The sequence below is a fragment of the Streptomyces sp. NPDC046308 genome, from assembly GCF_055588065.1.
This window is the reverse complement of sequence record NZ_JBVJFB010000003.1, coordinates 695,335-804,830: the sequence shown is the minus strand read 5'-3', so window position 1 is coordinate 804,830 and position 109,496 is coordinate 695,335. Positions and strand designations below refer to the sequence as shown.

99 protein-coding genes, 2 tRNA genes, 1 other RNA gene and 1 riboswitch are annotated in these 109,496 nt (G+C 71.5%); of the genes, 67 read left to right on the top strand and 35 right to left on the bottom strand.

From position 1 onward, the window contains the following. Positions 1-162: 162 nt before the first annotated feature. The gene (locus tag ACZ6JT_RS17490) at positions 163-939 is read right to left on the bottom strand and encodes an ABC transporter ATP-binding protein (RefSeq protein ID WP_469210687.1); all 777 of its coding nucleotides are present in this window, start codon (positions 937-939) and stop codon (positions 163-165) included. Beyond that, positions 932-1,843 carry an ABC transporter permease gene (locus ACZ6JT_RS17485; protein WP_469210685.1) on the bottom strand — a complete coding sequence of 304 codons (912 nt, stop codon included), beginning with the start codon at positions 1,841-1,843 and terminating at the stop codon, positions 932-934. Before ACZ6JT_RS17485 ends, ACZ6JT_RS17490 begins: the two co-directional genes overlap by 8 nt. A gap of 135 nt (positions 1,844-1,978) precedes the next feature. Between ACZ6JT_RS17485 and ACZ6JT_RS17480 the strand changes: the two genes are divergently transcribed. After that, positions 1,979-2,608 (top strand): TetR/AcrR family transcriptional regulator, encoded by a 630-nt coding sequence (locus ACZ6JT_RS17480; RefSeq protein WP_469210684.1) that lies wholly within the window; start codon positions 1,979-1,981, stop codon positions 2,606-2,608. Between the two features lie 243 nt (positions 2,609-2,851). Here the strand turns inward: ACZ6JT_RS17480 and ACZ6JT_RS17475 are convergent, their stop codons facing one another. The 5 genes from ACZ6JT_RS17475 to ACZ6JT_RS17455 form a co-directional block, all read right to left on the bottom strand. Continuing rightward, entirely contained in the window at positions 2,852-5,113 is a 2,262-nt protein-coding gene (locus ACZ6JT_RS17475; RefSeq protein ID WP_469210682.1) for a bifunctional glycosyltransferase/CDP-glycerol:glycerophosphate glycerophosphotransferase, read from the bottom strand. A gap of 135 nt (positions 5,114-5,248) precedes the next feature. Then, a complete protein-coding gene (locus ACZ6JT_RS17470; RefSeq protein WP_469210680.1) occupies positions 5,249-6,142 on the bottom strand; it encodes a carbohydrate ABC transporter permease in 894 nt (297 codons plus the stop codon). Continuing rightward, a complete protein-coding gene (locus ACZ6JT_RS17465; RefSeq protein WP_469210743.1) occupies positions 6,139-7,431 on the bottom strand; it encodes a carbohydrate ABC transporter permease in 1,293 nt (430 codons plus the stop codon). Before ACZ6JT_RS17465 ends, ACZ6JT_RS17470 begins: the two co-directional genes overlap by 4 nt. A 34-nt stretch (positions 7,432-7,465) precedes the next feature. Next, entirely contained in the window at positions 7,466-8,830 is a 1,365-nt protein-coding gene (locus tag ACZ6JT_RS17460) for an ABC transporter substrate-binding protein (RefSeq protein WP_469210678.1), read from the bottom strand. A gap of 106 nt (positions 8,831-8,936) precedes the next feature. Then, positions 8,937-12,029 carry an FHA domain-containing protein gene (locus ACZ6JT_RS17455; protein ID WP_469210676.1) on the bottom strand — a complete coding sequence of 1,031 codons (3,093 nt, stop codon included), beginning with the start codon at positions 12,027-12,029 and terminating at the stop codon, positions 8,937-8,939. Between the two features lie 457 nt (positions 12,030-12,486). Here ACZ6JT_RS17455 and ACZ6JT_RS17450 point away from each other — a divergent pair, with 457 nt between their 5' ends. Next, the gene (locus ACZ6JT_RS17450) at positions 12,487-14,250 is read left to right on the top strand and encodes a serine/threonine-protein kinase (protein WP_469210674.1); all 1,764 of its coding nucleotides are present in this window, start codon (positions 12,487-12,489) and stop codon (positions 14,248-14,250) included. A gap of 160 nt (positions 14,251-14,410) precedes the next feature. Beyond that, entirely contained in the window at positions 14,411-15,661 is a 1,251-nt protein-coding gene (locus tag ACZ6JT_RS17445) for a serine/threonine-protein kinase (protein ID WP_469210673.1), read from the top strand. A gap of 166 nt (positions 15,662-15,827) precedes the next feature. Here ACZ6JT_RS17445 and ACZ6JT_RS17440 read toward each other — a convergent pair whose 3' ends face one another. After that, a complete protein-coding gene (locus ACZ6JT_RS17440) occupies positions 15,828-16,829 on the bottom strand; it encodes an isopenicillin N synthase family dioxygenase (protein ID WP_469210671.1) in 1,002 nt (333 codons plus the stop codon). A gap of 315 nt (positions 16,830-17,144) precedes the next feature. Here ACZ6JT_RS17440 and prfB point away from each other — a divergent pair, with 315 nt between their 5' ends. Next, on the top strand, positions 17,145-18,254 hold the full coding sequence (gene prfB, locus ACZ6JT_RS17435; RefSeq protein ID WP_469210670.1) for a peptide chain release factor 2: 1,110 nt from the start codon (positions 17,145-17,147) through the stop codon (positions 18,252-18,254). A 102-nt stretch (positions 18,255-18,356) separates the two neighbouring features. Here the strand turns inward: prfB and ACZ6JT_RS17430 are convergent, their stop codons facing one another. Continuing rightward, entirely contained in the window at positions 18,357-18,548 is a 192-nt protein-coding gene (locus ACZ6JT_RS17430) for a hypothetical protein (RefSeq protein WP_365198949.1), read from the bottom strand. Positions 18,549-18,795: 247 nt separating this feature from the next. Between ACZ6JT_RS17430 and ftsE the strand changes: the two genes are divergently transcribed. The 5 genes from ftsE (at position 18,796) to ssrA (ending at position 22,714) form a co-directional block, all read left to right on the top strand. Then, positions 18,796-19,485, top strand: a complete 690-nt coding sequence (gene ftsE / locus ACZ6JT_RS17425; protein ID WP_030011324.1) for a cell division ATP-binding protein FtsE — start codon at positions 18,796-18,798, stop codon at positions 19,483-19,485. A gap of 16 nt (positions 19,486-19,501) precedes the next feature. Beyond that, complete coding sequence (gene ftsX / locus ACZ6JT_RS17420; protein ID WP_030719960.1) at positions 19,502-20,470, top strand: permease-like cell division protein FtsX; 969 nt, start codon at positions 19,502-19,504, stop codon at positions 20,468-20,470. 67 nt (positions 20,471-20,537) lie between these two features. Continuing rightward, positions 20,538-21,719, top strand: coding sequence for a S41 family peptidase (locus ACZ6JT_RS17415; protein WP_469210667.1), 1,182 nt, complete (start codon positions 20,538-20,540; stop codon positions 21,717-21,719). A gap of 18 nt (positions 21,720-21,737) precedes the next feature. Beyond that, positions 21,738-22,223 carry an SsrA-binding protein SmpB gene (smpB, locus tag ACZ6JT_RS17410; RefSeq protein ID WP_030719966.1) on the top strand — a complete coding sequence of 162 codons (486 nt, stop codon included), beginning with the start codon at positions 21,738-21,740 and terminating at the stop codon, positions 22,221-22,223. 102 nt (positions 22,224-22,325) lie between these two features. Continuing rightward, positions 22,326-22,714: a transfer-messenger RNA gene (gene ssrA, locus ACZ6JT_RS17405) on the top strand. Positions 22,715-23,060: 346 nt separating this feature from the next. On the opposite strand, the gene ACZ6JT_RS17400 is transcribed toward ssrA, so the two are convergent. Further along, the gene (locus ACZ6JT_RS17400) at positions 23,061-24,344 is read right to left on the bottom strand and encodes an MFS transporter (protein WP_469210742.1); all 1,284 of its coding nucleotides are present in this window, start codon (positions 24,342-24,344) and stop codon (positions 23,061-23,063) included. Between the two features lie 219 nt (positions 24,345-24,563). Here ACZ6JT_RS17400 and ACZ6JT_RS17395 point away from each other — a divergent pair, with 219 nt between their 5' ends. The 8 genes from ACZ6JT_RS17395 (at position 24,564) to ACZ6JT_RS17360 (ending at position 34,693) form a co-directional block, all read left to right on the top strand. Continuing rightward, positions 24,564-25,529 (top strand): LysR family transcriptional regulator, encoded by a 966-nt coding sequence (locus tag ACZ6JT_RS17395; protein ID WP_469210665.1) that lies wholly within the window; start codon positions 24,564-24,566, stop codon positions 25,527-25,529. A gap of 97 nt (positions 25,530-25,626) precedes the next feature. Continuing rightward, a complete protein-coding gene (locus tag ACZ6JT_RS17390; RefSeq protein ID WP_469210663.1) occupies positions 25,627-26,997 on the top strand; it encodes a nitrate/nitrite transporter in 1,371 nt (456 codons plus the stop codon). Between the two features lie 98 nt (positions 26,998-27,095). After that, complete coding sequence (locus tag ACZ6JT_RS17385) at positions 27,096-28,283, top strand: uroporphyrinogen-III synthase (protein ID WP_469210661.1); 1,188 nt, start codon at positions 27,096-27,098, stop codon at positions 28,281-28,283. A 9-nt stretch (positions 28,284-28,292) separates the two neighbouring features. Beyond that, positions 28,293-28,841, top strand: coding sequence for a GNAT family N-acetyltransferase (locus ACZ6JT_RS17380; RefSeq protein ID WP_469210659.1), 549 nt, complete (start codon positions 28,293-28,295; stop codon positions 28,839-28,841). Positions 28,842-29,215: 374 nt separating this feature from the next. Next, complete coding sequence (locus ACZ6JT_RS17375) at positions 29,216-29,776, top strand: CGNR zinc finger domain-containing protein (protein WP_469210657.1); 561 nt, start codon at positions 29,216-29,218, stop codon at positions 29,774-29,776. A gap of 103 nt (positions 29,777-29,879) precedes the next feature. Next, complete coding sequence (locus ACZ6JT_RS17370; protein ID WP_469210655.1) at positions 29,880-32,186, top strand: HelD family protein; 2,307 nt, start codon at positions 29,880-29,882, stop codon at positions 32,184-32,186. 481 nt (positions 32,187-32,667) lie between these two features. After that, positions 32,668-34,071 (top strand): NAD-dependent malic enzyme, encoded by a 1,404-nt coding sequence (locus ACZ6JT_RS17365; RefSeq protein ID WP_383567925.1) that lies wholly within the window; start codon positions 32,668-32,670, stop codon positions 34,069-34,071. A gap of 340 nt (positions 34,072-34,411) precedes the next feature. Continuing rightward, positions 34,412-34,693 (top strand): HU family DNA-binding protein, encoded by a 282-nt coding sequence (locus tag ACZ6JT_RS17360; protein ID WP_007264399.1) that lies wholly within the window; start codon positions 34,412-34,414, stop codon positions 34,691-34,693. A gap of 392 nt (positions 34,694-35,085) precedes the next feature. Here the strand turns inward: ACZ6JT_RS17360 and murA are convergent, their stop codons facing one another. Beyond that, a complete protein-coding gene (gene murA / locus ACZ6JT_RS17355) occupies positions 35,086-36,426 on the bottom strand; it encodes a UDP-N-acetylglucosamine 1-carboxyvinyltransferase (protein ID WP_319721912.1) in 1,341 nt (446 codons plus the stop codon). A 264-nt stretch (positions 36,427-36,690) separates the two neighbouring features. Here murA and ACZ6JT_RS17350 point away from each other — a divergent pair, with 264 nt between their 5' ends. From ACZ6JT_RS17350 to ACZ6JT_RS17285, 14 genes are all read left to right on the top strand, one after another. Beyond that, positions 36,691-37,251, top strand: a complete 561-nt coding sequence (locus ACZ6JT_RS17350; protein ID WP_388829800.1) for a YqgE/AlgH family protein — start codon at positions 36,691-36,693, stop codon at positions 37,249-37,251. 28 nt (positions 37,252-37,279) lie between these two features. Then, entirely contained in the window at positions 37,280-37,564 is a 285-nt protein-coding gene (locus ACZ6JT_RS17345; protein ID WP_030010729.1) for a DUF3039 domain-containing protein, read from the top strand. 164 nt (positions 37,565-37,728) lie between these two features. Continuing rightward, positions 37,729-39,459, top strand: coding sequence for a beta-N-acetylhexosaminidase (locus ACZ6JT_RS17340; RefSeq protein WP_469210652.1), 1,731 nt, complete (start codon positions 37,729-37,731; stop codon positions 39,457-39,459). A 362-nt stretch (positions 39,460-39,821) separates the two neighbouring features. Continuing rightward, positions 39,822-40,739 carry an FAD binding domain-containing protein gene (locus ACZ6JT_RS17335; protein WP_376618733.1) on the top strand — a complete coding sequence of 306 codons (918 nt, stop codon included), beginning with the start codon at positions 39,822-39,824 and terminating at the stop codon, positions 40,737-40,739. Further along, positions 40,736-42,985, top strand: coding sequence for a (2Fe-2S)-binding protein (locus ACZ6JT_RS17330; protein WP_469210650.1), 2,250 nt, complete (start codon positions 40,736-40,738; stop codon positions 42,983-42,985). Before ACZ6JT_RS17335 ends, ACZ6JT_RS17330 begins: the two co-directional genes overlap by 4 nt. A 44-nt stretch (positions 42,986-43,029) precedes the next feature. Further along, on the top strand, positions 43,030-45,327 hold the full coding sequence (locus ACZ6JT_RS17325) for a xanthine dehydrogenase family protein molybdopterin-binding subunit (RefSeq protein ID WP_469210740.1): 2,298 nt from the start codon (positions 43,030-43,032) through the stop codon (positions 45,325-45,327). Between the two features lie 159 nt (positions 45,328-45,486). Further along, complete coding sequence (locus tag ACZ6JT_RS17320) at positions 45,487-46,011, top strand: hypothetical protein (protein WP_469210648.1); 525 nt, start codon at positions 45,487-45,489, stop codon at positions 46,009-46,011. Beyond that, a complete protein-coding gene (locus tag ACZ6JT_RS17315; RefSeq protein WP_469210646.1) occupies positions 46,008-47,459 on the top strand; it encodes a WXG100 family type VII secretion target in 1,452 nt (483 codons plus the stop codon). The genes ACZ6JT_RS17320 and ACZ6JT_RS17315 overlap by 4 nt, the downstream gene beginning before the upstream one ends. Positions 47,460-47,480: 21 nt before the next feature. Continuing rightward, on the top strand, positions 47,481-48,659 hold the full coding sequence (mycP, locus tag ACZ6JT_RS17310) for a type VII secretion-associated serine protease mycosin (RefSeq protein WP_469210644.1): 1,179 nt from the start codon (positions 47,481-47,483) through the stop codon (positions 48,657-48,659). 53 nt (positions 48,660-48,712) lie between these two features. Further along, on the top strand, positions 48,713-49,141 hold the full coding sequence (locus tag ACZ6JT_RS17305; RefSeq protein WP_469210642.1) for a hypothetical protein: 429 nt from the start codon (positions 48,713-48,715) through the stop codon (positions 49,139-49,141). A gap of 28 nt (positions 49,142-49,169) precedes the next feature. Beyond that, positions 49,170-51,452, top strand: coding sequence for a hypothetical protein (locus tag ACZ6JT_RS17300; RefSeq protein ID WP_469210640.1), 2,283 nt, complete (start codon positions 49,170-49,172; stop codon positions 51,450-51,452). Further along, positions 51,452-51,997: a hypothetical protein gene (locus ACZ6JT_RS17295; protein WP_469210638.1), complete on the top strand. Its 546-nt coding sequence runs from the start codon at positions 51,452-51,454 to the stop codon at positions 51,995-51,997. Before ACZ6JT_RS17300 ends, ACZ6JT_RS17295 begins: the two co-directional genes overlap by 1 nt. Before the next feature lie 187 nt (positions 51,998-52,184). Further along, positions 52,185-52,805: a hypothetical protein gene (locus tag ACZ6JT_RS17290; protein ID WP_469210636.1), complete on the top strand. Its 621-nt coding sequence runs from the start codon at positions 52,185-52,187 to the stop codon at positions 52,803-52,805. Beyond that, entirely contained in the window at positions 52,802-53,365 is a 564-nt protein-coding gene (locus ACZ6JT_RS17285) for a hypothetical protein (RefSeq protein WP_469210635.1), read from the top strand. The genes ACZ6JT_RS17290 and ACZ6JT_RS17285 overlap by 4 nt, the downstream gene beginning before the upstream one ends. Before the next feature lie 244 nt (positions 53,366-53,609). Here ACZ6JT_RS17285 and ACZ6JT_RS17280 read toward each other — a convergent pair whose 3' ends face one another. Then, positions 53,610-54,107 (bottom strand): hypothetical protein, encoded by a 498-nt coding sequence (locus tag ACZ6JT_RS17280; RefSeq protein WP_469210633.1) that lies wholly within the window; start codon positions 54,105-54,107, stop codon positions 53,610-53,612. A gap of 475 nt (positions 54,108-54,582) precedes the next feature. Between ACZ6JT_RS17280 and ACZ6JT_RS17275 the strand changes: the two genes are divergently transcribed. Further along, positions 54,583-55,494, top strand: coding sequence for a hypothetical protein (locus ACZ6JT_RS17275; RefSeq protein ID WP_469210631.1), 912 nt, complete (start codon positions 54,583-54,585; stop codon positions 55,492-55,494). Between the two features lie 89 nt (positions 55,495-55,583). Here the strand turns inward: ACZ6JT_RS17275 and ACZ6JT_RS17270 are convergent, their stop codons facing one another. From ACZ6JT_RS17270 to ACZ6JT_RS17260, 3 genes are all read right to left on the bottom strand, one after another. After that, positions 55,584-56,930, bottom strand: coding sequence for an ApeA N-terminal domain 1-containing protein (locus ACZ6JT_RS17270; protein ID WP_469210630.1), 1,347 nt, complete (start codon positions 56,928-56,930; stop codon positions 55,584-55,586). 94 nt (positions 56,931-57,024) lie between these two features. Continuing rightward, entirely contained in the window at positions 57,025-57,831 is an 807-nt protein-coding gene (locus ACZ6JT_RS17265) for a creatininase family protein (protein ID WP_469210629.1), read from the bottom strand. Positions 57,832-58,024: 193 nt separating this feature from the next. Further along, entirely contained in the window at positions 58,025-58,501 is a 477-nt protein-coding gene (locus tag ACZ6JT_RS17260; protein WP_469210628.1) for a hypothetical protein, read from the bottom strand. On the opposite strand from ACZ6JT_RS17260, the gene ACZ6JT_RS17255 reads away from it, so the two are divergent. The 3 genes from ACZ6JT_RS17255 (at position 58,500) to ACZ6JT_RS17245 (ending at position 60,766) form a co-directional block, all read left to right on the top strand. Beyond that, positions 58,500-59,444, top strand: coding sequence for a tyrosine-type recombinase/integrase (locus tag ACZ6JT_RS17255; RefSeq protein WP_469210627.1), 945 nt, complete (start codon positions 58,500-58,502; stop codon positions 59,442-59,444). The genes ACZ6JT_RS17260 and ACZ6JT_RS17255 overlap by 2 nt on opposite strands. 240 nt (positions 59,445-59,684) lie before the next feature. Then, positions 59,685-60,293: a hypothetical protein gene (locus tag ACZ6JT_RS17250; RefSeq protein ID WP_469210625.1), complete on the top strand. Its 609-nt coding sequence runs from the start codon at positions 59,685-59,687 to the stop codon at positions 60,291-60,293. Then, positions 60,290-60,766, top strand: coding sequence for a hypothetical protein (locus ACZ6JT_RS17245; protein WP_469210623.1), 477 nt, complete (start codon positions 60,290-60,292; stop codon positions 60,764-60,766). The genes ACZ6JT_RS17250 and ACZ6JT_RS17245 overlap by 4 nt, the downstream gene beginning before the upstream one ends. Before the next feature lie 161 nt (positions 60,767-60,927). On the opposite strand, the gene ACZ6JT_RS17240 is transcribed toward ACZ6JT_RS17245, so the two are convergent. Continuing rightward, positions 60,928-61,002: transfer RNA gene (locus ACZ6JT_RS17240), tRNA-Cys, on the bottom strand. Between the two features lie 181 nt (positions 61,003-61,183). Between ACZ6JT_RS17240 and ACZ6JT_RS17235 the strand changes: the two genes are divergently transcribed. The 6 genes from ACZ6JT_RS17235 to ACZ6JT_RS17210 all read left to right on the top strand — a co-directional run bounded on the left by ACZ6JT_RS17235 (position 61,184) and on the right by ACZ6JT_RS17210 (position 67,280). Continuing rightward, positions 61,184-62,638 (top strand): MFS transporter, encoded by a 1,455-nt coding sequence (locus ACZ6JT_RS17235; protein ID WP_469210621.1) that lies wholly within the window; start codon positions 61,184-61,186, stop codon positions 62,636-62,638. A 43-nt stretch (positions 62,639-62,681) separates the two neighbouring features. Then, positions 62,682-62,879: an Arc family DNA-binding protein gene (locus ACZ6JT_RS17230; protein WP_469210738.1), complete on the top strand. Its 198-nt coding sequence runs from the start codon at positions 62,682-62,684 to the stop codon at positions 62,877-62,879. Continuing rightward, complete coding sequence (locus tag ACZ6JT_RS17225; RefSeq protein WP_469210619.1) at positions 62,880-63,263, top strand: type II toxin-antitoxin system death-on-curing family toxin; 384 nt, start codon at positions 62,880-62,882, stop codon at positions 63,261-63,263. A gap of 115 nt (positions 63,264-63,378) precedes the next feature. Then, positions 63,379-65,163, top strand: a complete 1,785-nt coding sequence (locus tag ACZ6JT_RS17220; protein ID WP_469210617.1) for a DEAD/DEAH box helicase — start codon at positions 63,379-63,381, stop codon at positions 65,161-65,163. Positions 65,164-65,586: 423 nt separating this feature from the next. Further along, complete coding sequence (locus tag ACZ6JT_RS17215; protein WP_007264382.1) at positions 65,587-66,228, top strand: IclR family transcriptional regulator; 642 nt, start codon at positions 65,587-65,589, stop codon at positions 66,226-66,228. Positions 66,229-66,482: 254 nt separating this feature from the next. Further along, positions 66,483-67,280: a YlbL family protein gene (locus ACZ6JT_RS17210; RefSeq protein ID WP_469210615.1), complete on the top strand. Its 798-nt coding sequence runs from the start codon at positions 66,483-66,485 to the stop codon at positions 67,278-67,280. On the opposite strand, the gene ACZ6JT_RS17205 is transcribed toward ACZ6JT_RS17210, so the two are convergent. From ACZ6JT_RS17205 to ACZ6JT_RS17195, 3 genes are all read right to left on the bottom strand, one after another. After that, positions 67,219-68,550 (bottom strand): MFS transporter, encoded by a 1,332-nt coding sequence (locus ACZ6JT_RS17205; protein WP_469210614.1) that lies wholly within the window; start codon positions 68,548-68,550, stop codon positions 67,219-67,221. The genes ACZ6JT_RS17210 and ACZ6JT_RS17205 overlap by 62 nt on opposite strands. Before the next feature lie 42 nt (positions 68,551-68,592). Next, complete coding sequence (locus ACZ6JT_RS17200; protein WP_469210612.1) at positions 68,593-69,222, bottom strand: ArsR/SmtB family transcription factor; 630 nt, start codon at positions 69,220-69,222, stop codon at positions 68,593-68,595. A 64-nt stretch (positions 69,223-69,286) separates the two neighbouring features. Continuing rightward, positions 69,287-69,766, bottom strand: a complete 480-nt coding sequence (locus tag ACZ6JT_RS17195) for an Lrp/AsnC family transcriptional regulator (RefSeq protein ID WP_469210610.1) — start codon at positions 69,764-69,766, stop codon at positions 69,287-69,289. Positions 69,767-69,907: 141 nt separating this feature from the next. Here ACZ6JT_RS17195 and hppD point away from each other — a divergent pair, with 141 nt between their 5' ends. After that, positions 69,908-71,053, top strand: coding sequence for a 4-hydroxyphenylpyruvate dioxygenase (gene hppD / locus ACZ6JT_RS17190; RefSeq protein ID WP_383567870.1), 1,146 nt, complete (start codon positions 69,908-69,910; stop codon positions 71,051-71,053). Between the two features lie 167 nt (positions 71,054-71,220). Here hppD and ACZ6JT_RS17185 read toward each other — a convergent pair whose 3' ends face one another. Then, entirely contained in the window at positions 71,221-72,729 is a 1,509-nt protein-coding gene (locus ACZ6JT_RS17185; protein ID WP_469210607.1) for a tetratricopeptide repeat protein, read from the bottom strand. A gap of 124 nt (positions 72,730-72,853) precedes the next feature. Between ACZ6JT_RS17185 and ACZ6JT_RS17180 the strand changes: the two genes are divergently transcribed. After that, the gene (locus ACZ6JT_RS17180) at positions 72,854-74,236 is read left to right on the top strand and encodes an FAD-binding oxidoreductase (protein WP_469210605.1); all 1,383 of its coding nucleotides are present in this window, start codon (positions 72,854-72,856) and stop codon (positions 74,234-74,236) included. A gap of 44 nt (positions 74,237-74,280) precedes the next feature. Here the strand turns inward: ACZ6JT_RS17180 and ACZ6JT_RS17175 are convergent, their stop codons facing one another. Further along, complete coding sequence (locus ACZ6JT_RS17175; protein ID WP_469210603.1) at positions 74,281-74,760, bottom strand: SsgA family sporulation/cell division regulator; 480 nt, start codon at positions 74,758-74,760, stop codon at positions 74,281-74,283. A gap of 255 nt (positions 74,761-75,015) precedes the next feature. On the opposite strand from ACZ6JT_RS17175, the gene ACZ6JT_RS17170 reads away from it, so the two are divergent. After that, a complete protein-coding gene (locus ACZ6JT_RS17170; protein ID WP_469210601.1) occupies positions 75,016-76,413 on the top strand; it encodes an RDD family protein in 1,398 nt (465 codons plus the stop codon). A 745-nt stretch (positions 76,414-77,158) separates the two neighbouring features. Continuing rightward, the gene (locus ACZ6JT_RS17165; RefSeq protein ID WP_469210599.1) at positions 77,159-77,896 is read left to right on the top strand and encodes an RDD family protein; all 738 of its coding nucleotides are present in this window, start codon (positions 77,159-77,161) and stop codon (positions 77,894-77,896) included. Between the two features lie 109 nt (positions 77,897-78,005). Here ACZ6JT_RS17165 and ACZ6JT_RS17160 read toward each other — a convergent pair whose 3' ends face one another. Further along, complete coding sequence (locus ACZ6JT_RS17160; protein ID WP_469210597.1) at positions 78,006-78,302, bottom strand: hypothetical protein; 297 nt, start codon at positions 78,300-78,302, stop codon at positions 78,006-78,008. 473 nt (positions 78,303-78,775) lie between these two features. Here ACZ6JT_RS17160 and ACZ6JT_RS17155 point away from each other — a divergent pair, with 473 nt between their 5' ends. Next, on the top strand, positions 78,776-81,130 hold the full coding sequence (locus ACZ6JT_RS17155; protein WP_469210737.1) for an immune inhibitor A domain-containing protein: 2,355 nt from the start codon (positions 78,776-78,778) through the stop codon (positions 81,128-81,130). A 112-nt stretch (positions 81,131-81,242) separates the two neighbouring features. Beyond that, positions 81,243-81,545 carry a hypothetical protein gene (locus tag ACZ6JT_RS17150; RefSeq protein WP_037807208.1) on the top strand — a complete coding sequence of 101 codons (303 nt, stop codon included), beginning with the start codon at positions 81,243-81,245 and terminating at the stop codon, positions 81,543-81,545. Here ACZ6JT_RS17150 and ACZ6JT_RS17145 read toward each other — a convergent pair. Beyond that, entirely contained in the window at positions 81,542-82,177 is a 636-nt protein-coding gene (locus ACZ6JT_RS17145; RefSeq protein WP_469210594.1) for an isochorismatase family protein, read from the bottom strand. The two genes, ACZ6JT_RS17150 and ACZ6JT_RS17145, sit on opposite strands and share 4 nt — an antisense overlap. A 163-nt stretch (positions 82,178-82,340) precedes the next feature. Further along, a complete protein-coding gene (locus ACZ6JT_RS17140; protein WP_469210592.1) occupies positions 82,341-83,669 on the bottom strand; it encodes a nicotinate phosphoribosyltransferase in 1,329 nt (442 codons plus the stop codon). Between the two features lie 80 nt (positions 83,670-83,749). On the opposite strand from ACZ6JT_RS17140, the gene clpS reads away from it, so the two are divergent. The 7 genes from clpS (at position 83,750) to ACZ6JT_RS17105 (ending at position 88,491) form a co-directional block, all read left to right on the top strand. Then, entirely contained in the window at positions 83,750-84,064 is a 315-nt protein-coding gene (gene clpS / locus ACZ6JT_RS17135; protein WP_319728254.1) for an ATP-dependent Clp protease adapter ClpS, read from the top strand. After that, positions 84,064-84,666: a DUF2017 domain-containing protein gene (locus tag ACZ6JT_RS17130; protein ID WP_469210590.1), complete on the top strand. Its 603-nt coding sequence runs from the start codon at positions 84,064-84,066 to the stop codon at positions 84,664-84,666. The genes clpS and ACZ6JT_RS17130 overlap by 1 nt, the downstream gene beginning before the upstream one ends. A 318-nt stretch (positions 84,667-84,984) precedes the next feature. Then, complete coding sequence (locus tag ACZ6JT_RS17125) at positions 84,985-86,424, top strand: amino acid permease (protein WP_469210588.1); 1,440 nt, start codon at positions 84,985-84,987, stop codon at positions 86,422-86,424. Positions 86,425-86,556: 132 nt separating this feature from the next. Then, on the top strand, positions 86,557-86,979 hold the full coding sequence (locus ACZ6JT_RS17120; RefSeq protein WP_469210586.1) for a M67 family metallopeptidase: 423 nt from the start codon (positions 86,557-86,559) through the stop codon (positions 86,977-86,979). A gap of 77 nt (positions 86,980-87,056) precedes the next feature. After that, entirely contained in the window at positions 87,057-87,164 is a 108-nt protein-coding gene (locus ACZ6JT_RS17115) for a putative leader peptide (protein WP_312847437.1), read from the top strand. A gap of 89 nt (positions 87,165-87,253) precedes the next feature. Next, a complete protein-coding gene (locus ACZ6JT_RS17110; protein ID WP_030717953.1) occupies positions 87,254-87,541 on the top strand; it encodes a MoaD/ThiS family protein in 288 nt (95 codons plus the stop codon). After that, positions 87,541-88,491 (top strand): PLP-dependent cysteine synthase family protein, encoded by a 951-nt coding sequence (locus ACZ6JT_RS17105; RefSeq protein WP_469210584.1) that lies wholly within the window; start codon positions 87,541-87,543, stop codon positions 88,489-88,491. The genes ACZ6JT_RS17110 and ACZ6JT_RS17105 overlap by 1 nt, the downstream gene beginning before the upstream one ends. A gap of 162 nt (positions 88,492-88,653) precedes the next feature. Here the strand turns inward: ACZ6JT_RS17105 and ACZ6JT_RS17100 are convergent, their stop codons facing one another. Further along, on the bottom strand, positions 88,654-89,010 hold the full coding sequence (locus ACZ6JT_RS17100; protein ID WP_469210583.1) for a DUF488 domain-containing protein: 357 nt from the start codon (positions 89,008-89,010) through the stop codon (positions 88,654-88,656). Continuing rightward, on the bottom strand, positions 89,007-89,426 hold the full coding sequence (locus ACZ6JT_RS17095) for a hypothetical protein (RefSeq protein WP_469210581.1): 420 nt from the start codon (positions 89,424-89,426) through the stop codon (positions 89,007-89,009). The genes ACZ6JT_RS17100 and ACZ6JT_RS17095 overlap by 4 nt, the downstream gene beginning before the upstream one ends. A 240-nt stretch (positions 89,427-89,666) precedes the next feature. On the opposite strand from ACZ6JT_RS17095, the gene ACZ6JT_RS17090 reads away from it, so the two are divergent. Then, positions 89,667-90,419, top strand: a complete 753-nt coding sequence (locus ACZ6JT_RS17090; RefSeq protein ID WP_469210579.1) for an MBL fold metallo-hydrolase — start codon at positions 89,667-89,669, stop codon at positions 90,417-90,419. Between the two features lie 91 nt (positions 90,420-90,510). On the opposite strand, the gene ACZ6JT_RS17085 is transcribed toward ACZ6JT_RS17090, so the two are convergent. Together ACZ6JT_RS17085 and ACZ6JT_RS17080 are read right to left on the bottom strand one after the other, a co-directional pair. Beyond that, positions 90,511-91,722, bottom strand: a complete 1,212-nt coding sequence (locus ACZ6JT_RS17085; RefSeq protein WP_469210736.1) for a PTS transporter subunit EIIC — start codon at positions 91,720-91,722, stop codon at positions 90,511-90,513. A 307-nt stretch (positions 91,723-92,029) separates the two neighbouring features. Further along, positions 92,030-93,331 carry a PTS transporter subunit EIIC gene (locus ACZ6JT_RS17080; protein WP_469210578.1) on the bottom strand — a complete coding sequence of 434 codons (1,302 nt, stop codon included), beginning with the start codon at positions 93,329-93,331 and terminating at the stop codon, positions 92,030-92,032. A 200-nt stretch (positions 93,332-93,531) separates the two neighbouring features. Between ACZ6JT_RS17080 and ACZ6JT_RS17075 the strand changes: the two genes are divergently transcribed. The 4 genes from ACZ6JT_RS17075 to rdgB all read left to right on the top strand — a co-directional run bounded on the left by ACZ6JT_RS17075 (position 93,532) and on the right by rdgB (position 95,715). Next, positions 93,532-93,765, top strand: coding sequence for a PTS sugar transporter subunit IIB (locus tag ACZ6JT_RS17075; protein ID WP_030717974.1), 234 nt, complete (start codon positions 93,532-93,534; stop codon positions 93,763-93,765). Between the two features lie 95 nt (positions 93,766-93,860). Further along, a complete protein-coding gene (gene rph / locus ACZ6JT_RS17070; protein ID WP_030390452.1) occupies positions 93,861-94,586 on the top strand; it encodes a ribonuclease PH in 726 nt (241 codons plus the stop codon). A gap of 126 nt (positions 94,587-94,712) precedes the next feature. Continuing rightward, a complete protein-coding gene (locus ACZ6JT_RS17065; RefSeq protein ID WP_030717980.1) occupies positions 94,713-95,093 on the top strand; it encodes a hypothetical protein in 381 nt (126 codons plus the stop codon). A 7-nt stretch (positions 95,094-95,100) separates the two neighbouring features. After that, the gene (gene rdgB, locus ACZ6JT_RS17060; RefSeq protein ID WP_469210575.1) at positions 95,101-95,715 is read left to right on the top strand and encodes an RdgB/HAM1 family non-canonical purine NTP pyrophosphatase; all 615 of its coding nucleotides are present in this window, start codon (positions 95,101-95,103) and stop codon (positions 95,713-95,715) included. 55 nt (positions 95,716-95,770) lie between these two features. Here the strand turns inward: rdgB and ACZ6JT_RS17055 are convergent. The 4 genes from ACZ6JT_RS17055 to bcp all read right to left on the bottom strand — a co-directional run bounded on the left by ACZ6JT_RS17055 (position 95,771) and on the right by bcp (position 97,645). After that, a tRNA-Leu gene (locus tag ACZ6JT_RS17055) sits at positions 95,771-95,854 on the bottom strand. A gap of 52 nt (positions 95,855-95,906) precedes the next feature. Further along, entirely contained in the window at positions 95,907-96,038 is a 132-nt protein-coding gene (locus ACZ6JT_RS17050; RefSeq protein WP_469210574.1) for an HNH endonuclease, read from the bottom strand. A 353-nt stretch (positions 96,039-96,391) separates the two neighbouring features. Beyond that, complete coding sequence (locus tag ACZ6JT_RS17045) at positions 96,392-97,039, bottom strand: HNH endonuclease signature motif containing protein (RefSeq protein ID WP_469210573.1); 648 nt, start codon at positions 97,037-97,039, stop codon at positions 96,392-96,394. Positions 97,040-97,177: 138 nt separating this feature from the next. Beyond that, the gene (bcp, locus tag ACZ6JT_RS17040; protein ID WP_362814261.1) at positions 97,178-97,645 is read right to left on the bottom strand and encodes a thioredoxin-dependent thiol peroxidase; all 468 of its coding nucleotides are present in this window, start codon (positions 97,643-97,645) and stop codon (positions 97,178-97,180) included. A 104-nt stretch (positions 97,646-97,749) separates the two neighbouring features. Here bcp and ACZ6JT_RS17035 point away from each other — a divergent pair, with 104 nt between their 5' ends. The 3 genes from ACZ6JT_RS17035 to ACZ6JT_RS17025 all read left to right on the top strand — a co-directional run bounded on the left by ACZ6JT_RS17035 (position 97,750) and on the right by ACZ6JT_RS17025 (position 98,939). Further along, the gene (locus ACZ6JT_RS17035; RefSeq protein ID WP_469210572.1) at positions 97,750-98,070 is read left to right on the top strand and encodes a DUF3618 domain-containing protein; all 321 of its coding nucleotides are present in this window, start codon (positions 97,750-97,752) and stop codon (positions 98,068-98,070) included. 43 nt (positions 98,071-98,113) lie between these two features. Then, a complete protein-coding gene (locus tag ACZ6JT_RS17030) occupies positions 98,114-98,455 on the top strand; it encodes a GroES family chaperonin (RefSeq protein WP_031152325.1) in 342 nt (113 codons plus the stop codon). Positions 98,456-98,518: 63 nt separating this feature from the next. After that, positions 98,519-98,587, top strand: a riboswitch (guanidine-III (ykkC-III) riboswitch). Positions 98,588-98,618: 31 nt separating this feature from the next. Then, positions 98,619-98,939: a DMT family transporter gene (locus ACZ6JT_RS17025; RefSeq protein ID WP_469210571.1), complete on the top strand. Its 321-nt coding sequence runs from the start codon at positions 98,619-98,621 to the stop codon at positions 98,937-98,939. 49 nt (positions 98,940-98,988) lie between these two features. Here the strand turns inward: ACZ6JT_RS17025 and ACZ6JT_RS17020 are convergent, their stop codons facing one another. Continuing rightward, entirely contained in the window at positions 98,989-101,517 is a 2,529-nt protein-coding gene (locus ACZ6JT_RS17020; RefSeq protein WP_469210570.1) for a transglycosylase domain-containing protein, read from the bottom strand. A 186-nt stretch (positions 101,518-101,703) separates the two neighbouring features. Here ACZ6JT_RS17020 and ACZ6JT_RS17015 point away from each other — a divergent pair, with 186 nt between their 5' ends. The 5 genes from ACZ6JT_RS17015 (at position 101,704) to ACZ6JT_RS16995 (ending at position 107,493) form a co-directional block, all read left to right on the top strand. Beyond that, complete coding sequence (locus tag ACZ6JT_RS17015; RefSeq protein ID WP_362814255.1) at positions 101,704-102,507, top strand: ABC transporter permease; 804 nt, start codon at positions 101,704-101,706, stop codon at positions 102,505-102,507. Between the two features lie 145 nt (positions 102,508-102,652). Next, positions 102,653-103,492, top strand: coding sequence for an ABC transporter permease (locus ACZ6JT_RS17010; protein WP_469210734.1), 840 nt, complete (start codon positions 102,653-102,655; stop codon positions 103,490-103,492). A 2-nt stretch (positions 103,493-103,494) separates the two neighbouring features. Then, positions 103,495-104,478, top strand: coding sequence for an ABC transporter ATP-binding protein (locus tag ACZ6JT_RS17005; protein ID WP_469210568.1), 984 nt, complete (start codon positions 103,495-103,497; stop codon positions 104,476-104,478). A gap of 133 nt (positions 104,479-104,611) precedes the next feature. Further along, entirely contained in the window at positions 104,612-105,271 is a 660-nt protein-coding gene (locus tag ACZ6JT_RS17000) for a DUF1707 SHOCT-like domain-containing protein (protein WP_469210566.1), read from the top strand. 935 nt (positions 105,272-106,206) lie between these two features. Further along, positions 106,207-107,493 carry a DUF445 domain-containing protein gene (locus ACZ6JT_RS16995; protein WP_469210732.1) on the top strand — a complete coding sequence of 429 codons (1,287 nt, stop codon included), beginning with the start codon at positions 106,207-106,209 and terminating at the stop codon, positions 107,491-107,493. 30 nt (positions 107,494-107,523) lie between these two features. Here ACZ6JT_RS16995 and ACZ6JT_RS16990 read toward each other — a convergent pair whose 3' ends face one another. Continuing rightward, entirely contained in the window at positions 107,524-108,510 is a 987-nt protein-coding gene (locus ACZ6JT_RS16990) for a hypothetical protein (RefSeq protein ID WP_469210564.1), read from the bottom strand. A gap of 34 nt (positions 108,511-108,544) precedes the next feature. Next, positions 108,545-109,081 carry a GNAT family N-acetyltransferase gene (locus tag ACZ6JT_RS16985; protein ID WP_469210562.1) on the bottom strand — a complete coding sequence of 179 codons (537 nt, stop codon included), beginning with the start codon at positions 109,079-109,081 and terminating at the stop codon, positions 108,545-108,547. Between the last annotated feature and the right edge of the window lie 415 nt (positions 109,082-109,496).

Sequence of the window (109,496 nt, the reverse complement as noted above, 5' to 3'; positions counted from 1 at the left end):
GTCATTTCTCTTTTGTTGGTTGGGTGGTAGTTTTTTTCTTGTTTTTTTCCCCCCGCCCGTCGTATGTGGTCCCCCTCTGGTCGTTCCGTGTCCTCCCCCCCCCCCCCCCCCCCCCCCGGCCCGTTGGCGGCTCGCGTGTGAGGCGCGGGCCCGGCGCTGTGTTCAGCGGCCCGCGGTGAAGGCCTCGTACGCGTCGCAGACTTCGGCGGACGGGCCGTCCATGCGCAGGACGCCCGCCTCCAGCCAGATCGCGCGGTCGCAGGTCTCGCGGACCGTGTTGATGCCGTGGCTGACGAGGAAGACCGTGCCGGCCCGTTCGCGCAGCTGCTCGATGCGAGCCTGGCTGCGCCGCTGGAAGGCCGCGTCGCCGGTGGCCAGGGCCTCGTCGATCATGAGTACGTCGTGGTCCTTGGCGGCGGCGATGGAGAACCGCAGGCGGGCGCCCATGCCGGAGGAGTACGTCCGCATGGGCAGCGAGATGAAGTCGCCCTTCTCGTTGATGCCGGAGAAGTCGACGATGTCCTGGTAGCGCTCGTGGACCTGCTGCTTGGACATCCCCATCGCGAGGCCGCCGAGCACGACGTTGCGCTCGCCCGTCAGGTCGTTCATCAGGGCGGCGTTCACGCCCAGCAGGGACGGCTGGCCGTGCGAGAAGATCCGGCCGCGGGCCACCGGCTGGAGACCGGCGATGGCGGCCAGCAGGGTGGACTTGCCCGAGCCGTTGGAGCCGATGAGGCCGATGGCCTCGCCCTTGTACGCGGTGAAGGTGACGCCCTTGACGGCGTGCACCTCGCGGACGCCGGGGGCCGGCCCGCGGGAGAAGATCCGGCTGAGGGCCGCGGTGGCGCCGCCCTTGCGGCTGCCGCTGCCGTGGACCTTGTAGATGACGTGGACCCCGTCGGCGATCACGGTGGGGATCCGTTCTCGGGTATCAGCCACGGCCGTATTCCTCCTCTGCCTTCCAGAAGTAGACGAAGCCGCCGACGCCGGCGAGCAGGGCCCAGCCGATGGCGATCGGCCACACGTGGTGCGGGAGCGAGTGCGCCTGGAAGCTGTCGATGAGCGCGAAGCGCATCAGGTCGATGTAGACGGCCGCGGGGTTGAGCTTGAGCATCGTCAGCACCCAGTGCGGAAGGTCGCCCGTCCTGTGGATCTGGTCGATGGACCACATGACGCCCGAGGAGTACATCCACGTGCGCAGGACGAACGGCATCAGCTGGCTGACGTCCGGGTGCTTGCTGCCGATGCGGGCCATGACCATGGCGCAGCCGGCGGCGAAGACGGCCATCAGCAGGAGCGTCGGGACGGCCAGGAGCCACGCCGGCCCGGGCGTCTGGCCGAAGGCGAGCAGCAGGACGACCAGGGCGCCCATGGTGACGAGCAGTTGCTGGAAGAGCTGGACGACGGTGGAGATCGGCAGGCTCGCGCGGGGGAAGTGCAGGGCGCGGACCAGGCCGAGGTTGCTGTGGACGGCGCGGGTGCCGGCGTTGACGGAGCTGCCGATGAAGTCCCAGACGAAGACGCCGGTGATCAGGAAGGGGAGGTAGTCCGGCACTCCGCTGCTGGCCTTCATCGCGAGGCCGAAGACGAAGTAGTAGACGGCTGCGTTGAGCAGCGGGGTCACCAGGTGCCAGACCTGGCCGAGCTTGGCCGTGCTGTAGGTGGCCTGCATGCGGGCGGTGGCGTACGCCGCCACGAAGTGGCGCCGGTCCCAGAGCTCCGCGACGTAGCGCGGGAGGGAGGGGCGGGCGCCGCTGAGGGTGAGGCCGTGGGCGGCGGCGAGTCGCGCGAGTTCCGCGGAGGGGGCGGCGGGCGCGGGCTTGGGTGCGGTCGCGGTGGTCACAGGGTTCGCTTTCGACGGGGTCAGGGCGTCGGCTGGCGATGGGACGGGTCCGTATCGTCGCTACGGTGAGGTTATGGCGTGCTACGTCGGAACGCAACCGTATCGTCGTGACGTGGGCGCGGCTATGCTCTGTGCATGACCACGGACCCCTCCGCCGCCCCCGCCCCCGCAGCCCCCTCCCGTAGAGCCCCCGCGGGCGCCGCCGTGCTGCGTGAGGACGTGACCGAGGCGATCCGCGAAGCGGTGCTGGAGGAACTGGCCGCGGTCGGGTTCGCGCGGATGTCCATCGAGGGCATCGCGCGGCGGGCGGGCGTCGGCAAGACCGCGGTGTACCGGCGCTGGAAGTCCAAGCTGCACCTGGTGCTCGACCTGATCGGGGCCTTCGCTGCGGACGGCCTGCCGGTCCCGGCGACGGGCTCGCTCTACGGGGACGTACGGGCGCTGCTGGAGGTCATGTCCCACGTGCTGAGGCACCCGGTGGCGTCGGCGGTGATCCCCGACCTGCTGGTGGAGGCGGCGCGGAACCCGGAGATCGCGGACGCGGTGCGGGGGGCGCTGCTGGAGGGGCAGCGACGGGTTGCCGCGGGCATCGTCGGCGAGGCGGTTTCGCGCGGCGAGCTGGCGGAAGGGGTGGACCCGGATCGGGCGCTCGATCTGGCGATCGGGCCGCTGTACTGGCGGCAGGTGGTCGTGGGGGACGCCGTCCCCGGGGGCTATCTCGACGAGCTCGCGCGGTCGGTGGTGGCCGGGCTGCGGTCCGCCTGACCCCGCGACCCGCCTCCCGGGGCTCCGCCCCCGCCCCCGCGCCTCAAACGCCGGCGGGGCTGGGGTGGTACCGGTGGGGCTGGGGTGGTGTCGGCGGGGCCGGGCAGATTCAGCCCCTCCGGCGTTTGAGGAGCGGGGGTTCGGGGGCGGAGCCCCCGCAGCGGCGCCGCGCGCGTGATGTGGCCCCGCTACGAGCGGGGTTCGCGGCGGAGCCGCGCGGGCTATCCGGCCGCCACAAGCCGGTTACGGCCAGAGGTGGGCCAGGGTGGGTTCCTGGGCCGGGGTGGCGGCCGGGGCCGCAGGGGTGGGGCGGCGGTCCGCGAGGGGGGTGATCGCGGGGATCGGGGCCGTCTGGCCCAGGAAGATCCGCCGGACCACGCGCTCCGCCGCGTGGCCGTCGTCGTACGAGCAGAACCGCCCGCGGAACGCCGCCCGCAGCTGCGCGGAGCGCGAGCCCTGCCAGTGGCCGGTGGTGAAGATGTCCACCAGCTCGTCCTGGGTCCGGGCGATCGCACCCGGCGGGCACGACCGCAGGTCGAAGTAGGTGCCGCGGGCCGCCTCGTACGCCTCCCAGTCGTCCGCGTGGATCACGATCGGCCGGTCCAGCACCGCGTAGTCGAACATCAGGGACGAGTAGTCCGTGACGAGCGCGTCCGAGGCGAGGCAGAGCTCCTCCACCGACGGGTGGGAGGAGACGTCCAGCAGCCGCGGGTGCGGCTCCCACGCGCGGTCGGAGTCCGCGTACGTGAGGTGGGTGCGGGCGAGGATCGTGAAGCGCGGGCCGAGATCGCGCAGGACCCGCTCGAAGTCCAGGTGTTCCGGCCGGCTGCGCCGGTAGTCGCGGTGCGTGGGCGCGTACAGGACGGCCGTCGAGCCCGCCGGGATGCCGAGCCGTTCGCGCAGCTCCAGTACGTCCGCGCGGGTCGCCCGGTGGAAGACGTCGTTGCGCGGGTAGCCGTATTCGAGGGTCGTGTAGGAGGACGGGACCGCCTTCTCCCAGACCAGGGTGGAGTGCCGGTTCGCGGAGAGCAGGTAGTCCCACTGGTCGGCGCCGCGCAGCAGACCCGCGAAGTCCGTCGTCGGGGTGGCGGCCGGGCGGTCCTGGAGGTCGAGGCCGACGCGCTTGAGCGGGGTGCCGTGCTGGGTCTGGACCAGGATCTGGCCGGGGCGCTTGACCAGGGCGCGGTCGAAGTTGACGTTCGTGACCAGGTAGGTGGCCCGTGCCAGGGCGGTCCAGTACGCCGCCGATCCCGGGCGCAGCGCCGTCGTCTCCCGGGGCAGGGTCGCCGCGTGCGCCGGGTCGCAGATCCACGCCGTCCGCATCCGGGGCGCCAGCTCCCGCAGCTTGGCCTCGATCGCCGCCGGGTTGCAGGCGTAGCCCCCGTGCCAGTACGCGGAGAAGACCGCGAGCTCCGGGCGCAGCGGGAGCAGGCGCTGGATCCGGTAGTGCAGGCGCCGGGCCGTTTCGCGCAGGCCCTGCCACAGGGTCGAGGCCGCGCGGCCCAGCGCCAGCCCGGCCGAGCGCAGCGCGGACAGCAGCCGGTAGGTGCGCCGGGTGCCCAGCCGCATCAGGGTGTGCCGGACCCGGTCGGTCCGCGACAGGGACAGCGGCAGCGCGGACCTGCCGCCCGGGGCCCGGTAGCGGCGCAGCATCTCGGAGGCCCGGCTGAAGAACTCGGCCCGGCCGGCGCGCGGGAGGCGGCGCGGGTCGGCGTACAGGGCACAGAAGTGCTCGGCCATGCGGCGGTGCACGGTGGGGCGCCAGCGCTCCAGTTCGGGACGGCCGGCGAGGTAGCCGAACACCCGGTCGTACTGGTCGAAGATGTCGAGGTGGCGGCGGCTGGTGGTGGTCAGGATCGAGCCGGTGCGCCGCTGGCGGTAGTGCACGCAGACCCGGTCCAGGACGGCGACGGACTCCGCGGCCAGCAGCGCCGGGTAGGTCCAGGGGGTGTCCTCGTAGAGGCCGGGCGGGAATTCGAGGCCCTCGCGCTCCACGTACTCGCGGCGGTAGGCCTTGTTCCACACCACCATCAGCATGGCCAGCAGCGCCGGGCGGTCGGCGAGCCGGAAGCTGGCCGGGCCCTCCTCGGACAGCCGGTGCGCGAGGCGGTTGCGCACGAGCTCGCCCGACCAGAAGGTGCGCGCGTAGTCGTAGACGAGGACGTCGGGGGAGCCGGTGGCCTTCAGCCGGTCGGTGATGGCCTGCAGGGCGCCGGGGGCGAGGGTGTCGTCGCCGTCGAGGAAGACCAGGTAGTCGCCGGTGGCCCGGGCCAGGCCCGCGTTGCGGGCCGGGCCCAGGCCCAGGTTGTGCGCCAGGTGCACGGCGGTGACCCGGGCGTCACGGGCCGCGTACTCGTCGATGATCGAACCGCAGGCGTCGGGTGAGGCGTCGTCGACCGCGATCAGTTCCAGATCCGGGTACGACTGCGTCAGGACCGAGTCCAGACTCTCCTGGAGGTACGCCTGGACCTTGTACGCGGGCACGATGACGCTGAACCGGGGCACGGCACATCCAGGGGTCGGCGCGGGCATGTTTCCCCCGGCTACCGCTGGGGGAGTGCCCCCAGGAACCCCCGGCGTGGCGTTCGGGTTACGCAGCGTGTGGCAATCGGGTTACGCAGTGTCAACGTCGCACGTCGATCACTTGATCGCGCCGGCCATCACCCCCGTGACGAACTGCCGCTGGAACGCGAAGAAGACGACGAGCGGGACCACCATCGACAGGAACGCCCCCGGCGCCAGCACGTCGATGTTGTTGCCGAACTGCCGTACCTGCTGCTGGAGCGCGACCGTCACCGGCGGGTTCGCCGAGTCCGCGAAGACCAGCGCCACGAGCATGTCGTTCCACACCCACAGGAACTGGAAGATGCCGAGCGAGGCGATCGCGGGCCCGCCGAGCGGCAGCACCACCCGGGCGAACAGCCGCAGTTCACCCGCCCCGTCGAGGCGGGCCGCCTCCAGCAGCTCGCGCGGGATCTCCGCGAAGAAGTTGCGCAGCAGGAACACGGCGAAGGGCAGTCCGAAGGCGGTGTGGAAGAGGACCACTCCCGCCGTGGTCTCGAACAGCCCGATGGCGCCGAAGAGTTCGGACACCGGGATCAGCGCCACCTGTACGGGGACCACGAGCAGCCCGACGACGACGAGGAAGAGCCAGTCCCGGCCGGGGAACTCCAGCCAGGCGAAGGCGTATCCGGCGAACGCGCCCAGGACCAGCACGAGCAGGGTGGCCGGCACGGCGATCGCGACCGTGCTCAGGAGCGATCCGGTGATCGTGTCGTTGGCCAGCAGCCGCTCGTAGTTGCCGGCGGTCAGCCGCGAGGGCGCCGTCAGCACCTGCCACCAGCCGCCCTTGTTGAGGTCGGTGGGGGAGACGAACGAGGAGATGAGCAGCCCGAGGGTGGGCAGCAGCCAGAACAGTGCGGCCAGGACCAGGAACACCCGCAGCGCCCCGCCCGCGGCCCTCCCCGCCAGTCGGCCCACGGTGCTCCCGGCCCCTGCGGTGCTCCCGGTCCGTTCGGGCCCGGACGAACTCATCGGGATCCCTCCTTCCGGAGCCTGCGTATGTTCACGAGCATCACCGGGATCACCAGCACCAGCAGCAGCACGGCGATGGCGCTGCCCAGGCCCGGATCGGCGTCGGTGCCGAAGGAGGTCCGGTACAGCTGCAGCGCGAGCACGTTCGCGTCGTCCTGCACCGCGCCCGGCGCGATCACGAAGACCAGGTCGAAGATCTTCATCACGTTGATGACGAGGGTGACGAGCACGACCGCCAGGACCGGCCCCAGCAGCGGCACGGTGATCCGGCGGAACACCTGCCACTCGTTGGCCCCGTCCACCCGCGCCGCCTCCAGCAGCTCGCGCGGTACGGCCGCCAGCCCGGCTCCGATCAGAACCATCGCGAACCCGGCCCACATCCAGACGTACGCCCCGATGACCGCCGGGGTGATCAGCGTCGGGCCGAGCCACTGCACCCCGCTGTACGCCTCCCGGAAGTTGGCGGCGGGCAGCCGCAGCAGCGCCCCGTCGGCCTTCGCGGACAGGGTGAAGGTGCCGTCGGCGCGGGCCGTGGCCGTGTCGACGACCCGGCCGTCCTTGACCGCCTCGATCCGCATCCCCGCGAAGGCCGACTCGGTCGGGTCGACCGCGTTCGTACGGCCGCCCCCGCCGCGGGTGAAGTCCTGCCAGGCCGTTCCGGTGACCTTCCCCGGCTCGGGATCCGCCGCCTTCGCCGTCCGCGTCCCCTCGGGCAGGGACTCCGGGGCCACGCCGACCAGCGGCAGCAGCACCGGGGTGCCCGCGCGGACCGGGTCGCGCGTCACGAAGGCGCCCCCGCCGGCGTCGGCGAGCGGCGAGTCCCGGCCCGGGCGCGCCTTGGGGAAGGCCGAGGACTCCGCGAAGGTGTCGTGGACCCCCACCCAGACCGCGTTGGCGACGCCCCGGTCGGGATCGTGGTCGTAGACGAGCCGGAAGATGATGCCCGCCGCCAGCATCGAGATCGCCATCGGCATGAACACCAGCAGCTTGAACGCCGTACCCCAGCGGACCCGTTCGGTGAGCACGGCGAAGATCAGACCGAGGGCGGTGGCCGTGGTCGGGGCGAGCACCACCCACACCGCCGTGTTCTTCAGGGCGGTGCGGATGGTGTCGTCGCTCAGGATCTCCCGGTAGTTGTCGCCGCCGACGAACGTGCCTCCCGAGCGGTCGAAGAAGCTGCGGTAGAGCGAGTAGCCGATCGGGTGCACGACGAGCGCGCCGAGCAGGACGAGGGCCGGCAGGAGGAACGCCGCCGCGACCAGACGGCGGCGCCGGGCCTCCGCGGACAGCCCGCGGCCGGCCTTGACCGAGGCCGTCACGGGCCTAGTTCCCGTAGGCCTTGGCCGCGTCCGCCTCCAGTTTCGCCTGCGTGCCCGCCACGTCCGACGGGTTCGCCAGGAAGTCCTGGAGCGCCTTCCACTCGCCCGCGCCCGGGGTCCCGCCGAAGGCCGCCGGGGCCTGGTCCGACATGTCGAAGCGGAAGTCGTCGCCCGCCGCGATCAGCGCCTTCGCGATGTTCCGCTGGATGTCGTTCGGATAGGCGGCCGGGTCCACCGCCTTGTTCGGGGAGACGAAACCGCCCTCACGGGCCTGGATCTGCGCCGCGTCCGCCGAGGCCAGGAAGGTCAACAGGGCCTGCGCGCCCTTCGAGGGCTTCAGCGCGACCGCCACGTCACCGCCCGAGACCACCGGGGCCTTCCCGCCGACCGCCGGGAAGGGGAAGACCAGGGCGTCCTCGCCCACCTTCGCCTCGGTCTGCGCGATGTTCACCGCCACGAAGTCACCCTCGAAGACCATCGCGGCCGCCGGCCGGTCGCCGCCGGTGAAGGTCTGCGTCACCGACTTCGGGAACTCCGTGGACAGCGCCCCGCTCGACCCGCCCGCCAGGAAGTCCTTGCGCCCGAACAGCTCGCCGAGCGTGGTCAGCGCCTGCTTGACGCTGTTGTCGGTCCACTTGATCTGGTGCTTGGCCAGCTGGTCGTACTTCTCCGGGCCCGCCTGCGAGAGGTAGACGTTCTCGAACCAGTCGGTGAGGGTCCAGCCGTCCGCGCCCGCCACCGAGACGGCGGGCGTACCGGAGGCGGACAGCGTGTCGGCCGCCGTGATCAGCTCCTTCCAGGTCGTCGGGGGCTTGACCCCGGCCGCCTCGAAGGCCTTTGCGTTGTACCAGATCAGCGACTTGTTGGCGGCCTTGTAGTACACGCCGTACTGGGTGCCGCCGACCGCGCCGAGCGACTTCCAGCCCGCCGAGTAGTTCTTGTCCAGCTGCGCCTGGGCCTCCGGGCCCACCGGCTGCGCCCACTTGTTCTGCACGGCCGAGACCAGCGCGCCGACCTGCGGCAGCAGCGCCACGTCCGGCGGGGCACCGCCCGCGATCTTCGTGCCGAGGAAGGTGACGATGGGGTCCTGGGCCGGGACGAAGGTCACGGTGGCCCCCGTCCGCTTCTCGAACTCCTTCAGTACCTTGGTGAAGTTCGCCTGCTCGGGACCCGTCCAAACCGCGGCGACCTCCAGCTTCTCCCCGTCCAGCTTCGGTAACTCCACCTGCGGCCCGGTCGGACCCGCGGCCTTCGGCGGGTCCGTCTTCTCCTCCGTGCCGCTGTCGCCGCACGCGCTGAGCGCGAGCGCGCCCGCCGCGGCGAGAGCCGTCCAGATGAGTGTCGTACGGCTCGTTCCGTGCCTGCGCATGGTTCTGCCCCCGATGCCCGTGGTGTGTCCCGGACCACAAGGTCTACGCCGACCCGCGCGCCCCCGCAATACCGCGTCGCGGGGGCGGTCTTGAGCGCCGGAGGCGTCAGGGAGCGGGCGGGAACGGCACGGGTATCGCCGAGACCAGGTGCGCGGCCCGCTCCAGGGCGCTGGCCAGCAGCGCGAGGTCGGTCGGCCCGTTGCCCAGTTCGCGCACCGGCCGGCGGGCCGGCGGATCACCCATCCGCTCCCACTCCACCGGGACCACGGTCGGCCTCGAGGTCGCCGTCCGGGGGATCCGTCCGGTGACCCGGCCGGCCTGGAACGGGACCGTGCGGCCGTCCGCGTGCCGGAGCAGGCCGCGGCCGGGCCCCGGCTGGTCGGGGGCGTCGAGCTCCACGCGCAGGGCGGTCAGCCGGGCCGGCCCGGTCCCGGCCGTGCGGTCCGGGCGCGCGGTCGTGGCCACCAGGTGCACGCCGAGCGGGGCACCCTCGCGGGCGACGGCCTCCAGAGCGCGCACCACCGAGCCGGCGGCGGGCCGGCCCGTACTGCCGAGTCCCGGCGCGACCAGGGCGTCGAGGTCGTCCACCAGCACCACCAGGCGGGGCAGCGGGCTCGGCCCGGCCGGGTCCGTACGGGTGGTCGAGGCGCGGAGCCGGAGCGTGCCGGTGCGCTGCGGCTCCAGGTCGCCGCGCAGCTCGCCGGGGGTGGGCCGGCGGGGCGAGACCATCCGGTCGGAGACCTCGCGCCGGGCGTGCCACTCGGCGAACGGCAACCCCTCCAGCAGCTCGGCGCGGCGCTTCAGCTCCGCGCCCAGCGCCTGCGCGAACTCCCGCATGCGCACGGGGTCGGAGGCGACCAGGTGGGCGCAGACGTGCGGGAGGTCGGTGCAGGGCAGCAGCCCGTCGCCGCGCTCACCGCCGGCCCCGTCGAGGAGGAGCAGCCCGAGCCGGTCGGGCCGAGCGGCCGCGGACAGCGACGCGGCCACCGACCGCAGCAGCTCCGTCCGCCCGCTCCCGGCGGGCCCCTCGATCAGCAGGTGCGGGCCGTCGTGGACCAGCTCGGTGCCGACGGGGCCGCGCCGCCCGCTGCCCAGCACGATCTCGGCGAGGCCGCCCGTGCCCTGCCCCTGGTCGGTGGCGGCGGCCCAGCGGGCCATCAGGGAGGCCGGGGTGGCCCGGGCCAGCCCCAGCTCGTCCAGCAGCCGGGCGGTCGCGGGCAGGGTGGCGGCGGACGGCCGGTACGGAGCCGCGGAGCAGCCGTCGGTGGTGCGCAGGGGCGCCAGCGCCCGCGCGAAGCGCTCGGCCCAGGCGGCGGAGACGGCGTCGGCGGTGGCGGTGCCCCCGGCCGGCACCGGCCGGCCGCCGCTGACCGCGAAGGTCCGTACGGCCGTGGCCACCTCCCCGCTGAGCAGGGCGACCGCGCCGCAGTCCCGGAAGGCGGGGTTGCCCGCGCAGGCGGCCTCGTACGTCTCGGCGACCGGCGAGGCGGCGGTGGCGGCCGGGGCCTCGGCGAGCGCGAGCACGTGGATCCCGGCGGCCGGGCCGTGCGAGGCGAGCCGCCCGGTGATGTCGCGCAGCGGGCCCGCGCCGGGATCGCCGTCGAGGACGACGAGCGTGTGCGGGCCGTCGTAGACGGCGGCGGCCCGGCGGACCTGCCCGGCGTCGGCGGCGGCCCAGTGCACGCCGAGGGGACCGTCGTCCAGGCGCCGGGTCAGCTCACCGGTGCGGGCGACGGCCTGGTCGCGGTCGTAGGCGAGGAGGAGCCGGCAGTCCTGGCCGTGCGCGGGCCGTACGTGGGGCAGCCAGCCGAGCCAGCCCCAGTCGCGCCGCCGCTCGGCGAGGCCGCGCGCCCGGTCGGTGGCCACGAGCACGATCTCGAGCTGCCCCGGCGCGTGCAGCCCCGCCAGTTGGGCGACCACCCAGCGGGCGACCCCGGTCAGCCGGGCCCGGGGGCCCGCGACGCCGAGGGCGCCGACCTCCGGCAGCGACACCCGGCTCCCGGCGCCGAGCCCCACCTCCAGCGCCCGGGCGTGGCCGGGCTGTCCGGGCGTACGGGACCACAGGCGCTCGGTGGGTCCCATCGCGGCCAGCAGCAGCGCGGCCGGGTCGTCGGGGTCGGGGGCGGCGGCCGTGGGCGCCGACTCCGGCGCGGCCTCGGCGAGGTCGTCCCCGCGCACCCACTTGCGGGCCCAGGCCCCGAGTCCCTTGCGGCGGCCCGCGGGGGCGACGGCGCCTGCGGACGCGCGGCCGTCACCGGCCGGACCGAAGGCGTCCGGCGGTCCGGCGGGAGTTCCGGGGCGCGGCCCCGGGAGCGCGTCGGCCCCGCCCGGGCCGGCGCCCGTCCACCCGGCTCCGGCCGGGGCGTGGGGCCCGCCGGAACCGGCCCGCCCGGCTGCTTCGGCCGGTCCGTGCGGCCCCGTGACGCGTCCGGCTCCGCCGGAGCCGTCCGGCGCCGGGCCGGCGGTGCCCGTCGGGCCCGGGCCGGCGGGTGCGGGGAGCGGGCCCGAGGGCGTACCGGCGGCGCCCGACCAGCCGGGGGCGCCCGCAGGGGGCGGGACCGAGAGGTGGCCCTCCTGGTCCGGGGTCACGGTCAGCGGGGGCGTCGCGCCCGCGGGCGCGAGCCGCAGGGTGGACTCGCCGACCCGCAGCAGCGCACCCGGCGGCAGGGCGACGGGCTGGGGTCCCACGGGGACGCCGTCCAGCGTGGTGCCGTTCGTCGAGTCCAGGTCGGCCACCGCGACCCGCCCGTCGCGGATCACCGTGACCGCGCAGTGCAGCCGGGACACGTCGGGGTCGTCCAGCGGGACGTCCGCGTCGGCGGATCTGCCCACCCGGATCTGTCCGCTGTGCAGCAGGTGAACCCCGCCCGCGTCGGGTCCGGCGACGACGTGCAGCTGGGGGGCGCCGAGGCCGTCCTCGGGCAGCACGTCCGGCACGGGCCCGTGCAGGGCCAGGACCGCGCCGTCCACGAGCGGCGGCTCGCCCAGCACCCGCCGCTGGAGGTCGAGGCGTTCGGAACCGGCGTAGAGCACGACCGTGCCCCCGGTGTCGGGTCCGCCGACGGTCGCCGCGAGGCCGGAGGCGACCGCGGCCAGGGCGGTGCCGGCCGGGGCCGTGACGAGCACGTCACAGCTCGCGGGGGCGGTCGCGGTCTGGTGGCCGCTGCGCGACCCAAGGACGGTCAGCCGGATCTGCATCGCCGTCAGCGGTCCCTTCTGCGCGGTGCGCGGTGTGTGCGCCCGGCAGGGGATTTCGGGACATGGCTGCCCGATCGCCCCCCACCCGGCACGGACGCGTCGTCCGGTCAGGTCTGCCGGAAGGCGGGGCTCCCGTCCCGTGCCGTTCCGTACGGGTGCATCCTCGCACCTGTCGCGGACAACACGCCCGGCACCCACCAAGAAATGATCTTGATCGGTCGCGACGGGCGCGGACCTCGACGGGATACGGACGGCCGGCGGGGGAAAGAGGCGGAAAAACGCCACGGGCATACCCCGCGAACATCACCCTCCGTACATATGTGCGGCAACCAACCTCCGGCGACCGGCGTCTTCCCGGGGGACACCCCCTAGAGTGGGCCGGAAAAACAACCAGCGGATCGACCACCACTCGACCACCGGTCGACCACCAACAGACGACAGCAGGGGAGCGCGAGACGTGCGGCCAGTCGGCAGTAAATACCTGCTCGAGGAGCCGCTCGGGCGCGGCGCCACGGGCACCGTCTGGCGCGCCCGCCAGAGGGAGGCCGCCGGCGCGGAGGCGGCCGTCGCCGGACAGCCCGGCGAGACCGTGGCCATCAAGGTCCTCAAGGAGGAGCTGGCCCAGGACCCCGACATCGTCATGCGCTTCCTGCGCGAGCGCTCGGTCCTGCTGCGCCTGACCCACCCCAACATCGTGCGCACGCGCGACCTCGTCGTGGAGGGTGATCTGCTCGCCCTGGCCATGGACCTGATCGACGGTCCGGACCTGCACAAGTACCTCCGCGAGAACGGCCCCTTCACGCCCGTCGCCGCGAGCCTGCTGACCGCCCAGATCGCGGACGCGCTCGCCGCCAGCCACGCCGACGGGGTGGTCCACCGCGACCTGAAGCCCGCCAACGTCCTGCTCGACGAGCGCGGCGGCCAGATGAAGCCGATGCTCACCGACTTCGGCATCGCCCGCCTCGCGGACTCCCCGGGCCTGACCCGCACCCACGAGTTCGTCGGCACCCCCGCCTACGTCGCGCCCGAGTCCGCCGAAGGCCGCCCGCAGACCTCCGCCGTCGACATCTACGGCGCCGGCATCCTCCTCTACGAGCTGCTCACCGGACGCCCGCCGTTCGGCGGCGGCTCCGCCCTCGAAGTGCTCCACCGGCACCTCAGCGAGGAGCCGCAGCGCCCCTCGACCGTGCCCGAGCCGCTGTGGACGGTCGTCGAGCGGTGCCTGCGCAAGGAGCCGGGCGAGCGCCCCAGCGCGGTGAGCCTGGCCCGCGGCCTGCGCGTGGTCGCCGCCGGCATCGGCGTGCACTCCTCGGCCGTCGAGGTGGAGGCCGCGCTCGGCGTGGGCGCGCTGCTCGCGCCCGACCCCTCTCCGGCGCCGGTCCCCGACACGCCAGGTGCGGCCGACCCGACCCAGGTGCTGCCCGCCGGCGCCGGCTCGCCCCTCGGGGCGTACGACCCGAACGCCATGACCAGCGTCATGCCGCCGGTCGGCGCGGCCGACGCCACCTCGGTGCTGCCGAGCGCGGGGGCCCCCGGGGCCGATCCGACCTCGGTCATGCCCCCCGTGCAGCAGCCGGACCAGCCGCACCCGTGGCAGTCGCAGATGCGGGCCGCCCGCGACCGCAACGAGCAGACGCAGGTCCAGTACCTCGACCCGAACGACGACCCCCTGCGGCGCCGCCCGCAGCGGCAGGCGCCCCCGCCGCCGCAGCACCGGCCCCAGCCGCAGCAGCAGCCGTACCGGCAGGGTCCGCCGCCCGGGCAGCAGTACCAGCAGCAGCCTCAGCAGCAGTACCGCCAGCCGCAGCAGCCCCAGCAGCAGTACGCGCCTCAGCCGCCGCCGCAGCACTACCAGCCGCAGCAGCACCAGCCGTACCCGCAGCAGGCCCAGCCCCAGTACCGTCAGCCGCAGCCCCAGCAGCAGCCCCCGCAGGCTCCGCCGCCGCAGCGGCCGGCCCGGGAGCCGCGCGAGCCGCGCCGCCGCAGCGCCAACCCCGTGCGCATCCCCGGCCTCGGCTGCCTCAAGGGCTGCCTGGTCGTCATCCTGCTGTTCTTCGTGGCCGGCTGGCTGGTCTGGGAGCTCACCCCGCTCCAGGAGTGGGTCGGCACCGGCCGGGGCTGGTGGGACCAGCTGTGGACCTGGGGCTCCGACGCCGTCGACTGGGTGAGCACCGTCGGCGACTCCGCGGGCTCCGCGTCCTCGGGCTCGACAAAGCCCTGAGACGGGGCCCGAAGAGCCGACTTCGTGGATTTGTCGACTTCTGAGGGGTGATTTCGCCCGCAGAAGTGAAGGTCGCCGCGAATCCGGGCCCCTGCTGGCCTCCATCGCCCACTCGGCCGCGTAGCTTTGGTGCCGTACGCCAGCCGCTGAGGGAGCAGTCGTGGCACGGAAGATCGGCAGCCGGTACACCGCGCACCAGATCCTGGGGCGCGGCAGCGCGGGCACGGTGTGGCTGGGCGAGGGGCCTGACGGGCCCGTCGCCGTCAAACTGCTGCGCGAGGACCTCGCGTCCGACCAGGAACTGGTCGGACGCTTCGTCCAGGAGCGCAGCGCGCTGCTCGGCCTGGACCATCCGCACGTGGTCTCCGTGCGTGACCTCGTCGTGGACGGCAACGACCTCGCCCTCGTCATGGACCTCGTCCGCGGTACGGACCTGCGCACGCGGCTCGACCGGGAACGGCGGCTCGCCCCCGAGGCGGCCGTGGCGATCGTCGCGGACGTCGCCGACGCGCTGGCCGCCGCGCACGCGGCGGGGGTCGTCCACCGCGACGTCAAGCCCGAGAACGTGCTGCTGGACATGCAGGGTCCGCTCGGCCCCGGCGGTGCCCACCCGGCGCTGCTGACCGACTTCGGCGTGGCCAAGCTGATCGACACCCCGCGGCGGGCCTCCGCGGGCCGGGCCTCGGCCCCCACCACCCGGATCATCGGCACGCCGGACTACCTGGCGCCGGAGATCGTGGAGGGGCTGCCCCCGCGGGCGGCCGTGGACATATACGCCCTGGCCACCGTCCTGTACGAGCTCCTCGCCGGCTTCACCCCCTTCGGCGGGGGCCACCCGGGCGCGGTGCTGCGGCGGCACGTGACCGAGACGGTCGTCCCGCTGCCGGGCATCCCCGACGAGCTGTGGCAGCTCATCGTGCAGTGCCTCGCCAAGGCCCCGGCCTCCCGGCTGCGGGCGTCGGAGCTGTCGGTCCGGCTGCGGGACCTGCTCCCGATGCTGGCCGGGATGCCGCCGCTGGACGTGGACGAGCCGGACGACGCGGATCCGGACCCCGAGCCCTCCGCGGACGAGCCGGCCGCGGACCCGGTCCGCCGCCGGGGCGTGGTCCCGCTCGTCCCGGGCTCCGCGACGGACTCCAACCGGGACACCCACACCTCGATGCGGGTGCCGGGGCCGGACGAGCTGGCGGGCGGGGCGCTGGGCACGGCGCGGGTCCCGCGTCCGGCCGGCGGCCACCGGCCGGGCTCCGCCCGGCACCGGGCGGAGGCGGCCCGCAAGCGGCGGCTGGTGCTGTCCGTGTCGGCCGTGGCCCTGGCCGCGGCGGTCGGTCTGGGCGGCTGGCTGGCCTTCTCGGGCGACGACGCCCCGCCTCCCCAGGACAGCAAGCAGTCGGTCCCCCGCAAGCCGTAGCCCTGCGGGCCCGGGCTGTTCCAGCCCCTCCGGCGTTTGAGGAGCGGGGGTCCGGGGGGCTGGCCCCCGGCAGCGGCGCCGCAGCCGACAGCGCCGGACGTCGGAGCTCGGGGGCGGAGCCCCAGGTCCGGGCGGAGCCCGGTGGGGCGGCGGGGCGGAGCCTTGGCTACGCCGTGGCCAGTTCCGGGTGCCAGCGCCGCGCGACGGCGGGGTGGGCCCGGACCCAGCCCTTCAGCTCGTTGCGCCCGTACTCGGCGTGCAGCGGGTTCGACTCGTCGTGCGCGACCCCGGGCGCGGAGCGCAGGTACTCGCCCGGGACGGTCTCGATCACCGCGTCCAGCCGCGGGTTGTAGAAGAACGGCACCGAGTACCGCTCCACCGACCCCGGCGGGCTCACCACCCGGTGGTCCGTCGCCGTCAGGTAGCCCTCCGTCGCGATCTCCAGCAGCTCGCCCAGGTTGACCACGAACGCCCCCGGGAGCGGCGGGACGTCGAGGTAGCCGCCGTCGCGCACGACCTGGAGGCCTCCCACGGAGTCCTGCAGGAGCAGGGTCAGGAAGCCGTAGTCCTTGTGCGCGCCGACGCCCTGGTCCGCGCCGGACGGGGAGGATCCGGGATAGCGGATCAGCTTCGTGTGCAGGTGCGGCCGGTCCGCGAAGGCGTCGTCGAAGAAGTCGGCCGGGGCGCCGATCGAGGTGAGGAGCTCCCGCAGCAGCCGGTGGGCGACTGCCGCGAGGCGGGACTGCCAGTCGAGGACCACCGTACGGAGCTCCGGGAGCGCGGCGGGCCACTGGTTCGGGCCCTCCAGCCACAGGTACGCCGGGTCGTCCGGCCCCACCACCGGCGCCGGGCGCTCCGCGCCCACGTCCAGCTGGTCGCGCCAGTCGGAGGCCCCGCCGGTCAGCTCGTGGCCGATCCGGGTGTACCCGCGGAAGTGCGGGGAGTTCAGATTGCTCACGGCGAGCCGGTCGGCCTCCGGGAGGGCGAAGAACGCCCTGGTCAGCTCCAGGATGCGGGCGCTCTCGGCGGCGGTGACGCCGTGCCCGGTCAGGTGCAGGAAACCGGTGTCCCTGGCCGCTGCGTGCAGCTGCTTCAGGAAGTCGGCCCGCTGGGCCGGGTCGTCGGCCTGGGAGAGGTCCAGGACGGGGAGGGTGTGCGCGGACGGCATGACGGCTCCGTTTCGGATGTCACGGGGTCCTGTTCCCCAGAGGTGGCGGGGTCCGCGGGTGGAGGTGGGTCGCCGACAGGGGTGGTGCCGGGACCGCGTGAGCCGCGTACAGGACCAAGTCGGATCGGGGTGGATCAGGCTTGGGTACGGTCCGGCGGCTGACAGCTCGTCGTCGTGACACGCATGTGGTCGACATGGCGGCGCTTGACGAGGAGAACGGTCATACCGTGAGCGTACGCCCGTGCGAGCCATCATCAGAACGGGCGATCCGGCCTGCCCGGACGGCGTTGTCCGGGGACCGGCTACGCTGGACCCGTGGCAGTCGTCGATGTTTCCGAAGAGCTGAAGTCCCTCTCCTCGACCATGGGGTCGATCGAGGCCGTCCTGGACCTCGACAAGCTGAGGGCAGATATCGCCGTGCTCGAGGAGCAGGCCGCCGCGCCGTCCCTGTGGGACGACCCGGAGGCCGCTCAGAAGATCACGAGCAAGCTTTCGCACCTCCAGGCGGAGGTCCGGAAGACCGAGACGCTGCGGGGGCGCATCGACGACCTCGGGGTGCTCTTCGACCTCGCCCAGGAGATGGACGACGCGGACACCCTCGCGGAGGCCGAGGCGGAGCTGGTCTCCGTGCGCAAGGCGCTGGACGAGATGGAGGTCCGGACCCTGCTCTCCGGCGAGTACGCCGAGCGCGAGGCCCTGGTCAACATCCGTGCCGAGGCCGGCGGCGTCGACGCCTCCGACTTCGCCGAGCGCCTCCAGCGCATGTACCTGCGCTGGGCCGAGCGGCACGGCTACTCCACCGAGATCTACGAGACCTCGTACGCGGAGGAGGCCGGCATCAAGTCGACCACCTTCGTCGTCAAGGCCCCGTACGCCTACGGCACCCTCTCCGTCGAGCAGGGCACCCACCGCCTCGTCCGCATCTCGCCCTTCGACAACCAGGGCCGCCGCCAGACCTCCTTCGCGGGCGTCGAGGTGCTGCCGGTCGTCGAGACCAGCGACCACGTGGAGATCGACGAGGCCGAGCTGCGCGTCGACGTGTACCGCGCCTCCGGCCCCGGCGGCCAGGGCGTCAACACCACCGACTCGGCCGTGCGCATCACGCACATCCCGACCGGCATCGTGGTGTCCTGCCAGAACGAGCGCTCGCAGATCCAGAACAGGGCCAGCGCCATGAACGTCCTCCAGGCCAAGCTGCTCGAGCGGCGCCGCCAGGAGGAGAAGGACAAGATGGACGCCCTCAAGGACGGCGGAAGCTCCTGGGGCAACCAGATGCGCTCCTACGTCCTGCACCCGTACCAGATGGTCAAGGACCTGCGGACGGAGTTCGAGGTCGGCAACCCGCAGGCGGTGCTCGACGGCGAGATCGACGGCTTCCTGGAGGCCGGGATCCGCTGGCGCAAGCAGCAGGAGCAGACCGCGTAGCGCGTGAGCGGACGCACACGAACGAGGGCCCGGACATCGGCGATGTCCGGGCCCTCGTTCGTGTTGATCGGTCACGCGGCGCGCAGGGCGCGGGCACCGCGCTCAGGCGGTCTGCTGGGCCACCAGCACCAAAGCTGCCACGAGGACCACCATGAGCACGATGAGGGTCACGGGATTGAGGCCGGAGAAGGGGCCCTCCTGCTGGAGGCGCTCCCGGTTCGCCCGGCACACCGGGCAGCGGCCCTGGCTGACGGGTGCGGCGCAGTTCGCGCACACGAGCCGGTCATATGTCATGCGCTCCTCCTCTCGTCCCCTCGGTCTTGTCTGTGCCTATAACGGCGTGGGGAACCAGACCGTTCCCCCTACCACTGTGCCAGCTTCGCGGACATTCGGCGCGGCCCGTCCGGGCAATCACGCTCCGGAGCGGCCCGCAGCCGCACACACCCCGGGATAAAAGGGGCAAGTCCGGATGCCGGGTCCACACCTCGCGCCCGTTCGCGTATGGTCACGCACACCTACTCCCGGCGACCGTGGTGCACCCGTGATCCGATTCGACAGTGTCTCCAAGTCCTACCCGAAGCAGAGCCGACCCGCACTCAGAGAAGTCTCCCTCGACATCGCCAAGGGCGAGTTCGTCTTCCTGGTCGGCTCCTCCGGCTCCGGCAAGTCCACCTTCCTGCGGCTGATCCTGCGCGAGGAGCGGGCGAGCCACGGCCAGGTGCACGTCCTGGGCAAGGACCTCGCCAAGCTCTCCAACTGGAAGGTCCCGCAGATGCGGCGCCAGTTGGGGACCGTCTTCCAGGACTTCCGCCTGCTGCCCAACAAGACGGTGGCCGAGAACGTGGCCTTCGCTCAGGAGGTCATCGGCAAGCCCAGGGGCGAGATCCGCAAGGCCGTCCCGCAGGTCCTCGAACTGGTGGGCCTGGGCGGCAAGGAGGAGCGGATGCCCGGCGAGCTCTCCGGTGGTGAGCAGCAGCGCGTGGCCATCGCCCGCGCCTTCGTCAACCGCCCCGCCCTGCTGATCGCGGACGAGCCCACCGGCAACCTCGACCCGCAGACCTCCGTGGGGATCATGAAGCTGCTGGACCGGATCAACCGGACCGGCACCACCGTGATCATGGCCACGCACGACCAGCAGATCGTGGACCAGATGCGCAAGCGCGTCATCGAACTCGAACAGGGCCGACTCGTACGCGACCAGTCGCGCGGCGTCTACGGCTACCAGCACTGAAAGGCCCTTGAGAGTCATGCGCGCCCAGTTCGTCATGTCGGAGATCGGCGTCGGTCTCCGCCGCAATCTCACCATGACCTTCGCGGTCATCATCTCCGTGGCCCTGTCACTGGCCCTGTTCGGCGGCTCCCTGCTCATGAGCGAGCAGGTCAGCAGGATGAAGGGCTTCTGGTACGACAAGGCCAACGTCTCGATCTACCTCTGCAACAAGCAGGACGCCCAGGAGGCCAGTGAGGCCGCCGCCAAGCCGGACGGCTCGGGAGGCGGCGCCGGCGGCGTCGCCACCTGCCGCAAGGGCGCCGTGACCGACGAGCAGAAGAAGCAGATCGAGTCCGAGCTCAAGCAGATGTCCCTGGTCAAGTCCGTGGCCTACGAGTCCGCGGACGAGGCGTACAAGCACTACCAGGAGCAGTACGGCCACACCGCGCTGGCCTCCTCCATCACGCCCGACCAGATGCAGGAGTCCTTCCGGGTCAAGCTCAAGAACCCGGAGAAGTACAAGGTGGTCACCTCCGCCTTCGCCGGGCGTGACGGCATCCACACCGTCGACGACCAGCGGCAGGCGATCGACGACCTCTTCCGGATCCTCAACTACCTCAACTACGCCGCCCTCGGCATCATGCTGATCATGCTGATCGTGGCGCTGCTGCTGATCGTCAACACCGTGCGCGTCTCGGCGTTCAGCCGCAGGCGGGAGACGGGGATCATGCGGCTGGTGGGCGCCTCCAGCTTCTACATCCAGGTGCCCTTCATCATGGAGGCCGCCTTCGCCGGGCTCATCGGCGCGCTCTTCGCCTGCGCCATGCTGGTCTCCGGCCAGTACTTCGTGATCGACCACGGCGTCGGCCTGCGCGACAAGATCCAGCTGATCGACTTCATGGGCTGGGGATCGGTGCTGGCCAAGCTCCCGTACGTCCTCTTCATCGGCCTTCTGATGCCGTCCATGGCGGCCTTCATCGCCCTGCGCAAGTACCTGAAGGTGTGACAAGTGCCCCGCGAGCGGTCCGGCCAACCCTCCGTACCGGAGCGGGGCTTGTCCTAGACTCGGCGCCATGCCGGCTCTGCCCGCCTTCTGTCTCCGGCCCCGCGACCTGCGTCGCGGGGCCGTTCTGACGTTGGCCTTCCTCGCCGCCGTCGCCACCGGTGCCTTAACCGGATGCTGGGACCAGCGGGACGGCGCCGCGGCCGCCGAGTTCCGTGCGGACCTCCCCGCCCCCGGCGCACCCCGCACGGCGGGCACCGCCGACCGCGACGCGGTGGCGCGCGCCGCCGCCGAGGCCGTGGCCGAGGGGAAGTCCGGCAAGAAGGCCGCCCAGGACGTGGTCAGCCGCAGCGGTGACCGCTGGGGCACCGTCTACGACCAGGGCGAGTACGCCGCCTTCGCCGAGGGCCTCGACGGCCACTGGACCGGCGTCGGGGTCTGGGCCGAACGCGCCCACGACGGCGTGATCAAGATCGACAAGGTCCAGCCCGGCAGCCCCGCCGCCCGGGCCGGACTGCGCGCCGGGGACCGGCTGCTGAGCGTCGACGGCCACGCCGTAACCGGCCTGGCCGTGGCCGAAGTGGTCTCCCTGCTGCGCGGCACCGCCGGCACCCCCGTCGTGCTGAACCTCAGCCGGGACGGCGCCGACCTCACCGAGACCGTCCGCCGCGAGCAACTGCGCACCGAGCCCGTGACCGTACGGCAGCGCCCGGACGGCGTCACCGTCATCAAGGTCGCCTCCTTCACCCGCGGCTCCGGCGAGCGCGTCAAGGCCGCCGTCCGCGCGGCCCCGGCCGGCGCCGGGGTCATGCTCGACCTGCGCGGCAACCCCGGCGGGCTGGTCACCGAGGCGGTCACGGCCGCCTCCGCCTTCCTGGACGGCGGGCTCGTGGCGACGTACGACGTGCGCGGCGACCAGCGGGCCCTGTACGCGGCCCCGGGCGGCGACACCACCCGCCCGCTGGTGGCCCTCGTGGACGGCGGCACGATGAGCGCGGCCGAGCTGGTGACGGGCGCCCTCCAGGACCGGGGCCGCGCGGTGGCGGTGGGCAGCCGGACCTTCGGCAAGGGCTCGGTGCAGATGCCGACCGAGCTCCCGGACGGCTCGGTCGCCGAGCTGACCGTGGGCACGTACCGCACTCCGGCCGGCCGCGCCCTGGACGGCGACGGCATCACCCCGGACGTACCGGCGGGCGAACGGGCCGAGGAACGGGCCGTCACGGTATTGGGTGGCCTCGGGGTGGGTCCGTAGTGCGAAAATGACCGCACTATGGCTAAGGAAAAAGGGCGCAAGCTGATCGCCCAGAACAAGAAGGCGCGGCACGACTACACGATCCTCGACACCTACGAGTGCGGACTCGTGCTCACGGGGACCGAGGTCAAGTCCATGCGCCAGGGCCGGGCCTCGCTGGTCGACGGCTTCGTGTCGGTGGAGAGCCGCGAGGCGTGGCTCTACAACGTGCACGTGCCGGAGTACAGCCAGGGCACCTGGACCAACCACAGCGCCCGGCGCAAGCGCAAGCTCCTCATGCACCGGGAGGAGATCGACAAGCTGGCGCGCAAGTCGGAGGAGACGGGTCACACGATCGTGCCCCTCTCGCTGTACTTCAAGGACGGCCGCGCGAAGGTCGAGATCGCGCTGGCGAAGGGCAAGAAGGAGTACGACAAGCGGCAGACCATGCGGGAGAAGCAGGACACGCGCGAGACCCAGCGCACCATCTCGGCGATCCGCCGCAAGCAGCGGGGCACCGTTTAACCTGCTGGCACGCGATGGTCCACTTCGCGTACGATGGCGTCAGCACCCACCGCCAGCGGTGGACGCTGCTTGTGCGGTACACAACTGAACAGCGTGAAACATGGGGATGATCGGTTTCGACAGCGGATGTCGATGCAGGGGAAGCGAGCCGAGGAAGCGGCAATGATCTCGCTAACCACATGTCGCAAACAATAATCGCCAACTCCAAGAGCGATAACTCCCGCTTCACCCTCGCTGCCTAATAACAGTGAGCTGAAGCCTCTGTGAGGAGCGTCAGCCCGGAAGTGGTCCCGGTCCGGATCCTGGCGTCAATTAGGGATCTAAACCTCTAGCCCCGGTCACGGGGGTTGGAGGGAAACCAAACAGTGACTGAGCCCGTCGGAGACTTGTCCGTGTGATCTCCGGGGCCGAGAAAAGCGCAGCGGACTGCGCTCGGAGAAGCCCTGCTTCTGCACCGTTGGACGCGGGTTCGATTCCCGCCATCTCCACTCATCCCATGTGGGCGAAGGCCCCCTGACCTGCGAGAACTTCGCCAGGGCAGGGGGTTTTCGCTTTTCGCGGCCGACGGCACCCGCGACGGTGAACGTGCAGCGTCCCTGACGTCGAAGGAGCCGAGCCCTTCCGCAGGGTTCCCTCCCGGCCGCACCCGCCGGCCGGTAGGAGCCGCCCACGGCCGCGATGACCACGCGGCCCGTGCGGCCGGGGGAGATCGAGGGGACGTACGGCTGCGAGAAGCGGATGCCCGACGAGTCGGCGAGGGCCGGTACGGCCGGAACCAGACAGCAAGGGGTGTTCCTCCGCAAAGGAAGGGCCCTGGGGGGGGGAAGGCACCCCCAGTTATCGCGGCTCATGAGCGGAGGTCGTGCTTACCACGCGGGAACGATCGCTCGGCCGCCGCGTGAATCGCCCCGGTGTGAGGGTCGCCAGCGCGATCAGTGCGGCCGCGGCGGGCACCGCGTAGGCGGCGGTCGGGCCCATGTGCTCCACCACGAGGCCGGCGCAGGCCGAGCCGGCCGCGATGCCCGCGAAGATCGCGGTGACCGCGAGCGTCATGCCCTCGTTGAGGCGTCCCTCGGGCGTCAGGGCGTGGACCCGGGACATCGCCGTGACCATCGTCGGGGCCGTGGCCATGCCCGCCAAGAGGAGGGCGCAGCCGAGCGCGGGCAGGGAGCCGGTGGCCGCCGCGGCCCAGGGGAGGGTCATGACGACGGCCAGGGCGCCCACACAGGCCTTCAGCGAGCGGGGGCGCAGGGCGCCGTAGAGCAGGCCGGCCGCGCAGGATCCCGCGGCCTGCAGGGCCAGGACCAGACCCGCGGAGGCGCCGAGGCCCCGGGCGTCGAGGTGGGCGATCGAGGTGATCTCCATGGAGCCGAAGACGACGCCGGTGACGAGGAAGAGCGGCAGCAGCGGGGCGAGGGCGCGCAGCGGGGAGCCCTGCCTGGGCGCGGCCGACACCGGGGGCTGGGTGGCGCGACAGGAGGTGAAGACGAGCATGCCGGTGAGCAGCAGGGCCGCGCCGACGAGGGTGCCCGCCTCGGGGAAGACCGCACCGCAGAGGAAGGCCGCCAGGACCGGTCCGAGCATGAAGCACAGCTCGTCCGCGGCCTGTTCGAAGGACATCGCCGTGTGGTGCGCGGCCGGTGAGTCGCGCAGCAGGTGCGTCCAGCGGGCGCGGGACATGCCGCCGATGTTGGGGGTGGTGGCGGTCGCGGCGTACGAGGCGAAGAGGGTCCAGGCGGGGGCCCCGGTACGGACGCACGCGATCAGGGAGAGCGAGCCGAGGACCGCGATCAAGGTGGCCGGTACGGCGATCCGGGCCTGCCCGTGGCGGTCGACCAGCCGGGCGGTCCAGGGCGCGACCAGCGCGGTGGCCGCCAGGCCGGTCGCCGTGACCGCGCCGGCGAGGGCGTACGAGCCGCGCTGTCCGGCGATCATCATGACCGCGCTGACCCCGAACATGCCCATGGGGAGCCGGGCGAGGAGGTTCCCGGCGGTGAACCCGCGGGTGCCGGGCCGGGCGAACAGGCGGCGGTAGGGGCCCCGGGGGGTGCGGGCCGGCCGGGAGGCGGAGGCGCCGGCGGGCGGTCCGGCGATGACGAGGGTGCTGCCGGTGACGGTCATGAGCGGGGTGCGCGCGGCCGTCGCGGTTGGGCCGGAGGAGGCCGTACGGGAAGGGGCCGTACGGGAAGAGGCCGTACGCGAAGACGTGGTGCGGGCGGTGGCCGCGCGGGCGGCGGCCGTGGTCGTGGCGGGCATGCGAGAAGCCTCGGGCCGGGCCCCCCTCCCGGTCCAACACCTGTTCGGAGCCCATTCACCGCCCTGTGTTGTTAGTCTCCGGGGGTGATTCCCCGCGATGTCGACCCCCGGCTGCTGCGCGGGTTCGTCGCGGCCGCCGAGGACCTGCACTTCACCCGCGCCGCCGCCCGCCTCTACGTCGCCCAGCAGGCACTCAGCCGCGATGTCCGCCGGCTCGAACAGAGCCTGGGCGCCACGCTGTTCCTGCGGACCACACGGCAGGTGGAGCTGACCGCCGACGGGCAGCGCCTGCTGCCGCTGGCCCGGCGCGTGCTCGCCGCGCACGAGGAACTCGCCGCCGCCTTCACCGCACCCCGCCCGCTCCTCGTCGACCTCAACACCGACGGGCCGAGCACCCCGCGGACCGTCCTGGAACGCGCCCGCGAACTCGCCCCCGACTGCGAGCTGATGGCCCGCTTCGAGAGCGGTCTCACCCACGCCGCCGCCGAGATCGCCGCCGGCCGGCTCGACGTCTCCTTCGGCTACGCCGACGGCCTGGACCCGGCGCTGCGGGCCCCGCTCGCCCAGACGCCCGTACGGTACGAGCCGCTCGCCGTGCTGCTGCCCGAGGGGCATCCGCTGGCCGCGCGGGAGACCGTACCGCTGGACGCGCTCGCCGGCGAGACCGTGTACGCGGGCGCCGGGAACCCGCGGACGCTGGAGTGGACCGGGCTGGCGCGCGAGCTGTTCGCCGGGCGGGGGATCCTGATGGCGCCGCCGGCGCCGGTGGCGATGGGCAAGGAGGAGTTCCGCCGGGTGATGGTCAAGACCGGCAACCCGGTCCTGGCCACCGTGGACTTCCTCGACATGCCCGGCTGCGTGAAACGGCCGCTGACCGACCCGGTGCCGCTGTCCCCGCTGTCCATGGTGTGGCGCGAGGGCTTCGCGCACCCCGGCCTGGACGCCCTGCGCGCCGCGGCCGCCGGGCTGGCCGCGGAGCGGGGGTGGCTGGAAGCGCCCGCCGGGAGCCGCCTCCCGGCCCGGCTCACACACGGACCCGGCGCCGGGTGAGAGCAAGGTTTCCCGGCGGTCATCCGGCGGGGACCGGGGCCGAAACGCGCCCTTCCTACGGTCGTCACCACGGACGCGACAGCTGTGGAGGCGTGTGATGACCGGTACGACCGCACCGCACAGGGGAGGCCGCTGGATCGAGCAGTGGGATCCCGAGGACGAGACCTTCTGGAAGGAGACCGGGGAGCGGACCGCCCGCCGCAACCTCCTCTACTCCGTGTTCTCCGAGCACATCGGGTTCTCCATCTGGTCGCTCTGGTCCGTGATGGTCCTCTTCATGGGCCCCGCCTACGGGATCGACCCGGCGGGGAAGTTCTTCCTCATCGCGACGGCGACATTCGTCGGCGCCCTGGTGCGGGTGCCGTACACCTTCGCCGTCGCCCGCTTCGGCGGCCGGAACTGGACCGTCTTCAGCGCGCTGATGCTGCTCGCGCCGACGGTGGCCGCACTGGTGGTGATGGAGCCCGGGACCTCGTACGGGACCTTCCTGCTCGTCGCGGCCCTCACCGGGGTGGGCGGCGGCAACTTCGCCTCCTCCATGACCAACATCAACGCCTTCTTCCCGCTGCGCAAGAAGGGCTGGGCGCTCGGCCTGAACGCCGGCGGCGGCAACATCGGCGTACCCGTGGTCCAGCTGGCCGGACTGCTGGTCATCGCCACCGCCGGGGCCACCCACCCGCGGCTGCTGCTCGGCGCCTACATCCCGCTGATCGTCCTCGCGGCGGTCCTGGCGGCCGTACGGATGGACAACCTGGCGCCCGTGCGCAACGACACCGGCGCCGTCCGCGAGGCCCTGAAGGACGCGCACACCTGGATCATGTCCTTCCTGTACATCGGGACGTTCGGCTCCTTCATCGGATACAGCTTCGCCTTCGGCCTCGTGCTCCAGACACAGTTCGGCCGCACCCCGCTGCAGGCCGCCTCGCTCACCTTCGTCGGACCGCTGCTCGGCTCGCTGATCCGGCCGGTGGGCGGGGCACTGGCGGACCGGTTCGGCGGGGCGCGGATCACCCTGGGGACGTTCGTGGCGATGGCGGCGGCGACCGGCGTGGTCGTCTTCGCCTCCGGCCGGTCCTCCCTGCCGGTCTTCCTCGTCGGGTTCGTGGGGCTCTTCGTCCTGAGCGGGCTCGGCAACGGGTCGACGTACAAGATGATCCCGGGCATCTTCCAGGCGAAGGCACTGGCCCGCGGGATGAGCGGCGAGGCCGCCGCGGCCTACGGGCGGCGTCTCTCCGGGGCCTCCATGGGCCTCATCGGGGCCGTCGGCGCACTCGGCGGACTCGGCATCAACCTCGTCTTCCGGGAGGCCTTCCTCAGCTCGGGCTCCGGCACGGCGGCCTTCGTCACCTTCCTCGGCTTCTACGCCCTGTGCTGCGCGGTCACCTGGGCGGTATACCTTCGCCGGCCGGCGACCGCGACCGTCCCGGCCGTCGGCGTCGAAGCGAAACCGCAGCTCACGTCGGTGTAACCGGGGCGAAATACGGGTGAACCGAGACCGACACGCCGCCTTGGCAGGCTCGGTCCACCCGCTCCGCCCCGCCCCCATGCGTCAGTAGGCAGGTCACGATGGACCACACGAACACCGACACGAACACCGGCCCGCTCGCGGGCTTCACGGTCGGGGTCACCGCTGCCCGGCGGGCGGACGAACTCATCGCGCTGCTGCGGCGGCGCGGAGCGGCGGTGCTGCACGCGCCGGCCCTGCGGATCGTGCCCCTCGCCGACGACAGCGAACTGCTCGCCGCCACCAAGGAACTCATCGGCTGCGCACCGGACGTCGTCGTGGCCACCACCGCCATCGGTTTCCGCGGATGGATCGAGGCGGCCGACGGGTGGGGCATCGGCGAGGAGCTCCTGAAGCGGCTGCGGGCCACCGAACTGCTCGCGCGCGGGCCGAAGGTGAAGGGCGCGATCCGGGCCGCCGGGCTCGTCGAGACCTGGTCCCCGGAGTCGGAATCGCTCGCCGAGGTACTGGAACGGCTGCTCACGGCCGGGGTGGCGGGCCGCCGGATCGCGCTCCAGCTGCACGGGGAGCCGCTGCCCGGCTTCGTCGAGGCACTGCGGGCCGGCGGCGCAGACGTCGTCGTGGTGCCGGTGTACCGGTGGATGGCGCCGGAGGACCTCGGGCCGCTGGACCGGCTGCTCGACGCGATCGTCGGCGGCGGGGTGGACGCCGTCAGCTTCACCTCGGCGCCGGCGGCGGCCTCCCTGCTGTCCCGGGCCGGGGAGAGGGGCGTACGGGAGGCCGTGCTGGACGCGCTGCGCGGCCCGCTGGTCTCCGCGTGCGTCGGGCCGGTGACGGCGCTGCCGCTGCAGGCCCACGGGGTGGCCACGGTGCAGCCGGAACGCTTCCGGCTGGGCCCGCTGGTGCAGCTGCTCTGCCAGGAACTGCCCGGCCGGGCCCGGGTACTGCCGGTGGCCGGGCACCGCATGGAGATCCGCGGCCACGCCGTCCTGCTGGACGCGGAGCTGCGGCCGGTGCCGCCGGCCGGGATGGCCCTGCTGCGGGCCCTGGCCCGGCGGCCGGGCTGGGTGGTGGCCCGCGCGGAACTGCTGCGGGTGCTGCCGGGCGCGGGCCGCGACGAGCACGCCGTGGAGACGGCGATGGCCCGGCTGCGGGCGGCCCTCGGGGCGCCGCACCTGATCCAGACCGTGGTCAAACGGGGGTACCGGCTGTCGCTGGACGCGGGCGGCGAGGCCAAGTACGGGGAGCTCCCGCTCGACGCGGTGACGGCCAGGGGGGTCCTCGGCTAGCGTGCCGGGATGATCACTGACGGCGTGGAGATGAGGGGCGTCGAGCTCGGCGACGCGGCGGGGCTGGCGGAGGCGTTCGCCCGGAACCGGGCGTTCATGGCGCACGTGGAGCCGGTCCGGACGGACGCGTACTACACGGAGCGGGGCCAGCTGGAGCGCATCGAGGGGATGCTCGCCGAGCGGGACGCGGGGCGGCTCGTCCCGTACGTGTTCGTGGAGACGGCCACGGGCGCCCCCATCGGCGCGATCAACCTCGGCTCCATCGCGTACGGGCCGCTGTGCAGCGGCGGCGTCGGCTACTGGATCGACCCCGCCTGGCACGGCAAGGGGCTGGCGACCGCGGGCGTGCAGGAGGTCTGCCGGGTCGCCCGCGACGAGCTCGGCCTGCACCGGGTCGAGGCCGGCACCCTGGTCGACAACCTTGCGTCGCAGCGCGTGCTGGCGAAGGCGGGCTTCGAGTTCTACGGCCTCGCCCCGCGCTACCTCCACATCAACGGCGCCTGGCGCGACCACCGCCTCTTCCAGCGCCTGCTGCACGACGACCCGCCGGCCCCTTAGGCGGGGAGCACCGCCGCCTGCCCCTGCCCCTTGCGGCGCGCCCTTTCAGCGCCCTGGCCAATTCAGCCCCTCCGGAGCCTGGCCAATTCAGCCCCTCCGGCGTTTGAGGAGCGGGTCCGGGCGGAGCCCGGTGCCCGGCGGAGCCGGGTTCCTGGGGCTCCGCCCCAGACCCTCCCCCAGACTTCGTTTGGGGGGACCCCCACGCCTCAAACGCCGGCGAGGCTGGATCTGCCCGGCGCCGGCCCGCAGGAGCGCGCAGCGCGGGCGAGCCGCGCAGCGCGGCCCTGCGCGCCGGAGGTACCGGTTCGGGGGGTTCCCCCGCAGGCGGCGGACGGGCAATCTGGTACGGCACCCCACGACGGGAGGCTGACGGCATGCGGTTCGATTCCGGGCGCGTCTGTCTGGACCTGGTGGCCACCATCACCCCGCACGAGGGGATCCCGGACGGTGACGAGCTGCGGGTGTGGCTCGCCGGGGCCGGGCTGGTGCCCGACCGGACACCGCTGGCCCGGGTCGGGCCCGACTGGGCGGCGGCCTTCCGGGCCCTGCGCGGCGACGTGGAAACCCTCGTACGGGCGGAGCTCGCCGGCGCCGACCCCGACGAGAACGCCCTCGCCCGGGTCAACGCGCTGGCCGCCGGACCACCCCCGGGCCTGTGTGCCGTTCGCGACCAAGAGGGGCACCTGGTCCGTGAGTTGTGCGGCGGCGTGGAATGCGGCGCGCTGCTCGCGGCCGTCGCCCGGGACGCCGTCGAGCTGCTCACCGACCCCGGTGACCTGGCGCTGCTGCGGGCCTGCGAGGGCGACGGCTGCACCCGCGTCTACCTGGACACCTCCCGCGGCCACCGGCGCCGCTGGTGTTCCAGCGAGCTGTGCGGCAACCGCGAGCGCGTCGCCCGGCACCGCCGCCGGGCCCTGGCGTCCGGATCCCGGTAGCGGCCGTATCACCCAGCGAGACCGGTTCCGGAACGGGCGTGCGGACAGGCCGCCGGTTCGCGTACGGTTGACGGTCGCCCATGCACGTCAGAAGGGGGCCTTGGTGGCCGCGCAGAATGCCGCTGTCGACAGCACGGCGGATTCCGTCCGCGATCGGGAGATCGCGGTCGAGCAGACGCATCTCGACCAGGTGTACCGACGCCTCGAGGAGAAGATCCACGAGGCGGAGTTCCTCATGAACGACGCCGCCAAGCGCGGCCAAGTGGGGACGCCCGGCGCACTCGCCGAGCGCGACGCGCAGGTCTTCCGGGCGGGCATCCACCTGAACCGGCTCAACAACGAGTTCGAGGACTTCCTCTTCGGCCGCATCGACCTGGTGCTCGGCAAGGACGGGGAGCGCGGCCCGGACGGCGCGTACACCTCCGTCGAGCCCGCCGACGACGCGATCCGCGAGGACCTCACGGCCGACGTCGCCGAGACCCTGCACATCGGCCGCATCGGAGTCCTGGACTCCGACTACTCGCCGCTGGTCATCGACTGGCGCGCACCGGCCGCCGCGCCGTTCTACCGCTCCACGCCGAAGGACCCCGGCCGCGTCGTGCGCCGCCGCGTCATCCGCTCCAAGGGCCGCAAGGTGCTGGGCGTCGAGGACGACCTGATGCGCCCCGAGGTCACCGCCTTCCTGGACGGCCGGGAGCTCCCCGCCATCGGCGACGGCGCCCTGATGGCCGCCCTCGGGCGGGCCCGTACGCACTCGATGCGCGACATCGTCTCCTCCATCCAGGCCGAGCAGGACCTGGTCATCCGGGCCCCCGCCGCCTCCGTCGCCGAGGTCGCGGGCGGACCGGGCACCGGCAAGACCGCCGTCGCCCTGCACCGCGCCGCCTACCTGCTCTACCAGGACCGGCGCCGCTACTCCGGCGGCATCCTGATCGTCTCGCCGACCCCGCTGCTCGTCGTGTACACCGAGGGCGTGCTGCCCTCCCTCGGCGAAGAGGGCCAGGTCGCCATCCGCGCGCTCGGCTCCCTCGTCGACGGCGCGGAGGCCACCACCTACGACTCCCCGGCCGTGGCCCGCATCAAGGGCTCCTCCCGGATGCTGAAGGTGCTCCGCAAGGCCGTACGGGGCGCACTCGAACTCGGCGGCGCCCCCGACCGGCTGCGCGTGGTGGCCTTCGGCCGCCGCCAGGAGCTGGAGGCCGACGAGCTGAACCGGATCCGGCAGAACGTCCTCAGCGGCACCGCCCCGGTCAACCTGCTGCGCCCGCGCGCCCGCAAGCTGCTGCTCGACGCCCTGTACGCGAAGTCCGGCGGCGCCGGCCGGCACAGCGACCCGGAGCTGGCCGCCGAGCTGCGCTCCGCCTTCGACGAGGACATCTCCACCGAGGACGCCTTCATCGACTTCCTGAACGCCTGGTGGCCCGAGCTGACCCCGCGCGCCGTGCTCGCCGCGCTCGCCGACGAGCGCCACCTGGGCCGCTGGTCCCGGCGGGACCTGAACCCGCGCGAGACCCGGCAGCTGGCCCGTTCGCTGCGCCGGGTGGGCCCGGACGGCAAGGGTCCCCTGTCGGTGCACGACGTGGCGCTCCTCGACGAGCTCCAGCAGCTGCTCGGCGCCCCGGCGCGGCCGAAGCGGAGGCGGGAGATGGACCCGCTCGACCAGCTCAGCGGGCTGGAGGAGCTGATGCCGGTCCGCGAGGAGACCCAGTGGGAGCGGGCCGAGCGGCTCGCGGCGGAGCGCACCGAGTACGCGCACGTCATCGTGGACGAGGCGCAGGACCTGACGCCGATGCAGTGGCGGATGGTCGGCCGCCGGGGCCGGATGGGCACCTGGACGGTCGTCGGCGACCCGGCCCAGTCCTCCTGGACCGATCCGGAGGAGGCGGCCGCGGCCCGCGACGAGGCGCTGGGCAGCCGGCCGCGCCGCCGGTTCACGCTGACGGTCAACTACCGCAACCCGGCGGAGGTCGCCGAGGTGGCCTCCCGTGTGCTGCGGCTGGCGATGCCCGGCATGGAGCCGCCGTCGGCGGTGCGCTCCACGGGCCTCCAGCCCCGGTTCACGGCGGCCCAGGACGATCTGGGGGCCGCCGTCCGCGAGGAGACCCGAAGGCTGCTGGAGCAGGTGGACGGCACCGTCGGCGTGGTCGTGGCCATGGACCGGCGCGCGGAGGCCGCGGACTGGCTGGCCGACCTGGGCGCGCGGGCGGTGGCGCTCGGCAGCCTGGAGGCCAAGGGCCTGGAGTACGACGCCACGGTGGTCGTCTCCCCGGCGGAGATCGCGGACGAGTCCCCGGCGGGCCTGCGCGTGCTGTACGTGGCGCTGACGCGTGCGACGCAGCAGCTGACGGTGGTCTCGGCCGACCGGGACAAGCCGGACGCGGACGGCGTGCCGGAGCTGCTGCAGCCGTAGCGGGCCGCCCCGCGGGGGCGGTTCACGGCGTGGCTCCGGCCCTGCTCAAGGCCTCGTACATCCGTATGGTCCGCGGCCAGGAGCGTGGCGGCGCGAACCGACCGCGAGCAGGGGGATCGCATTCGGCGATCCTTTGTTAGCCTGGGTACGGCACCGACTCGATCCAAGCCCCCGGGCCCAACCTTCGTCGCTTAGAGCGACCACTTGCCGCGAGGCGAGCATGGCGGGTCGGTGTCATAGACGTAAGCATCACCAGGTCCGCGCCCTCCACCCAGTGGAGGGCGCGGACCTGTTTTGTATGGACCCACCATTCCGAACCCCCCTGCTATCTCGTATGGTGGAAGAGTCTTTCCGAAATTTGTAGCTGGTTACCTTGTACTGGCTGGTAGGTGGGACGATCGGACAACAGGTCCCCTGCCGCACCTGTCGTGTAGCGGGGCCCTGTGTTAAGCGAACCAGGGACAGAAGAGGAAACACGGCCATGGCAACGGCGCCCAGCGTCTCGTATTCGATGACGGTCCGCCTGGAAGTGCCCGCGAGCGGAACCGCGGTCTCCCAGCTCACCACCGCCGTGGAGTCCTCCGGCGGTTCTGTCACCGGCCTCGACGTGACCGCATCCGGCCACGAGAAGCTCCGGATCGACGTCACCATCGCCGCGACCTCCACCGCCCACGCGGACGAGATCGTCGAGAAACTGCGCGGGATCGAGGGCGTCAGCCTCGGCAAGGTTTCCGACCGAACCTTCCTCATGCACCTCGGCGGCAAGATCGAGATGGCGTCCAAGCACCCCATCCGCAACCGCGACGACCTCTCCATGATCTACACCCCGGGCGTGGCCCGCGTGTGCATGGCGATCGCCGAGAACCCCGAGGACGCGCGCCGCCTCACCATCAAGCGCAACACCGTCGCAGTCGTGACGGACGGCTCCGCCGTGCTGGGCCTGGGCAACATCGGCCCGATGGCCGCCATGCCGGTCATGGAGGGCAAGGCGGCCCTCTTCAAGCGCTTCGCCGACATCGACGCCTGGCCGATCTGCCTGGACACCCAGGACCCCGACGAGATCGTGGCCGCCGTCAAGGCCATCGCCCCCGGCTTCGCGGGCATCAACCTCGAGGACATCTCCGCGCCGCGCTGCTTCGAGATCGAGGCCCGGCTGCGCGAGGCCCTCGACATCCCCGTCTTCCACGACGACCAGCACGGCACCGCCATCGTGGTGCTCGCCGCCCTCACCAACGCACTGCGCGTGGTGGGCAAGGCAGTTGGCGACGTCAAGGTCGTCATGTCGGGCGCCGGGGCGGCCGGTACCGCCATCCTCAAGCTGCTCCTCGCGGCGGGCGTCAAGAACGCGGTGAGCGCCGACATCCACGGCGTCGTGCACGCGGGCCGCCCCGACCTCGTCGACGCGGCCCCCGACTCGCCGCTGCGCTGGATCGCCGACAACACCAACCCCGAGGGCTACACGGGCACTCTGAAGGAGGCCGTGGTCGGCGCCGACGTCTTCATCGGCGTCTCGGCCCCGAACGTGCTGTCCGGCGAGGACGTCGCCGCCATGGCGGAGGGCGCCATCGTGTTCGCGCTCGCGAACCCGGACCCCGAGGTGGACCCGGCCGTCGCCCGCCAGACGGCCGCCGTCGTCGCCACCGGCCGCTCCGACTTCCCGAACCAGATCAACAACGTGCTGGTCTTCCCGGGTGTCTTCCGCGGTCTGCTGGACGCCCAGTCCCGCACCGTGAACACGGAGATGATGCTGGCCGCCGCGAGCGCGCTCGCGGACGTCGTCGGCGAGGACGAGCTGAACGCGAACTACATCATCCCGTCCGTCTTCAACGACAAGGTCGCCGGCGCGGTCGCGGGCGCCGTCCGCAAGGCGGCGTCGGGCTCCTGAAGCCGGCTGTGAGAGCCCTCACGGCGGGCCGCCACCGGCGCGTCGCGAGATGCGGGCCCGGTCGGGCGCCTCTAGGGTTGCGGGGATGCCCGCGGGGTCCGCGGTCCGCAGCGGCGTGCGAGCGAAGGCATGGACGGAGCGTCACCGCGGCGTGACTGTGGCGCTTTTCGTGTGACCCCGACGGGTGCCGGATTGGCTTTCCCGCCGCTGGTGGGGGCAGGATGCGTAACCGGGCGAGAGGGTCTGACGTTCAGACCCGGGTCCGGGGACTGTCCTAGGGCCCTGGCAGCATCGGCTTCGATCTCACGCCTCTAAGGCAAGTTGAACACGGGAGTACAACATGAACCGCAGTGAGCTGGTGGCCGCTCTGTCCGAGCGCGCCGAGGTGACCCGCAAGGACGCCGACGCCGTTCTGGCCGCGCTCGCCGAGACCGTCGGCGAGATTGTCGCCAAGGGCGACGAGAAGGTCACCATCCCCGGCTTCCTGACCTTCGAGCGCACCCACCGTGCCGCTCGCACCGCGCGCAACCCGCAGACCGGCGACCCCATCCAGATCCCGGCCGGCTACAGCGTGAAGGTCTCCGCGGGCTCCAAGCTCAAGGAAGCCGCCAAGGGCAAGTAAGTCCTGTCCCGGCGCCGAGGGCCCCACAGGCTTTTGGAACGGCAGTAGTACGCAGAACGACGAAGGGCGGTCACCCCCGGGCGGGGTGACCGCCCTTCGGCATGTCCGGGCCGGGCGCGGACGGACCGGGCGGAACGAGCGGACGCGGGCGGACGGACCGGGCGGACGCGGGCGGACGGGACGCCGGGCCCGGGGGAGCCGCGCCGGACCCGGCCCGGCCCCGGGTGGTCCGGGGCGGCCCGGCAGGCCCTGTGAGGGCCCGTCAGGGCCCTTGGCGGGGCCCCGGTATGCCGGCGGCATGCCCCGCCCGGCCGCGGGGGACACGGGAAAGCCCCCCGGGCCCTGTGCGGGGCCCGGGGGGCTTGCTGCGTGCGCGAGGCGCGCGGTGCGGCTCAGACGAGGTCGCCGCCGGGCAGCTCGACCTTCGCGCCGAGCTCCACGAGCTTCTCCATGAAGTTCTCGTAGCCGCGGTTGATCAGGTCGATGCCGTGCACGCGCGAGGTGCCCTCGGCGGCCAGCGCCGCGATGAGGTACGAGAACCCGCCGCGCAGGTCGGGGATGACCAGGTCGGCGCCCTGCAGCTTGGTCGGGCCGGAGACGACCGCCGAGTGCAGGAAGTTGCGCTGGCCGAAGCGGCAGGCCGAGCCGCCCAGGCACTCGCGGTACAGCTGGATGTGAGCACCCATCTGGTTGAGCGCCGAGGTGAAGCCGAGCCGGGACTCGTAGACCGTCTCGTGGACGATCGACAGGCCGGACGCCTGGGTGAGGGCCACGACGAGCGGCTGCTGCCAGTCGGTCTGGAAACCGGGGTGGACGTCCGTCTCCAGCGCGATGGCGTTGAGCGGGCCGCCCGGGTGCCAGAAGCGGATGCCGTCGTCGTCGATCTCGAACGCCCCGCCGACCCGGCGGAAGGTGTTCAGGAACGTCATCATCGAACGCTGCTGGGCGCCGCGCACGTAGATGTTGCCGCCGGTGGCCAGGGCCGCGGAAGCCCAGGACGCGGCCTCCAGACGGTCCGGCAGGGCCTTGTGGTTGTAGCCGCCGAGCCGGTCGACACCCGTGATGCGGATGGTCCGGTCGGTGTCGAGGGAGATGATCGCGCCCATCTTCTGCAGGACGCAGATGAGGTCCTCGATCTCCGGCTCGACCGCGGCGTTGCTGAGCTCGGTGACGCCCTCGGCCAGGACGGCCGTCAGCAGCACCTGCTCGGTCGAGCCGACGGACGGGTAGGGGAGGCGGATCTTGCAGCCGCGCAGGCGCTGCGGGGCTTCCAGGTACTGGCCGCCTTCGCGCTTCTCGATGGTCGCGCCGAACTGGCGGAGCACGTCGAAGTGGAAGTCGATCGGCCGGCCGCCGATGTCGCAGCCGCCGAGGCCCGGGATGAAGGCGTGGCCGAGACGGTGCAGCAGGGGGCCGCAGAACAGGATCGGGATGCGCGACGAACCCGCGTGGGCGTCGATGTCGGCGACGTTGGCGCTCTCGACGTGGGTGGGGTCGAGCACCAGCTCGCCCGGCTCCTCGCCGGGGCGGACCGTCACCCCGTGCAGCTGGAGCAGCCCGCGCACGACACGGACGTCACGGATGTCGGGAACGTTGCGCAGCCGGCTGGGTTCGCTGCCGAGCAGCGCGGCGACCATGGCCTTGGGCACGAGGTTCTTCGCGCCGCGGACACGGATCTCGCCCTCAAGCGGGGTGCCGCCGTGGACAAGCAGGACATCGTCGGTGACGGTCATGAATCTCGCGTTCCGAAGAGGGGTGGGCAAGGGGGCCAGGGAAAAGGGTAAGGGCCACCACCCCCATGTTCGTAAGGCCGACGTGGCCGTAGGACTGTCAGGAATTCGGTACAACACCCTGCGTATCCACCACATGGCGGAGCGTTGCGTTTCGGCTGCTCCGTCCGTGCGCGCTCCTCATTGCCGCGGTGCGCCCTGAGCTGCGTACGATCCGATCTCTCCGCCGGGGCTCCGCAAAGCGCGAATGTGCGGGATCATGGCGGCATGACCGAGGTGTCCTCCCTCACAGGGCGGCTGCTCGTGGCCACCCCCGCCCTCGCGGACCCGAACTTCGACCGCGCGGTGGTGCTGCTGCTCGACCACGACGAGCAGGGCTCCCTCGGCGTTGTCCTCAACCGGCCCACGCCCGTCGGCGTCGGCGACGTCCTGCTCGCGTGGGCGCCCCTGGCCGGCGCCCCCGGCGTGGTCTTCCAGGGCGGGCCCGTGGCGCTGGACTCGGCCCTCGGGCTGGCGGTCATCCCGGGCGAGGAGGGGCCGCTCGGCTGGCGCAGGGTGCACGGGGCCATCGGGCTCGTCGACCTGGAGGCGCCGCCGGAGCTGCTGGCCGCGGCCCTCGGCGGCCTGCGGATCTTCGCCGGGTACTCCGGCTGGGGCCCGGGCCAGCTGGAGGAGGAGCTCGGCGAGGGCGCCTGGTACGTCGTGGAGTCGGAGCCCGGTGACGTGTCCTTCCCCGACCCCGAACAGCTGTGGCGGGCGGTGCTGCGCCGCCAGCGCAGCGAACTCGCGATGGTCGCCACCTATCCGGACGACCCGTCGCTCAACTGACGGGCGCGGGGTTAAGTACCCTGGTTGCATGAGCACTCTTGAGCCCGAGCGCGGGACTGGCACGGGGACCCTCGTAGAGCCGACGCCGCAGGTGTCGCACGGTGACGGCGACCACGAGCGCTTCGCCCACTACGTCCAGAAGGACAAGATCATGGCGAGCGCGCTCGACGGCACCCCCGTCGTCGCGCTCTGCGGCAAGGTCTGGGTACCGGGCCGGGACCCGAAGAAGTACCCGGTCTGCCCCATGTGCAAGGAGATCTACGAGTCCATGGGCCCCGGCGGGGACAAGGACAAGGGCGGGAAGGACAAGTAGTCCGGCCCTCTTCCTCTCCCCCTGGCGGGACCAAGGCCCTCGGTGCGCCCAGTGCGCTCGGGGGCCTTTGCCGTGCCCGCGAGGCCCGTTAGGGTCGGCGCCACGAGCACTCTGCGGAACGTGCGTTGCGCAGGGCGCAACACGCTGACGCGAAGGGCCGGCGCATGGACCTGACCCGCACGGATCCGAGCCGCACGGAGCCGCGCCGCACGGAGCCGAGCCGCACGAAGCCGAGCCGCACGAAGCCGAGCCGCACGGATCTGATCCCCGCACCCCGGGTCGTCCTCTTCCGGGAGGACGGGAGCCGCTTCGCCTTCGGGCCCGCGCCGTGTCTCGACGCCGGGCCGGGGGCCGGGACGGTCGCGCGGTGGCTGCGCCGGGAGCTCGGCGCGGCCACCGGCTGGGAGCTGCCCGCCGCCGGGGCCGGGCGGAGCGCCGAGCTGCGGCTGCGCGTGGACCCCGAGGGCGTCGGGGACGCCGGGCCGGAGGCGTACCGCATCGAGATCGGCCCCGATGGCGCCGAGCTGACGGGCGCGACGACGGCCGGGCTGTTCTGGGCCGCCCAGACACTGCGTCAGCTCCTCGGGCCCGACGCCTACCGGAAGGCGCCGCTGCCCGGCCGCACGTGGAGCCTGCCGTACGGGGACGTCGCGGACGCCCCGCGGTTCGGCTGGCGCGGGATGATGCTCGACGTGGCCCGGCACTTCACGCCCAAGGACGGGGTGCTGCGGTACGTCGACCTGCTCGCCGCCCACAAGCTCAACGTGCTGCACCTGCACCTGACGGACGACCAGGGGTGGCGGATCGAGATCAAGCGGTACCCGCGCCTCACCGAGGTCGGCGGATGGCGGGCGCGCAGCCGGTGGGGCCACCGGGCCTCGCCGCTGTGGAACGAGACCCCGCACGGCGGCTTCTACACGCAGGACGACATCCGCGAGATCGTCGCGTACGCCGCCGAGCGGCACGTACGGGTGGTCCCGGAGATCGACGTGCCGGGGCATTCGCAGGCCGCCATCGCCGCGTACCCGGAGCTGGGCAACACCGACGTGGTCGACACGGCGGCCCTGCGCGTGTGGGACGACTGGGGGATCAGCGAGAACGTCCTCGCGCCGACCGAGGCCGTGCTGCGGTTCTACGAGGGCGTCTTCGAGGAGGTGCTCGAGCTGTTCCCGGCGGAGGTCTCGCCCTTCGTGCACGTGGGCGGCGACGAGTGCCCGAAGGCGCAGTGGAAGGCCTCCGGCACTGCCCAGGAGCGGATCCGCGAGCTGGGGGTGGACGGGGAGGACGGCCTGCAGTCCTGGTTCGTCCGGCACTTCGACGGCTGGCTCGCGCAGCGCGGGCGGCGGCTGATCGGGTGGGACGAGATCCTGGAGGGCGGCCTCGCGCCGGGGGCGGCCGTCTCCTCGTGGCGCGGCTACGCGGGCGGCATCGCCGCCGCCGAGGCCGGGCACGACGTGGTCATGTGCCCCGAGCAGCAGGTGTACCTGGACCACCGTCAGGCGGGCGGCCCGGACGAGCCGATGCCCATCGGGTACGTGCGCTCGCTGGAGGACGTGTACCGCTTCGAACCGGTGCCGCCGAAGCTGTCGCCGGAGGCGGCCGCGCACGTGCTGGGCGCGCAGGCCAACGTGTGGACCGAGGTGATGGAGAACCAGGACCGGGTCGACTACCAGGCGTTCCCGCGGCTGGCGGCCTTCGCGGAGGTGGTGTGGTCGCGGCTCCCGGGGCCGCAGGAGCGGGATTTCGCCTGGTTCGAGGGCCGGATGACCGCGGCGCACTACGCGCGGCTGGACGCGCTCGGGGTCGGTTACCGGCCACCGGGCGGGCCGTTGCCGTGGCAGCGGCGGCCGGGGGTACGGGGACGCCCGATCGAGGGCGCGCCCCCGAACGTGTGACACGGGCGCGGAGCGACGGACCTGAACGGAAAGGGAACGGGTCGGGAACTCTCGCTGGATTTCCCGCTATACAGGGAAAACCGGACGTTCGGGGAGGGTCTCCTGCGAAGGCGGCACGGCGGGCGTACGGGGCGTCGGGCACCGGCCGGGCCCGGCGGCCGGGCGGACGCCGGGGCAGGGGCGTGCCGGAGCCGGGCGCGGGGGCGCACAGGGGGTCGCACGGGGGCGGGGGCACCGGGTGGACCCTCGCGCCGGGCGGGCCGGAAGATGTGCCAGAGTTGCCACGTCCCGGCGGTGAGCACGTACCGTACGGCGGACAGGCGTGAGCGCCGGGACCGGGACATCGGGAAGGGGCAGCCGGGTTGACCACGCACGCACCGCACGCACTGCAAGCACCGGATTCACCTCAAGGCCCCCAGGGGCCCCAGGTGGCGCAGTCCGTGACACTGCCGGCCTCGCTCGACGAGGCCGTGGCGGCGCTCACCGCCATGCCCGCGGCCGTGCCCGTCGCGGGCGGCACCGACCTCATGGCCGCCGTCAACGCCGGGCTGCTGCGGCCCGCCGCCCTGGTGGGTCTGGGCCGGATCAACGAGATCCGCGGCTGGCAGTACCAGGACGGCCACGCGCTGCTCGGCGCGGGCCTCACCCACGCGCGGATGGGACGGCCGGATTTCGCCGCTCTGATCCCGGCGCTGGCCGCCGCCGCGCGCGCCGCCGGGCCCCCGCAGATCCGCAACGCGGGCACCCTCGGCGGCAACATCGCCACCGCCGCGCCCACGGGTGACGCGCTGCCCGTGCTGGCCGCGCTGGAGGCCGTCCTCGTCATCGTCGGCCCGGGCGGGCAGCGGGAGATCCCGGTGTCGTACCTGCTGGCCGGCCGCGAGATGCTGCGGCCGGGCGAGCTGATCGGTTTCGTCCGGGTGCCGCTGCTGCACGCGCCGCAGGTGTTCCTGAAGGCCACGGGGCGCACCGGCCCGGGTCGTGCGGTGGCGTCCGTGGGTCTCGTACTGGATCCCGCGCGCCGGGGTGTGCGCTGCGCGATCGGTGCGGTGGCCCCGATGCCGCTGCGGCCGCTGGAGGCCGAGCAGTGGGTGGCCTCGCTGATCGACTGGGACGGCGAGCGGAGCCTGGCCCCCGAGGCCCTGGAGGCCTTCGGCGAGTACGTCGCGGCCGCCTGTGTGCCCGACCAGGGGGAGCCGGTGGCTCCCGGTGTACTGCATCTGCGGCGGACGGTGGCCGTGCTGGCACGCAGGGCCCTGGGGAGGGCGCTGACCTCATGAGCGAGAACGAGAACGAGAACGTGACCCAGGGGAACGGCACGGCGGGCTGGGGCTGGGAACCGGTCCCGCAGGGCGGCGAGTACGACTCGGACGCCACGGCCTTCGTGAAACTGCCGCAGGACATGCTGGACGCGCTCGGCACCGGGGAGCCCCTCGCGGCGCCCGGGCACGGCTACGTGCCGCCGCCGATGATCGTGCCGCTCGGCACGGCCACCACCGATCCGGCGGCCACGGGTACGTGGACGATCCCGGTGCAGTGGCCGGAGGCGGGAGGTTCGGCTCCGGCCGGGCCGGCGCCCGCGGCCGGGTCGGGTGCGGGGTCCGGGTCGGGTCCGGGGTCCGGGTCGGTGGGCGGGCCGATTCCCGCGTCGATCCCGATCCCGGCGTCGGTCGCCGCGGCCTTCGCCGAGGCGGAGCCGGAGCAGCAGCCGGATCCGGGCGCGACCGCCGAGTGGCGGTTCCCGGAGGCGGCGCAGGAGCCCGACGCGGCGGCTTCGGCGACCGGCCAGTGGGCCGTCCCCGAGTTCTCCGAATTCCCCGGACAGCAGGGTGACTTCCGCCAGGGCGGGCTGGACGCCGACTGGAGCCAGGCCCCGGCGACGCTGCCGGGCGGCGCCCCGGCGCCGTGGGCGTACCTGACGCAGCAGCCGGCCGGAGACCCGGCCGGGGGCCCGGACGCGGGCGTGCTGCCGGGCACGGACGAGGCCGCCGCGGCTTCGGCCGCCGCCGCCACCGCGACGGCGCACGCCGCCGGACGGCTCCTCGGTGGACCCGGAGTGGGGGCCGCCGGGCGGGGGCCGCGCGTGCTGGGCGGCCCGGGCGTGGGCACCCCGCTCCCGGAGGGCGAGCCGGCGCACTCGGCCCCGCACGACATCGACGCCGCGCACGGCCCGGCGGCGGAGCAGGCCGAGGGCGCCCGGACCGCCGATCACACGGACCACACGGACCACACCGACCACGCGGAGCCGGCCGGGTACGCGGGCGGGGCCGGGCACGGCGAGCACGCCGAATACGTCGGGTACGCCGGGCACGGCGAGCACGCCGAATACGTCGGGCACACCGGGCACGACGCCTACGCCGGACACGTCGCGCCGACGCCGCACACGGGCACCGACGGGCGCGGTTTCACCGCCTTCGGTGAGGCGCCGGAGCCGGGCGGGACCACCGGGCCCGCGGCCGCGCAGCCGGTGGCCGCCGGCGGCCTGGACCTCTTCGGCGGAGTGCGGGCCGAGGCGCCGACGGGAGCCGAGCCCGGGCAGCCGTCCGAGCCCGGGCGGCCTGCCGAGGCGACGCAGCCCGGGGCCACCGACGGGCACGGCTTCGCGGCCTTCGGCCATGCGGCGCCGGAGCCCGAGCCGGCGCCGGAGTCCGAGCCGGCGCCGGAACCCGAGGCCGAGGCCGTCGCGCACGACGCCGTGCACGGGGCGGAGAGCGGCCTGCCGGAGCCCGGCGCCGCGGCTGCCGACGCCGCTTCGCCGCAGGAGCCGGCCGCGGCGCAGCCACCGGCCGACCACACGCCGGGTGCGGACACCGCCGACAGCGGTGTGGCACTCCCGGACGCGGGGACCGGCCGGGGGATCCCGGCGGAGGGGCCGACGTACGAAGAGGGAACGGCCGACGAGGCCGTCGCCCATCACGAACACCCGCAGGCCTCGTACGTGCTGCGCGTCAACGGCGCCGACCGGCCCGTCACCGGCGCCTGGATCGGCGAGTCCCTGCTCTACGTGCTGCGCGAGCGCCTCGGCCTCGCCGGCGCCAAGGACGGCTGCTCGCAGGGCGAGTGCGGCGCCTGCGCCGTGCAGGTCGACGGCCGGCTGGTCGCCTCCTGCCTGGTCCCGGCCGCGACGGCCGCCGGCAGCGAGGTGCGCACCGTCGAGGGGCTCGCGACCAACGGGGAACTCTCGGACGTGCAGCAGGCGTTGTGCAGGTCGGGCGCGGTGCAGTGCGGGTTCTGCGTGCCCGGCATGGCCATGACCATCCACGACCTGCTGGAGGGCAACCACGCCCCCAGCGAGCTGGAGACCCGCCAGGCGCTGTGCGGCAACCTCTGCCGCTGCTCCGGCTACGCCGGGGTCGTCGACGCCGTGCGCGAGGTCGTGGCCGAGCGCGAGGCGGCCGCCGCGGATCCCACGGCGGCGGGCCAGGCCATGGGCCAGGCGCCGGCAGCGGGCCAGGCTCCGGAAGCGCGCATCCCGCACCAGGCAGCGCCCGGCGAGGGCGGCATCCACCACGGAGGCACGGCGTGAGCGGGCAGGACGCGGCGACCGCGACGACAACGGTGAACACCACGGTGACGGCCCTGGCCGCCCCGTCGGCGGAGGCCTCGGAGCAGCAGGTGCCGCGCGGCATCGGCGCCTCCGTGCCCGCCACCGACGCCCGCGCCAAGACCGAGGGCACCTTCCCCTACGCCGCCGACCTGTGGGCCGAGGGCCTCCTGTGGGCCGCCGTGCTGCGCTCCCCGCACGCCCACGCCCGGATCCTGTCCATCGACACCACGGCCGCCGCCGAGATGCCCGGCGTGCGCGCCGTCGTCACCCACGCCGACGTCCCCGGCGCCACCACGCACGGCCGCCGCATCGCGGACCGGCCCGTGTTCGCGCACGACGTCGTACGCCACCACGGCGAGCCCATCGCCGCCGTCGCCGCCGACCACCCCGACACCGCGCGGCTCGCCGCGGCCGCCATCGCCGTCGAGTACGAGCTCCTCGACCCGGTGACCGACCCCGAGCAGTCGTTCGGCGCGCCCGCCCTGCACCCCGACGGCAACCTGATCCGGCACATCCCGCTGCGCTACGGCGACCCGGAGGTCACCGGCGACGTGGTCGTCGAGGGCCTGTACCGGATCGGCCGCCAGGACCCCGCCCCCATCGGCGCCGAGGCCGGACTGGCCGTGCCGCGGCCCGACGGCGGCGTGGAGCTCTACACCGCCTCCACCGACCCGCACAGCGACCGCGCGCTGGCCGCCGCCTGCTTCGGGCTGGAACCGGACCGCGTACGGGTCGTCGTCACCGGCGTGCCGGGCGCCACGGCGGACCGCGAGGACGCCGCGTTCCAGCTCCCGCTCGGCCTGCTCGCCCTGCGCACCGGCTGCCCCGTGAAACTGGCCGCCACCCGCGAGGAGTCCTTCCTCGGCCACACCCACCGCCACCCGACCCTGCTGCGCTACCGCCACCACGCGGACGCGGAGGGGCGCCTGGTCAAGGTGGAGGCGCAGATCCTGATGGACGCGGGCGCGTACGCGGACGCCTCAGCGGAATCCCTGGCGGCGGCGGTGGCCTTCGCCTGCGGCCCGTACGTCGTCCCGCACGCCTTCGTGGAGGGCTGGGCGGTCCGCACCAACAACCCCCCCTCCGGCCACGTCCGCGGCGAGGGCGCCATGCAGGTGTGCGCCGCGTACGAGGGCCAGATGGACAAGCTCGCGGCCGCGCTCGGCATGGACGGCGCGGAACTGCGCATGCGCAACGTCCTGGCGACGGGAGACCTCCTCCCCACCGGCCAGACGGTGACCTGCCCGGCCCCGGTGGCGGAACTGCTGCGCGCGGTCCGCGACTTCGAGCTGCCCGGCCTCCCGAAGGACACCCCGGAGGACGAGTGGCTGCTGCCGGGCGGCCCGGAGGGCGCGGGCGAGCCGGGCGCGGTGCGCCGCGGCGTCGGCTACGGCGTCGGCATGGTGCACATGCTCGGCGCGGAGGGCACCGACGAGGTCTCCACGGCCACCGTGAAGGTCGTGGGCGGCGTGGCCACGGTCATCTGCGCGGCGGTCGACACCGGCCAGGGCTTCGGCACGCTGGCCCGCCAGATCGTCCAGGAGGTGCTGGGCGTCGACGAGGTGACGGTCGCACCCGTGGACACCGACCAGCCGCCGGCCGGCCCGGCGGCGCACGGCCGCCACACGTGGGTGTCGGGCGGCGCGGTGGAGCGGGCGGCCAAGATGGTCCGCACCCAACTCCTGCAGCCCATGGCCCACAAGCTGGGCATGTCCACGGAGCTCCTGCAGATCGCGGACGGCCGGATCACGTCGTACGACGGCGCCTTCTCGATGAGCGTCACCGAGGCGATGGAGGGCAAGGAACTCTGGGCGACGGCCCAGTGCCGCCCCCACCCGACGGAACCCCTCGACGCGGACGGCCAGGGCGACGCCTTCGTGGGCCTCGCCTTCTGCGCGATCCGCGCGGTGGTGGACGTGGACATCGAACTCGGCTCGGTACGGGTCGTGGAACTGGCCGTCGCCCAGGACGTCGGCCGCATCCTCAACCCCCGCCAGCTGGAAGCCCGTATCGAAGCGGGCGTCACGCAGGGCGTCGGCGCGGCCCTGACGGAGAACCTCCGCACGGTCTCCGGACTGGTCCGCCACCCCGACCTGACGGGCTACGCACTGCCGACGTCGCTGGACGCCCCGGCCGTGCGCATCGTCAAACTGGTCGAGGAACGCGACGTGGTGGCCCCGTTCGGCGCCAAGGCGGCCAGCGCGGTCCCGGTGGTCACGACCCCGGCGGCGATCGCCTCGGCGGTACGGGCGGCCACGGGCCGTCCGGTCAACAGGCTCCCGATCAGGCCATCGGCGGCGGTGGCCGCGCCCAACTCGTGACTGTGTGACCCACATTGCACGTGCAACCCCGGACTTGGGGCTGTCGTTGCCTGTCGCTAGAGTGATCGGTACGCGTGTGCACGTGCGCGTGCACACGGGTGCGAACGGGGACGGGGAGCGGCGCCGGCGCCACTCCCACGGGGAGACGGGGAGGCCAACGTGGCAGACGACAACGGGGCAGGCGCGGTCCAAGCGGCCCTCGCGCTCGGGCTGGGTGGTCCGATGGGCGCGCTCGCGGGCGCGGCCTACGCGGCGACGACTGCGGCGCTGCAGGTCCAGTACGACGAGTTGAAGGACTACCAGAAGCTGGTGGACGACCTTCTGAAGACGCTCAAGGAGTCTCCGGCCCATCACGGGAAGCTGGAGGACGGCACCCTGCCGGCGGGAGCCCTGGGCAAGAACTTCACTCAGGCCGAAAAGCTCTACAAGGCGTACAACACCGTCCACACTGAGCTGAAGGACCTGTCGAAGGGGCTGGCGGTCCAGATCGAGGCTCTCGGCATCGCCATCCAGACCGCCGGCAAGGGCTACGCCGACGTCGACGAGGACACGAAGCGGCGCATGGCCCTCCTCGCCAAGCAGGCCCATGACCTGTACGTGGAGAAGCGCGACCCGTACGCGGACAAGACGGCCGACGGCGGACAGGCTGCCACGCCGAAGAAGAAGGGCGGTGCTCTCGGATGAGCGAGTTTGAGGGCTACACGCACGCACAGCTGTACGCCATGGTCGCGGCGATGAACCCGGACAAGGCCTTTGACTGCGCGAATCAGCTCACCACTGCCGCCGCGACGATCAGGGAAATCGGGGAGCTGCTCAAGAAGCACCAGGTCAAGGGCTGGGAGGGCGAAGCGGCCGTCAAGTTCCAGAACTGGGTGAACCAGACGGGCAGCGCCACGCTGGTGCTGGCCGACTACAGCGAAGCCGGCGGCAAGTACATGGCGGAGTCCGTCCAGATCATGCGCGAGGTCATGCCGACCACGTACGGTGCGGGCGACATGCCCATGTACAACGCGTCCGCGGAGGCGACCCTCAAGGAGAACCTCGCGACGTCCCGGGAGTACCACAACGACCCGGACGCGGTGAAGATGGGCCAGGAGGCCTGGTCGAAGCTGAGCGGGGACCACGCGCGGGCCGTGGACGCGATGACGAAGCTGGCCGGGTCGTACGAGAAGACGGCCCAGAACATGGACAACGAGAAAGTCCCGACGTTCCCCCCGCCGCCTGATGTCTTTGTACCGCAGGGCTACGACGGCTCGCAGGAAATCGCGAGGCCAAGCGGAGAGTCCAGCGGAGGCGTCGGCTCGACGGGCTCCTCGCACACGACGACGAGCTCGTCCCACAGTACGTCCTCGGACGATCCCGGATCGGTCACCAGCCGTCCGCAGCAGCCGGACAGCACGGTTCCGTCGGTGCCCGTGCCGTCGACTCCGGATCACGAGGTGGGCGTCGACCTCGACAACGTCGCCACGCTTCCGGACCGAACCGTGCCTCCGGTGACGACCACGCCCGGCCCGCTGCCCACGGCTCCCGTCAGCCCCACTCCCGGACCCGTCCTCCCGCCCATGGGATTCCCGCCTGTCGGCGGCACGAAGCTGCCCAGCCTCACCGGCCCGGGAATCGGCCCGTACCCGACATTGGGCGGTCCCGGTACTCCTCCCCCTGGCGGCAAGGCCGGATTGCCCCCGCGTGACAGCGGTATCACGGGCGGCCGACAGGTGACGTCCAACGGCCCCAGCTCGGGCATCCCGCGCGGCAACGTCATCGGTGAGGGCACTCACGCCGGCCGTGGCATGGGCGGCGGGATGGGTCCCGGCGGTGGCCACGGAGGCGGGCAGAACGGCTTCGCGGCAGGTCGTCGACTCGCCTCCGAGCCGGGAGGCATCGTCGGAGGGAAGCCCGGTGTGGGCGCTCGCCCGATCGCGGGCGGCCAGCCGTTCACCCAGGGCGGTTCGGGCCTCGTGCGTAACGGCACGGGGGGCACGGGCGCGGGTGCCATGGGGCACGCGGGTGCTCGTGCGCAGACTCCGGGCAAGCGGCGGGACGACCAGAAGGGCGAACGTCCCGACTACCTGGCCGAGGACGAAGAGACCTGGCAGGCCAACCGTCGTGTTGTCCCGCCCGTGGTCGACTGAGCAGAACGGACGTTGCACGGGATGCGCATGCGTAAGGCGACCTCGGCCCTGGTGGGCCTGCTGCTGGCCGGGGTCGCCGCGACCCCGGCCCACGCGGCCACGATTCGATCGCAGCAATGGCATCTTGACGCCATGAAGGCCGATGAGATCTGGAAGATCAGCACTGGCAAGGGAATCACCGTCGCGGTGATCGACACTGGTGTTGATCAGGTTCCCGAGCTTGCAGGCCAAGTCCTTCCAGGTAAAGCCTTCCCTGCTGGGGATGTCGAGGTCGGCAGGGACAATGACTATTACGGCCACGGCACTGCCATGGCCGGGATGATCGCTGGCACCGGAAAACACCCGAGCGGTGATGGTGCGTACGGTCTTGCGCCTGGCGTCAAGATTCTGCCGATCCGTGTGCCTGACACTCACGAAGCGGCGGATACTCCATCGCTGGTTGAGGCGATCCGGTACGCGGCGGACACGGAAGCCAAGGTCATCAACATTTCCATGGGCATGCCTAGCAAGCCTGAGGAAGATGCGGGGCGAGCCGCTGCCGTGAAGTACGCGCTCTCGAAGGGCAAACTGATCTTTGCTGCCGTTGGTAACTACGGAGATTCGACCAACGAGCTTGCTTACCCCGCTGGGACCCCCGGAGTAGTGGGCGTCGGAGCCGTTGACGCCACTGGCGAGCCGACCAAAGAGTCCATGCATGGTCCCCAGGTGGACATGGCCGCGCCGGGCATTGACATCGTTTCGTCCTGCAAGGAAAAAACGGGTCTGTGTAAGACCCATGGCACGAGTGATGCCAACGCCCTCGCCTCCGCCTCAGCCGCCCTCCTCTGGTCCGCGCACCCCGACTGGACCAACAACCAAGTCCTCCGCGTCCTGTTGAACAACGCCGGCAAGCCCGTCGACGGCTCCGGGCGGAACGACTACGTCGGCTACGGCGTGGTCCGGCCCAGTGTCGCGCTGAAGAATCCCGGCGACCCCGGTCCCGCCGACGTGTATCCGCTGCCCGACCTGGCGGCGGCTGCGGCGGCCGCAGGGAAGTCCGCCTCGCCCTCCGCGCCCGCCGACGGCAAGGCGCCCGCCGCCGCGCCGAAGGCCGAGGAGAAGAAGAGCGGCAGCTCGCTGCCCTGGATCGCGCTCGGTCTGGGAGCCTGCGTGCTCATCGGTGGCGCCGTGACCGTGGTCGTCGTACGCCGCAACCGCTGAGCTTTGTTTTGACCTGACCCTGATCTACCGGCTCTGACTCGGGAGTTCGCTCGATGTCGTTCGACAAGGAATGGTCGGCGGCTCGCGCCACGGCCACCGCCAACGTGTCCATGCGGCTCAACCAGGTGCCCGCCGATCCAGGCGGCGGTGGCGGCGGTGGTGGTGACCTCGAGCTCAACCAGGACCACATCGGTGCCGTCGGCTCCGACGCGTACAAGCTGCACACCCGCCTCCAGACGGACGGCAAGCACGCCGACACCGCCAGCACCGAGGCCGCCGGGGCCCTCACCAAAGAGGGCTTCGCGAGCGGGGCGGCGCTGCTCAAGGCCCACGGCCTCTGGGAGGGCCAGGTCAAGACGCTCGTGGCCGCCTGCGCCAACATCTCCAACGGCCTGAACTACTCGCTCGCCTCCCACGCCAAGGACGAGCAGCAGCTCCACGCAGACTTCACGGCGTCCGCGATCGACACATTCCTGAAGTAGAAGAAGCAGAAGTGGACGGGGCGCCTGCATGCTGACGTACGAGAACGTGATGAGCGCACCGCTGGACAAGCTCCAGACGGCGGTCACCGACTGGACCGCGATGGCCGGCAAGCTCGACGAGATGGCCGAGGCCGCTCGTACGGGCATGAAGGCGAAGGCCGACAAGGCCGACTGGAGCGGGGTCACCGCAGGGGTGGCGCGGGGGTTCGTCGACAAGACGGCCAAGGAGTTCGAGGACGCGGCCAAGGCGGCCAAGGGCATGCACCGGGTCCTCGCCGACGCGCACGCGACGTTCAAGGCGGCCCAGGACGAACTGAAGAAGCTCGTGGCCGAGGCTCCCGCGGCCGGTTTCCGGATCGACGCCACCGGGCGGGTCTCCGCGATCCCGCTGCCCACCGAGGCCGAGCGGAACGCGGCCCGCCACGACCCCGACTACCAGCAGACCCTGAACACGAACCGCAACGCCTGGCAGTCCCGCGTCAACCGCGCGGTGGAGGACGCCCAGGACGCCGACGACTCCCTGGTCCGGGCCCTCCAGGCGAACGTCACCGACGAACACGACTTCAGTGGGCCGAAGTTCGAGACCCTCGACGCCGAACAGGCGGCCCGGGCCGCCGACCTGCTGAGGAAGGTCACCGGCGAGGGCGGCACGGCGCGCAACGTCGAGGCGCTGCGCGAGCTGGAGGAACTGCTCGACGACAACCGCGAGGACCCCGAGTTCTCGACGGGCTTCTACCGGACGCTCGGCGCCGAGGGCACCCTGGACATGTACTCCAAGCTGTCCCTCGACGCGACGAGCCTCGGGGCGCCGGGCAAGGACCGCGCGCTGATGGTCGCGAACATCCAGAGCGACATGGGCGCCATGCTCGGCCTCGCCACGCACAAGGACGTCCCCCACCACCTCGACGCCGCCTGGACGACCCAGCTGATGAAGGCGGGCCGCAAGGAGATGGACGTCTTCGGCGGCGTCCGGCAGATCTACGGCTACCAGGCCCTCGGCGCGCTGCTCCGCGAGGGCACGTACGACACGGAGTTCCTGACGTCGGTCGGCCGCGACATGGTCGCCATGGACCGCAAGGACCCGAACGCGTGGGAGTTCCATACCCCGTACGGCATGGAGTCGGTCCTCAGCCAGGGCGGTGACGGCCGCGGCTTCTACCCGCTGACCGGGCTCATGGAGGCGCTGGGCAACAACCCGGAGGCGGCGACGGCGTTCTTCAACGAGCCGGTCCGCGAGGACAGCAACAAGGACGGCATCGTCACGAAGGACGACAAGCCGGTCGGCGGCCAGCACGGCAAGGACCGGGGCATGGTCGACTACATGCTCGATAAGAAGCCGTACATGGACAGCTTCGACATCACGCGGACCGGCGAACTCCACCCGGCCCAGCAGGCACTCGGCGACGCCCTCATGGCGGCGGTCTCCCACCGCAGCCCGGGCGACGAGGACTCCCCGCCCGTCGCCCACACCAAGGAGATGGCGGCGGTCATGGAACGCGTCGTCGAAAAGATCGGCGACAAGCCGGAACTGGTCGACGCGGATCCGGGCGAGCCGGACGGGCCGCTGAACGGCCTCTCCGGGCACTTCGGCCAGATGGCGGCGGAATACATGCCGGACATCCAGGCCGCGGCGGAGAACAACAGCCGGACGATCAAGGCCAACGGCGAGATGGCCGTATTCGACAAGGCCGACATGGCTCGGTTCATCGGGGCGGTGGGCCAGGACCCGGAGGCTTACGGTGCGATGACCACGGCCCAGCGAACCTTTACCACGGCTCTCGTCAATGATGTCTTTGCCCATCGGGCCGAGTACGACGATGTCGATGCGGCGGTCAAGGTCGCGGTGCATCCCGGTGGACAGATCGCCGGCATGCTGTCCGAGGCCCGGGCGGAGGGCACGTTCGGTGAGAACGCCCACAAGCAGGAGGAGTACGTCAAGGGCGTCGAGGACAACGCCAAATGGGTCAACCGGGGTATCACCGCGGCGGGTGGCAAGTACCTCGAGCTGGTGCCGTTGGCGGGCGATGTCGTCGAATGGCTCCAGGAGGACATCACTGAGAGCGTGGTCGAAGGCGCGCAGAAGGACGCTGCGAAGAAGTTCGAGGACAGTAATCAGGAGGCTGCCGAGGAGTACGCGCGCGCGCAGACCGGAGCGTCCGACTCCGCCGCTGCGTCGGTCCGTATCGCCGCCCGCGGGTCCGGTTTGTCCGCGCGAACCATCGACTCCTACGCGGGTGTCGCGTCCACGGAGACGGCGAACGCCTACTCGAACGGCCGGGACCTGGTGGCCACGATGAACGGGGGGTCCTGATGCGCCGTCCTCGTATCCGCGGGGCGGTAGCCGCCGTCCTCGCAGGGACGGCACTGCTGGTCGGCTGCTCCGACGGCAAGGAGTCGGCTGCGCCCGAACTTCCCGAGTCGACGTGCTTCGGGGCCTTCACACCGGTGGAACTCGCACCCTTCATGGGTACGGGCAAGGAGGTGCGGGTGGATGCGCCCGCCGATGTCCGTCTGAGTGCGGGCCGGAAGAGCGCCATCTGCAACATCTACGTGGACGGCAAGACCCGCTTCTTCGCCACGGCGGACCGCTTGCCGCAGGGGCAGCACTTCGTCTGGGCTCCGTCGGTCGACGAGCAGAAGCCGGAGGCGCTTCCCTTCGCGCAGGACAGCAAGCTGTGGGACGGCGGCGCCGCTGTCGTTCTCACCTGCAGCGGGCCGTCGGACGCCTTCGAGCTCCGGCTGTGGATCGACGGCTCGGTGGAGAAGATCCGGCAGGACGCGCGACGGCCCCTGTTCACCGCGCTCATGAAGAAGTACCTGGACTTCGCCAAGGAGCAGACCGGCTGCGGCGCCTGAGGCGGCGCGGCCGGGAAGGCGCCCGACAGAGAGACCGACGCTTCGCTGGCGGACCCGTCCGGGCACTCCGGCCAGCTGGCCGCCACACCAACGGCCATTCGGCCGGACGCGACCAGGTGGCATCGGCGGCCGGCACGTCGTGAACGGCGCGGCAGCCCGACACATTGGTGCGGAGAAGGGGCGAGGAATGGCTTGGACGAGGACACGGGCGACGCGGCTCTCGGGGCTCGTGGCGGGTGCGCTCCTGCTCGCGGGATGCTGCTCCGACACTGAGGCCAAACAGCCTCCGGTGAAGGACCCCGTCGCGGCGACGGGCGACGCCTGTCCCGGGCTGCTCGACGCGGCGGCCGGGGAGGCGTTACAGCGCGTGCTCCAGGCTTCGTACCTGGTGCCGGACGACGACCAGGCCGTGAGCGCGGCGGTCATGGCCAAGGCCGTGGAGGACGCGCGCCCCGTACCGGTGTGTCTGGCGACAGGGCAGGTCGGATCGGGCAGCCGGGTCGGGGAGATCCGGCTGCGGCCGGGCCCCCAGGGGGAGCGCGGCAAGGGCGTGCGCATGATGAGCAGGGAGAACGCGCGGGCGATCGCCTTCGACTGCGAGAGCTCCCGGGTCGGGGCCGTGGGGACGCTGAGGGTCACCGCCACCTTCGAGAACCAGTGGGAACAGGGCACCTGGAAGGCCGAGCTCGGGAACGACTACCTGGTCATCGCACACTCCGCCGCCCGCGCCCTGGCCAAGGAGCTGGGCTGCCGGGACGGGGGAGGGCTGCCCCAGCAGGCCTCGGGTCTGCCTGCGGCGGCGGCGTGATCGGCGTCGGCGCTCCGTCCCGTACGCGCGCCACGCCGGTGAGGGTGGCGGCCGCCCTCGCCGTCGGCCTCACCCTGCTCTCCGGCTGTGCGGAGGAGGAGAAGCCGTCGGCTGCCTCGAAGGTGCGGCCCGAGACGTGCTTCGGGGCCTTCACGCCGGACGAGTTGGCGCCCCTGCTGGGCAGGGGAGAGGAGGTCACGGTCGACTCCCCCTACGGCCTCGAACTGAACGCACAACGCCGCGGGGTGACCTGCAACATCTACGTGGACGGCAAGAGTGGGCTCCTCGCCACCGCGACCTGGCAGCCTCTCGGGCGTGGCTTCCAGCCGCTACCGGAGGCGGCGAAGGCCGATTCGATTCCCGCGGTGGAGAACGGCAAGGTGTGGGACGCGGGGGCCGTCGCAGGGATCTCCTGCAAGAGGGTCGAGGACTCCTTCGAGCTGGCCCTGGGGCTGTCCGGGAGCGTCGACGGCAAGGCCGAGGAGACGCGCCGGTTGCTTGCCGAGCTGATGAAGAAGTACGTCGACCGGGCGAAGCAGCAGAACCACTGCGCCGGCTAGAGCCGGGGAAGGCGAACGCCGCTCGGGGGTAGGCGCACGAGCCCGTGGCGTAGCCAGCCAGGACCGGACGCGACAGAGCCCCGCGCATGAGGTCGCAGGCTCCTCGCCCTGGCGGCTGTTCCTTATACAGGCGGAGCCGCGAGCTTTGGTGCGCAATGGGCGGCTGCACGACGCGCGCCATACGGCCGCTGCGGTTCTGCTGATCCTCGGTGTCCTCGCGGATGCGTGACCTTAAAGCTGATCGTTATTCCTCGGTACCGAAGCAGCACCCGTACGTGCCGTTGTCGTACCACATTCGTTCCGGTAGGAGTTCATCGCAGTTCGGGCAGACAAGGAGATCGGGAGGGTTGACACGCATAACCGCGGCGTTCTTCAGGGCGAAAATCGAGAGCACCGTATCCCTGCCGTGTTCTTTGATGCCCTGTTGCAGGAACTCGAAAGCGCCATAGACCTGCCCGCACTCGCACTGAATGCGGTTGCATCGAAACGAGCCGATGTCCTCGACACCGAGCTCCGAAGCGATCTTGGCCTTCTCCTCGCTTGACACCTTCTTGATGCCGGTCTTCTCAACCCGGTCAGGCGTCCAATACCAGGCCTTGACGGCCCTCGCCTGGGGTAGGGACGCGTAGAACGTCGCTGACTTACCACTGATGATTGCGTCCCGGACGATGCTGACAACGTTGAAGTCGTCGGCCGCCATGACAACCTTTCCGCTGCCTGCGACTCTCTCGACGTCATCCAACGTAGCTTTTTCCATGCAAGTCACTGTTCTCCGGTGTGGCACCGATTGCCAGGCGGCGCGCTGTCGCTCCGCTCGATCGGCTCAGGGGCCCACTTCATGTCACGGCGAGACGCTGGGCAGACAGAACGGGAGACACCCAGTGAGACGGGAACTGACACGGAGCACTGAAAGAGCGGCACCCCTCCGGGGGTGCCGCCCTGTCGTTCTGCCTGGTCAGAAGCAGTAGAAGCCGTGACCGGAATCGAACCGGCGTAACTCGCTTTGCAGGTTTGTCCTTGCTGCTTAGAGCTATGACCGCAGCCGTTCGCACCCGTCCACGGACGTTCATCTGATCCTTCCGGGGGACCCCGCGTACGTAGATGGACGACTGCGAACAACCATGAACGAGACGGAAACTGAGACGGGCGGCCCATGCGGTTGCGCGGTCCTCGGTACTATGCAGCGGACGCACGATGCACACGAGGGGGAGCCGTTCATGCCCGATCTCAGCACCTTCATATCCGAGGGCTTCGGTTCGGTGGCGACCGCCGCGGTATCCCTTCTGGCGATTCCGGGCGTCATCATCGCCGGCCATATCCAGGGCAAGAACGCCCGCCAGGCGGGAGAGGCGCAGGCCAAGGCAGCTCTCGAAGCGGCGAAGGAACAGGCCCATCTCTCCTACCGCGCCGCCCTCGACAGCGCCAAGGAGATCTCTGGGGAGAACCACGCCCAGTGGCAGCGAGACCGGTGTCAGGAGGTCTGGGCGGACTACGTGAAAGAACTTGACCTGTTGTTGCCGAAGGTGGAAGCCAACGACCAGGAAGCCCGGTCCGAGGACTTGTTGAAGGCGTACGCCATGGTGGAGCTGCTGAGCCCGTCAAGCGTCTTGACCAGGGCGCGCGAGGTGAAGGATGGGGCGCTGGACTTCACGACGGCGCTGTACGTGGAACACATGGAGCGCAGGAACTGCATCAGCTTGGCTCGGGCGAGGCGGCGGTTGGACGAAGCTGTGGCAGCAGCATCACGGCTGTCCCGATCCGCAGGGAACAACTTCGTTGAGCAAGTTCAGATTTCTGCCGATGACTGGGATTACGTAGGGCCGGACTCCCTATCGGAGTGGGAGGACATGTCGGCGAGGTTCGAGCGAGGCGAAACCGCTCGTGCTGCCCTTGAAGCGCTCGACGAAGCGGCGCAGGCACTCGGAGATGAAGCGGCAGAGAACCGAGCCCGCGAGGCCCTTATAGCCGCTTCCTTGAGCGATCCGGAGGCCGCTTCGTTGTCCCGTACTGCATGTGTGGATCGTGAAGCACAGGTTGAGCTGCTGACACAGAGGCGGATGGCGCTGAGGGATCTTAGGGACGCATTCGTCGCGGAGGCCCGCAAGGAGCTGGACGCCCTGGGAGCCTAGTCCCTTTGAGGCCGGGGGCGGGCGAGACTGGACAAGTCGATCCGACTGCGATGACCCATCGACCTCTGCCCCGTTTTGCAAGATAACGCTTAGTAACCTTTACGTGCCGTCAAGGCAGTCGGGGGATTCCTTACAAGATCTTGCACGCGTTCCCGGACGCGATAGCTGACCCGACGTCGAAGCATGTCCTCGATCGTGTCCTTTCGCATGCCGCAGCGCTGCAATAGGTATGTGGTGAGGAGTAGATTTCCAGAGGCTGCGAGAGTTTCGAGATCTTGGGGGTCGGGAGAGTAATTCGGTTGATGCTTGGCGCCGTTGTAGGCGCTCCAGAATAGATCAGCCCATTTTTCTGGGTTTCCTGTAAATTCGGCAAATGGTGCCCCCATTCTGAGGGCCAGCGCAAGGCTCGGAGGCTTGACTTTTGTCCAGGCAGGGCGACCCTTCTTTTTGGATTCGGCGACGAGGCGTTCGATCCCAACGGCTGTTTCTGTTAGGTAACTCAGTCGGGTCATGCGCCCCAATCTGTATGGGGCCGTTACTGCTCCTATAGGGACAGGGAGCTCGTCGTGTAGTCTAATCCAGCGGCTCAACCCCTCTGCTCCGTTAGCGCCAATGAGGTCGAAAAGGGGGAAGGATAGTTTAGGCGTCCCGCTGCTTCCGTTAGCTGCTACCTCCATGAGGGTAGAGTTCCAGAAACTTGGATATTCCGTGGGGTTCGGATCGCTGCCCATGATGGCGATTCCGCCATCCGCCGGAACGAACGAGTCATGGGCTACGCATAGTAGATCTTGAACCCGAACTAGGGCCTTAATCAGCTCTTCTGGCTGGCGAGGGCGATTGGCTCGGATGCTAATAGCTACTGGGGAATAAGTGTATGCGCGGTCGCGGTCATTTTTGATTTCCCAATGGCCTCCGATGGCGAGGGAGAGCGAGCCGACCTTGGTGACCATCTCATCGGGTGCGCGAAGTGTAAGCGTCACAGCCCCCGAGCGACCGTCTGTTTTGCGCTCGTGCTGAACGTTAGCAACCTTAACCCCTGACCATGTTGAAATCCCTGGAAAGAAGGCGCGCAACTCCCGCACCTTAACGTTCTTGAGTTTCTCTGGTGAAACTCTAGAGAAGGCGGTGCGGGCGGAATAGGTGTAGACCGAGGCTCGACGCCCGCCGATATTTGTGGTGCCGCCATGCCTGGAGATATCAAAGATCACGGCACTCCCCTCCGGGTATAGGGCCTGAATGAAGTGCGGCCGCTCCCTTCCGAGTTCCATGAACATGGCAGTATCGGGGTGCTCGTTTAGTGTTCGGATTTCCAGGGTTCCGCGATCTTCCTTTTTTATGAACCCCCTTTCTGGCTCTTCGTCCCGTTGTCCGACTCTTGAGGAAGGCCAGAAAAATCCCACTGTTCCTTCCAGGATTGCTTTGAGTTCCTTCTCCAAATCTTCGGCCTCGCTTTTCTGGTCTTTGTTGCAGGCTCGGAAACGTATCGTCAAGGGCTTTTTGCGGCGCTGGCGCCGGCATGCCTTGATCCACTCATCGGACAGGGGCGAATGAGGCGGAGCACTTATCCGGTTGACCTGTGCTTCCCCGCTCCCCGCCGATGTCGAGAAGCGACTTACTCAGTGTGGCCTTACACCTCTCCGGAGCTGTCAGGTGATCAGCGAAACTGTCTGTGAGGCTGGAGAGAACCGCTTGCCCCTTCTCAGCAGTGGCTTGAGAGGGAAAACCGATGACCCCGGACTTGGTGTACTCCTTCATACCCAGCGTGAGCAGGAAGGGGCGGTCGCTCGCGTCGTGGTCGGCTCCCTCGTAGCCGGGGCGGACGAGGGCGGGCTCTGAGTGGAGCAGGATCGAAGTCTCGATCTCCCCAGCGTGCATATCGTCGTGGGCACTGCTAGACAGGCCGGCGTGCTCGCGCGCTCGGTTCCACTCTCGGCCCTGCGGGAAGAGGCTCATCCGCGGCTCGGTGAGGTTGGCCTCCTGCACGATGTTGGACAGCGCGTAGTTGCCACCGTGAGCGTTGACGAGGACGAGCTTTCGCACCCCGGACGCCTCCAGGGAGGCGGCGATGTCGCTGATCACGGCGTACAGGGTTCGTGCGCTGATGCTGACGGTGCCAGGCCATGTCCCATGCTCGTGGCTGCACGCGATGGTGATCGGGGGCAGGGCGAGGACAGGGTAGGTGGCGGCGAGTTCGCGAGCGATGACGCAGGCGATTGCTGTGTCCGTGATGAGGGGCAGGTAGGCGCCATGCTGCTCGTACGACCCGATGGGCAGCACGGCCACACGTGGGGCCTGGTTCTGAACGTCGACGGTGGTGATGGTAGGAAGCAGGTGCACGGCTCTCCTCTGGCCGAGTCAGCTGCCTTTCATAGTGCCCAATAGGTGGTTGAGATCGGCAATCTCGACTAGCTTCCGCCAGCGGGCGAGGAGGGGCTGGAGCCGTAGAAGCTCGGCGAGGATGCGCGCGGATCCGGTGGATTGAGCGATCGCGGCGGCTTCTGATGCGGCGCCGTAGGCGCCCTCCACGTCTTCAAGCTGGGCGTATGCGGTTGCGAGGCGAGCCAGGGGCAAGACCACGGTCACGCTGTTGTTCGGCCGGCCACCGGGCGAGGCTCGCTTCCAGTGTCCGCAAGGCCTCCTCCGGGCGCCGCAGCTGCAAGGCGCAGGTCGCCGCCTCCATGTCGATGTACGAGACGGAGCAGTACGGGGCCAGCCCGGCAGGATCTATCTCGTGATCAGCGAACGTCCGAGCCTCGTCAAGCGCCCGCGCCGAGTCGTTGGAATGCCCCAGCAGGGCCTCGGAGTAGGCACGTGCCCGGAGGGCCACAGCTTGGACGTCGGGGGGTAACTTCTGCGCCTGCTTGAGGGCCGCGTTCGCCAACCCGACCGCGTATCCGGCCTGCCCGGCCTCTGCCGCGATGTTGCTGCGGCGCTGGAAGACATACGCGCTCAGCGTTGGGTCATCCAGTTCGGATGCGTAGTCCAATGCCCGGTTGGTCCAGAGCATGGCGGACTGGGAATCCCCCGAGTTCCTGATCCCGGGGCTGGGGGCGCACCGACTCGACAGGCTCAAGCCCGAACACATCGAGACGTTCTACGCCCAGATGCAGGCCAACGGCAGTAAGTCAGCGACCGCACATCAGGTTCACCGGACCTTCCGCACCGCCCTCAACGAAGCCGTGCGGCGCGGTCATCTCGGCAAGAACCCCGTTCAGTTGGCCAAGGCACCCAAGACAGGGGACTACGAGGTGGAGCCCTACAGCGTGCAGGAAGTGCAGCGACTGCTGACCGCCGCCGAAAGGCACCGCAACTCGGCACGGTGGGCGGTCGCTCTTGCCCTCGGGTTGCGCCAGGGGGAAGTACTGGGGCTGACATGGGATGACGTGGACCTTGAGGGTGGCTTCCTCGTGGTCCGTCGTAGCCGTCATCGGCCGCAGTACGCGCACGGGTGCGCGGAACCATGCGGGCGCAAGGCGGCCGGCTACTGCCCGCAGCGGCGGCGCACGAACCCTGAGCTGTCCATCACGAAGTCTCGGGCGGGCCGCCGAGCTGTCGGCCTGCCCGACCAACTCGTCGACCTGCTCCGTAACCACCGGACGGCACAGGAGAAGGAGCGGGCGGCGGCCAAGCGATGGCAGGAGAACCGGCTGGTGTTCCCCGACGAACAGGGACGCAGTCCCCCCCCACCGCAGGGACTGGGCCGAGTGGAAGGCTCTGCTGGGGCGAACGTCCGGGACGGACGCCTGCACGACGCCCGGCACACGGCCGCGACGGTGCTGCTGATCCTCGGAGTTCCCGAGCGCGCTGTCATGGGTCTCATGGGGTGGTCGACCACCGCTATGGCCGCTCGGTACCAGCACATGGTGGACGGCGTACGAAGTAGTATCGCCGGGCAGGTCGATGCCCTGATCTGGGCAGCCGGCGACGCAGCAGGCGACTCCGCAGATTAAGCGAGTTGACGCGTCGTGGCTAAGTAGTGATGGCTCAGCGGGTGGGGGCAAGACAGCTATGCGAGGGTCGCCCCCATCCCCTGGGTGATCAAGGAAAGAGTGCCAGCCCTTGCCGCAAGGACCTCCCCCAGCGCGCACGGTCTCGCTAGGCTAACGACGAGTCAGGTGCAGGGAGGACGCATGGGCTTTTTCCGTAGGCTTGGCAAGAAGGACCAGCAGGAGACTAGGGCCCCAGTGAGGATGGCCGAGCGACGCGTGGCCGTACGTCGTGGCCCGGTCGACGTCACCGCCGATCGGCAGAGTCGCCGCGATGCTATTAGGAAGGCATTTGTCGATCCTCCCAATCCAAGCCTAAAGGTGGGCTGGGCCGATCCGGAATATCAACGCCATGTACAGAAGTGGTTGGCAACTGGTGCGGTGATCCTTAATCGCTTGAGTGACTCGCGCCAGGATCGTACGCCGGAAGGGGTTCGGCTCCTCCTTGTTGAACGTGGCATTCTCCGGGACGGTGCCATGGCGCTGGAGGACGACTGGGGCCTTGTTGAAGCGATCGAGGAATTTATCGGTCGACTACGCGGACTGGCTGTCGATGTTGATCGTCGCCCCTTCGTGAATCGCCTGGGTGAGGATATTTGGCGTGCTCTCTCCGAGCTTCCCTGGGCGCGGTCGGTTAACAGCTCCCTCCGTAGGGCCTTTGAGCAGTGCAAGCAGGATGAGGCTGTGTTGGCAGCAGAGGAAACAATTGAACATACGCTTGCTCGGCTCTTTCTTCTCCTCGGTCCGCCTCCTGAGTCATCGGCGATGGACTATGAACCAGCCGGTCGCGGCGGTGGAGGCGCGGAACAGTGAGCCTTGAAAACAGCAGCACCGCTCCAGTGCCGAGGGGGGACGATCCCCTGCTGTCCGCCGGACTTGAGATTGCGATGAAGTGGGGACAGGCGCTCGGTGGACCTGAGCAGCTTCAGGTTGCGCTGGCAGCTCTTGAGCCGCAATTGAAGCGCGAGCATCAGGTTCGCCTCAAGCAATTGGATATGCAGGAGAAGAGGGCCGAACGGCAGACGCGTGAAGTGCGTGAGATGCGCAATCATCGATTCCGCATGACCAGCCTTGTTGTTGGTGCGGTTCTGAGCGTTGCCATGCTGGCTGGCGGAGTCTACGTGGCCAAGGATGCTTGGTGGCTCGCCTCTTTGCTTTGCGGTCCAAGTCTCATCTCCATGGCGGTCATTATCATCCTGCGGCGTCACGACAACGAGGCCATGAAAATGGTCGCGGACACCGCGCGGAGAGCGACGAACGCTGCTTCGCAGGCGCAGGTTCCTTGAGCAAGTGTTGGTTGCCTGCGCTGCAGCCGAAAGATGACCGGTAGGAAGCTCTGGGCCGGCGTGCGAGCCGCAGCGGCCAACTGAGACGGAAAACGAGACGGACAGCGACGGGGATGCACCCTGACTAGAGTGCATCCCCGTCGTTTGGCCTGGTCAGGCCCTGGAAGCCGTGACCGGAATCGAACCGGCGTAACTCGCTTTGCAGGCGAGTCCCTCAACCACTCGGGCACACGGCTGTGAGGTGGTGATGTGCACGACCGTACGGGGGCCGCGGGGGAGCGGGAAGGGCTGCGCGGCGGGTGCAACACGACTGCCATGCCGCGTTCACAGTGACCCGATGGCCTAGGTCTCCGGGAGGAGGCGGGATCCGTCGAATAGACAGGGTCGAGATGGGGCTACGCACCTTACTCTGGGGCGATGAGTGCCCTCGAGCCCCGCGTGCCCCAGCGAACCGTGCCGATCCCGCCCCTGCAGCAGGGCGGGGTCCTCGGGCCCGCGTACCGGACGCTCAGCATCGGGATCATCTCCGTCATCTTCCTGATCGCCTTCGAGGCCACCGCCGTGGGGACGGCCATGCCCGTCGCCGCGCGCGAGCTGGAGGGGATCGGGCTCTACGCCTTCGCCTTCTCCGCCTACTTCACCACCAGCCTCTTCGGCATGGTCCTGTCCGGGCAGTGGGCCGACCGGCAGGGGCCGCTGCGGCCGCTGACCGTCGGCATCGCCTCGTTCGCCTCCGGACTCGTGGTGTCCGGGACCGCCGGGGCCATGTGGGTGTTCGTGCTCGGCCGGGCCGTGCAGGGCTTCGGCGGCGGGCTGGTCATCGTCGCCCTGTACGTGGTGGTCAGCCGGGCCTACGAGGAGCGGCTGCGCCCCGCCATCATGGCCGCCTTCGCCGCGAGCTGGGTGGTCCCCTCGATCGTCGGGCCGCTTGCCTCGGGGACGGTCACCGAGCACCTCGGCTGGCGGTGGGTGTTCCTCGGGATACCGGCCCTCGTCGTCGTGCCGCTGGTCGTGGCCCTGCCGGCGATACGCCGGACCGCGTCCGGGCCCGTCGACCCGGACGCGCCGCCCGTGGCCTTCGACCGGCGGCGGATCCGGCTGGCCCTCGGGATCTCGCTGGGCGCGGGGCTGCTCCAGTACGCCGCCCAGGACCTGCGGTGGCTGTCGCTGCTGCCGGGCATCGCCGGCGCGGCCCTGCTGGTGCCCGCCGTGCTCGGGCTGCTGCCGCGCGGGACGTACCTGGCGCGGCGCGGACTGCCGTCCGTTGTGCTGCTGCGCGGGGTGGCCGCGGGCTCGTTCATCGCCGCGGAGAGCTTCGTACCGCTGATGCTGGTCACCCAGCGGGGGCTGAGCCCGACGCTCGCCGGGTTCTCGCTCGCGCTGGGCGGAGTGACCTGGGCGGGCGGCTCGTGGGTGCAGTCGAAGGGACGGATGGCCCCGTACCGGGAGCGGCTGATGGTGGCCGGCATGGTGATGGTGGCCCTGGCCATCGCCGCGGCGCCCGCCGTGCTCGTCGAGTCCGTGCCGGTGTGGACGCTGGCGCTGGCCTGGGCGGTCGGCTGCCTGGGCATGGGGCTGGTGATCGGTTCCACGAGCGTGCTGCTGCTGAAGCTGTCGGCGCCGGAGGAGGCGGGGGCGAACTCCGCCGCGCTGCAGATCTCGGACGCGCTGGCGAACGTGGTGCTGCTGGCGGGCGGCGGCGCCGCCTTCGCCGCGCTGGGCGGCGGAGCCGTCGGCGCCTCCCACGCCCTGACGGACGGGGCGTCGGCCTCGCACCCCGCCGCCTTCGTGGTGGTGTTCCTGCCGATGGCCTGCGTGGCCCTGGTGGGGGCGTGGGTCGCAACCCGCCTGGACGGCCCGCCGGGAAAGTAGTACCACAATGGCCCCATCGGGGTGGTACCGTTTTGGTATGGCGATGAACCTGCGTCTCCGCGACGACCAGCAAGAGGCCCTGAAGCTCCGTGCCGAGGAGGAGGGCCGCAGCATGCACGCCGTAGTGCTCCAGGCGATCGACCGCTACCTCGAACAGGAGGCGGACCGCGATACGGTGCGTCGGCTGGGTGCGAAGTACGCGAAGAGCCACGCCGACCTGCTGCGCCGCCTGGGGGAGTAAGTGAAGTACCTGACCGTCCAGGAAGCCCTGGACCTGGCGGAGCTCGCCATGGGGGGGCAGCAGGTCGCGGTACGCGATCTCGGCCTGCTCAGCTCCGCCGTGCACCGGCCGCAATCCCAGATGTTCGGGGTCGAGGCGTACACGGACCTGTTCGAAAAGGCCGGTGCGCTGCTCCAGTCCCTCGCGGTGAACCATCCGCTGGTGGACGGCAACAAGCGCATGGCCTGGATGTGCACGGTCGTGTTCCTCGACTTCAACGGGACCGAAATGGTCGACGTCGATCAGGACGAGTCGTACAAGCTGGTGATCGAAGTGGCCACCGGCACCCTGGAAGAGGTGGCACAGATCGCCCGGAGGCTGCGGGCGTTGCACGAAGCGATGTGACGCTCGCCGCACCGCGCGAGGTCACGGGCCTGTCCCTCCGCGAGGGGCGGGCCCGTCCCGGTAGGGTGGCCCGGTTGTCCTACGTACGACTGCCGAGAGCGACGAACCGGAGACCGTGACTACTACCGCCTCCCACCACCTCTCACCCGCCTTCCCCGGCCGCGCCCCTTGGGGTACGGCGGGCAAACTGCGCGCCTGGCAGCAGGGAGCGCTGGACCGGTACATCGAGAAGCAGCCGCGGGACTTCCTCGCGGTCGCCACCCCCGGCGCAGGCAAGACGACCTTCGCGCTGACCCTCGCCTCCTGGCTGCTGCACCACCACGTGGTCCAGCAGGTGACCGTGGTCGCGCCGACCGAACACCTGAAGAAGCAGTGGGCGGAGGCGGCGGCGCGGATAGGCATCCGGCTGGACCCCGAGTACTCCGCCGGACCGCTCAGCAAGGACTACCACGGGGTCGCCGTCACCTACGCCGGTGTCGGCGTGCGCCCGATGCTGCACCGCAACCGCTGCGAGCAGCGCAAGACCCTCGTCATCCTCGACGAGATCCACCACGCCGGTGACTCGAAGTCCTGGGGCGAGGCCTGCCTGGAGGCCTTCGACCCGGCGACCCGGCGACTGGCCCTGACCGGTACGCCCTTCCGGTCCGACACGAACCCCATCCCCTTCGTCTCGTACGAGGAGGGGAACGACGGGATCCGCCGGTCGTCCGCCGACTACACCTACGGCTACGGGAACGCACTCGGCGACGGCGTCGTCCGGCCCGTCATCTTCCTCTCCTACAGCGGCAACATGCGCTGGCGCACCAAGGCGGGCGACGAGATCGCCGCCAAGCTCGGCGAGCCGATGACGAAGGACGCCATCTCGCAGGCCTGGCGCACCGCGCTGGACCCGCGCGGCGACTGGATGCCGAACGTGCTGCGCGCCGCCGACCAGCGGCTGACGGAGGTCAGGAAGGGCATCCCCGACGCGGGCGGCCTCGTCATCGCCTCCGACCAGGACTCGGCGCGCGCCTACGCCAAGCTGCTGCGGGAGATCACGGGCAGCAAGGCGACCGTGGTGCTCTCCGACGACACCGGCGCGTCGAAGCGGATCGACGAGTTCAGCGCGGACGGCAGCCGCTGGATGGTCGCGGTCCGGATGGTGTCCGAGGGCGTCGACGTACCGCGCCTCGCGGTGGGCGTGTACGCGACGACGATCTCGACCCCCCTCTTCTTCGCCCAGGCCGTCGGGCGCTTCGTGCGCTCGCGCAGGCGCGGCGAGACCGCGTCCGTGTTCCTGCCGACCATCCCCTACCTCCTCGGCTTCGCCAACGAGATGGAGGTCGAGCGCGACCACGTCCTCGACAAGCCGAAGAAGCAGGGCGAGGAAGACCCGTACGCCGAGTCCGAGAAGGAGATGGACGAGGCGAACAAGCAGGAGGACGAGGACACCGGCGAGGACGAGCAGATGTCCTTCGAGGCGCTGGAGTCCGACGCGGTCTTCGACCGGGTGCTCTACGACGGCGCCGAGTTCGGCATGCAGGCGCACCCTGGCAGCGAGGAGGAGCAGGACTACCTCGGCATCCCCGGACTGCTGGAACCGGACCAGGTGCAGATGCTGCTGCAGAAGCGGCAGTCGCGGCAGATCGCGCACAGCCGCCGCAAGCCGGACTCCGAGGCGGACCTGCTGGAGCTGCCGGCGGAGCGGCGGCCGGTGGTCTCGCACAAGGAGCTGCTGGAGCTGCGGAAGTCGCTGAACACGATGGTCGGCGCGTACGTCCACCAGAGCGGCAAGCCGCACGGGGTGATCCACACGGAGCTGCGCCGGGTGTGCGGCGGGCCGCCGAGCGCGGAGGCGACGGCGGGGCAGCTGCGCGAGCGGATCAAGAAGGTGCAGGAGTGGGCCACCCGCATGCGGTGAGTCCACGAGAACGGTTCACACAGAGCAGTTCACACAGAACAGGGGACGGGGTCCGTGCGGAGCATCGCACGGACCCCGTTCTGCCGTGAACGCCCCGGCCCCGTACGGGAGGCCGTCCGCGGTGCCGCCCAGGGCGGTCGTGGGGCGGTGAAGGCCTCCTGTGCAAAGTGAGGTTACGAATCGGCACCGGTAGCGATCAGGAATCGGCATAAACGGGTAGCACGCGCCCGGATTCTGGACGAGCCCTTCCGCTGAGCGGACCTGCTCGCTACTGTCCCCGCATCGAACGCACCGTGGCAGCGCCGCCGCGGGAGCGCAGCCGGTGCCATGGCCGCTACCGGCGGCCTCTCCGTGCGCCGCCGCGGGACCGGCGGCGTTCCACCCCGAGAGTCACCGCCGCTCACCGAAAGAGGGAGAGGCGTCGTGACCGCGGAAACCTCCCAGACTCTCGACAGAGGGCTCAGAGTCCTCAAACTGCTCGCCGACACCGACCACGGTCTGACCGTCACCGAGCTCTCCAACCGCCTCGGTGTGAACCGCACCGTGGTCTACCGACTCCTCGCCACGCTCGAACAGCACGCCCTGGTCCGCCGCGACCTCGGCGGCCGGGCCCGCGTCGGTCTCGGCGTACTGCGGCTGGGCCGGCAGGTGCACCCCCTCGTACGCGAGGCGGCCCTGCCCGCGCTGCGCTCCCTCGCCGAGGACATAGGCGCCACCGCCCACCTGACCCTCGTCGACGGTACCGAGGCGCTCGCCGTCGCCGTCGTGGAGCCGACCTGGACGGACTACCACGTGGCCTACCGGGCCGGCTTCCGCCACCCGCTGGACCGCGGGGCCGCCGGGCGGGCCATCCTGGCCGCCCGTCAGGGCTCCCTCATCGAACCCGGGTACACGCTGACGCACGGCGAGCTCGAAGCGGGCGCGAGCGGCGCTGCCGCGCCGCTCGTGGGGATCACCGGGCTGGAGGGCAGCGTCGGGGTCGTCATGCTGGCGGACGCGGTGCCGGAGCGGGTGGGGCCGAGGGTGGTGGACGCGGCGCGCGAAGTCGCCGACGCCCTTCGCTAGGCCGCGGGCTCGGCGGATCGGGGGGGCTTCCTGCCGCGCTGCCGGGGGCGCTGCCCCCGAGCCCCCGCGCCTCAAACGCCGGCGGGGCTGGAAGAGCGCCTCGAACGCCGGCGGGCTGGATTAGGTCGGCGCGGCCGGATCGGCCCGGCGGTGCTGCGTCGCGCGGGCGGATCGGCCCGGCGGGGTTGAAGTGGCGCGGGGGGCTGGATTGGCCGGCGGGGCCGGAGCTGTGCGCGGCCGGATAGATTGGGCGCGTGCTCTCAGCCCTCTCACGTCTGTCGCGTCCCGTTGCCCTGGCCGTCTGCGCCGTACCCGTGGTCGGGTTGCTCGTCGCCGCGGCCTTCGCGCCGTTGCCCTACGTGGTCGCCGTGCCCGGGCCGACGGCCGACGTGCTCGGGTCCGACCAGGGCAAGCCGGTCATCACCGTCAGCGGGGCGCCCGTCCGGGAGACCGAGGGCCAGCTGCGGATGACCACCATCCGGGCCACCGGGCCGTCCTCGACCATGCGGTTGCACGAGCTCGTCGACCACTGGTTCAAGACCGACCAGGCGGTCATGCCCAAGGAGGCCGTCTACTCCTCGGGCGGAAGCGACGAGGAGATCGAGAAGCACAACCTGGAGGAAATGGCCAAGTCGCAGTCGGCCGCCGCCGAGGCCGCGCTCGGCTACCTCCACAAGGACCCCGAGGACGTGAAGGTCGACCTCAACCTCGCCGACGTCGGCGGCCCCAGCGCCGGCCTCCTCTTCTCCCTCGGCGTCGTCGACAAGCTCGACGGCGACGGCAGCGGCGGCGACCTCACCGGCGGACGCAGCATCGCCGGTACGGGAACCATCACCGCCGACGGCACGGTCGGCGCGGTCGGCGGAGTGGCCCTGAAGACCCAGGCCGCGCGGCGCGACGGGGCGAGCGTGTTCCTCGTACCGAAGGCCGAGTGCGCGGACGCGCGCTCCGAGCTCCCCGAAGGCCTGCGGCTGGTCCCCGTCACCTCGCTCACGGACGCGGTGAACTCCCTGCGCGCGCTGAAGCGGGGAGAGGACGTTCCGTCCTGCTGACGGCCGGCGCCCGGTCCAGGCCGCGCCAGGCGGGGAAGACCAGCGGGGCGAGCGTCGTCAGCAGGTAGGTGCCGCCGAACAGCAGCAGCGCCCGGCCGACCCCGAACCCGTCGACCAGCAGGCCCGCCGCCAGCCCGCCCAGCGGCATGGTCAGCTCACAGCCGGCCGTGGTCACCCCCGCGACGCGGCTGCGCAGCTCCTCCGGCACCTGCTCGTACATGACCGTCGTCAGGATCGGGTTGAGCACGCCCGCGCCCAGCCCGGCCAGGGCCATCGTCACCGCGAGCGGCAGCGGGGTGTCGGTGACGGCGGCCACCACGTACCGGGTCGCCCCGGAGACCAGGAAGGCCCCGGCGAACACCGCCCGGCGCGGGAACCGCTCCCCCCACATCCCGTAGAACAGGGCGCCCAGCAGCGCGAAGCCGCCGAAGAGGGAGATCATCAGGCCGAGCGTGGCGGCCCCGCCGAGGGCGTCCCGGCCGTGCACCGGCAGCAGTACCGAGGACCAGCCCTGGTCCAGGCCGTTGGTCATCATGACCATCACCGTGATGCCCAGCAGCAGCCGGGAGCGGGTCAGGAAGGCCCAGCCCTCGGCCAGTTCGGCGCGGTACGCCGCGAAGGACGCCTTCCCGGCGGCCCGTTGCGGCTCGGCGGCCGGGACCCCGCGCAGGAACACGGCGACCAGCAGCGCCGACGCACCGAAGGTCGCCGCGTCCAGCAGCAGTACGGTCTCGGCGCCGAAGGCCGCGATCAGTACGCCGGCCACGGCGGCCCCGATCATCCGGGCCCCGCGCGAGACCGCGTCGTAGAGTCCGGCCGCCCGGGTGACGGTGGTGCCGGCGTGCTCGGCCAGGTTCGGCAGGAGCACGCCCCGGGCGGTCAGGCCCGGGGTGTGCACGAGGCCGCCGAGGGCCATCAGCGCGCACAGCATCCAGAACTCCAGCACGCCCGCGTGGTGCAGCAGCGGGATCGCGCCGACCGCCAGACCGCTGATCAGGTCGGAGGCGACGGAGACCCGGCGGCGGCCGATCCGGTCGATGACCGGGCCGCCGACCAGGGCCGCCACGACGACGGGCAGGGTGGCGCAGAAGGCGACGACCCCGGCCCGGCCGGCGCTGCCGGTGGTCTGCAGCACGAACCACGGCACGCCGATGAGGGTCAGTGAACTTCCGGCTATGGAGATGGTGTTGGCGGCCAGTACGGCGATCAGCGGGCGCTTGTCCGTACGGCGCTCCGCGCGCGGCGGCCCGTCGGGGAGTAAGGCGTGCACAGCGGGACTCCTGGCATGAGGGGGGAGGGCGTGGAGGGGGCGCTACTCGGCTCGGCGGGTGCCTTCCTCGGCCGTCTCGCGCGGGAAGGCGTGCGTGTGGAAGCGGACCGCCTTCGTGCCCTCCGAGGCCGGCAGGTCGCGATAGCTGTTGATCAGGTCGTGCATCTTGTGGATCAGTTCGTGGCTCTGCGCGGGGGTCAGGTGCAGGGTGAAGTCGCTCATGTCCGCGCCGCGCCGCCACTCCGTGGGCCAGTTGTGGGCGTTGCCGAGCCAGGTGCTCAGCTCCTGCGTGTGGATCGTCGCGATCTCGTGCAGGAAGAGGTCCGCCGCGCCGCGCACGGCCGGGTCCTCGTCGAGCGTCAGCGTCTCGTCGAACGCCGTGGCGTCGTACACGGCCCGCCACCAGCGTTCGCGGCCCTTGCCGTGCTCGGGCGCGTCCTCGACGAACCCGTGCGCCGCGAGCTGGCGCAGGTGGTAGCTGGTGGCGCCGCTCGACTCCCCGAGCCGGTCGGCCAGCCGGGAGGCGGTCGCGGGGCCGTCGTGGCGCAGGGCGCCCAGCAGGCGGATGCGCAGGGGATGGGCGAGGCCGCGCAGTGAACGGGCGTCGAGCGTACGGACGTGGGGCTCTGCGGGTTCCGCAGGCCCTGCGGGTTCCACCGGCTTCTCGGGCATGGCTCGACGATAGAGTTGCAAAGAATCCTGTGCAAGGGTTTCTTTGCAACGTCTTCTTTGGATGTCAGACCCGGGTGTCGTCCCCGGCCGCCTGCTCGACCAGCGGGATGATCCGCAGGGGCACGGGGTTCTCCATCACGATCGCCGTCGAGGCCCGCACGATCCCCTCGAACCCGACGACGCGGTCGATCACCCGTTGCAGGTCGGCGTTGGACCGCGCCACCAGCCGGCACAGCATGTCCCCGTGCCCGGTGGTGGTGTGCAGCTCCAGTACCTCCGGCACCCCGTCCAGGTGGGCCCGTACGTCGGCCCCCTGCCCCTGCTTGATCTCCAGTGTGGCGAAGGCGGTCACCGGATACCCGAGGGCCGTCGGGTCGACTTGCGGACCGAACCCGCGGATGACCCCGTTCGACTGGAGCCGGTCGAGGCGCGCCTGCACCGTCCCGCGGGCCACGCCGAGACGCCTGGAAGCCTCCAGGACCCCGATCCGGGGCTCGCGGGCGAGCAGGACGATGAGCCGGCCGTCGAGTTCGTCGATGCCCATGGACGCCTCCAGGTGCCCACGCGTGCCCGTGGGTGGTCATAGTGCACAGATGTTTCAGCCATCCTGCGCTCAGACTGGTCATCCTGTACAGCCAAACAGGAAACTATTGCGCAGCTTGTGGATCGGCGGGACTCTGCGCTCATGACTGAGACCCTCGACACCACCCCGCACACCGCGCGTGAGGCCGACCCCTTCCCGGTGAAGGGCATGGACGCGGTCGTCTTCGCCGTCGGCAACGCCAAGCAGGCCGCGCACTACTACTCGACCGCCTTCGGCATGAAGCTCGTGGCCTACTCCGGACCGGAGAACGGCAGCCGCGAGACGGCCAGCTACGTCCTGACCAACGGCTCCGCGCGCTTCGTGCTGACCTCGGTCATCAAGCCGGCGACCGACCACGGCCGCTTCCTGGCCGAGCACGTCGCCGAGCACGGCGACGGCGTCATCGACCTCGCCATCGAGGTCCCGGACGTCCGCGCGGCGTACGCGTACGCCGTCGAGCAGGGCGCCCGCGGCCTGGACGAGCCCTACGAGGTCAAGGACGAGCACGGCACCGTCGTGCTCGCCGCGATCGCGACGTACGGCCAGACCCGCCACACGCTGGTCGAGCGCGGCGACTACACCGGCCCGTACCTCCCCGGCTACGTGGCCGTCGAGCCGATGGTCGCGCCCCCGGCCAAGCGGACCTTCCAGGCCATCGACCACTGCGTCGGCAACGTCGAACTCGGCCGGATGAACGAGTGGGTCGCGTTCTACAACAAGGTCATGGGCTTCACGAACATGAAGGAGTTCGTGGGCGACGACATCGCGACCGAGTACTCGGCGCTGATGTCCAAGGTGGTCGCGGACGGCACCAAGAAGGTCAAGTTCCCGATCAACGAGCCGGCGATCGCGAAGAAGAAGTCGCAGATCGACGAGTACCTGGAGTTCTACGGCGGCCCCGGTGTCCAGCACATCGCGCTGGCCTCGAACGACATCGTCGCGACCGTGCGCTCGATGCGCGCCGCCGGCGTCCAGTTCCTCTCCGTCCCGGACAGCTACTACGACACGCTCGGCGAGTGGGTCGGCGACACCCGGGTGCCGATCGACGAGCTGCGCGAGCTGAAGATCCTCGCCGACCGCGACGAGGACGGCTACCTGCTGCAGATCTTCACCAAGCCGGTGCAGGACCGCCCGACCGTCTTCTTCGAGATCATCGAGCGCCACGGCTCGATGGGCTTCGGCAAGGGCAACTTCAAGGCCCTGTTCGAGGCGATCGAGCGCGAGCAGGAGAAGCGCGGCAACCTCTAGCCGTCCCCAGCGGCTTCGGGCCCCCCGGCCGGCGCCGGGGGGCCCGCCCGTGTCCTGGCCGATGGCGTCGCGGCTCCATGAGGGGAGGGCCGCGGCGCCGGCCGGCCGGGTCGGCCAGCCAACCGGGTCGGCCGGTCAGCCGGGTCGGCGGGCCGGGGACAGGGCGGTCAGCGGCCGGAGGGCGACGGAGACGCCTTCGGCTCCTGGGACGCCTTCGGCTTGGGATTCGGCTTGGGCAGCTCCGGCTCCACCCACGGAGTGGCCGGCTGCAGGTGCTCCGGGCCGCCCGGCGGTGGCTGGCCGATCGCCGCCAGGGCCGCCTTGGCCAGCGGCCCGCGCAGCGGCGAGAAGTGCGGGTTCGTCCGCGCGGTCTCCTGCAGGTGGCGGCGGGCCGCCGCCACATCGCCGAGGCCGCGCTCGATCATCGCCCGGTGGTACGAGAAGTCCGAGCTGCGCAGGCCCTGTTCCGTGGCCTTCTTCGCGTACTCCAGCGCCGCCTCGTCCTCGCCCGCCTGGTGCAGCGCCCACCCCAGCGCGTCCGCCACCTGCACGCTCTTGTGCCGCGACCACTCCTGCGACAGCCGCCGCACCGCCGCCGCCGGATCGCCGTGGTCCGCCTCGTACAGGCCGAGGACCACGTCGTCGTTGACGCCGTTCTGAGCGTCGCGCGCCGCCAGCGGGCCGATCATGTCGTACGGAACGCGCGCCTCCTGCGTCCGGCCCAGCGACTCCAGCAGCTCGCCCAGTTCCCTGGCCAGCTGCGGCACCGGGGTCCGGCCCAGCGCCAGCCGGTAGTCCCGCACCGCCTCCCCGGAGCGGCCCAGCGCGGCCAGCGCACGCGCCCGGCCGCCCAGCGCCTCCGCCTGCGCCGGATCCGTCCGCAGCGCACCCTCGTACTGCCGCAGCGCCTCCGCCGCGTCGCCCCGCTCCCACGACAGCTCCCCGAGCCGGAACAGCGCGTACGCCTTCTCCGCCGGGGCCTTCGCCGCGCCGGCCGCCTGCTCCATCGAGACCACCGCGTCCTCGCGCCAGCCGCGGTCCCGGTACACCTGCGAGGCCCGCACGTACGCCGCCAGGCCCGGCCGCAGCTCCAGCAGCAGCTCCATCGCCTTCTGCGCGCCCTTGTAGTCGCCGAGCCCCGTGTACGCGTCCACGAGCACCGGGTACGCCGTCCAGCGCTTCGGCGCCTGCGCCCGTACGAGCTCACCCCACTTCCTGGCGGTCCCGAAGTCCCGGCGGACATTGGCCAGCGCGCCCATGCCCGTCATCGCGTCGAAGTTGCCCTTCTCCGCCGGGCGGACCTCCAGCGAGCGCTTCAGCGCCTTCTCCGCCTTCGGGAACCAGCCCGAGTCCGCGGTGCGCCGGGCCTGTTCGACGTACGCGGAGCCGAGGACGGCCCACGAGGCGTCGTCGTCCGCGTGCTTCGCGACCCACTTCTCCCGGTCCGCCACCAGCGCCGTCAGGTCCACCGCCGCCGCTGGAGCACCCATGCCCACCGCCGACGCGGCGCGTTCGCTCGGCCCCGGCGGGCGGGCGTCGTCACCGGTCCGGGCGGGGCGGATCAGCAGGGCCCCGGCGATCAGGACCAGGGCGACCGCGGCGGGCACGAGCGTCTTGCGGCCGGTGAAGGTCACGGGCGGCGCCGGCGTCTGTGATTCCTCGTCGATACGGTCCATGGGGTCACTGTGCGTCAATATGAAGAGTTCACGGAGGTGCCCGAAGAGGGGCGCGGGCGTGTTCACACCGATGGTCCCGCGACGACCCCTGTGAGGGGCCCCACCGGGGTGCCAGGCTGGTCCCATGGATGACGATCTCTCCGCACGTCTGCGAGCGGACCTCCTCGACGGGCTGCCGGCCGACGCCCTGCTCACCGACCCCCAGGTGACGGCCTCCTACGCCACCGACATGGCCGACTTCTGCGCCGCCGGGACCCCGGCCGTCGTCGTACTGCCCCGGACCGTCGAACAGGTCCGGCACGTCATGCGCACCGCCACCGCCCTACGGATCCCCGTCGTCCCCCAGGGCGCCCGTACGGGCCTGTCGGGCGGCGCCAACGCCTCCGACGGCTGCATCGTGCTCTCCCTGGTGAAGATGGACCGGATCCTGGAGATCAGCGCCGTCGACCGGATCGCCGTCGTGGAACCGGGCGTGGTGAACGCCGTGCTCTCGCGGGCCGTCGCCGAACAGGGCCTGTACTACCCGCCCGACCCCTCCAGCTGGGAGCAGTGCACCATCGGCGGCAACATCGGCACCGCCTCGGGAGGCCTGTGCTGCGTCAAGTACGGGGTCACCGCCGAATACGTGCTCGGACTCGACGTGGTCCTGGCCGACGGACGGCTGCTGCGCACGGGCCGGCGCACCGCCAAGGGCGTCGCCGGGTACGACCTCACCCGGCTCTTCGTCGGCTCCGAGGGCAGCCTCGGCGTCGTCGTCCAGGCCGTCCTCGCCCTCAAGCCCGCGCCGCCCCGGCAGCTCGCGCTGGCCGCCGAGTTCCCCTCCGTCGCGGCGGCCTGCGAGGCCGTCTGCGCCGTCATGGAGGCGGGCCTGACCCCCTCGCTGCTGGAACTGATGGACCGCACGACCGTCCGCGCCGTCAACGCCCTCGGCAAGATGGGACTGCCGGAGGCCACCGAGGCGCTGCTCCTGGCCGCCTTCGACACCCCGCACGCCCCGGACGACCTCGCGGCCGTGGGGGAGCTGTGCACCGCCGCCGGGGCCACCGCCGTCGTGCCCGCCGAGGACCAGGCGGAGTCGGAACTGCTGCTGCAGGCCCGCCGGATGTCCTTCCCCGCGCTGGAGGCCCTGCGGCCCGCGACGATGATCGACGACGTCTGCGTACCGCGCTCGCGGCTCGCCGAGATGCTGGACGGGACGGCCGCCATCGCCCGTACCCAGGACCTGCTCATCGGAGTCGTGGCGCACGCCGGAGACGGCAACACCCATCCGATCGTCTGCTTCGACCCCGCCGACGAGGACGAGACGCGGCGCGCCCGCGAGTCGTTCGGCGCGATCATGGCGCTGGGACTGGAACTGGGCGGGACCATCACCGGAGAGCACGGGGTCGGCATCCTGAAGAAGGAATGGCTGGCCCGCGAACTCGGTCCGGTGGGGCTGGAGATGCAGCGCGCCGTCAAGCAAGCCTTCGACCCCCTGGGACTGCTCAACCCGGGCAAGCTCTTCTGACACCGGCCCCGCGGCCGGCCGTGCGCGGCCGGGACCGTCCGTCCTCACAGGTCCCCGTCCGCCGACTCGTCCGACGGCCACGGGTCGCGCAGCCACAGGTCGTCGGCGGGGGTCGGCGTGAGCAGCTCGGCCAGGGCCGCCTCCAGGCCGAGCCGCTCGGCCTCGGTGCCGGGCGGCACCACGCGCAGGGTGCGCTCCAACCAGGCCGACACGGAACCGGCAGGAGCCTCCAGGAGGGCGTCGCCGTCGGGGGAGCTGAGCGCCATGCAGAGCACCGACTTGTCGTCGACCTTGGTGGGCCAGATCCGGACGTCGCCGTGACCGCACGGGCGGAACACCCCCTCGACGAGCAGCTCGCGGGCGAAGGTCCAGTTGACGGGGGTGCTGGAGCCGGTGTGGAAGGTGATGTGGACGGCGTACGGGTCGTCGGACAGGTAGAGGAGCCGCGCCGGGACGGGGATGCTGCGCTCGGGGGACAGGACCAGCTTCAGTTCCAGCTCGCGCTCGATGACGGGGTGGTGCATGACGGCCTCACTTCGGTTCGGTGCGCAGGGCCTGATGGCGCCCCGCATTCCGAGAGAGCGCCGATGCGCCCGGGTATGACGCGGGTTCCGGCGAAGAACCGGAGATTGGCCGAATCCTGTCGGCTGACAGAAATGAGCCGGGGCGTGAGGTTAGCTCAATGGCTTGGATTCTCCCGTTACCGGACCTGTCGGGCCGAGGTTCTTGGCTATGGTCCTCCCTTGCACAAGCCTCAAGCCACGATCGGAGTTGGGGACATGACGGCCTCCCCTGGTGACGGCGAGCACGCGGCCCGCGAGGGCTACTACCCCGATCCGTCCATCCCCGGATACATCCGGTACTGGAACGGCGCGGCCTGGGTGCCCGGCACGAGCCGCCCCGCCCCCGCCCCCGCCCCGGAGACGGGCCCGGTGTTCCTGGACGAGACCTCCGTGACCGAGGCACTGCCCGAACCCGAACCGGTGCGCGGACGGGAACCGGAGCGCGAACCGGAACGCGCGCGCGAGCCGGAACCCGTGGTGTGGCAGGCCGACCCTGTGCACCAGGCCGGCTTCGGCGGGCCCCGCGACCACCGGGTCTCGTGGGGCAGCCCGGCCGAGCCCGAACCCGAGCTCGAGGCCGGGGCCGGCCCGGCCGCCGCCCGGCCGGCGGGCATCTCCCTGGCCCGTACGCCGGCCGCGGCGGCGGCGCCCGCGGCGCCCGCGGCCTCCCTGGGAATCCTGTCGGCGCGCTCCCCGGCCGCCCAGCCCCCGGCGCCCGCGCCCGCGCCGGCCGCGGCCCCGGCTCCTGCCCCGGCTCCGGCCGTCCCCGCGCCGGCCCCCGCATGGCCCGACGCACCCGGAGCCGGGGTGTCCGGAGCCACCACCTCCTGGCCCGGGGCAGCGGCCGCCGCCCCGGCGCCCGCCGCCGCGCCCTCGCGGCCCGCCGCCCCCGCCGACCCCGGCCCCGAGGCAGGACTCCCCGCCGCCCCCCGCCCCGGCACCGCCCAGCCCGCCGAGGCGCCCCGGCACGAGGTGTGGGCGCCGCGGCCCGCGGGCGTCCGCCCGAAGGTGCCGACCCCCGAGGCGGCGGCCCCGGCGGAGCCCACCGCCCAGGGCTGGGAGCCGCGCGGGTCCGAGAGCGACCGCCCGTCCCGCCCGGCGGGCGCGGGCACCCCCCGGGCCGTCTTCGAGCGGATGGCGGACCGGGCCGTGCGCCCCGCCGGCCTGGCCCGCAGATTCGTGGCCCGCGCACTGGACTCCCTCGTCCTCACCGCCGTCGCGGCCGCCGTCGCCCGGCCGCTCCTCCCCGAGGCCACCGCCCACGTGCAGGCCAAGGTGGACGCCGCCCGCGCGAGCGGACGCACCACCACCGTCTGGCTGTTCGACACCACCATCGCGGGCCAGTTGGGCCTGGTCCTCGGCGCGGTCCTCCTCTTCGGGGTGCTGTACGAGGCGCTGCCCACCGCCCTCTGGGGTCGCACCCCGGGCAAGAAGCTGCTCGGCGTGCGGGTGCTGGCCATCGCCACGCTCCGCCCGCCGACCTTCGGCGCGGCCCTGCGCCGCTGGCTCGTGTACGCCCTCCTCGGCGTCTTCGGGAGCCTCTGGTGCCTGGTGGACCGTCCCCGCCGCCAGGCCTGGCACGACAAGGCGGCCAAAACCTACGTGGCCCGCTAGGTGCCGCCGTGAGTTTGCGCGGCGGAGGCCGGATGGTGCGGCCCGGCCGAGGGTGCGGCTCAAGGATCGGGGCTCCGCCCCGGACCCCGCTCCTCAAACGCCGGAGGGGCTGAGTTTGTGCGGCGAGGCTGAATTGGTGCGGCCCGGCCGAGGGCGCGGCTCAAGGCTCGGGGCTCCGCCCCGGACCCCGCTCCTCAATCGCCGGAGGGGCTGAACTTGCGCGGCGGAGGCCGGATGGTGCGGCCCGGCCGAGGGTGCGGCTCAAGGCTCGGGGCTCCGCCCCGCACCCCGCTCCTCAAACGCCGGAGGGGCTGAGTTTGTGCGGCGAGGCTGGAGGGGTGCGGCCTGGCTGAGGTGCGGCTCAAGGATCGGGGCTCCGCCCCGCACCCCGCTCCTCAAACGCCGGAGGGGCTGGATCGAGCTGGGTCGGCTGGGGTGGGGGTGGGTGTGTGTCGGGGTGATCCCCGCAGGGTGCCGAACGCACTGCCGCCGAGCTCTCCGACCCCTCGTCACGTTCGGCGCCCGAGGAGACGCCCCGGCGCGCGCCCGCCCCCACCCCAACCGCCCCCCGCACCCGACCAGGCCCCGGTGCAACCGGCCCCCGCACCGGCCCGGTGCAACCGACCCGCCCGAGCGGCGCAGCCAACCGGCGGGGCAGCCGACCCGCGGGGCAGCCAACCCGTCCCCTCCCCCGAACGGACGCCGTCCCGTTGCGGGGGTGGCGGAGGCGGGTTCGACTCGGGCCATGAGTACCGACCAGCCGCCGTCGGGTGAGTCGCCCGAGGAAGACCCGTTCCGCAAGAGGCCCCAGGAGCCGACGCCTCCGTCGGGCGGTTCGCCGTACGGTTCGCCGCCGCCCCCACCCCCCGGCAGCGGCCCCCCGCCGCCCCCGGGAGGTCCCGGCGGCCCGGGCGGCGGGTATCCGCCACCGCCGCCCCCGTACGGCGGCGGTGACCCCTACGGCGGCGGCCACGGCATGCCCGATCCGCTCGCCGGGATGCCCCCGCTGGCCGACTTCGGCAGGCGGCTCGCCGCCCGCATCATCGACGTGCTGATCGTCGCCGTGCCGCTGATCCTCATCCAGCTGGCCCTGGGCACGAACCGCTACATGGTCGAGACGGACCAGGGCGAGGACGCCAGCGAGGTCATCACCAGGTCGTACAGCGGCAGCGGGCTGGTGATGACACTGATCTCGATCGTCGCGTACGTCGGCTACGACTGGTGGTTCACCAGGAAGAGCGGCCAGACGGTCGGCAAGAAGGCACTGGGCCTGCGCGTCGCGATGCTCAACGACGGCAGCGTGCCGAGCTCCAACGCGGCCCTGAGCCGCGCCGCCGTGCTCTGGCTGCCGATGCTGATCTGCTGCTTCTGCATGTGCCTGTGGCCGATCGTGCTGGTGGTCTCGATCCTCGTCGACAAGCCGTACAAACAGGGCCTGCACGACAAGGCTGCCAAGACGGTCGTGGTCCAGGCCACCACCTAGCGCGGGCAGCGCGGGCAGCGCGACACGGCGCGGGCGGCCGTCCTCCGGGGCGGCCGCCCGCGCCGCGCCGTGCGCTCACTCCCGCGCACCCCGCGCGGCGGCCGAAGTCTCAGTGGTGGACGGGGTGTTCGGCCTCGGTGGTCCGGGGATCGGGCACCCGGGAGGCGGGCTCCGCTGCCCCCGCGCGCGCCGGGGCCGCGGAGGCCCCCGTACGGGCCGCGTGACGGCCGCGGCGGCGCGGCACGGGCACGGTGAGGGCGACGAGCAGACCCAGGGCGAGCGCGGCCGCGGAGATGACCGCGACCCCGAGCCCGGTACTCGTCTGCGACAGCAACAGCATGGCGATCGTCGACACGATGACCGTGGCGGACCCGTAGGCGAGCTGTGCGGCAGTCGGACGCGGCATGGCGATATCCGTCCTCGGGAGGGGAGGGGGAGTCGGCTCAACTAGGTCGCGCGTCAAGTGACTCTACGACGGGAGATGCCCGAGAGGGACCGCCGGTAAGCGTGACCTAACACACGGTGCCGGAGCACGGGGGGCGCACGGCATCATTTTCCACGCCACACCGGAGGGCGGAAATGGGGACGGGACGGACCTCCGGCGGGGTCGGGAAGCGCCCTTCGCCCCGTATGGCAGGGGAACGTCCGGATAGCGGAACTGCCTGACCGCATAGTGCAGTTGTAAGGCTCAAGTCAAGGTCTGTCTTTTCTTGCTTCCCTCCGGTCAAATGTCGTCACTTGAGACGCGCGCCGCGCGGAACCCCCCGCTCCTATGGAGAAGTTCCGACCTACGTCGCGGCCGCGGGAGGGGAACGACATCAAGTGACCAGCAATTCCGCCAGACGGCGTGCGATCCGTGCCGCCGCCGTCACCGTGACCATGGCTGCTTGTGCGACAAGCGCCACCTTCTTCAGCGTTACCGCGGCCCAGGCCGACATCAAGGGGCCGGGCGCCCCGGCGGCCGACCGGCAGGACCCGACCGCTCCCGCCAAGGTCGTCGAGCACGACCTGAAGGGCCCGTTCAGCGAGCAGCAGGCCCAGCAGCGCAAGGCCGCCCTGGACCAGGTGCTCCAGGGCAAGAAGGACATCGAGCAGCGCGGCGCCTCGAAGGTCGTCAAGCTCGACGACAAGAAGTACGTCGAGCTGGGCCGCGAGCGGACCGACAAGATCTTCACGATCCTCGTCGAGTTCGGCGACCAGGTCGACAACACGACCATGTACGACCCGGACGGCCCCGGCCCGCAGCCGGCGGTCCCGAAGTACGGCGGCACCCCCGGTCCGCTGCACAACACGATCGCCCAGCCGGACCGTGCGAAGGACAACAGCACCGCCTGGCGCAAGGACTTCAGCCGCGACTACTTCCAGGACCTGTACTTCGCCACGGGTCAGGGCAAGGACTCGCTGAAGACCTACTACGAGAAGACCTCCTCGGGCCGTTACTCGGTCGAGGGCGAGGTCGCCGACTGGGTCAAGGTCCCGTACAACGAGGGCCGTTACGGCTCCAACTACTGCGGCCAGACCAACTGCTCCAACGTGTGGGACACCGTCAAGGACGGCGTCGCCGCGTGGACGGAGGCCCAGAAGAAGGCCGGGAAGACCGACGCGCAGATCAAGGCGCAGCTGGCCCAGTACGACCAGTGGGACCGCTACGACTTCGACGGCGACGGCAACTTCAACGAGCCCGACGGCTACATCGACCACTTCCAGATCGTCCACGCGGGCGAGGACGAGTCGGCCGGCGGCGGCGTGCAGGGCACGACCGCGCTGTGGGCGCACCGCTGGTACGCCTACGGCACCGCGGCGGGCAAGACCGGCCCGGACAACAACAAGGCCGGCGGCACCCAGATCGGCAACACCGGCATCTGGGTCGGCGACTACACGATGCAGCCGGAGAACGGCGGCCTCGGCGTCTTCGCGCACGAGTACGGCCACGACCTCGGCCTGCCCGACCTCTACGACACCACCGGTGGCGGCGAGAACAGCGTCGGCTTCTGGTCCCTGATGTCGGCCGGCTCCTGGCTCGGCACCGGCAAGGACTCCATAGGCGACCTCCCGGGCGACATGAACGCCTGGGACAAGCTCCAGCTGGGCTGGCTGAACTACGACACGGCGAAGGCCGCGACGAAGTCCACCCACAAGCTGGGCGTGGCGGAGTTCAACACCAAGGACAAGCAGGCCCTGGTCGTCGAGCTGCCGAAGAAGAAGGTCCAGACGGACGTCGTCGCGCCCGCCGAGGGCTCCGCCCAGTGGTGGAGCGGCATGGGTGACGACCTCAAGAACACCCTCACCCGCTCCGTGGACCTGACCGGCAAGAAGTCCGCCGCGCTGTCCCTCAAGGGCTGGTGGGACATCGAGGCCGACTACGACTACCTCTACACCGAGGTGTCCACGGACGGCGGCGCCACCTGGACCGCGCTCGCCGGCACCGCCGACGGCACGGCCATCCCGGCCGACGCCTCCGGCAGCCCGTCGCTCACCGGTGTCTCGGGTGCCTGGAAGAACCTGAACTTCCCGCTCGACGCCTACGCGGGCAAGAAGGTCGACCTCCGCTTCCGCTACCAGACGGACGGCGGCGCGGGCGGCAAGGGCTTCACCGCCGACGCCGTGACCCTCACCGCGGACGGCTCCGCGCTGTTCACCGACGGCGCCGAGAACGGCGACAACGGCTGGACCGGCAAGGGCTTCTCCCGCATCGGCGCCAACTTCACCAAGGAGTACGCGCAGTACTACCTGGCCGAGAACCGCCGCTACGTCTCGTACGACAAGACCCTCAAGGTTGGCCCGTACAACTTCGGCTTCGGCAACACCAAGCCCGACTGGGTCGAGCACTACCCGTACCAGGACGGCCTGCTCATCTGGCAGTGGGACACCAGCCAGAAGGACAACAACACCAGCGTCCACCCGGGCCAGGGTCTGATCCTCCCGATCGACGCCAACGCCAAGCCCATGAAGTGGGCCGACGGCACCCTGCTGCGGAACAAGATCCAGCCGTACGACGCGACCTTCAGCGCCTACTCGACGGACGCGTTCACGCTGCACAAGAACGGCGAGTCGCTCTTCCTGAAGCCCAAGCCCGCCAACCTGGTCTTCGACGACCACAAGGGCAAGTACTTCTACGACGAGAACCCGACCGGATCGGTGAAGGTCACTGACACCAACACCAAGATCAAGATCCTCAAGGAGACCTACGACGGTGAGGTCATGACCGTCGAGGTGGGCCCCTCCTCGAAGTAATTCGGTAAAACCGCAGGTCAAAGCATGATCGGCCGTCGCCCTCTAGCGGGCGGCGGCCGATCGCGTTTAGATGCCCGGTACGAGTTTCTTATTGACGGGGGAGATGACAGCCATGCCCGGTGGAGGTTTCGTCAGATTGCCAGGCGGCAGCGTGGTCGTCGCGCTCACGCTGCCGAGGCCCTGCGGAGAGGGCGGAAACGTCCGCGTGCTGGTGCACGCCGCGAACCGGGCCCGCGCCCTGACCAGGCTGCGGAACCTCGGGATGCGGGCGGTGTACCTGCGGGGCAACGCGCACCCGCCGACGCCGGACGAGGTCACGGCCGTCCTGCACCACCCGGACGGCCTGCTGTGGCGCGGCGCGCCCGACCGCGCGCAGGAGCTCTGGCACCCGATCCGGGCCCTGCTGGGCACCTAGGGGGCGCCCCCGCCGTCCTGGCCGTCCTCCCGGCCGTCAGTGCCCGGCTTGTGGCTCACCAGGGTCACGCCCGCCGCACGGAGCTCGTCCAGGGCCCGTGCGGTGGTGTGCGGGGCGACGGCGGCCGTCAGGTCCAGCAGGACCCGGGTGCCGAAGCCGGCGCGGGCGGCGTCGAGGGCGGTCGCCCGGACACAGTGATCGGTGGCGATCCCGACCACGTCCACCTCGGTGACCTGCCGGTCCCGCAGCCACTGGCCGAGCGTCGCCCCGTTCTCGTCGGCGCCCTCGAAGCCGCTGTACGCGGCCTCGTACGCGCCCTTGTCGAAGACGGCGGCGACGGCGCCGGAGGCGACGGCGGGGGCGAAGTTCGGGTGGAAGCCCACGCCCTCGGTCCCGGCGACGCAGTGGACGGGCCAGGAGGTCTCGAAGTCCGGCTCGGCGGGCGGGTGCGCGAAGTGCGACCCGGGGTCGATGTGGTGGTCGCGGGTGGCGACCACGTGCCGGTACGCGGGCGTGGCCTGGCCGATGTACTCGGTGACGGCGGCGGCGACGTCGGCTCCGCCGGTGACCGCGAGGCTGCCACCCTCGCAGAAGTCGTTCTGTACGTCGACGACGATCAGTGCGCGGTGCATTTCGCGTGCCCTTCGGCTTGACGGTGTGCTGCGGCGGGCCCTGCGGGGGGCTCTTCCCCCACCCCGCCCCTTCCCGAAACTGGGGCTCCGCCCCGGTCTTTCAGCCTCGCCGGCGTTTGAGGAGCGGGGTTCGGGGCGGAGCCCCCGCGGCGGCGCCGCGCGGTTACGCGTACTCCGTCGGGATCACGGCCTCGCCGCGCGACAGCTGGGTCGCGGACAGCGGCAGCCGCGCGAGGACGGCGCGGTGGCGGTCGCGCGCGGCCTCCAGCGGCTCGCGGGCGACCACCTCGCCGGCCTTGACCAGCTGGGTCAGCAGCTGCTGGCCGGCCAGGGCCGACGGGACCGGCCCGGTCCCGACGACCTCCGCCTCGGCGATCCCCTCCGCGTCCACCCGCCGCGCCGCCCACTTGCGGCCGCCGATGGAGGTCTTGCCGCCCGTGGACTTCTTCGCCACCGGGGCCAGCGCCGCCTTCGGGTCGGCCGAGGTGGCCCGCGCCACCAGCTTGTAGACCATCGAGCACGTCGGGTGCCCGCTGCCCGTCACCAGCTGGGTGCCGACCCCGTACGCGTCCACCGGCGCCGCCGCCAGCGAGGCGATGGCGTACTCGTCCAGGTCCGAGGTGACCACGATCTTCGTCGCCGTCGCCCCCAGCTCGTCCAGCTGCTGCCGCACCCGGTGGGCGACCAGCAGCAGGTCGCCGGAGTCGATCCGGACCGCGCCCAGGTCGGTGCCCGCCACGTCGACGGCGGTGCGGACGGCCTCGGCCACGTCGTAGGTGTCCACCAGGAGGGTGGTGCCCCGGCCCAGCGAGGCGACCTGCGCGGTGAAGGCGTCCCGCTCGCTGTCGTGGACCAGCGTGAAGGCGTGCGCGCTCGTGCCGACGGTGGGGATCCCGTACCGGAAGCCGGCCGCCAGGTCCGAGGTGGAGGCGAAGCCGCCCACGTACGCGGCCCGCGACGCGGCCACCGCCGCCAGTTCGTGGGTGCGCCGCGCGCCCATCTCGATCAGCGGGCGGTCGCCCGCCGCCGAGGACATCCGGGAGGCGGCCGCGGCGATCGCGGAGTCGTGGTTCAGGATCGACAGGATCACGGTCTCCAGCAGCACGCACTCGGCGAAGCTGCCCTCGACGCGCAGGACCGGCGAGCCGGGGAAGTAGACCTCGCCCTCCGCGTAGCCCCAGATGTCGCCGGAGAAGCGGTACGAGGACAGCCAGTCCAGGGTGCGCATGTCGACGACGGCCCGCTCGCGCAGGAACTCCAGCACCGCGCCGTCGAAGCGGAAGTTCTCCACCGCGTCCAGCACCCGCCCGGTTCCCGCGACGACCCCGTAGCGGCGCCCCTCGGGCAGCCGCCGGGTGAAGACCTCGAAGACCGAGCGGCGGTCGGCGGTGCCGTTGGCCAGCGCGGCCTGCAGCATCGTGAGCTCGTAATGGTCCGTGAAGAGCGCTGTCGACGGCACGTCCACCGGCAGGCCCAGGTCCGCAGGGTTCATGTCCCGGATGCTAGCGCACATCTCGTCAAAGTGACGAGATGTAGGACCCGTTTGTGCGACGGGCCCTTCGCGGTGGCAGCATGGGACAAGTGAGTGTTGCTCCTGTAGAGATCGAACGCACCGAATCGGCCGAGGAGACCTTCGCGGTCCCCGAACCCGACGTCCCCTGGGTGACCCTGGTGCACAACGACCCGGTCAACCTCATGAGCTACGTGGCGTACGTGTTCCAGGCGTACTTCGGCTACTCGAAGGACGTGGCGCACAAGCTGATGCTCGACGTCCACCACAAGGGGCGGGCGGTCGTGTCCAGCGGCACCCGCGAGGAAATGGAGCGCGACGTGCAGGCCATGCACGGCTACGGCCTGTGGGCGACCCTCTCCCAGGACCGCACCTGATGGGCGGCACGTTCCAGCCCCTGAAGGGCGGCGCCGGCGCCGCCATCGCGCTCGACGAGATCGAGATCTCCATCCTGCGCTCCCTGGCCGTCCAGATGCTCGAACTGATCGGCCCCGGCGAGCCCGAGCCCGCCGAGGACGCCGACCCGCTCGCCGCGCTGTTCGCCGAGGGTCCCTCCGAGCCCCCGTCCGACCCGGCGCTGGCCCGGCTCTTCCCCGACGCCTACGGAGGCCCGGACGGGCCGGGGCCGAAGGAGGACCCGGAGGAGCTGCGCGCCCACTCGGCGGAGTTCCGCCGCTTCACCGAGAACGACCTGCGCACCCGCAAGCGGGAGGACGCGCTGGCCGTCGTACGCAGCCTGGACGCGCTCACGCCGGCCGGTGACGGGGCGGCGGTGCTGGAGCTGACCGAGGAGCTGCCGCTGCGCTGGCTCGGCGCGCTCAACGACCTGCGCCTGACCCTCGCGGCCCGCCTCGACATCACCGAGGACGACGAGAGCGCGGCGCTGTTCCGGCTGCCGGACGAGGACCCGCGCAAGCCGATGGTGATGGCGTACCTCTGGCTGGGCGGCCTCCAGGAAACCCTGATCGAAACCCTCTGAAGATCCTCAAGAGGGAACACCGTTCGCTCAGCGGACGCTCAAATCCGGATAACGATCAGATCACCGCCATGCGGTGATCTGATCCTTTCGCAGGTCTTTGTCCAGATTTTTTAAGGCCCTCCGCCACATTTCTCCCCCTCCGGCAGTCGTAAGCCCGTGATAAATCTTCACGACTGCCGAAGGGACGCCACCCCTGTCCCCCGGCTCGCTTGGACCGGCGGACCGCCGGCGTGCAACTCCATCCGTATCCGGGGGGATCGAGGACCCGATCCGCAGCCAGTCAAGGCGCGGGTCGGCGTGGAGAAAGGCGCACCAGACATGACCTCTGTGCAGGTCGAGCAGCACGGCAACACGCCCGGCGAGGGCACTCAGGGCGAGGGCGGCGAGGGGTACCACCGCACGCTCGGCGCCCGCCAGATCCAGATGATCGCGATCGGCGGAGCCATCGGCACCGGCCTGTTCCTGGGCGCCGGCAAGGCGATCTCCAAGGCCGGCCCCAGCCTGATCCTGGCCTACGCGATCGCGGGCCTGGTCATCTTCTTCATCATGCGGGCCCTGGGCGAGCTGCTCATGTACCGCCCCGTCTCCGGCTCCTTCTCGGACTACGCCCGCGAGTTCCTGGGCCCGTTCTGGGGATACGTCACCGGCTGGACGTACTGGCTGTTCTGGGTGGTCACCGGCATCACCGAGGTCACGGCCGCCGCGCAGTACATGGCGTACTGGACCCACGACAGCTTCCCGCAGTGGGCCTACGCGCTGATCTTCACGGTCATCCTCTACGCCGCCAACCTGATCTCCGTGAAGCTCTTCGGTGAGCTGGAGTTCTGGTTCTCCATGGTCAAGGTCACCGCCATCGTCGGCATGATCCTGATCTGCGCCGGCATCCTCACCATCGGCTTCTCCGACGCGGCCGACACCGCCACCGTCACCAACCTGTGGAACGACGGCGGCTTCTTCCCCAAGGGCATCGGCGGCACGCTGATGACCCTGCAGATCGTCATGTTCGCCTTCCTCGCGGTCGAGCTGGTCGGCGTCACCGCCGGCGAGTCCAAGGACCCCGAGAAGACCCTGCCCAAGGCCATCAACACCGTGCCGTGGCGCATCGCCGTCTTCTACGTCGGCGCGCTGATCATGATCCTGTCGGTCGTCCCGTGGACGCACTTCCAGCCGGGCGTCTCGCCCTTCGTCGCCGCCTTCGAGCGCATGGGCCTCGGCATCGGCGCGGCCATCGTCAACTTCGTCGTGCTGACCGCCGCCCTGTCCTCCTGCAACTCGGGCATGTACTCCACCGGCCGCATGCTGCGCGACCTCGCGCTCAACGGCCAGGGCCCGAAGTTCTTCGCCAGGCTCACCAAGAGCGGCACCCCGCTCGTCGGCACCACCTTCTCCGCCGCGCTGATGCTGGTGGGCGTCTGGATCAACTACGTCGCCCCGGGCAAGGCCTTCGACTACGTCGTCTCCTTCGCCACCATCTCCGGCATGTGGGCCTGGATCATGATCCTCGTCTGCCAGATCCGCTACCGCGCCAAGTCGGACCGCGGCGAGCTGCCCGCCTCCCCGTTCAAGGCGCCGGGCGCCCCGTACTCGAGCTGGTTCGCCCTGCTCTTCATCGGCATGGTCATCGTGATGATGGGCGCCGACAAGGACTCCCGCGTCTCGCTGTACTGCGCCCCGCTGTGGGGCCTGATCCTGGGCGTCTCGTACCTGGTGATGAAGTCCCGCGACCCGCGCGGCGCCGCCTTCACCAAGGCCTCGTAGCACCCGAAGGCCGTGAGTCCCGGCCGCCTGCCACGGCCGGGAACCGCGCTGCCAGGGACCTCGTGTCCACCATGCGGGCCCTTGTGTACCACTCCTCGGTACGCAAGGGCCCGTCTGCTTATCCTGTCGCTCATGCTGACCCTCACCCAGGCCCTGTACGACCAGATCGTCGAGCACGCCCGCCAGGACCACCCCGACGAGGCGTGCGGCGTCGTGGCCGGCCCGGCGGGCACCGGCCGCCCCGAGCGGTTCATCCCGATGCTCAACGCGGCCCGCTCGCCCACGTTCTACGAGTTCGACTCGAAGGATCTGCTGAAGCTCTACCGCGAGCTGGACGACCGCGACGAGGATCCGGTGATCGTCTACCACTCGCACACCGCCACCGAGGCCTACCCCTCGCGCACCGACGTCACGTACGCGAACGAGCCGGGCGCGCACTACGTCCTCGTCTCGACGGCGGACGAGGACGGCCTCGGAGAGTTCCAGTTCCGCTCGTACCGGATCGTCGACGGTGTGATCACCGAGGAAGAAGTGCAGGTCGTCGAGGCCTACTGACCACGATGTGAGCACATGGCGTCCACGATGCGGGATCACACTCCAAACCGGGGACCGGGAATCGTTAACATGACCGCATGGTTTCCCACGACGTGAGCATCGAGACGCCCGGCAGGCTGCTGCTCGTGGCGCGGCTGCACGTCGACCTGTGCCGCCTCGCCAGTGCCATCTGTCCTGCCGTCTGAGCACCAGAGCCCCTCTGCGCGGGGGGCGACGAACCGCGCGCCGCACGTTCCTGACGCCCCTGCTTACGCCCTGACGACTGGAGACAGCCATGGCCATCGAGGTCCGCATCCCCACCATCCTCCGCACCTACACCGAAGGCGAGAAGGCCGTCTCCGGTGAGGGCGCGACCCTCGCCGACCTCTTCGCCGACCTGGAGACCCGTCACAAGGGCATCCAGGAGCGCATCGTCGACGAGTCCAAGGGCGGCGAGCTGCGCCGCTTCGTGAACGTCTACCTCAACGACGAGGACGTCCGCTTCCTCGCCGGCATCTCCACCGAGCTCAAGGACGGCGACAGCGTCACCATCCTCCCGGCCGTGGCCGGCGGATCGAAGTAATGCGCTACGACTCCCCCCTGGCCGCGGTCGGCAACACGCCGCTGGTCCGGCTGCCCCGGCTGTCGCCCTCGGACGACGTCCGCATCTGGGCGAAGCTGGAGGACCGCAACCCGACCGGCTCGATCAAGGACCGCCCCGCGCTCCACATGGTCGAGCAGGCCGAGAAGGACGGCCGGCTGTACCCCGGCTGCACCATCCTCGAGCCGACCTCGGGCAACACCGGCATCTCCCTGGCGATGGCGGCCAAGCTCAAGGGCTACCGCATCGTGTGCGTGATGCCGGAGAACACCAGCCAGGAGCGGCGCGACCTGCTGGCCATGTGGGGAGCCGAGATCATCTCGTCGCCGGCCGCCGGCGGCTCGAACACCGCGGTCCGCGTGGCCAAGGAACTGGCCGCGGAGCACCCGGACTGGGTGATGCTCTACCAGTACGGCAACCCGGACAACGCGGGCGCGCACTACGCCACCACGGGTCCGGAGATCCTCGCCGACCTCCCGTCGATCACCCACTTCGTGGCGGGCCTGGGCACCACGGGCACGCTGATGGGCGTCGGCCGCTACCTGCGCGAGAACGTCCCCGACGTCAAGATCGTGGCCGCCGAGCCGCGCTACGACGACCTGGTCTACGGCCTGCGCAACCTCGACGAGGGCTTCGTCCCCGAGCTGTACGACGCCTCGGTCCTGACGACCCGCTTCTCGGTGGGCTCGGCGGACGCGGTCACCCGCACGCGGGAGCTGCTGCAGCAGGAGGGGATCTTCGCGGGCGTCTCCACCGGAGCCGCCCTGCACGCGGCGATCGGCGTCGGCCGCAAGGCGGTCGCCGCGGGCGAGACGGCCGACATCGTCTTCGTCGTGGCCGACGGCGGCTGGAAGTACCTCTCGACCGGCGTCTACACGGCCGCGACCACCGAAGAGGCCATCGAGGTCCTCCAGGGCCAGCTCTGGGCGTAGCCCCTGCGGGGTCGCCCGGCCGTCTCGGCTACGCCGCCGCTTCCCGGGGCTCCGCCCCGGACCCCGCGCCTCAATCGCCGGCGGGGCTGGATCTTTCAGCCCCGCCGGCGATTGAGGCGCGGGCGCGGAGCGCCGTGTAGTGACCGGTCCGGGCGGGCCCGGCTAGGCGGACAGCAGGTCGGCGAGCACAGCCGCATGGCTCGTGGCCGGGTCCTTGACCGCGGTCAGGAGGGTGAGCGGCCCGGCCTCGGCGAGCAGCCGCAGGCGGTCCAGCTCCGCCACCGCCTCCGCCCCGGCCAGCTCCGCGAGGTACCGCTCCCGGAACTCCCCGGCGGAGCCACCCGCGTGGAACCACTTGCGCAGCGCCGCCGACGGCGTCACCGCCCTCGGCCACTCGTCCACCCCCGCCGCCTCCTTCGCCAGGCCCCGCGGCCAGAGCCGGTCCACCAACACCCGCACCCCGTCCGCGCCCGGCTCCGGCGGGTCGTACACGCGCCGCAAGCGGATCTCCGGTTTCACCGGCCGCCTCCCAGTCCCTTGACCTCGTCCCACAGCACCGGGTCCAGCACGCCCAGCCGCGCCCGGAACTCCCACAGCGACACCTCCGCCGGCCGGTCCGCCTCCAGGAAACCCGCCCGGCCCTGCGCCCCCACCGTCCCCGGGGGCAGCGGGATCACCCCGGCCCGCCGGTCGTCGTACTTCCCGGTGATCCACGCGACCCGCGCGCGATGGCCCCGTACCGTCTCGACCGCGAGGACCAGGCACGTACGGCCGTCCGCCAGGGACCACAGCTCCCCGGCGTGCGGATGCGGCGGCGGACCGGACCCGTGCGCCGGCGGGGCCCGGCGGGGGACACCCGGCCGCGCCCCCGCCACCAGCGCCACCAGCGCCACGGCCACGACCGCAGCCACGGCGGGCCACCAGGACGTGTCCATGTTCCGACCGTAGCCGCGCCAACGGCACCCGGCACCCGGCGGGGCCGCACGGCGCGATGGGCACGGCGCATCTAGGCCCGTACACCTGACCGCTTGCCATTACTGGGTATGAGTGGTGCAGGCGGTGACTTCCCCCACAACGGCCCGCCGCGGAGGAGCGACCGGACGTTTCGCGCCTTACGCTCGACGCACGCACGGCCCGCATTCCGTCCACGGACCGTCCACGGAGGTTCACGCTCCATGAAGCTCACCGTCGTCGGCTGTTCGGGGTCGTTCCCGTCCGCGGAATCGGCCTGTTCGAGCTACCTCGTCGAGGCCGACGGCTTCCGGCTGCTCCTCGACATGGGCAACGGCGCCCTCGGGGACCTCCAGCGCCACTGCGGTCTCTACGACCTCGACGCGATCTTCCTGAGCCACCTGCACGCCGACCACTGCATCGACATGTGCGCGTACTTCGTCGCCCGTTTCTACCGGCACGAGGGCGGCCGCTGCGGCACCATCCCCGTCTACGGACCCGAGGGCACCGAGCGCCGCCTGACCACCGCCTACGACGACGTCCCCGACGAGCGCTCGATGAGCGAGGTCTTCGACTTCCGCACCCTGAAGTCCGGAAGCTTCGAGATCGGACCCTTCCAGATCCGCACCGAGCGCGTCGCCCACCCCGTCGAGTCCTACGGCATCCGCATCGAGCACGGCGGCCGCTCGCTCACGTACTCCGGGGACACCGGCGCCTGCCCCGAGCTGGCGCTGCTCGCCGACGGCACCGACCTCTTCCTCTGCGAGGCCTCCTTCACCCACGGCAAGGAGGACATCCCCGACCTCCACCTCAACGGCCGCGAGGCCGGTGAGTACGCGCGCGGCGGTGGCGTCGGCCGGCTCGTCCTCACGCACATCCCGCCGTGGACGGACGCGGCGCAGAACCTCGCCGACGCCCGCGCGGTCTACGACGGCCGGGTCGACCTGGCGTACGCGGGCGCGGTCTACGAGATCTGACGGATCCGACCGGTCATGCGGGCCGGAACACGCGCAAGCCCCCGCCCTCCCTTCCGGGAGAGCGGGGGCTTCGACGTGTGGGCGAGCGGGCCTACTTGGCCTCCGCCTTCAGCAGCTCGGCCAGCTCCTCGTCGGACTCGCGGCCCGGCGTCGGGAGGTTCCACTTGACGATCGCGAAGCGGAAGACGACGTAGTAGACCACCGCGAAGCAGAGGCCGACCAGCGCCAGGCCCAACGGGTTCGTCGCCTTGCCGAGGTTCAGCAGGTAGTCGATGGCACCGGCGGAGAAGCCGAACCCGTCCTTCATGCCGAGGGACCAGGTCAGGGCCATGGACACACCGGTCAGCACCGCGTGGACCGCGTACAGCACCGGGGCGATGAACATGAAGGTGAACTCGATCGGCTCGGTCACACCGGTGACGAAGGAGGTCAGCGCGAGGGAGAACATCATGCCGCCGACGACCTTGCGGCGCTCGGGGCGGGCGCAGTGCACGATCGCGAGGCAGGCCGCCGGGAGGGCGAACATCATGATCGGGAAGAAGCCGGTCATGAACTGTCCGGCGGTCGGGTCACCGGCGAGGAAGCGGGAGATGTCGCCGCTCTTGCCCTGGTACTCGCCGGCCTGGAACCACGGGAAGGAGTTGAGCAGGTGGTGCATGCCGACGGGGATCAGACCGCGGTTGGCGACACCGAAGATGCCCGCGCCGACCGCGCCGGAGCCGACCAGCCACTCACCCAGGCTGTGCAGACCGGTGCCGAGCACCGGCCAGATCAGACCGAACACGATGCCGATCACCAGGCCGGCGAAGGCCGAGAGGATCGGGACCAGGCGGCGGCCGCCGAAGAAGCCCGCCCACTCGGGCAGCTTGGTCCGGTAGAACTTCTGGTAGAGCAGGGCGACCACGATGCCCATGACGACACCGCCGAGGACCTTGGCGTCCACGGGCGCGTCGACCATGACGACCTTGCCGTCGACGGCCTTGGCTATCTTGGGCAGGTTGGAGTCGGTGAACGTGGCGAGGACGCTCTTGAAGACCAGGTAGCCGGTGACGGCGGCGAGCGCGGTGGAACCGTCCGACTTCTTGGCGAAGCCGATCGCGATGCCGACGGCGAACAGCAGCGCCATGTTGTCGAGGATCGCGCCACCACCGGCGGCCATGTAGCCGGCAATCTTGTTGACGAACTCCGGCATCGACGCCGAGCCCAGCATGTCCTTGTCGCCGAGGCGAACCAGGAGTGCGGCGGCAGGCAGCACGGCCACGGGGAGCATGAGGCTCCGGCCGATGCGCTGCATGACGGCCATCACGCCAGCGCCCTTCTTCTTCTCGGCCGCGGGAGCGGCAGCCGTGGTCACAAGGTCCTCCAGTGGGCAAGGCGCCGCCAGGGGAAACGGGGACGGCGGCGTCTTCGAAAGGGGGGATACACGGGGGCTCGAACGCGCCTCGTGGTCTACACCAATTGTGGTGTAGACCAGTTGTAACACGGTGAGGGTTAGATAAGGAACCTTCGATTTCCTGTGGCCTGGATCACACCTCCCGGGGTATGCCGAAGGGCCCCCGGATCGTGATCCGAGGGCCCTTGACGGACCGGTTCGCACCCTGCTGGGAGGCTCAGGCCTTGGTGGTCTCCGACTGCATCGCCGCGATCTCCTCGTCCGATTCCCGGCCGGGCGTCGCCAGGTCGAACTTCGTGATCGCGAAGCGGAAGACGACGTAGTAGACGAGCGCGAAGCACAGGCCGATCGGAATGATCAGCCAGGGCTTCGTCGCCAGCTTCCAGTTGATGACGTAGTCGATCAGGCCCGCCGAGAAGCTGAAGCCGTCGTGGACGCCCAGCGCCCAGCTCACCGCCATGGAGACACCCGTCAGCACCGCGTGCACCGCGTACAGGGCGGGTGCGACGAAGAGGAAGGAGTACTCCAACGGCTCCGTGATCCCGGTGACGAACGAGGTCAAGGCCACCGACAGCATCAGGCCGCCGACCTCCTTGCGCCGCTGCGGCTTCGCGCAGTGTGTGATCGCCAGCGCCGCGGCCGGCAGCGCGAACATCATGATCGGGAAGAAGCCGGTGAGGAACAGGCCCGCGTTCGGGTCGCCGTGCAGGAACATGTTGATGTCGCCGTGGTACGTCTTCCCGTCCGGCGCCGTGTACGACCCGAACTGGAACCACATCGGCACGTTCAGGAACTGGTGCAGGCCGATCACCAGCAGCGCACGGTTCGCGACGCCGAAGATGCCTCCGCCCCACGAGCCCAGACCGCGCAGCCAGTCGGAGAAGCTCTCCAGCCCGGCGCCGACCGGCGGCCAGATCCACAGGCAGACCGCGGCGAAGGCGATGGCGGCGAAGGACGTGATGATCGGGACCAGCCGCCGGCCGTTGAAGAACCCGAGCCAGTCCACCAGCTTCACCCGGTGGTAGCGCTGCCAGAGCCAGGCGGCCAGCAGCCCCATGACGATGCCGCCGAAGACGCCCGGGTTCTGGTAGGTGAACGCGACGAAGGTGTCGTTCTGACCCAGGCAGCCGCCCCCGATGTTCCGGCTCCCCTCCGGGCACTCGTTCGGGAACTGGTGCAGCACTCCCCGGTAGACGAGGAAGCCCGCCGTGGCCGCGAGGGCGGTCGAACCGTCCGCCTTCTTCGCCATGCCGATGGCGACGCCGATGCAGAAGAGGAGGGGCAGGCCGAGGTCGGGGTCGAGCAGCGCGCCGCCCGCGCCCGCCATCACGCTGGCGACGTCCGTCCACTGCAGGCCGTCCTTGCCGAAGACGTCCGGTTGACCCAGCCGCAACAGGATGCCCGCCGCGGGCAGTACGGCGATCGGGAGCTGAAGGCTCCGCCCCATCTTCTGCAGCCCCTGGAACAGGTTGTTCCGCCACGACGGGCGTGGTGCTGCTTCGGAGATGCTCGCGCTCATCGGAGTCCTCCCTGACCGGCCCGTTTTTGGCTGCCGCACCACTTGCGGCACACTGGTGTAGACCAGTTGTGGGCAGGTTGGTGCTGATCGTCATCATTCGGCAGGCAGTGGTCATGCGCTCGTGTAGATGGGCCAACCGTGCGTTACCGTGACAAAGCGGATCGTGCAGGTCGTTCTTCGTAGAACTCAGGGAGAAACACATGGCCACCAAGGCTGAGAAGATCGTCGCCGGGCTCGGCGGCATCGACAACATCGAAGAGGTCGAGGGCTGCATCACCCGCCTGCGCACCGAGGTCGTCAACCCCGACCTCGTCGACGAGGCCGCACTCAAGGCCGCCGGCGCCCACGGCGTCGTGAAGATGGGCACCGCCATCCAGGTCGTCATCGGCACCGACGCCGACCCGATCGCCGCCGACATCGAAGACATGATGTGATCCGCACCCCCTAGGACGCCTCACACAGCGGACCCCGTCCCGGAACCACCCGGACGGGGTCCTCGCGTTCCCCCGCAGGGACTAGGCTCGGAGCCATGTCTCGCATCGACGGCCGCACGCCCGAACAGCTCCGCCCGGTCACCATCGAACGCGGATGGAGCAAGCACGCCGAGGGCTCCGTCCTCATCTCCTTCGGAGACACCAAGGTCTTCTGCACCGCCTCCTTCACCGAAGGAGTCCCGCGCTGGCGCAAGGGCAGCGGCGAAGGCTGGGTCACCTCCGAGTACTCGATGCTGCCCCGCTCCACCAACACCCGCGGCGACCGCGAATCCGTCCGCGGCAAGATCGGCGGCCGCACCCACGAGATCTCCCGCCTCATCGGCCGCTCGCTGCGCGCCGTCATCGACTACAAGGCCCTCGGCGAGAACACCATCGTCCTGGACTGCGACGTCCTCCAGGCCGACGGCGGCACCCGCACCGCCGCCATCACCGGCGCCTACGTCGCCCTCGCCGACGCCGTCGCATGGGGCCAGAAGAAGAAGCTCATCAAGGCCGGCCGCAAGCCCCTGACCGGCACCGTCGCCGCCGTCAGCGTCGGCATCGTCGACGGCGTCCCGCTCCTCGACCTCTGCTACGAGGAGGACGTGCGCGCCGAGACCGACATGAACGTGGTCTGCACCGGCGACGGCCGCTTCGTCGAGGTCCAGGGCACCGCCGAGGGCGAGCCCTTCGACCGCAAGGAACTCAACGCCCTCCTCGACCTCGCCGCCGGCGGCTGCGCGGACCTGGAAGCCATCCAGCTGGGCGCGCTCGAACTGTAGGCGGGCGTCCGCTCCCTGGGCGGCAACCGCCGGGCCCGGCCCGGCGTCTAGCACAACACGGGCGCACGGTGTCACAGCCGTGCGCCCGTCCACGCATCCGAAATCCTGCTCCCGGGGGAGAACCGCATGAAGCTCCGCATCGCGGCCATAGCCGTGGCCGCCGTACTGACCGTCCCGGCCCTGTCCGCCTGCGACGCGATCTCCACGGCGATGGACTGCGCGAACACGGCGGTGGCCATCACCGACGGCGCGAACGACCTCCAGCAGGCGGTCTCCCAGGCGGGCAACAGCCCCCAGGACGCCCAGAACGCGCTCAACCAGATCGAGGCGAACCTCAAGAAGATCGGCGACCAGACCGACAACGCCGACCTGGGCAAGGCCATCACCTCGATGAACACGGCGGTCAAGAACGTCCGCGCCTCCATCGAGAGCGGCAACACCGTCCCGGACATCCAGCCCGTCGCCGACGCGGCCGGCGAGATCTCCAAGGTCTGCACCCCGGGATAATGGGCGCATGACCTCGACGCCCAGCCGCCTGATCCTGGCTACCCGCAACGCGGGCAAAGTCTCCGAACTCCATGCCATCCTGTCCGCAGCCGGCCTGCCGCACGAGCTGGTCGGCGCGGACGCGTACCCGGAGATCCCGGACGTCAAGGAGACCGGCGTCACCTTCGCCGAGAACGCCCTCCTGAAGGCCCACGCCCTCGCGCAGGCCACCGGGCTCCCGGCCGTCGCCGACGACTCCGGCCTCTGCGTGGACGTCCTGGGCGGCGCCCCCGGCATCTTCTCCGCCCGCTGGGCCGGCACGCACGGCGACGACAAGGCCAATCTGGACCTGCTGCTGGCCCAGCTCGGCGACATCGCCGACGAGCACCGCGGCGCCCACTTCTTCTGCGCGGCCGCGCTCGCCCTGCCCGACGGCACGGAACGCGTGGTCGAGGGCCGCCTCCTGGGCACCCTGCGCCGCGCCCCCTCCGGCACGGGCGGCTTCGGCTACGACCCGATCCTCCAGCCCCTGGGCGAATCCCGCACCTGCGCCGAACTCACCCCGGCCGAGAAGAACGCCATCTCCCACCGCGGCCAGGCCTTCCGCGCCCTGATCCCCTTCGTCCGCGCCCTCCTGGGCTGAGTCCGGGCACCAGAACGGCCTGCGAATCAATCCTTTGATTCGCAGGCCGTTTATGTGCGGCGGAAGGGATTCGAACCCTCAAGCCGTTTCACGGGCCACAGATCCTAAGTCTGCTGCGTCGCCGTTGCGCCACCGCCGCTAGCCGCCTGCCATGATAGCGGCAGGCGGCTGGGTCGGTTGATGAAGATCGGTTATGTCGAGGGGCGGCTGCCTCCTCGACACCAGGTGCTGGTGATGGCATGGCAGTTGGGGCACAGCAGCCGCAGGTTTTCCCGACGGTCGTCGCTGCGGTCACCGTTGATGTGGTCGACCTCCAGGGTCATGGGACGCCCCCGCCACTCGGGAGGTGTGCCGCACCGTGCGCAGCAGTCCGGGGTGCCGATGTCTCGAAGGGCTCGACGTAGGAGCGCGGTGCCTGTTCGCTGTCTTCCGCTTCGGGTGACGAGGATGTCCTCTGCGGCCTTGAGCGGTCTGGTCCCGGCCTTGCCGCGTTGATGCCCTTGGCCGAGGAAGTGCGACGTATTGTGTCCCTCCTCTGCGATCCACCTGCGCAAGTGGGCACGCTGTCCGCCGTGGTCGGGGAATCCCAGCACCCGGAGGGTTCCGGCGATACTGGCCGACTTGGTGATCGCCTGCGCCAGTTCTTCTCGTGAGGGCCGATCGTGGCGTTGGCTTTTCATACCCGCCCCTTGCCCCGACCTCGGTACGAGTCGGTCGTGGAGTGGCAGTTGGGGCACAGCAGCCGCAGGTTTTCCCGACGGTTGTCGCGCCAGTCGCCGTTGATGTGGTCGACCTCCAAGGGGAGGTGTTCACCCATCCAGACTGCGGAGATGCCGCAATCGGCGCAACGTTCCTCGATGCCGAGGTCGAGCAGAGAGCGCCGGAGCATCGTGTTCGGAGTGCGCCCGGCGTGCGGAGTGCGGTTCTCACGGAGGACCTCGTCGGCTGTACGCCGTCGATGGTTGTCCCGCATCCGGTCCGTACGGGACGGGCCGGTGAAATGTGATGTGTCGATGCCCAGCGCTCGGACCCGGCGGCTGATGTGGGTGTGGTGCCCTCCCACCGCGTCGAGCCCCAGGCGTCGCAGCACCTCGTACATGTTGCCGGCGGCGCTGACCGCCTCCTCCAGGACCGCGCGTGTCCAGCGGTTTCCGTCCCGCTCGAAGTGGGAGACGTCCACTCCGAGCCGGTTCATGCGCCTGCGTATGTAGTCACGCGAACTGCTCTTCGGATCGACCCCCAGCCGCTCCAGCGCCTCCGTCAGCGTGCGCGACGCGCTCGCCGCCTCTGTGAGGCGTTCTCTCGTGTACGGGCTTACCGGCATCGTCGCCCCTCCGTTTTCGACCGCGCGTGCGGCGCTCGTACGGAGTAACGGGTGCGGGTGGCGGACGGTCACGGCTGGTTTCGTCCGACAAGCGGAGCGGCCCGCGCCGGGTGGGGGCGGGCCGCTGCGTGGGGTGGGTCAGATGCCCAGGTCCTTGATGATCTTGGCTACGTGGCCCGTGGCCTTGACGTTGTAGAAGGCGTGCTCGACCTTGCCCTCCTCGTCGACGACCACCGTGGAGCGGATGACCCCGGTGACCGTCTTGCCGTACAGCTTCTTCTCGCCGTACGCGCCGTACGCCGTCAGGGTCTCCTTCTCCGGGTCGCCGACCAGGGTGACCTTCAGGTGCTCCTTCTCGCGGAACTTCGCGAGCTTCTCCGGCTTGTCCGGGGAGACGCCGATGACGTCGTAGCCGGCCGTCGCCAGGACGTCCAGATTGTCCGTGAAGTCGCAGGCCTGCTTGGTGCAGCCCGGGGTCAGGGCGGCCGGGTAGAAGTAGACGATCACCTTGCGGCCCTTGTGGTCGGCGAGCGAGACCTCGTTGCCGTCCGCGTCGGGCAGGGTGAAGGCGGGGGCGGTGTCGCCCGGCTGAAGTCGCTCGCTCATCTGGACAGTCTCCTCAAGAGGGGATCGGTACGTCCCGAGACTAAGCTGACAGACTGTTCACCGGGGACTACCCCCCACCGGACCACGACGACGGAGGCAGCGCGGTGCCCGAAGCCAGGACCCCCGCACAGATCGAGGCGGACATCGTCCGCCGCCGCGAGCAGCTCGCCGAGACGCTCGACGAGATCGGCGTGCGCGTGCACCCGAAGACGATCATCGGGGATGCGCGGGCCAAGGTCGTCTCGACCGTCGACCACACGGCCGGGCGGGCCTTCGCCGCGGTGAACCGTGTCGTGACGGACCTGAGGGACGCCCTGCGCAATGAGGACGGCAGTCCGCGTCCCGAGCGGATCGTGCCGGTCGCCCTGCTCGCGGCGGGTGTGGTCGGTGTGGTTGTCCTGTCGGCACGACGCAGGCGCGCGTGACCCTGAGCGGCGCGGGGCGGTCGCGGACAGGTAGGTTCGGGGCGTGAGCGACAACACCACCCACGACAAGCTGCCCATCCGCATGCTGCACGACCGCGTGCTCGTGAAGTCCGACCTGCCGGAGGGCGAGCGGCGCTCGGGCGGCGGCATCCTGATTCCGGCGACGGCCGCGGTGGGCAAGCGGCTGGCCTGGGCCGAGGTGGTCGCGGTCGGGCAGAACGTACGGACGGTCGAGCCCGGGGACCGGGTCCTGTACGACCCCGAGGACCGCGCCGAGGTCGAGGTGCGCGGCGCGACGTACGTCTTGATGCGCGAGCGGGACCTGCACGCGGTGGCCGCGGAGCGGCTGGAGGGGTCGGAGGACTCCACCGGTCTGTACCTGTGAGCGTGCACCCCCTCCCCGGCTGAGCCGAGAAAGGGCCGGTGGCCTTCGTCACCGGCCCTTTTCGCTGCCCTTTGCTACGGTGGAGGAGACCCGACGAGACGCGCCGTACCGGGTACGACAAGACGACGCACCCCGTATCGCTCGATGTCTCGGAGGTGCCGTCATGGCCTGGGTTCTTCTCGTCGTCGCCGGTCTGATCGAAGTGGCCTGGTCGATCGGCATGAAATTCACCGAGGGCTTCACCCGGCTCTGGCCCAGTGTGTTCACGGGCGCCGGGATCGTCGCCAGCATGGTGCTGCTGTCCTACGCCGCGAAGACCCTGCCCATCGGTACCGCGTACGGGGTGTGGGTGGGCATCGGCGCCGCCGGCGCGGCCGTGCTCGGCATGGCGGTGCTGGGCGAGCCCGTCACCGCCTCCCGGATCTTCTTCATCGGTCTGCTGCTGGTCGCCGTCGTCGGGCTGAAGGTGACCTCCGGACACTGACCGCCCGGACCCTGACCGCCCGGGCCGCACTGACCGCCCGCGCCGGCCGTCATTCCAGGAACGCCGAGGGCGGCGGGCGCAGGCCGTCGGCCGGGCCGCCGTCGGCGCCCTGGGTGCCCGTCGTCCCCTGGGTGCCCTGGGTGGTGCCGCCGTTGTCCTGGCCGCCCTGGGTCTGGCCGCCCTGGGTCTGGCCGCCCTGGGTCTGGCCGCCGTTGTCCTGACCCCCGTTGTTCTGCCCGCCCTGGGTCTGGCCCCCGTTGTTCCGGCCGCCGTTGTCCTGCCCGCCCTGCGTCTGGCCGCCCTGCGTCCGGCCCCCGTTGTCCTGACCCCCTTGGTTCTGGCCGCCGTTGTCCCGGCCGCCCGTCGGCGGGGTCGGCCGCCGCGGTGGCGTGGGCGTGAGTTCGTCGTCCGGCGTGTCCTGCGGGGGGTTGGACTCCGGGAGCGGCGGCGGGGGCCGCGCCGCGCCCTGCTGGAGTTCCAGGTCGAAGTCGACGGGGTCGGTGCCCTCCAGCGCGGTCTTCGTGTACGCGGCCCAGATCCGGGCCGGGTAGCCGCCGCCGCCGATCCGGGGCTCGCCCAGGGCTCCGTAGAGCGACTGCAGGGTTCCGGTGTCCGGGTCCTGGCCCATCATCGCGACGACCGTGACCAGGTTCGGGGTGTAGGCCGCGAACCAGGCCGAGCGGTCCAGTTCGCCGGTGCCGGTCTTGCCGGCGGCCGGGTGGCCGGCGGCGAGGGCGGCCGTACCGGTGCCGTTGTCCACGACGCTGACCAGCATGGAGGTGGTGGTGTCGGCGGCCTCGCGGCTGATGGCCTGGGTGGGGGTGCGCTCGGGCAGGCCGATCGTGTCGCCGCCCTTGGTGATCTTCTCCAGGAAGGTGTACGGGGTGCGCCGGCCGTGGTCGGCGAGGGTCGCGTAGGCCTGGGTCATGTCCAGGACGCTGGCCTGCATCGTGCCGAGGGCCATGGCGGGGCCGGTGACGAAGTTCGGGGTGTCCTCGGGGATGCCGAGGTCGACGGCGGTCTTCTTGACTTTGCCGGTGCCGACGTCGACCACCATCTGCGCGTACACGGCGTTGACGGAGAGGTCGGTGGCGGTGTTGACGGTGATGTTGCCGTACGAGACCTGGCCCTCGTTCTCGGGGTTGAAGCGGATCCGGCCGCCGACGACGGGGCGCCTGTTGTCGCCGTTGTAGATCGTGTTGGGGGTGATCCGGCGGCCGTCCTGGGTGCGGGAGCCGTTCTCGACGGCGGACGCGAAGACGAACGGTTTGAAGGTGGAGGCGACCTGGTAGTCGTGCCGGGTCGCGTTGTTGACGTACTGCTTGGTGTAGTCGATGCCGCCGTACATGGCGACGACCTTGCCGGTGGCCGGGTCGATGGAGGCGCCGCCGGCCCGCACCAGCCGGTCCGCCTTGCGCGTGTCGGGGTCGAGTTTGCCGGTCATCTGGTCGTCGACGGCCTCGACGAAGGCGCTCTGGCGGCGCTTGTCGATGGTGGAGGTGATCCGGTAGCCGCCCTCGGCGAGGGTCTTGTCGTCGAGGATCTTGTTCTCGACGATGTAGTCCTTGATGGCTTCCACGAGGTAGCCGCGCTGGCCGGACAGGCCCGCGGCCGCGCGGACCTTGCCGGGCTCGGGGAACTGCGTCGTGGCGCGCTCGGTCTCGGACAGCCAGCCCTTCTTGACCATGCCGTCGAGTACGTAGTTCCAGCGGGCGAGGGCGCGGGGGCGGCTCTGCGGGTGGGCGACCACGTCGAAGGCGCTGGGGGAGTTGAGGAGGGTGGCGAGGTAGGCGCCCTCGGCGGTGGTGAGGTTGCTGACGTCCTTGCCGTAGTAGGCCTGGGCGGCGGCCTGGATGCCGTAGGCGTTGCGGCCGAAGTAGCTGGTGTTCAGGTAGCCCTCGAGGATGTAGTCCTTCGACTTCTCGCGGCCGAGTTTGATCGCGATGAAGAACTCCTTGACCTTGCGTTTGATCGTCTGTTCCTGACCCAGGTAGTAGTTCTTGACGTACTGCTGGGTGATGGTGGAGCCGGACTGAGTGCCCTTGCCGGTCGCGGTGTTCCAGGCGGCGCGGAGCATCGCCTTGGGGTCCACCGCCCGTTCGGAGTAGAAGTCCCGGTCCTCGGCGGCCAGTACGGCTTCCTGCACGGTCCGCGGGATCTGGGAGAGCGGCACGTTGACGCGGTTGACCTCGCCGTCGCGGGCGATCTGCGAGCCGTCGGAGTAGAGGTAGACGTTGGACTGCGCGGTGGCGGCGGCGTTGGCCGGCGGGATGTCGACCAGCAGGTAGCCGGCCACGAGGGCGCCGCCGATCAGCAGGGCCAGCAGCAGGACGGCGCCCAGGACCATGCGCCACGTGGGGACGAGGCGGCGCCAGCCGGTGCGTTCACGGCGGGGCTTCTTCCCCGGTGCGGGCGGGCCGGGTTGCGGCTGGGGCTGCGCGGGGGCCTGCGGTTGGCCCTGCGGTTGCCGGGCCTGCGGTTGTTGCCGGGGCTGATGGTTCGCCCGTGGCTGCCGTGCTTCGGGCGGGGTGTCCGGGTCGCGAGGGGTCCAGCCCGGGGGTGGTGACTGGTCGCTCATCTCCAGGACTCCTCGACGCCGTTCGAAATATCCACTTCTGTACCTCATGGTGTCTACCCGATGGCCGGTGATTCCGCTCCGGACGGGCGTAAATCGGTCGCGTGGATCGCCCCTCCGCACTAAGCTCGCGCGCTTTGGCCGACGTAGGAACGACGTGGAAAACGGAGGGATACGGTGCGCCGGAGAGTGCGTCTCTACCTGGCGGTCGCGGCAGGCGGATTCAGGCGGTACGCCACGTATGGAACGGCGACGGCGGCCGGGGTCTTCACCAACACCACCTTTGGTTTCATCGTGGCGTACACCTACATCGCACTGTGGGACGAGCGCCCCGGGCTCGGCGGCTACGACCAGGCGCAGGCCCTCACCTTCGTGTGGGTGAGCCAGTCGCTGCTCGCCGCAGGGGCGTTGATCGGGGGCGGCTTCCAGGAGGAGATCCAGGAGCGGGTGCGCACGGGCGACATCGCCGTCGACCTGTACCGGCCGGCGGACCTCCAGATGTGGTGGCTCGCCGCCGACATGGGCCGGGCGGGCTTCCAGCTGCTGGGGCGCGGGCTGGTCCCGTTGGCGGCGGGGGCGCTGGCGTTCCGGCTGGCGCTGCCCACCGATCCGCTGCGCTGGCTGCTGTTCCTGGTCTCGGTCGTGCTCGGACTGGTGGTGAGCTTCGCGGTGCGCTACCTGCTGGGGCTGCTGGCCTTCTGGCTGATGGACGGGTCCGGCATCAACATGATGGCGACCGTCGTCTCGATCTTCTTCTCCGGGATGCTGCTGCCGCTGACCGTCTTCCCGGGCGGCTTCGGCGAGTTCGTGCGCGTGCTGCCGTGGTCGGCGATGCTCCAGGTGCCGATGGACGTCCTGCTGGGCAAGCACGCGGGGGCCGGGGGCGCGGCCGAGGCGCTGGGGTTCCAGGCCGGGTGGGCGCTCGTACTGCTGGGTGCGGGGCGGCTGCTGCAGTCGGCCGCGACGCGGAAGGTGGTGGTCCAGGGTGGCTGAGGCGGAGGCGGAGGCTGAGGAGGCGGTGGCCGTGGCGGTGGGCGCCGGGACCGGTGAGGCCGTCGAGACCGTCGAGGCGCCGCCGGGGCGGGAGTTGACGCCACCGGGGGCGGGGGCAGGGTCGGCACGTGGGGCCGGACCCGGGGTGAGCCCGCTCGGCGGGTCAGCTCGCGTACGGCAGGTCCGGGAGGGGCTGCGCGGCTACGGCCTGATCGTGGCGATGTGGATCCGCTCGACGATGACGTACCGGGCGTCCTTCGCGCTGTCCGCCTTCGGCAACGCCGCGATCACCCTCCTCGACTTCGTCACGATCTACCTCATGTTCTCCCACGTGGACGTCCTCGGCGGCTTCACGCTGCCCGAGGTCGCCCTCCTGTACGGGTCCTGCTCGGCCTCCCTGGGCCTGGCGGACCTGCTGATGGGGAACACCGACCGGATCGGCGCCCGGATCCGGGACGGCTCGCTGGACACGATGCTGGTGCGTCCCGTCCCGGTGCTCGCGCAGGTGGCGGCGGACCGGTTCGCGCTGCGCCGACTGGGCCGGGTCATGCAGGGGCTCGGGGTGCTGGGCTGGGCGATCTGGTCCCTGGACGTGGACTGGACGGCCGGGAAGGCCGTGATGGTGCCCGTGATGATCGTGGCCGGGGCGGCGATCTTCGCGGCGGTGATGGTGACCGGGGCGGCCTTCCAGTTCATCGCCGGGGACGCGGCCGAGGTGCAGAACTCCTTCACCTACGGCGGCTGCACGATGCTCCAGTACCCGCCCGGCATCTTCGCCAAGGACCTGCTGCGCGGGGTCACCTTCATCGTGCCGCTCGCCTTCGTCAACTGGCTGCCCGCGCTGCACGTGCTGGGGCGGCCCGATCCGCTGGGACTGCCCGGGTGGGTCGCGTACCTGAGCCCGCTGGTGGCCTTCGTGGTGTTCCTGCCCGCGTCGCTGGCGTGGCGCGCGGGAGTCCGTTCGTACCGAAGCACGGGGAGCTAGCTGTGGCTGACGCGGATGCGCTGATCTCGCTGGACGGGGTCGAGAAGGTCTTCGACGTACGGCGCCGGGTGAGCCTGATGCGCCGGGAGAAACGCCAGGTGCGGGCGGTGGACGGGATCAGCTTCGAGGTCGCGCGGGGCGAGATGGTCGGCTACATCGGGCCCAACGGCGCCGGGAAGTCGACCACCATCAAGATGCTGACGGGCATCCTGACCCCGAGCGGCGGCCGGCTGCGGGTCGCGGGAATCGACCCGTCGCGGGAGCGGATGCGCCTCGCGCACCGGATCGGGGTGGTCTTCGGGCAGCGCACCACGCTGTGGTGGGACCTGCCGCTGAAGGACTCGTACGGGCTGATGCGGCGGATGTACCGGATCCCGGCGGCGCGGTTCGCGGAGAACCTGGAACGCTGCGTGGACCGGCTGGACCTGGCCGAGCTGCTCGACGTACCGGTACGGCAGCTGTCGCTCGGGCAGCGGATGCGCGGGGACATCGCGGCGGCGCTGCTGCACGATCCGGAGGTGCTGTACCTGGACGAGCCGACGATCGGGCTCGACGTGGTGAGCAAGGCGAAGGTACGGGGCTTCCTGCGGCAGTTGAACGAGGAGCTCGGGACGACGGTGCTGCTGACCACGCACGACCTCCAGGACATCGAGCAGCTGTGCGAGCGGGTGATGGTCATCGACCACGGGCGGCTGATGTACGACGGGGTGCTGGAGGGTCTGCACGCGGCGGGTCCGGAGGGTTCGGCGGGCGTGAGCGAGCGGACGTTGGTGGTGGACCTCGAGCGGGAGCTCGCGCCGATCGAGGTGCCGGGTGCGCGGGTGGTGAAGGTGGAGGGGCCGCGGCAGTGGTTGGCGTTCCCGGCGGGGACGTCGGCGGCCCCGCTGGTGGCGGCGGTGGCGGCGGAGTACCCGCTGGTGGACCTGTCGGTGCGGGAGCCGGACATCGAGGACGTGATCGCGCGCATGTACGCGGGCCGCGGCTGACGCTGCGGGCGGCCGGCCGACGGTCAGCCGGGCGGCTGGGTGGCCGGGTCAGGGGAAAACCGGGGTCGATCTCAGGGACGGGCCCAGGTCCTCCCCGTACAACTCCCGGCAAACTCTGCCTAGTCTGGTCCGCATGAGTGACGATCGGCCGGAGAAGCCGTTGCCGGAGCTGAGGGCGTCGGATGCGGACCGGGACCGGGTGGCGGAGCGTCTGCGGGACGCCGTCGCCGAGGGCCGGCTCGACATGGAGGAATTCGAGGAGCGGCTGGAGGCGGCGTACAAGTCCCGGACGTACGCGGAACTGGAACCGCTGACGCGGGACCTGCCGGCCCCGGCGGGGCCGGCCGCGCAGCCCGTGCCGGCCGCCGGATCGGCGGCCGCGCCGTGGCCGGGGCGGATCGGCGGGGCGGGGACCTCCACGCTGGCGGTCGCGGTCATGTCGGGGTTCCAGCGCAAGGGCCGGTGGACGGTGCCCGCGCGCTTCGACGCGGTGGCGTTCTGGGGCGGCGGCGAGCTGGACCTGCGCGAGGCGGACTTCGCGCAGCGCGAGGTGGTGATCAACTGCGTCGCGATCATGGGCGGCATCGAGATCACGGTGCCGCCGGGGGTGGAGCTCGACGTACGGGGCTTCGGCTTCATGGGCGCCTTCGACCAGCGCCACAGCCCGGGTCCGTCCGTACCGGGCGCCCCACGGGTCGTCATCACGGGCTTCGCCTTCTGGGGCGGCGTGGAAATCAAGGTCAAGCCCCCCAAAACGGCGGCCAAGGGCCCATCCCTCCGCAAAGAGCTGTAACAGGGTCCGCGCGGCCCCTGGCAGGGCCCGGTGCCGGCCGGGACCCGCCGCCTGGGGCCGGAGTCCGAGCGCCGCACCTCCCGCGGACCTGCGGCGCCGCCGGCCGACGCTCAGCCGTTGCTCCGGGCCGAAGCCACATCATCCCGGACCGGGACCGCGCTACCGGTGACGGAGGCCCCCGGGGCGCCGGGCCGGGGCGCGCTCCTCGCCGCAGGACGTTGGCCGGGCGAGGGTTGACACCTTCCCAGGCCTGAGGGGGTCGCGGCAGCGAACCGGACCGGGACCGGCCCGCGGGGCCTGGCCGCAGGGGCCGGGTACCGGCTGGTCGGTGGCTCGGGGCTTGCGGTCGTTGTCGACGGTGCGTGGGGTCGGGGGCGCGGCCCCGTCGCCGACGTGGCTCCGGCCGACGGCGGCTGGTGTTGCGGGCCGGCCGCAGCTGCCGTTTGGGGCCGCGACTCGGAACGGGTCAGTCCGGCGGGGCGTGCCGCCGCGCCGGGGCTGCGGCTGCTCCCGGCTGTGCCCGCGACGGGGCACAGTCCCGTCGCGGCACCGGTGCGGACCGGGACCGTGGCCCTGGGCTTCGACCGCTGGCCAGGGTTCCGGCTCGCGGCAGCGGGACGTGGCGAGGGCCGGGCGCGTTAGCCCCGTACCGGGCGGGCAAGAGATCGGTCGGCCCGCGCCTACGGCCCGCCGAGCTCCCGTACCGCAGCTCGCGCGGCAGCGAGACGGAGGGGCTCGTGCGTCCCGTCGCGGAGCGGCAGGCCGCGCGGGTCGCCCGTACCGCAGCCCCCGCGGGAGCGAAAGGGTGTGGCGGGAACTCCTCGGGGCTCCCAGGAGTCGGATGCTATGCAGACAAAACCGGCGCCCCCGGGGGAAGGCAGGAGCACGTGGAGAACCGCAGCACGGCCGGAGGCACCGCCCCGACGCCGCCACCCGTGGCACCCCCCGCCCGCGGAGCGTTCGTGTTCAACGCCGCGGACGAGGAGCGCCGGCACGGTGTCCGGCGGATGAAGACCATCGCGACCGGTCTGCTGATCCTGGTCGCGCTGGTCTACGTACTCGCCAAGTACGCCCAGCACGCGTGGGGCGCCGGCGGCTGGGCCGGCTACGTGGCCGCCGCGGCCGAGGCCGGCATGGTCGGCGCGCTCGCGGACTGGTTCGCCGTCACCGCCCTCTTCAAGCGGCCGCTCGGCCTGCCCATCCCGCACACAGCGATCATCCCGACGAAGAAGGACCAGCTCGGCGTCACCCTCGGCGACTTCGTCGGCGAGAACTTCCTCTCCTCCGACGTGGTCCGCGCCCGCCTCCACGCCCTCGGCATCGGCGGCCGCCTCGGGGCCTGGCTGGCCGAGCCCGCCCACGCGGACCGGGTCACGGCCGAGCTGGCGGCCGCCCTGCGCGGGGCGCTGACCGTACTGCGCGACTCCGACGTGCAGGCCGTCGTCGGCGAGGCGATCACCCGGCGCGCGGAGAGCGCGGAGATCGCGCCGGGCATCGGCAAGACACTGGGGCGGGTCGTCGCGGACGGCGGCCACCACCGCGCCGTCGACCTGATCTGCGCCAAGGCCCACGACTGGCTGGTCACCCACGGGGACTCGATCACGGACGCGGTGCAGGGCGGCGCCCCGGGCTGGACCCCGCGGTTCGTGGACCGCAAGGTGGGCGAGCGCGTCTACAAGGAGCTGCTCCGTTTCGTCACGGAGATGCGCGACATGCCCGAGCACCCTGCACGCGGGGCGGTGGACCGCTTCCTGCGGGACTTCGCGGCCGACCTCCAGTCCGACACGGAGACGCGCGCGAGGGTGGAGCGCCTCAAGTCCGAGATCCTGGCGCGCGACGAGGTCCAGGACGTCATCGCCTCGGCCTGGTCGGCGATCCGCTCGATGATCATCTCGGCGGCGGAGGACGAGCAGAGCGAGCTGCGCCTGCGGGTCCGCGCCTCGCTGATCTCCCTGGGCGCGCGGCTGGCCACCGACGGCCGGCTGCAGGCGAAGCTGGAGGGCTGGATCGAGGGTGCGGTCGTCTATGTCGTCACCACCTACCGGACCGAGATCACCTCGCTGATCACGGACACGGTGGCGGGCTGGGACGCCGAGCACACCTCCCGCAAGATCGAGGCCCACATCGGCCGCGACCTGCAGTTCATCCGGATCAACGGCACGGTGGTCGGCGCCCTGGCGGGCCTGCTGATCTACTCGGTGTCCCGGGCCTTCGGGGCGTAGCCACGGGAGCGGACCTCGCGGGAGCGGACGCTACGCGAGCGGCAGCTCCAGCTGGGCGTGTCCACGGGCGGTGACGCCCGGCGGCGCGGGGCGGGCCGCGCCCAGGGCGAGGAGGGCGCGCAGGGCGCCGATCACGACCGCCGGCCGCTCCCGGAGGATCGCCGGGGTGGTACTGGCGACCAGGACGCCGTGGGACTCCAGGCGCAGCCGGCGGTGCAGCGTGGCCTGCCAGGCGTCGCGCGTGTAGTGGTACTCCGCGGAGTCGACCTCCAGCGCCACGCCCTCCTCGGGCCAGTACGCGTCCGGTGTGGCGAGGAAGGCGCCGTCGGGCGCGTAGAGGCGGGCGTTCCACAGCGGTGCGGGCAGGTCCGTTGCCGACAGGGTGTCGCGGGCGCGGCCCTCGGCGATCGAGCGGACCCCGGCGAGCAGTTCCGCGGCGGCGGCGCGGACGGCGGGGCGGTTCCGGACGCGGCCGGCGCGCAATTCGGCGTGCAGGTCGTGTGGGTGGCACCAGCCGCCCTGGACGACGTTCGCGAGGACGGAGCGCACCAGGTCCGGGTCGTCCGTGCGGGCCGCGAAGTCGGCGGCGGCCCGGACCGGGCGCGCGCTGGGGACGCCGTGGACGTGGATGGTCGCGGGCCAGCGGGCGGTCGGGGCGGGCCGGACGCGGCCGGCGGCCGTCACCGTGCGCGGGGAGCGTACGAGGACGTCGAGCGGCTCGGGCGGGGCGCCGCGGATGCCGAGGAGCGCGAGCGCGGCGCCCCCGGTGAGGGCGGCGGTCGCCCCGGACAGCGGGTCGGCGGCGGGATCGGCCGCGTACAGGACGGCGGACAGCGCCTGCTGCCGGGCGTTCGGCGGGCCGGTCTGCAGGAGGTACACGCGGGGCAGGAGCCGCTGCCAGGGCCCTGCGCGGCGGCTGCGGCCGCTGATGGTGGCGGCCGGGATCCCGGCCTGCCTGAGCTGGTGGCGGGTGGCCATGTTGAGCTGGCGCTGGGCGACGGCGATACGTGTGATCATGCCCGGGATATGCCCGGTGGGGTGCGGGCGATGCTCAGGCCGAGGGGTGGTTCGGGGCGAGGAAGACGACGACGCCGTTCTCCGTTCCGGGCAGCGGAGTGACCTCGTGCCAGCCGAGCCGGCGGTAGGTGGCGACGGTGTCGGTGGCCATGCGCGCGGTGAGCAGCCAGGCGCGGGCGTCCGGGGCGTCGGCGGTGATCTCGGCGAGGAGGGCGCGGCCGGTGCCGTGGCCGCGCGCGTGCGGGCGTACGGCGAGCTCGTCGATCTCCAGGGCGCCGATGAGGAGTTCCCGTACGCGCGGTCGGCCGAGCTGTGCGGTGACCTGGGCGTAGGCCCGGTCGGTGGGGAAGGCCCTGGGGGTCAGCCAGGCGGTGGCGAATCCGTCGATGCCGACGGCCGACTGGGCGAAGGCGGTACGGAATCCCGTGCGGCGGCTGTCGGCCTGGAGCCGGGCAGCGAACTGGCGAATGGTTTCTTCGTCTTCGTTCCACGGGGGAGCGGAGAAGACCTCGCCGTAGGCGTCGGCGAGTTCGTCCGACAGGTCCAGGACGGCCGGTCCATAACAGATCACGTTTGCAGCTCCTTGGGCCGGCTTGGGCGGCTTCGGTCGTATCGCCCCTCTCAGAGAGTGAATCTACGCCGGGAAGGTTCCCGGGAGGGCAGGTGCACGGATCCGGAGGGTGTGCGACAAATCCGACTTCCGTACGGTGCCGGGGCCGGCCCGTATCGGCGCCGCACGGGCGGCCGTTGAACGGGTGGAGCACAAAGCCGAACGCACCACACGCCTCGCAGGACCCGCACGCCCCGCGGGACCCGCAGGACCAGCGCGGCCGGCGGGACCCGCGGGGCCAGCGCGGCCGGCGGGACCCGCGGGGCCAGCGCGGCCGGCGGGACCCGCGGGGCCAGCGCGGCCGGCGGGACCCGCGGGAACGGCGCCGCCGGCGGGATCCGCAGGACCAGCGCGGCCCGCAGGACCCGCAGGAACA

Coding starts and splice junctions, on each gene's coding strand:
- ACZ6JT_RS17480 (WP_469210684.1), top strand. CDS start 1,979: ATGACCACGGACCCCTCCGCCGCCCCCGCCCCCGCAGCCCCCTCCCGT.
- ACZ6JT_RS17470 (WP_469210680.1), bottom strand. CDS start 6,142: ATGAGTTCGTCCGGGCCCGAACGGACCGGGAGCACCGCAGGGGCCGGG.
- ACZ6JT_RS17460 (WP_469210678.1), bottom strand. CDS start 8,830: ATGCGCAGGCACGGAACGAGCCGTACGACACTCATCTGGACGGCTCTC.
- ACZ6JT_RS17455 (WP_469210676.1), bottom strand. CDS start 12,029: ATGCAGATCCGGCTGACCGTCCTTGGGTCGCGCAGCGGCCACCAGACC.
- ACZ6JT_RS17440 (WP_469210671.1), bottom strand. CDS start 16,829: ATGCCGTCCGCGCACACCCTCCCCGTCCTGGACCTCTCCCAGGCCGAC.
- ACZ6JT_RS17430 (WP_365198949.1), bottom strand. CDS start 18,548: ATGACATATGACCGGCTCGTGTGCGCGAACTGCGCCGCACCCGTCAGC.
- ftsX (WP_030719960.1), top strand. CDS start 19,502: ATGCGCGCCCAGTTCGTCATGTCGGAGATCGGCGTCGGTCTCCGCCGC.
- ACZ6JT_RS17415 (WP_469210667.1), top strand. CDS start 20,538: ATGCCGGCTCTGCCCGCCTTCTGTCTCCGGCCCCGCGACCTGCGTCGC.
- smpB (WP_030719966.1), top strand. CDS start 21,738: ATGGCTAAGGAAAAAGGGCGCAAGCTGATCGCCCAGAACAAGAAGGCG.
- ACZ6JT_RS17400 (WP_469210742.1), bottom strand. CDS start 24,344: ATGACCGTCACCGGCAGCACCCTCGTCATCGCCGGACCGCCCGCCGGC.
- ACZ6JT_RS17390 (WP_469210663.1), top strand. CDS start 25,627: ATGACCGGTACGACCGCACCGCACAGGGGAGGCCGCTGGATCGAGCAG.
- ACZ6JT_RS17385 (WP_469210661.1), top strand. CDS start 27,096: ATGGACCACACGAACACCGACACGAACACCGGCCCGCTCGCGGGCTTC.
- ACZ6JT_RS17380 (WP_469210659.1), top strand. CDS start 28,293: ATGATCACTGACGGCGTGGAGATGAGGGGCGTCGAGCTCGGCGACGCG.
- ACZ6JT_RS17375 (WP_469210657.1), top strand. CDS start 29,216: ATGCGGTTCGATTCCGGGCGCGTCTGTCTGGACCTGGTGGCCACCATC.
- ACZ6JT_RS17365 (WP_383567925.1), top strand. CDS start 32,668: ATGGCAACGGCGCCCAGCGTCTCGTATTCGATGACGGTCCGCCTGGAA.
- ACZ6JT_RS17360 (WP_007264399.1), top strand. CDS start 34,412: ATGAACCGCAGTGAGCTGGTGGCCGCTCTGTCCGAGCGCGCCGAGGTG.
- murA (WP_319721912.1), bottom strand. CDS start 36,426: ATGACCGTCACCGACGATGTCCTGCTTGTCCACGGCGGCACCCCGCTT.
- ACZ6JT_RS17350 (WP_388829800.1), top strand. CDS start 36,691: ATGACCGAGGTGTCCTCCCTCACAGGGCGGCTGCTCGTGGCCACCCCC.
- ACZ6JT_RS17345 (WP_030010729.1), top strand. CDS start 37,280: ATGAGCACTCTTGAGCCCGAGCGCGGGACTGGCACGGGGACCCTCGTA.
- ACZ6JT_RS17340 (WP_469210652.1), top strand. CDS start 37,729: ATGGACCTGACCCGCACGGATCCGAGCCGCACGGAGCCGCGCCGCACG.
- ACZ6JT_RS17330 (WP_469210650.1), top strand. CDS start 40,736: ATGAGCGAGAACGAGAACGAGAACGTGACCCAGGGGAACGGCACGGCG.
- ACZ6JT_RS17315 (WP_469210646.1), top strand. CDS start 46,008: ATGAGCGAGTTTGAGGGCTACACGCACGCACAGCTGTACGCCATGGTC.
- mycP (WP_469210644.1), top strand. CDS start 47,481: ATGCGCATGCGTAAGGCGACCTCGGCCCTGGTGGGCCTGCTGCTGGCC.
- ACZ6JT_RS17305 (WP_469210642.1), top strand. CDS start 48,713: ATGTCGTTCGACAAGGAATGGTCGGCGGCTCGCGCCACGGCCACCGCC.
- ACZ6JT_RS17300 (WP_469210640.1), top strand. CDS start 49,170: ATGCTGACGTACGAGAACGTGATGAGCGCACCGCTGGACAAGCTCCAG.
- ACZ6JT_RS17295 (WP_469210638.1), top strand. CDS start 51,452: ATGCGCCGTCCTCGTATCCGCGGGGCGGTAGCCGCCGTCCTCGCAGGG.
- ACZ6JT_RS17290 (WP_469210636.1), top strand. CDS start 52,185: ATGGCTTGGACGAGGACACGGGCGACGCGGCTCTCGGGGCTCGTGGCG.
- ACZ6JT_RS17275 (WP_469210631.1), top strand. CDS start 54,583: ATGCCCGATCTCAGCACCTTCATATCCGAGGGCTTCGGTTCGGTGGCG.
- ACZ6JT_RS17255 (WP_469210627.1), top strand. CDS start 58,500: ATGGCGGACTGGGAATCCCCCGAGTTCCTGATCCCGGGGCTGGGGGCG.
- ACZ6JT_RS17260 (WP_469210628.1), bottom strand. CDS start 58,501: ATGCTCTGGACCAACCGGGCATTGGACTACGCATCCGAACTGGATGAC.
- ACZ6JT_RS17250 (WP_469210625.1), top strand. CDS start 59,685: ATGGCCGAGCGACGCGTGGCCGTACGTCGTGGCCCGGTCGACGTCACC.
- ACZ6JT_RS17235 (WP_469210621.1), top strand. CDS start 61,184: ATGAGTGCCCTCGAGCCCCGCGTGCCCCAGCGAACCGTGCCGATCCCG.
- ACZ6JT_RS17230 (WP_469210738.1), top strand. CDS start 62,682: ATGAACCTGCGTCTCCGCGACGACCAGCAAGAGGCCCTGAAGCTCCGT.
- ACZ6JT_RS17200 (WP_469210612.1), bottom strand. CDS start 69,222: ATGCCCGAGAAGCCGGTGGAACCCGCAGGGCCTGCGGAACCCGCAGAG.
- ACZ6JT_RS17195 (WP_469210610.1), bottom strand. CDS start 69,766: ATGGGCATCGACGAACTCGACGGCCGGCTCATCGTCCTGCTCGCCCGC.
- hppD (WP_383567870.1), top strand. CDS start 69,908: ATGACTGAGACCCTCGACACCACCCCGCACACCGCGCGTGAGGCCGAC.
- ACZ6JT_RS17185 (WP_469210607.1), bottom strand. CDS start 72,729: ATGGACCGTATCGACGAGGAATCACAGACGCCGGCGCCGCCCGTGACC.
- ACZ6JT_RS17180 (WP_469210605.1), top strand. CDS start 72,854: ATGGATGACGATCTCTCCGCACGTCTGCGAGCGGACCTCCTCGACGGG.
- ACZ6JT_RS17175 (WP_469210603.1), bottom strand. CDS start 74,760: ATGCACCACCCCGTCATCGAGCGCGAGCTGGAACTGAAGCTGGTCCTG.
- ACZ6JT_RS17170 (WP_469210601.1), top strand. CDS start 75,016: ATGACGGCCTCCCCTGGTGACGGCGAGCACGCGGCCCGCGAGGGCTAC.
- ACZ6JT_RS17165 (WP_469210599.1), top strand. CDS start 77,159: ATGAGTACCGACCAGCCGCCGTCGGGTGAGTCGCCCGAGGAAGACCCG.
- ACZ6JT_RS17160 (WP_469210597.1), bottom strand. CDS start 78,302: ATGCCGCGTCCGACTGCCGCACAGCTCGCCTACGGGTCCGCCACGGTC.
- ACZ6JT_RS17155 (WP_469210737.1), top strand. CDS start 78,776: ATGGCTGCTTGTGCGACAAGCGCCACCTTCTTCAGCGTTACCGCGGCC.
- ACZ6JT_RS17150 (WP_037807208.1), top strand. CDS start 81,243: ATGCCCGGTGGAGGTTTCGTCAGATTGCCAGGCGGCAGCGTGGTCGTC.
- ACZ6JT_RS17145 (WP_469210594.1), bottom strand. CDS start 82,177: ATGCACCGCGCACTGATCGTCGTCGACGTACAGAACGACTTCTGCGAG.
- ACZ6JT_RS17140 (WP_469210592.1), bottom strand. CDS start 83,669: ATGAACCCTGCGGACCTGGGCCTGCCGGTGGACGTGCCGTCGACAGCG.
- clpS (WP_319728254.1), top strand. CDS start 83,750: ATGGGACAAGTGAGTGTTGCTCCTGTAGAGATCGAACGCACCGAATCG.
- ACZ6JT_RS17130 (WP_469210590.1), top strand. CDS start 84,064: ATGGGCGGCACGTTCCAGCCCCTGAAGGGCGGCGCCGGCGCCGCCATC.
- ACZ6JT_RS17125 (WP_469210588.1), top strand. CDS start 84,985: ATGACCTCTGTGCAGGTCGAGCAGCACGGCAACACGCCCGGCGAGGGC.
- ACZ6JT_RS17120 (WP_469210586.1), top strand. CDS start 86,557: ATGCTGACCCTCACCCAGGCCCTGTACGACCAGATCGTCGAGCACGCC.
- ACZ6JT_RS17115 (WP_312847437.1), top strand. CDS start 87,057: ATGGTTTCCCACGACGTGAGCATCGAGACGCCCGGCAGGCTGCTGCTC.
- ACZ6JT_RS17110 (WP_030717953.1), top strand. CDS start 87,254: ATGGCCATCGAGGTCCGCATCCCCACCATCCTCCGCACCTACACCGAA.
- ACZ6JT_RS17105 (WP_469210584.1), top strand. CDS start 87,541: ATGCGCTACGACTCCCCCCTGGCCGCGGTCGGCAACACGCCGCTGGTC.
- ACZ6JT_RS17095 (WP_469210581.1), bottom strand. CDS start 89,426: ATGGACACGTCCTGGTGGCCCGCCGTGGCTGCGGTCGTGGCCGTGGCG.
- ACZ6JT_RS17090 (WP_469210579.1), top strand. CDS start 89,667: ATGAAGCTCACCGTCGTCGGCTGTTCGGGGTCGTTCCCGTCCGCGGAA.
- ACZ6JT_RS17085 (WP_469210736.1), bottom strand. CDS start 91,722: ATGGCCGTCATGCAGCGCATCGGCCGGAGCCTCATGCTCCCCGTGGCC.
- ACZ6JT_RS17080 (WP_469210578.1), bottom strand. CDS start 93,331: ATGAGCGCGAGCATCTCCGAAGCAGCACCACGCCCGTCGTGGCGGAAC.
- ACZ6JT_RS17075 (WP_030717974.1), top strand. CDS start 93,532: ATGGCCACCAAGGCTGAGAAGATCGTCGCCGGGCTCGGCGGCATCGAC.
- rph (WP_030390452.1), top strand. CDS start 93,861: ATGTCTCGCATCGACGGCCGCACGCCCGAACAGCTCCGCCCGGTCACC.
- ACZ6JT_RS17065 (WP_030717980.1), top strand. CDS start 94,713: ATGAAGCTCCGCATCGCGGCCATAGCCGTGGCCGCCGTACTGACCGTC.
- rdgB (WP_469210575.1), top strand. CDS start 95,101: ATGACCTCGACGCCCAGCCGCCTGATCCTGGCTACCCGCAACGCGGGC.
- ACZ6JT_RS17050 (WP_469210574.1), bottom strand. CDS start 96,038: ATGACCCTGGAGGTCGACCACATCAACGGTGACCGCAGCGACGACCGT.
- ACZ6JT_RS17045 (WP_469210573.1), bottom strand. CDS start 97,039: ATGCCGGTAAGCCCGTACACGAGAGAACGCCTCACAGAGGCGGCGAGC.
- bcp (WP_362814261.1), bottom strand. CDS start 97,645: ATGAGCGAGCGACTTCAGCCGGGCGACACCGCCCCCGCCTTCACCCTG.
- ACZ6JT_RS17025 (WP_469210571.1), top strand. CDS start 98,619: ATGGCCTGGGTTCTTCTCGTCGTCGCCGGTCTGATCGAAGTGGCCTGG.
- ACZ6JT_RS17020 (WP_469210570.1), bottom strand. CDS start 101,517: ATGAGCGACCAGTCACCACCCCCGGGCTGGACCCCTCGCGACCCGGAC.
- ACZ6JT_RS17000 (WP_469210566.1), top strand. CDS start 104,612: ATGAGTGACGATCGGCCGGAGAAGCCGTTGCCGGAGCTGAGGGCGTCG.
- ACZ6JT_RS16990 (WP_469210564.1), bottom strand. CDS start 108,510: ATGATCACACGTATCGCCGTCGCCCAGCGCCAGCTCAACATGGCCACC.